Annotated in this window: 98 protein-coding genes and 2 pseudogenes (2 of these 100 cut by a window edge); 50 read left to right on the plus strand and 50 right to left on the minus strand. The window is 47.8% G+C overall.

Translation table 11 applies throughout. From position 1 onward, the window contains the following. The 5 genes in view from SHEWMR4_RS09035 to SHEWMR4_RS20985 are tightly spaced (at most 11 nt apart) and all read left to right on the plus strand, a layout consistent with a single transcriptional unit that may run on beyond the window. Window positions 1-729: the final stretch of an Eco57I restriction-modification methylase domain-containing protein gene (locus tag SHEWMR4_RS09035; RefSeq protein WP_011622484.1), read on the plus strand. The gene continues 2,736 nt to the left of window position 1, outside the view; 729 of the gene's 3,465 nt are visible here — the last part of the coding sequence; its start codon lies off the left edge, out of view; the stop codon is at window positions 727-729. 5 nt (window positions 730-734) lie between these two features. Further along, on the plus strand, window positions 735-2,423 hold the full coding sequence (locus SHEWMR4_RS09040) for a DUF262 domain-containing protein (protein ID WP_011622485.1): 1,689 nt from the start codon (window positions 735-737) through the stop codon (window positions 2,421-2,423). Further along, complete coding sequence (gene pglZ, locus SHEWMR4_RS09045; protein ID WP_011622486.1) at window positions 2,410-4,449, plus strand: BREX-1 system phosphatase PglZ type B; 2,040 nt, start codon at window positions 2,410-2,412, stop codon at window positions 4,447-4,449. Before SHEWMR4_RS09040 ends, pglZ begins: the two co-directional genes overlap by 14 nt. A 9-nt stretch (window positions 4,450-4,458) precedes the next feature. Continuing rightward, window positions 4,459-5,175: a zeta toxin family protein gene (locus SHEWMR4_RS09050; RefSeq protein WP_011622487.1), complete on the plus strand. Its 717-nt coding sequence runs from the start codon at window positions 4,459-4,461 to the stop codon at window positions 5,173-5,175. An 11-nt stretch (window positions 5,176-5,186) separates the two neighbouring features. Continuing rightward, a complete protein-coding gene (locus SHEWMR4_RS20985; RefSeq protein ID WP_011622488.1) occupies window positions 5,187-5,348 on the plus strand; it encodes a hypothetical protein in 162 nt (53 codons plus the stop codon). A gap of 41 nt (window positions 5,349-5,389) precedes the next feature. On the opposite strand, the gene SHEWMR4_RS09055 is transcribed toward SHEWMR4_RS20985, so the two are convergent. Both SHEWMR4_RS09055 and SHEWMR4_RS09060 read right to left on the minus strand, forming a co-directional pair. Continuing rightward, window positions 5,390-7,243, minus strand: coding sequence for a DEAD/DEAH box helicase family protein (locus tag SHEWMR4_RS09055; protein WP_011622489.1), 1,854 nt, complete (start codon window positions 7,241-7,243; stop codon window positions 5,390-5,392). Window positions 7,244-7,257: 14 nt separating this feature from the next. Continuing rightward, entirely contained in the window at window positions 7,258-9,258 is a 2,001-nt protein-coding gene (locus SHEWMR4_RS09060) for a DEAD/DEAH box helicase family protein (RefSeq protein WP_011622490.1), read from the minus strand. Between the two features lie 609 nt (window positions 9,259-9,867). Here SHEWMR4_RS09060 and SHEWMR4_RS09065 point away from each other — a divergent pair. The 11 genes from SHEWMR4_RS09065 (at window position 9,868) to SHEWMR4_RS21085 (ending at window position 24,313) form a co-directional block, all read left to right on the plus strand. Continuing rightward, window positions 9,868-13,065, plus strand: a complete 3,198-nt coding sequence (locus tag SHEWMR4_RS09065; protein WP_011622491.1) for a DUF87 domain-containing protein — start codon at window positions 9,868-9,870, stop codon at window positions 13,063-13,065. Window positions 13,066-13,082: 17 nt separating this feature from the next. Further along, window positions 13,083-13,775, plus strand: coding sequence for a hypothetical protein (locus SHEWMR4_RS09070; protein ID WP_011622492.1), 693 nt, complete (start codon window positions 13,083-13,085; stop codon window positions 13,773-13,775). Window positions 13,776-13,777: 2 nt separating this feature from the next. Further along, entirely contained in the window at window positions 13,778-13,975 is a 198-nt protein-coding gene (locus tag SHEWMR4_RS09075; protein WP_041408758.1) for a hypothetical protein, read from the plus strand. Between the two features lie 4 nt (window positions 13,976-13,979). Then, the gene (locus SHEWMR4_RS09080) at window positions 13,980-14,825 is read left to right on the plus strand and encodes a hypothetical protein (RefSeq protein ID WP_011622493.1); all 846 of its coding nucleotides are present in this window, start codon (window positions 13,980-13,982) and stop codon (window positions 14,823-14,825) included. Beyond that, window positions 14,818-15,771 carry a hypothetical protein gene (locus SHEWMR4_RS09085; RefSeq protein WP_011622494.1) on the plus strand — a complete coding sequence of 318 codons (954 nt, stop codon included), beginning with the start codon at window positions 14,818-14,820 and terminating at the stop codon, window positions 15,769-15,771. Before SHEWMR4_RS09080 ends, SHEWMR4_RS09085 begins: the two co-directional genes overlap by 8 nt. A gap of 123 nt (window positions 15,772-15,894) precedes the next feature. Continuing rightward, a complete protein-coding gene (locus tag SHEWMR4_RS09090) occupies window positions 15,895-18,810 on the plus strand; it encodes a hypothetical protein (RefSeq protein WP_011622495.1) in 2,916 nt (971 codons plus the stop codon). Window positions 18,811-18,920: 110 nt separating this feature from the next. Further along, on the plus strand, window positions 18,921-19,565 hold the full coding sequence (locus SHEWMR4_RS09095; protein ID WP_011622496.1) for a HEPN domain-containing protein: 645 nt from the start codon (window positions 18,921-18,923) through the stop codon (window positions 19,563-19,565). 783 nt (window positions 19,566-20,348) lie between these two features. After that, the gene (locus SHEWMR4_RS09100; RefSeq protein ID WP_157037026.1) at window positions 20,349-22,046 is read left to right on the plus strand and encodes a class I SAM-dependent methyltransferase; all 1,698 of its coding nucleotides are present in this window, start codon (window positions 20,349-20,351) and stop codon (window positions 22,044-22,046) included. Between the two features lie 319 nt (window positions 22,047-22,365). Then, the gene (locus SHEWMR4_RS09105; RefSeq protein WP_011622498.1) at window positions 22,366-23,289 is read left to right on the plus strand and encodes an IS5-like element ISSod12 family transposase; all 924 of its coding nucleotides are present in this window, start codon (window positions 22,366-22,368) and stop codon (window positions 23,287-23,289) included. Window positions 23,290-23,585: 296 nt separating this feature from the next. Then, on the plus strand, window positions 23,586-23,783 hold the full coding sequence (locus SHEWMR4_RS21080) for a hypothetical protein (RefSeq protein WP_227499235.1): 198 nt from the start codon (window positions 23,586-23,588) through the stop codon (window positions 23,781-23,783). Window positions 23,784-24,073: 290 nt separating this feature from the next. Further along, complete coding sequence (locus SHEWMR4_RS21085) at window positions 24,074-24,313, plus strand: hypothetical protein (RefSeq protein WP_227499236.1); 240 nt, start codon at window positions 24,074-24,076, stop codon at window positions 24,311-24,313. Between the two features lie 112 nt (window positions 24,314-24,425). Here the strand turns inward: SHEWMR4_RS21085 and SHEWMR4_RS09115 are convergent, their stop codons facing one another. Continuing rightward, window positions 24,426-25,802: an L-serine ammonia-lyase gene (locus tag SHEWMR4_RS09115; RefSeq protein WP_011622499.1), complete on the minus strand. Its 1,377-nt coding sequence runs from the start codon at window positions 25,800-25,802 to the stop codon at window positions 24,426-24,428. A gap of 384 nt (window positions 25,803-26,186) precedes the next feature. Between SHEWMR4_RS09115 and nagZ the strand changes: the two genes are divergently transcribed. The 3 genes from nagZ (at window position 26,187) to SHEWMR4_RS09130 (ending at window position 28,693) form a co-directional block, all read left to right on the plus strand. Next, the gene (nagZ, locus tag SHEWMR4_RS09120; protein WP_011622500.1) at window positions 26,187-27,215 is read left to right on the plus strand and encodes a beta-N-acetylhexosaminidase; all 1,029 of its coding nucleotides are present in this window, start codon (window positions 26,187-26,189) and stop codon (window positions 27,213-27,215) included. A gap of 81 nt (window positions 27,216-27,296) precedes the next feature. Continuing rightward, entirely contained in the window at window positions 27,297-27,836 is a 540-nt protein-coding gene (gene ycfP / locus SHEWMR4_RS09125; RefSeq protein ID WP_011622501.1) for an alpha/beta hydrolase YcfP, read from the plus strand. A gap of 584 nt (window positions 27,837-28,420) precedes the next feature. Next, window positions 28,421-28,693, plus strand: coding sequence for an acylphosphatase (locus SHEWMR4_RS09130; protein ID WP_011622502.1), 273 nt, complete (start codon window positions 28,421-28,423; stop codon window positions 28,691-28,693). A gap of 127 nt (window positions 28,694-28,820) precedes the next feature. On the opposite strand, the gene SHEWMR4_RS09135 is transcribed toward SHEWMR4_RS09130, so the two are convergent. The 3 genes from SHEWMR4_RS09135 to SHEWMR4_RS09145 form a co-directional block, all read right to left on the minus strand. After that, the gene (locus tag SHEWMR4_RS09135) at window positions 28,821-29,852 is read right to left on the minus strand and encodes a peptidoglycan binding protein CsiV (protein WP_011622503.1); all 1,032 of its coding nucleotides are present in this window, start codon (window positions 29,850-29,852) and stop codon (window positions 28,821-28,823) included. Then, on the minus strand, window positions 29,852-33,334 hold the full coding sequence (gene mfd / locus SHEWMR4_RS09140) for a transcription-repair coupling factor (RefSeq protein ID WP_011622504.1): 3,483 nt from the start codon (window positions 33,332-33,334) through the stop codon (window positions 29,852-29,854). Before mfd ends, SHEWMR4_RS09135 begins: the two co-directional genes overlap by 1 nt. An 86-nt stretch (window positions 33,335-33,420) precedes the next feature. Beyond that, on the minus strand, window positions 33,421-34,038 hold the full coding sequence (locus SHEWMR4_RS09145; RefSeq protein WP_011622505.1) for a hypothetical protein: 618 nt from the start codon (window positions 34,036-34,038) through the stop codon (window positions 33,421-33,423). Between the two features lie 94 nt (window positions 34,039-34,132). On the opposite strand from SHEWMR4_RS09145, the gene SHEWMR4_RS09150 reads away from it, so the two are divergent. From SHEWMR4_RS09150 to lolE, 3 genes are all read left to right on the plus strand, one after another. Continuing rightward, a complete protein-coding gene (locus SHEWMR4_RS09150) occupies window positions 34,133-35,365 on the plus strand; it encodes a lipoprotein-releasing ABC transporter permease subunit (RefSeq protein ID WP_011622506.1) in 1,233 nt (410 codons plus the stop codon). A 97-nt stretch (window positions 35,366-35,462) separates the two neighbouring features. Continuing rightward, window positions 35,463-36,158 carry a lipoprotein-releasing ABC transporter ATP-binding protein LolD gene (gene lolD / locus SHEWMR4_RS09155; RefSeq protein ID WP_041408759.1) on the plus strand — a complete coding sequence of 232 codons (696 nt, stop codon included), beginning with the start codon at window positions 35,463-35,465 and terminating at the stop codon, window positions 36,156-36,158. Continuing rightward, the gene (gene lolE / locus SHEWMR4_RS09160) at window positions 36,155-37,405 is read left to right on the plus strand and encodes a lipoprotein-releasing ABC transporter permease subunit LolE (protein WP_011622508.1); all 1,251 of its coding nucleotides are present in this window, start codon (window positions 36,155-36,157) and stop codon (window positions 37,403-37,405) included. The genes lolD and lolE overlap by 4 nt, the downstream gene beginning before the upstream one ends. A 128-nt stretch (window positions 37,406-37,533) precedes the next feature. On the opposite strand, the gene suhB is transcribed toward lolE, so the two are convergent. After that, window positions 37,534-38,337, minus strand: coding sequence for an inositol-1-monophosphatase (gene suhB, locus SHEWMR4_RS09165; protein WP_011622509.1), 804 nt, complete (start codon window positions 38,335-38,337; stop codon window positions 37,534-37,536). A gap of 154 nt (window positions 38,338-38,491) precedes the next feature. On the opposite strand from suhB, the gene trmJ reads away from it, so the two are divergent. The 14 genes from trmJ to SHEWMR4_RS09235 all read left to right on the plus strand — a co-directional run bounded on the left by trmJ (window position 38,492) and on the right by SHEWMR4_RS09235 (window position 48,856). Beyond that, on the plus strand, window positions 38,492-39,217 hold the full coding sequence (trmJ, locus tag SHEWMR4_RS09170) for a tRNA (cytosine(32)/uridine(32)-2'-O)-methyltransferase TrmJ (RefSeq protein WP_011622510.1): 726 nt from the start codon (window positions 38,492-38,494) through the stop codon (window positions 39,215-39,217). A 45-nt stretch (window positions 39,218-39,262) separates the two neighbouring features. Beyond that, window positions 39,263-40,084, plus strand: coding sequence for a serine O-acetyltransferase (gene cysE, locus SHEWMR4_RS09175; protein ID WP_011622511.1), 822 nt, complete (start codon window positions 39,263-39,265; stop codon window positions 40,082-40,084). A gap of 349 nt (window positions 40,085-40,433) precedes the next feature. After that, entirely contained in the window at window positions 40,434-40,895 is a 462-nt protein-coding gene (iscR, locus tag SHEWMR4_RS09180; protein ID WP_006081858.1) for a Fe-S cluster assembly transcriptional regulator IscR, read from the plus strand. Window positions 40,896-40,973: 78 nt separating this feature from the next. Further along, window positions 40,974-42,188 (plus strand): IscS subfamily cysteine desulfurase, encoded by a 1,215-nt coding sequence (locus SHEWMR4_RS09185; RefSeq protein ID WP_011622512.1) that lies wholly within the window; start codon window positions 40,974-40,976, stop codon window positions 42,186-42,188. 37 nt (window positions 42,189-42,225) lie between these two features. Continuing rightward, complete coding sequence (iscU, locus tag SHEWMR4_RS09190) at window positions 42,226-42,609, plus strand: Fe-S cluster assembly scaffold IscU (protein ID WP_011072277.1); 384 nt, start codon at window positions 42,226-42,228, stop codon at window positions 42,607-42,609. A gap of 14 nt (window positions 42,610-42,623) precedes the next feature. Then, the gene (gene iscA / locus SHEWMR4_RS09195) at window positions 42,624-42,947 is read left to right on the plus strand and encodes an iron-sulfur cluster assembly protein IscA (RefSeq protein ID WP_011072278.1); all 324 of its coding nucleotides are present in this window, start codon (window positions 42,624-42,626) and stop codon (window positions 42,945-42,947) included. 15 nt (window positions 42,948-42,962) lie between these two features. Next, the gene (gene hscB / locus SHEWMR4_RS09200) at window positions 42,963-43,487 is read left to right on the plus strand and encodes a co-chaperone HscB (protein ID WP_011622513.1); all 525 of its coding nucleotides are present in this window, start codon (window positions 42,963-42,965) and stop codon (window positions 43,485-43,487) included. Between the two features lie 67 nt (window positions 43,488-43,554). Continuing rightward, window positions 43,555-45,417 carry a Fe-S protein assembly chaperone HscA gene (gene hscA / locus SHEWMR4_RS09205; RefSeq protein WP_011622514.1) on the plus strand — a complete coding sequence of 621 codons (1,863 nt, stop codon included), beginning with the start codon at window positions 43,555-43,557 and terminating at the stop codon, window positions 45,415-45,417. An 8-nt stretch (window positions 45,418-45,425) separates the two neighbouring features. Next, window positions 45,426-45,761, plus strand: coding sequence for an ISC system 2Fe-2S type ferredoxin (gene fdx, locus SHEWMR4_RS09210; protein WP_011622515.1), 336 nt, complete (start codon window positions 45,426-45,428; stop codon window positions 45,759-45,761). 155 nt (window positions 45,762-45,916) lie between these two features. Continuing rightward, window positions 45,917-46,816, plus strand: a complete 900-nt coding sequence (gene rimK / locus SHEWMR4_RS09215; RefSeq protein WP_011622516.1) for a 30S ribosomal protein S6--L-glutamate ligase — start codon at window positions 45,917-45,919, stop codon at window positions 46,814-46,816. A gap of 68 nt (window positions 46,817-46,884) precedes the next feature. Next, window positions 46,885-47,082, plus strand: a complete 198-nt coding sequence (gene iscX / locus SHEWMR4_RS09220) for a Fe-S cluster assembly protein IscX (protein ID WP_011622517.1) — start codon at window positions 46,885-46,887, stop codon at window positions 47,080-47,082. A 197-nt stretch (window positions 47,083-47,279) separates the two neighbouring features. Further along, a complete protein-coding gene (locus tag SHEWMR4_RS09225) occupies window positions 47,280-47,447 on the plus strand; it encodes a hypothetical protein (RefSeq protein ID WP_041408760.1) in 168 nt (55 codons plus the stop codon). A gap of 220 nt (window positions 47,448-47,667) precedes the next feature. Then, window positions 47,668-48,099 (plus strand): nucleoside-diphosphate kinase, encoded by a 432-nt coding sequence (gene ndk / locus SHEWMR4_RS09230; RefSeq protein WP_011622518.1) that lies wholly within the window; start codon window positions 47,668-47,670, stop codon window positions 48,097-48,099. Window positions 48,100-48,412: 313 nt separating this feature from the next. Continuing rightward, complete coding sequence (locus SHEWMR4_RS09235; protein WP_011622519.1) at window positions 48,413-48,856, plus strand: Hsp20 family protein; 444 nt, start codon at window positions 48,413-48,415, stop codon at window positions 48,854-48,856. A 131-nt stretch (window positions 48,857-48,987) separates the two neighbouring features. Here SHEWMR4_RS09235 and ilvN read toward each other — a convergent pair whose 3' ends face one another. From ilvN to SHEWMR4_RS09250, 3 genes are all read right to left on the minus strand, one after another. Further along, the gene (ilvN, locus tag SHEWMR4_RS09240) at window positions 48,988-49,482 is read right to left on the minus strand and encodes an acetolactate synthase small subunit (RefSeq protein ID WP_011622520.1); all 495 of its coding nucleotides are present in this window, start codon (window positions 49,480-49,482) and stop codon (window positions 48,988-48,990) included. After that, window positions 49,482-51,200, minus strand: coding sequence for an acetolactate synthase 3 large subunit (locus tag SHEWMR4_RS09245; protein ID WP_011622521.1), 1,719 nt, complete (start codon window positions 51,198-51,200; stop codon window positions 49,482-49,484). Before SHEWMR4_RS09245 ends, ilvN begins: the two co-directional genes overlap by 1 nt. Window positions 51,201-51,650: 450 nt before the next feature. After that, window positions 51,651-52,874 carry a multidrug effflux MFS transporter gene (locus tag SHEWMR4_RS09250; RefSeq protein WP_011622522.1) on the minus strand — a complete coding sequence of 408 codons (1,224 nt, stop codon included), beginning with the start codon at window positions 52,872-52,874 and terminating at the stop codon, window positions 51,651-51,653. A gap of 492 nt (window positions 52,875-53,366) precedes the next feature. On the opposite strand from SHEWMR4_RS09250, the gene SHEWMR4_RS09255 reads away from it, so the two are divergent. Next, entirely contained in the window at window positions 53,367-55,241 is a 1,875-nt protein-coding gene (locus SHEWMR4_RS09255; protein WP_011622523.1) for a choice-of-anchor I family protein, read from the plus strand. Window positions 55,242-55,373: 132 nt separating this feature from the next. Here the strand turns inward: SHEWMR4_RS09255 and SHEWMR4_RS09260 are convergent, their stop codons facing one another. Next, entirely contained in the window at window positions 55,374-56,732 is a 1,359-nt protein-coding gene (locus SHEWMR4_RS09260; protein ID WP_011622524.1) for a PLP-dependent aminotransferase family protein, read from the minus strand. A 91-nt stretch (window positions 56,733-56,823) separates the two neighbouring features. Here SHEWMR4_RS09260 and SHEWMR4_RS09265 point away from each other — a divergent pair, with 91 nt between their 5' ends. Beyond that, window positions 56,824-57,450: a LysE family translocator gene (locus SHEWMR4_RS09265; protein ID WP_011622525.1), complete on the plus strand. Its 627-nt coding sequence runs from the start codon at window positions 56,824-56,826 to the stop codon at window positions 57,448-57,450. Window positions 57,451-57,643: 193 nt separating this feature from the next. Next, complete coding sequence (locus tag SHEWMR4_RS09270; protein ID WP_011622526.1) at window positions 57,644-59,401, plus strand: SulP family inorganic anion transporter; 1,758 nt, start codon at window positions 57,644-57,646, stop codon at window positions 59,399-59,401. 49 nt (window positions 59,402-59,450) lie between these two features. Here SHEWMR4_RS09270 and SHEWMR4_RS20750 read toward each other — a convergent pair. The 3 genes from SHEWMR4_RS20750 to SHEWMR4_RS09290 all read right to left on the minus strand — a co-directional run bounded on the left by SHEWMR4_RS20750 (window position 59,451) and on the right by SHEWMR4_RS09290 (window position 61,837). Continuing rightward, a protein-coding gene (locus SHEWMR4_RS20750) for an IS3-like element ISShes2 family transposase (protein WP_086022261.1) occupies window positions 59,451-60,679 on the minus strand; the annotation gives its coding sequence in 2 pieces (ribosomal slippage) (window positions 59,451-60,328 and window positions 60,328-60,679; 1,230 coding nt in all). 140 nt (window positions 60,680-60,819) lie between these two features. Beyond that, window positions 60,820-61,044 carry a hypothetical protein gene (locus SHEWMR4_RS09285; RefSeq protein ID WP_011622529.1) on the minus strand — a complete coding sequence of 75 codons (225 nt, stop codon included), beginning with the start codon at window positions 61,042-61,044 and terminating at the stop codon, window positions 60,820-60,822. A 121-nt stretch (window positions 61,045-61,165) separates the two neighbouring features. After that, window positions 61,166-61,837, minus strand: coding sequence for a glutathione S-transferase (locus SHEWMR4_RS09290; RefSeq protein ID WP_011622530.1), 672 nt, complete (start codon window positions 61,835-61,837; stop codon window positions 61,166-61,168). Window positions 61,838-62,107: 270 nt separating this feature from the next. Here SHEWMR4_RS09290 and SHEWMR4_RS09295 point away from each other — a divergent pair, with 270 nt between their 5' ends. From SHEWMR4_RS09295 to SHEWMR4_RS09305, 3 genes are all read left to right on the plus strand, one after another. Further along, window positions 62,108-63,100: a rhodanese-related sulfurtransferase gene (locus tag SHEWMR4_RS09295; RefSeq protein WP_011622531.1), complete on the plus strand. Its 993-nt coding sequence runs from the start codon at window positions 62,108-62,110 to the stop codon at window positions 63,098-63,100. A gap of 194 nt (window positions 63,101-63,294) precedes the next feature. Then, window positions 63,295-63,759 (plus strand): hypothetical protein, encoded by a 465-nt coding sequence (locus tag SHEWMR4_RS09300; protein WP_011622532.1) that lies wholly within the window; start codon window positions 63,295-63,297, stop codon window positions 63,757-63,759. Between the two features lie 93 nt (window positions 63,760-63,852). Further along, window positions 63,853-64,209, plus strand: coding sequence for a hypothetical protein (locus SHEWMR4_RS09305; RefSeq protein ID WP_227499237.1), 357 nt, complete (start codon window positions 63,853-63,855; stop codon window positions 64,207-64,209). Window positions 64,210-64,357: 148 nt separating this feature from the next. On the opposite strand, the gene crr is transcribed toward SHEWMR4_RS09305, so the two are convergent. The 5 genes from crr to SHEWMR4_RS09330 form a co-directional block, all read right to left on the minus strand. Further along, complete coding sequence (gene crr, locus SHEWMR4_RS09310; protein WP_011622534.1) at window positions 64,358-64,867, minus strand: PTS glucose transporter subunit IIA; 510 nt, start codon at window positions 64,865-64,867, stop codon at window positions 64,358-64,360. Between the two features lie 72 nt (window positions 64,868-64,939). Next, a complete protein-coding gene (ptsP, locus tag SHEWMR4_RS09315; RefSeq protein WP_011622535.1) occupies window positions 64,940-66,643 on the minus strand; it encodes a phosphoenolpyruvate--protein phosphotransferase in 1,704 nt (567 codons plus the stop codon). A gap of 32 nt (window positions 66,644-66,675) precedes the next feature. Then, window positions 66,676-66,933 (minus strand): HPr family phosphocarrier protein, encoded by a 258-nt coding sequence (locus SHEWMR4_RS09320; RefSeq protein WP_011622536.1) that lies wholly within the window; start codon window positions 66,931-66,933, stop codon window positions 66,676-66,678. A gap of 23 nt (window positions 66,934-66,956) precedes the next feature. After that, the gene (locus SHEWMR4_RS09325; protein WP_011622537.1) at window positions 66,957-67,352 is read right to left on the minus strand and encodes an ACT domain-containing protein; all 396 of its coding nucleotides are present in this window, start codon (window positions 67,350-67,352) and stop codon (window positions 66,957-66,959) included. A 171-nt stretch (window positions 67,353-67,523) separates the two neighbouring features. Then, a complete protein-coding gene (locus tag SHEWMR4_RS09330) occupies window positions 67,524-69,161 on the minus strand; it encodes a methyl-accepting chemotaxis protein (RefSeq protein ID WP_011622538.1) in 1,638 nt (545 codons plus the stop codon). 347 nt (window positions 69,162-69,508) lie between these two features. Between SHEWMR4_RS09330 and SHEWMR4_RS09335 the strand changes: the two genes are divergently transcribed. Both SHEWMR4_RS09335 and SHEWMR4_RS09340 read left to right on the plus strand, forming a co-directional pair. After that, window positions 69,509-70,237, plus strand: a complete 729-nt coding sequence (locus tag SHEWMR4_RS09335; RefSeq protein WP_011622539.1) for a DUF3334 family protein — start codon at window positions 69,509-69,511, stop codon at window positions 70,235-70,237. A 221-nt stretch (window positions 70,238-70,458) separates the two neighbouring features. After that, a complete protein-coding gene (locus SHEWMR4_RS09340) occupies window positions 70,459-71,499 on the plus strand; it encodes a LacI family DNA-binding transcriptional regulator (RefSeq protein ID WP_011622540.1) in 1,041 nt (346 codons plus the stop codon). Window positions 71,500-71,611: 112 nt separating this feature from the next. Here the strand turns inward: SHEWMR4_RS09340 and SHEWMR4_RS09345 are convergent, their stop codons facing one another. The 9 genes from SHEWMR4_RS09345 to SHEWMR4_RS09385 all read right to left on the minus strand — a co-directional run bounded on the left by SHEWMR4_RS09345 (window position 71,612) and on the right by SHEWMR4_RS09385 (window position 87,263). Continuing rightward, on the minus strand, window positions 71,612-72,250 hold the full coding sequence (locus tag SHEWMR4_RS09345; protein ID WP_041408762.1) for a PolC-type DNA polymerase III: 639 nt from the start codon (window positions 72,248-72,250) through the stop codon (window positions 71,612-71,614). A 169-nt stretch (window positions 72,251-72,419) separates the two neighbouring features. Next, on the minus strand, window positions 72,420-72,782 hold the full coding sequence (locus SHEWMR4_RS09350) for a class I SAM-dependent methyltransferase (RefSeq protein WP_011622542.1): 363 nt from the start codon (window positions 72,780-72,782) through the stop codon (window positions 72,420-72,422). A gap of 80 nt (window positions 72,783-72,862) precedes the next feature. Beyond that, entirely contained in the window at window positions 72,863-73,243 is a 381-nt protein-coding gene (locus tag SHEWMR4_RS09355) for a hypothetical protein (RefSeq protein WP_011622543.1), read from the minus strand. 67 nt (window positions 73,244-73,310) lie between these two features. After that, window positions 73,311-75,431: an exodeoxyribonuclease V subunit alpha gene (gene recD / locus SHEWMR4_RS09360; RefSeq protein ID WP_011622544.1), complete on the minus strand. Its 2,121-nt coding sequence runs from the start codon at window positions 75,429-75,431 to the stop codon at window positions 73,311-73,313. Continuing rightward, on the minus strand, window positions 75,428-79,252 hold the full coding sequence (recB, locus tag SHEWMR4_RS09365; RefSeq protein ID WP_011622545.1) for an exodeoxyribonuclease V subunit beta: 3,825 nt from the start codon (window positions 79,250-79,252) through the stop codon (window positions 75,428-75,430). The genes recD and recB overlap by 4 nt, the downstream gene beginning before the upstream one ends. Further along, window positions 79,252-82,962, minus strand: coding sequence for an exodeoxyribonuclease V subunit gamma (recC, locus tag SHEWMR4_RS09370; RefSeq protein ID WP_011622546.1), 3,711 nt, complete (start codon window positions 82,960-82,962; stop codon window positions 79,252-79,254). The genes recB and recC overlap by 1 nt, the downstream gene beginning before the upstream one ends. Window positions 82,963-83,071: 109 nt before the next feature. Beyond that, the gene (locus tag SHEWMR4_RS09375) at window positions 83,072-85,219 is read right to left on the minus strand and encodes a DUF3488 and DUF4129 domain-containing transglutaminase family protein (protein WP_011622547.1); all 2,148 of its coding nucleotides are present in this window, start codon (window positions 85,217-85,219) and stop codon (window positions 83,072-83,074) included. Beyond that, window positions 85,216-86,301, minus strand: a complete 1,086-nt coding sequence (locus SHEWMR4_RS09380; protein WP_011622548.1) for a DUF58 domain-containing protein — start codon at window positions 86,299-86,301, stop codon at window positions 85,216-85,218. Before SHEWMR4_RS09380 ends, SHEWMR4_RS09375 begins: the two co-directional genes overlap by 4 nt. Window positions 86,302-86,351: 50 nt before the next feature. Next, entirely contained in the window at window positions 86,352-87,263 is a 912-nt protein-coding gene (locus SHEWMR4_RS09385; protein WP_011622549.1) for an AAA family ATPase, read from the minus strand. Between the two features lie 424 nt (window positions 87,264-87,687). On the opposite strand from SHEWMR4_RS09385, the gene SHEWMR4_RS09390 reads away from it, so the two are divergent. Beyond that, window positions 87,688-88,704 carry an IS110 family transposase gene (locus tag SHEWMR4_RS09390; protein ID WP_011622550.1) on the plus strand — a complete coding sequence of 339 codons (1,017 nt, stop codon included), beginning with the start codon at window positions 87,688-87,690 and terminating at the stop codon, window positions 88,702-88,704. A gap of 222 nt (window positions 88,705-88,926) precedes the next feature. Here the strand turns inward: SHEWMR4_RS09390 and SHEWMR4_RS09395 are convergent, their stop codons facing one another. The 5 genes and pseudogenes from SHEWMR4_RS09395 to SHEWMR4_RS09410 form a co-directional block, all read right to left on the minus strand. Continuing rightward, window positions 88,927-89,850, minus strand: coding sequence for an IS5 family transposase (locus SHEWMR4_RS09395; RefSeq protein ID WP_011622551.1), 924 nt, complete (start codon window positions 89,848-89,850; stop codon window positions 88,927-88,929). A gap of 171 nt (window positions 89,851-90,021) precedes the next feature. Continuing rightward, window positions 90,022-90,249 (minus strand): annotated as a pseudogene (locus SHEWMR4_RS09400) (hypothetical protein); the annotation flags it as partial. After that, window positions 90,237-90,653, minus strand: a complete 417-nt coding sequence (locus tag SHEWMR4_RS21255; RefSeq protein ID WP_227499250.1) for a S24 family peptidase — start codon at window positions 90,651-90,653, stop codon at window positions 90,237-90,239. The pseudogene SHEWMR4_RS09400 and the gene SHEWMR4_RS21255, both read right to left, overlap by 13 nt. Further along, window positions 90,630-91,016: pseudogene (locus SHEWMR4_RS21260) on the minus strand (LexA family protein); the annotation flags it as partial. The pseudogene SHEWMR4_RS21260 and the gene SHEWMR4_RS21255, both read right to left, overlap by 24 nt. A gap of 139 nt (window positions 91,017-91,155) precedes the next feature. Further along, window positions 91,156-91,800 (minus strand): DUF938 domain-containing protein, encoded by a 645-nt coding sequence (locus tag SHEWMR4_RS09410; RefSeq protein ID WP_011622554.1) that lies wholly within the window; start codon window positions 91,798-91,800, stop codon window positions 91,156-91,158. 270 nt (window positions 91,801-92,070) lie between these two features. Here SHEWMR4_RS09410 and SHEWMR4_RS09415 point away from each other — a divergent pair, with 270 nt between their 5' ends. After that, window positions 92,071-93,360, plus strand: coding sequence for an NAD(P)/FAD-dependent oxidoreductase (locus tag SHEWMR4_RS09415; RefSeq protein ID WP_011622555.1), 1,290 nt, complete (start codon window positions 92,071-92,073; stop codon window positions 93,358-93,360). Window positions 93,361-93,444: 84 nt separating this feature from the next. On the opposite strand, the gene SHEWMR4_RS09420 is transcribed toward SHEWMR4_RS09415, so the two are convergent. Continuing rightward, window positions 93,445-94,326, minus strand: coding sequence for a LysR substrate-binding domain-containing protein (locus SHEWMR4_RS09420; RefSeq protein WP_011622556.1), 882 nt, complete (start codon window positions 94,324-94,326; stop codon window positions 93,445-93,447). Between the two features lie 196 nt (window positions 94,327-94,522). On the opposite strand from SHEWMR4_RS09420, the gene SHEWMR4_RS09425 reads away from it, so the two are divergent. The 3 genes from SHEWMR4_RS09425 to SHEWMR4_RS09435 all read left to right on the plus strand — a co-directional run bounded on the left by SHEWMR4_RS09425 (window position 94,523) and on the right by SHEWMR4_RS09435 (window position 97,599). Further along, window positions 94,523-95,662 carry an S-(hydroxymethyl)glutathione dehydrogenase/class III alcohol dehydrogenase gene (locus SHEWMR4_RS09425; RefSeq protein ID WP_011622557.1) on the plus strand — a complete coding sequence of 380 codons (1,140 nt, stop codon included), beginning with the start codon at window positions 94,523-94,525 and terminating at the stop codon, window positions 95,660-95,662. A 127-nt stretch (window positions 95,663-95,789) separates the two neighbouring features. Further along, complete coding sequence (gene fghA, locus SHEWMR4_RS09430) at window positions 95,790-96,629, plus strand: S-formylglutathione hydrolase (RefSeq protein WP_011622558.1); 840 nt, start codon at window positions 95,790-95,792, stop codon at window positions 96,627-96,629. Window positions 96,630-96,918: 289 nt separating this feature from the next. Further along, complete coding sequence (locus SHEWMR4_RS09435; RefSeq protein WP_011622559.1) at window positions 96,919-97,599, plus strand: trypsin-like serine protease; 681 nt, start codon at window positions 96,919-96,921, stop codon at window positions 97,597-97,599. Between the two features lie 160 nt (window positions 97,600-97,759). Here SHEWMR4_RS09435 and SHEWMR4_RS09440 read toward each other — a convergent pair whose 3' ends face one another. From SHEWMR4_RS09440 to SHEWMR4_RS09515, 16 genes are all read right to left on the minus strand, one after another. Next, complete coding sequence (locus SHEWMR4_RS09440) at window positions 97,760-98,110, minus strand: YdbL family protein (RefSeq protein ID WP_011622560.1); 351 nt, start codon at window positions 98,108-98,110, stop codon at window positions 97,760-97,762. A 24-nt stretch (window positions 98,111-98,134) separates the two neighbouring features. After that, a complete protein-coding gene (locus SHEWMR4_RS09445) occupies window positions 98,135-98,335 on the minus strand; it encodes a YnbE family lipoprotein (RefSeq protein ID WP_011622561.1) in 201 nt (66 codons plus the stop codon). 13 nt (window positions 98,336-98,348) lie between these two features. Further along, window positions 98,349-101,561 (minus strand): YdbH domain-containing protein, encoded by a 3,213-nt coding sequence (locus tag SHEWMR4_RS09450; RefSeq protein ID WP_011622562.1) that lies wholly within the window; start codon window positions 101,559-101,561, stop codon window positions 98,349-98,351. Window positions 101,562-101,818: 257 nt separating this feature from the next. Then, the gene (locus SHEWMR4_RS09455; RefSeq protein WP_011622563.1) at window positions 101,819-103,006 is read right to left on the minus strand and encodes an aromatic amino acid transport family protein; all 1,188 of its coding nucleotides are present in this window, start codon (window positions 103,004-103,006) and stop codon (window positions 101,819-101,821) included. A 727-nt stretch (window positions 103,007-103,733) separates the two neighbouring features. Next, window positions 103,734-104,393 (minus strand): bifunctional phosphoribosyl-AMP cyclohydrolase/phosphoribosyl-ATP diphosphatase HisIE, encoded by a 660-nt coding sequence (gene hisIE / locus SHEWMR4_RS09460; RefSeq protein ID WP_011622564.1) that lies wholly within the window; start codon window positions 104,391-104,393, stop codon window positions 103,734-103,736. Window positions 104,394-104,437: 44 nt separating this feature from the next. After that, the gene (gene hisF, locus SHEWMR4_RS09465; protein WP_011622565.1) at window positions 104,438-105,211 is read right to left on the minus strand and encodes an imidazole glycerol phosphate synthase subunit HisF; all 774 of its coding nucleotides are present in this window, start codon (window positions 105,209-105,211) and stop codon (window positions 104,438-104,440) included. Then, a complete protein-coding gene (hisA, locus tag SHEWMR4_RS09470) occupies window positions 105,193-105,930 on the minus strand; it encodes a 1-(5-phosphoribosyl)-5-[(5-phosphoribosylamino)methylideneamino]imidazole-4-carboxamide isomerase (protein ID WP_011622566.1) in 738 nt (245 codons plus the stop codon). The genes hisF and hisA overlap by 19 nt, the downstream gene beginning before the upstream one ends. A 131-nt stretch (window positions 105,931-106,061) precedes the next feature. After that, window positions 106,062-106,712, minus strand: a complete 651-nt coding sequence (gene hisH / locus SHEWMR4_RS09475) for an imidazole glycerol phosphate synthase subunit HisH (protein ID WP_011622567.1) — start codon at window positions 106,710-106,712, stop codon at window positions 106,062-106,064. 146 nt (window positions 106,713-106,858) lie between these two features. Then, a complete protein-coding gene (gene hisB, locus SHEWMR4_RS09480; RefSeq protein ID WP_011622568.1) occupies window positions 106,859-107,950 on the minus strand; it encodes a bifunctional histidinol-phosphatase/imidazoleglycerol-phosphate dehydratase HisB in 1,092 nt (363 codons plus the stop codon). Window positions 107,951-108,032: 82 nt separating this feature from the next. Continuing rightward, complete coding sequence (gene hisC / locus SHEWMR4_RS09485) at window positions 108,033-109,223, minus strand: histidinol-phosphate transaminase (protein WP_011622569.1); 1,191 nt, start codon at window positions 109,221-109,223, stop codon at window positions 108,033-108,035. 66 nt (window positions 109,224-109,289) lie between these two features. Continuing rightward, on the minus strand, window positions 109,290-110,591 hold the full coding sequence (gene hisD / locus SHEWMR4_RS09490; protein WP_011622570.1) for a histidinol dehydrogenase: 1,302 nt from the start codon (window positions 110,589-110,591) through the stop codon (window positions 109,290-109,292). Window positions 110,592-110,594: 3 nt separating this feature from the next. Beyond that, window positions 110,595-111,494 (minus strand): ATP phosphoribosyltransferase, encoded by a 900-nt coding sequence (gene hisG, locus SHEWMR4_RS09495; protein ID WP_041409034.1) that lies wholly within the window; start codon window positions 111,492-111,494, stop codon window positions 110,595-110,597. Between the two features lie 663 nt (window positions 111,495-112,157). Then, window positions 112,158-112,985, minus strand: coding sequence for a hypothetical protein (locus tag SHEWMR4_RS09500; RefSeq protein ID WP_011622572.1), 828 nt, complete (start codon window positions 112,983-112,985; stop codon window positions 112,158-112,160). A 65-nt stretch (window positions 112,986-113,050) separates the two neighbouring features. Further along, a complete protein-coding gene (locus SHEWMR4_RS09505) occupies window positions 113,051-113,377 on the minus strand; it encodes a hypothetical protein (protein WP_011622573.1) in 327 nt (108 codons plus the stop codon). A 54-nt stretch (window positions 113,378-113,431) separates the two neighbouring features. Then, on the minus strand, window positions 113,432-113,884 hold the full coding sequence (locus tag SHEWMR4_RS09510) for an acyltransferase (protein WP_011622574.1): 453 nt from the start codon (window positions 113,882-113,884) through the stop codon (window positions 113,432-113,434). A gap of 87 nt (window positions 113,885-113,971) precedes the next feature. Further along, complete coding sequence (locus SHEWMR4_RS09515) at window positions 113,972-114,313, minus strand: hypothetical protein (RefSeq protein WP_011622575.1); 342 nt, start codon at window positions 114,311-114,313, stop codon at window positions 113,972-113,974. A gap of 302 nt (window positions 114,314-114,615) precedes the next feature. On the opposite strand from SHEWMR4_RS09515, the gene SHEWMR4_RS09520 reads away from it, so the two are divergent. Next, on the plus strand, window positions 114,616-115,343 hold the 5' end (the start) of the coding sequence (locus SHEWMR4_RS09520) for an ATP-dependent DNA helicase (RefSeq protein ID WP_011622576.1). It continues 1,252 nt past the right edge of the window; only the first 728 of its 1,980 coding nucleotides appear in the window; the start codon lies at window positions 114,616-114,618; its stop codon lies beyond the right edge, outside the window.

A 115,343-nucleotide genomic window follows, 5' to 3' on the forward strand; every position in this document is an offset into this window, starting at 1 on the left:
GCTATTCGCGGTGAAAAGGCGGCAGCCAATCGCTTAGAGGCCATGCTGCAGGCAGCCTTCGAGGAGGATTGGTCGGCTTCGGTGCTCACGAATCTCCTTGCCAGTGTCGGCAGCAAGAACCTAGAGACCTGGCTTAGGGATAAGTTTTTTGAGCAGCACTGCAAACTCTTCCAGCATCGCCCGTTTATTTGGCAGATTTGGGATGGCCTTAACGACGGCTTCTCGGTGCTGGTGAACTACCATAAGCTCGACTACAAAGGCCTGGAGCGGCTGATTTACACCTACCTTGGTGAGTGGATCCGCACCCAAGAGCACGGCGTAAAAGAGGGCATTGATGGCGCCGACAGCCGTTTGATGGCCGCCAAAAACTTAAAAGATACCCTCGAAGCCATTCTCGAAGGTGAGGCCATTAGCGGAAAAAGCGGCTTGGATATCTTTGTGCGCTGGAAACCGCTGCACGAACAGCCCATAGGCTGGCACCCTGACTTAAACGACGGTGTGCGCCTGAATATCCGCCCCTTTATGCAAGCGCCAGACATAGGTAAAAAAGGCGCCGGTATTTTGCGCGCCAAGCCCAATATCAACTGGAATAAAGACCGTGGCACCGATGTCGAATCCGCACCTTGGTATCACTTAGGTTTGCAGTATGGTGAGAAAGAAGGTGCGCGTATTAACGACCACCATATCAGCCTGGCAGATAAACAGGCGGCTAGGGACAAGCAGGAGTAACAGGGATGTCGAAAAATATTACTGGGGCGGAATACCCACTGTCGAAGATTTTTAGCTCAGATTTTGACTATGAAATCCCGCCATATCAACGACCTTATGCCTGGACCACCGAACAAGCGGGCGAGTTGTTTGATGATCTGTACGATTTTTACAGTCATGAGGCTGAAGAAAGTTATTTCTTGGGCAGTATTGTGCTCATCAAAGAAGAAAATATTCCTCACGCCAAAGTGATTGATGGTCAGCAACGACTCACCACATTGACGATTTTGATTGCAGCGTTGACGTCACTTATTGACGATAAAGAGGCGCGCGCTGAATGTTTTGCGTACATTCAAGAGCCTGGTAAAAAACTGCAGGGCATACCCGCAAAACCCAGATTAGCGTTACGTCAGCGTGATAGAACATTTTTTGCTGACACAGTGCAAGCTTTGAATTTTACCGCATTGGCGGCACTGGATATTGCAAAGTTGGAAAATGAATCACAAATCAATATTCGTCAAAATGCGTTGTTGCTGAAGGAAAAACTGCAGTCCAAGTTTACTGAGGACGAACTGCTCATTAAGTTTGGTATGTTTTTGATGACGCGTTGTTTCTTGGTGGCGGTGACGTCGCCGAGCCAGCAGTCTGCTTTCCGGGTTTTTTCTGTGCTCAATAATCGTGGTTTGGATTTGCTGCCATCGGATCTTATAAAAGCTGAGGCAATTGGGCAGATCTCAGAAGCTAAGCGCGAATCTTTTAATGATAAATGGGAAGAGATAGAGGTAGAAACCGGGCGTAATGGTTTCAACGATCTTCTAACCTATATCAGGATGATTTACGCCAAAAGTAAGGCAAAACGTGCGCTAATCGATGAATTCCGTGAGCATGTGCTGAGCAAGGTGACCCATCCTGAGGTGTTGATTAATAATGTTATTACTCCTTATGCCGATGCTTATTTAATAGCAAGGGATTGCGCTTACCAAGCGACTCACAATGCTGGCGATATTAATCAGTTGTTTTATTGGTTAAACAGAATTGATAACTCTGACTGGTTACCCGTTGCTATTCACTATCTGGCTAAGTTTGGCACAGACAGTGATGCGGTTTTAGACCTCGTTTCCAGCTTAGAACGTTTAGCTGCCAAGCTACACATCTGTGCCGCTAATATTAATGAACGGATAGAACGTTATGCCCAAATTTTGGCCGAAATAGATGCCGCTGTCTCACCCGGTATTACTTGTATTAATTTAACGCAAAATGAGCAAGACGAGTTTTTAGCTGCAATTGATGGCAATGTTTACTATTTAACTGCGCGTAGACGTAATTACCTGATTTTGAGAACTGATTCATTTCTGACAGATGCTGCCGCCAAATATGACCATTCGATTCTGACCATTGAACATGTATTACCGCAAACGGTTGAAGCCGGCTCTGAATGGGAAGCGAATTGGCCCGATGTTGAGATTCGCGACAGCTGGACTCATCGCTTAGCTAACCTGGTACCACTCACCCAACGTAGAAATTCATCAGCATCAAATTTTGATTTTGAGCGCAAGAAGACTGCCTATTTTGGCGGTAAAAGTGGGGTGTCATCATATGTGTTGACGACGCAGGTGCTAAGTGAGGTTAATTGGACACCGGATGTATTAGCCCGTCGACAAGCTGACTTGGTCACTTTATGCAAGAAAAATTGGGGTTTAGATGTTAGTTATTAACTATTTAATCGAGCAGTTGCGCAATGCTGCTGCCTATAACAAGTCAGTTCAAGTCAAGCCTGCTGCGGTGTTGTGGACCGATGAGCTGTGCCAATGGCAAAGTGCGATGCCATTAATCAAAGAATATTTACCTGAACTGCTAGAGTTGGGCGAGTATCAACCTGAACAGCGTACTGGCCCTGCAATTTGGCTCAAATGTGCCATTGCCGGCGTATTAGACGAAGCACCGTTGGTTGAAGAACGCACGCCCATCATCTATCTCCCTGGTGTGGGGCGTAAGGCTCTGCGTGCCATTGAGGAATGTCCGGATGAGTTAAGACCCTTAGCCGAGCTGCAATACCGTGGCAGCTGGTGGGCCTATAATACTGCTGGACGAGACTGGAGTGTTGGCTCGTTTTTGACGAACCCAAGGGTTGGACTAGAGCTGGATGTGGCTAAAGATAACAGTACTCAAGAGGTCATTCCCAAAGTGCTGCGTGATTTACTTGAAACCCAAGTGGATGCACTGAAAGGTCGTCGTTTAGAGGCGAAAGACTTTCAAGAGTTGGTATTTAACGATCCCATTAAAGATTTGCTGGGGTGGCTTAATCATCCCAGTCAGAAACGTGCCCAGTGGGATGAAAACAAGTGGCAACTATTTTGCCAAACCTGCGAGAGTGAATTCGGTCTGAAACCAGGTGATGATACCCATCAGCAGATGTTGGCAGCCATGCTTAATGCCGAGGGGCCTTGGGCTGAGGTGTGGCAGCGGTTTGAGGATTCGGCCCATAATCTGCATTCTCTCCTCACTGCGATTGCTACGCTTGTGCCAGTCGATTTGGCGGCGGATTTTAGTCATTACCCCATCGAAAACGCCCGCGAAGAGCAGAGATTGATGAATGCCCTAGTGGCGTTGGGGCAGGGCGAACTGAGCTTGGTTAGGAGCAACATTGCGGATTTGTATAAAACCCATCAGGTGCGTGAAAGCTGGCTTTGGTATCGCTTAGGACAATCTAAGTATCTGCAAATTTTGGCCGAGCTTGCCAAAGTGGCGAAGCTGACGGCGCAGCCGTTTACCCATCAATCACCTCAAGAGATGGCAGCCCTTTACTGTGACATTTATTGGCAAGCCGATGCCGCCGCACTTCAGGCGATGGCACTGGCAATAGAGCCTCAGCAGCAAGAGCTGGTAGCAGAAGTACTTGCACTTATCTATTCTCCTTGGCTCTCTGAAGTGACCCATAACTTCCAGGCATTGGTGAGGCGTCAGGGTTACCCAGGAGATGGTGAGATTAACGAGGCTACTGCAGGCTATTTAGCCAAGGGGTTAGTGGTGTTTTTTGTTGATGGTTTGCGTTATGACTGCGCCAAATGGTTGGAACAAAAGCTATTTGCGCGCCAAATACAGGCCAAGCTGACTAGCCAGTGGAGTGCATTGCCGTCATTGACTGACACCGCTAAAGCCGCAGTGACACCGATTGCAGGCTTGTTAACGGGAGCGCAGGATACTCAGGACTTTACGCCGTCTGTTGCGGCGACTTCGAGTGATTTCAGCGCTTATCACCTTAAAAAGCTGCTGGCAGAACACGGGTGGCAGTATTTAGAGGGGCTCGATAGTGGCGAGCCAGAAGGACTTGCCTGGTTACAAACTGGCGACCTGGATAACCTGGGCCACCAGCAGCAGCGCAAATTGCCTTTGGGGATTGATGCTGTGCTCAATGAAGTGGCCGATAGGGTTTGCCATCTGTTGGATGCAGGCTGGCGTGAGGTTCGCATTGTGACAGACCATGGTTGGTTGTGGTTGCCGGACAAACTGCCGAAGGTTGTGCTGGATAAGCCACTGGTGCGTAAGTATTTGTCCCGCTGCGCCATTTTGCATGATAACGCCTCGACCGATCTTCCGCAGATGGGCTGGCATTGGAATAATTCGGTATCGCTTGCCATGGCCCCGGGGGTCGGTGCTTTTACCGCTGGTGACTATTACAACCATGGTGGATTGAGCTTACAGGAGTGCTTAACGCCTGTGCTGAAAATTACCAATAGTTAGGATTTAGCTATGGACGATCAACAGATCACTGAGAAAGCTACCAAAGAAGCCAAGAAAATGAAAAAAGCGGTGGCCAATAGGTTAGTTGATCATTTACCGCAGGAGGAGTCTCCGGTATCTGTTTTTATGGCAGGCTCACCTGGTGCGGGTAAAACTGAAACAGCCCGTGCGATGATCCGCGCATTTGCTAATGAGCATGGTCAAGGCTTGGTGCATATTGAAAACGATGAGCTTAGAAAAGAGTTTGAAGATTATAACGGCTTGAATTCGCCTCTGTTTCAACGTCCCGCTACACTGTTAGTTGAGGCTATTCATGACCGCGCATTAAAGCGCAATGTAAGCTTCATTTTGGACTCAACACTCTCTAGCTTTGACAAGGCAAAAGACAACATTGTACGCTCCATAGGACATGAGCGTTACGTGCTTATTATCTTTGTTTATCAGGAACCTGAACAAGCATGGAAACTGGTGAAAGCGCGGGAGAAAGTTGAAGGCAGGCGAGTACCTGAAGCAGTGTTTGTTGAGCAGTTTCTGGAATCGCAACGCGTGGTAAGTGAACTTAAACGCCATTTTAAAGACAAAATTAATATTACGTTCATCGAAAAAAACATTGACGGTGACAACGATAACCCCCACTTTAATGTGACTGACATTGACGCGTTATTGCGCAAAAAGTACAATCGCCAGTCCTTAGAAGCCATCGTTGGCCTAAATCCAGTTACATAAGGGAGGAAGTGATGCTATCTAAGCGTGAAAGAGTTAAATCAACAGCTTTCTCTGATTTTGTGCGTAATGCATCATCTAGAGAGAAAAAGAAGTTCTTTGACAAGATTGTGAAAGAGACCATTCAAGAACAGAAAGAGATGATCGCTAAGGCAAGCAAAGCTGATTGCTACTAAGCATGTTCTATGACGATAAGCCGCTTTTTATAGCGGCTTTGTTATTTAAAGATACTGTCACTGCGAATTTTTGAAATTTGGATTGGATCTTGCCGTTTTTGGTCGGTGAGTGACTGAGAAAATTCGCCCCGTTGATAAAGTAGAATGAGAGTATTGTCATATTCGCAGCCGAGAACTTGGCAAATTTCTGTCATGTCATCGGCATCCATTGCACGTTTAAAAGCATCTTTTTTGCGTGATAAATTGTAAGTGCTAAAGATAGTTGCCATTACGCGTTTATCTGCCGTTATTTCTCCACCGCCAGGATTTACCACTTGGTTGAATTCCACCTCAATGCCATCGTTCAATTTAGCAGTGAAATCAATTGCTCTTGATTTAGCACAACTTGGCGTGTAGTCGTCATAAGTGACACCATTGACCCATTGCGCTTTAATCCAGTTTTTGTCGTCGCCTTTCATGGCTCGACCACTTTTCGGGTAGGGTGTTCCTTCTGCTAAAAATTCACCGCGGATGAGCTGAATGGCTTCAAGCACCTCAGGATCAGACGTATAGGCACTAAAATCAGCGTCTATACAGCAGAGCTTGGCGGGTACGGCGATATATCCCTTAGTTAGATAGGTCGCGGAATCATCAAGTTTTTTAGTGAGTTGAACTTGTGGTTCCGGTGCGATCATTGTGCCGCGATCGAATCCTCTCACCTGATACTTGTCGCAGATATCTTCAAAGAGTTGGTGTAAACCTTCAAAGTCTTCAGAATCATCTTTGGCTTCAAGATGATCGAGCAGATCTGAATAAGCTCTCACTGCATCTAGGTTGGTAAAGTGTTTGGCTTGGGTATTTTGATGATAACCACATGCTCTGCCGACGTTAGCTTGAACAACGGCTGCAATATTCGCGACTGTGCTATCCCAAGTGTTGATCAAGCTTTCTTTCATATTTTGGCCAAAGTTCACACCAGCGCGAAAGCCCGCCACAGTGATTGCAATCAGTTTGTCGTCGAACATTGCTGCTGTTTCATATTCCGACTTGAAGTCATCAATACTGCAAAGTTCGTGCTCAGCGACTCCGACAAGCTTTTGGCCGATAATGTAGATTTGCTCTTCGGCAATACCATGAGCCATCAGCACTTGTTTGGCAGTCTTAGCTTGACTGGATGGGACTCTGATGAGTGACCAACCTGGCCCTTCGTGTTCCATAAATTGACGAATGAAACGCTTTTGTAATAACGAATCATCACAAAAATCCCGTTGATCTTCACTTAACTTGATAAGTTGGTTGTGTCGATGCATTTCGCGGATTCCATGGTAGTCACTGCCCGTTTTATGGAACACCAGCTTAGTGTGGAAATTATGTCTTAGGATTGAATCGGCGCCAGCAGAATAGAGCGCACTGAATGGTGTTGCTGAGATAAAAACAATACAACATTCCGTGTTTTCTTTTTCGATGTAGTCAAATACCCGACTGTATCTAATAGCCTCAATGTGGCTGCCATAGTGGCATTCATCAATGATAATGAGTTTGGGAGCCTGGTGTTTAAAGTCGGTTACTAAAGCGGATTCGAAATTGGCAAAGTTACTTATAACGATGTTAGGTGTCGGAGCTAAGTCTCTTTTGGCTTGTTCCTGTAATGCCACATCAGCCATGGTAACTAAGTACAAGGTATCCTTTAGACGTTTTCTATCGCAGATGGCTTCATCTGACAGGGCAAGGCGTTGTAATCCAGCAAGTACAAGAGCGATACCTGACTTTCCTGATTGCATTTCTGCGGCAACGACGACAGCTCGAGCGCCTGCCGAAAACTTGTCAAAAGTCTTCTTAGCCGCAATTCGTTGATGCTCATAGGTTGTTTCAATCGCTCGTTGTACGTGCTGCCGATGTTGTTCTGCAATATTCATAGTCAGAGAATCACTCAGTAGACTGCCTGTGTTTTATCAGAAAAGTGGGATTCGTCGCTTAGTTGTCCGGTTTTCTCTGGCAGTTCATTGTGTTGTTTTTTGGCTAATGAGCGGTCAATATCGTATTCACCGCGCTTATAGAGCACCATCATGGTGTCATCTCTTTCGATGCCAAAGTGATCGCACATCTGATAAACATCTTCTTGTGACATGATTTTTTTTGCCACATCACGACGAGAAATGTTGTAAACACTAAATATGGCTGCAGTGATGAGTTTGTTCTCCGATAGTTCGCCGGAACCTGGTGCGACAACCCGGTTAAACTCCAGTTCTTCACCATCATCGAGCATTTGGGTATACATAAATGTTTTTTCTTTCTGTGTACCGTCTGCCCGCGCTTTTTCTGGATTATCAAAACTATCACCGTTCACCCAGTGTGCTTTTATCCAATTTTTTCCTGCGCCACGCATGGCTCTGCTACCTTTTACACAAGGTGCGCCCTTAGCGGTAAATTCTTTGCGAATAATTTCTATCGCTTGCAGAAAATGCTTGTCTTGAGTGTATTGCCTAAAATTTGCATCTTCGTCGAGAAGTTTGGCTGGCACAGCAACATAACTATCAGTTTTGTAAGTCTCTACGTCCCCGATAGGTCGACGGCGTTTGTATTTTATTGTGAGTCCCACATCTAAGCCATTAACTTGATATTCCTGGCAGATGTCATCGAAAAACTCTTTGAGCCCTTCGAAATCTGATGCTGCTTGGTCTGAACAAGTTTGTTCTAGATGATTGAGGATTGCACCGTAAGCTTCAGTGGCATTTAAGTTTGTATAGTGAGTGGACTCGTTATTGCCGTGATAACCGCACGCTCGTCCAATGTTTGCTTGAACAACAGCCGCAACACTCGCAACTGTGCTATCCCATGTTGAGATGAGATTGTTTTTCATCATTGCACCGAAGTTGATGCCCGCGCGTGCACTGGCGACGGTAATTGCAATTAGCTTATCTTCGAACAATAATGCGTCATCAAATTCTTTTTTAAAGCGTTCAATTGAGCAGTGTTCATCTTCAGGCACACCACTCAATGAATTACCAATAATGTAGATTGAGTTTTCATCAATACCTTGGGTTTTAAGAAATTGCTTGGCTTCCATAGCTAAGCCAGCAGGAACCCTAACTAGCGACCAACCCATACCTTCATGCTGTTTAAATTGATTGATAAATGCATCGCGTTCAGCGGACGGGAACAGAAAATTGCGATTATCATCGATGAGTGCTTTTACTTTGTCATTACGTAACATTTCGCGAACGCCGTAGTACTCATCACTTGTTTTATGAAAAACCAGGCGAGTATTAAAGTCGCGTCTTAAAATCGAATCCTTGAGCGCTTTTGCTGCAATATCATTAGCTTCTTCTAAAAGCTCTAGGTCTTGGTTTGATTCTGCTTCTGTTTTGGCTTCGAGTGCTTCTTGATATTCGGTTTCTGCACCATACAGCGCACCAAACGGCGTTGCAGAAATAAATACCACGTTACAGCTGTCATTCTCTAGCTCTAGGTAATCAAAGATTTTGCTATAGCGAACCGCTGCGACATTGGACCCATAGTGGCATTCGTCAATGATAATCAGTTTAGGGGGATTGCCTTTGAACTCACTTTCTAGCGTTTTTTCAAAATTGACGAAGTTACTCACGACGACGTTTTTGGCTAACTTAAGATCTGCTTCAGCTTGCTCTTTTAATGCAGTATCAGGCATCGTGACAAGATAGAGAGTGTCTTTAAGTTGTGTACGGTCACAAATTTGTGCATCAGTTAAGCTCAACCGCTGCAGACAGCATAATGCCAGCGCAATTCCTGATTTACCCGCTTGCATTTCCGCGGCAGTAACAACGGCCCTGACTTGCTCACTTGATAATGCATTAAAAGTTTTCTGTGCAGCATTGATTTGATGAGAGTGCAGTGCGTTACTATCTAAAATTTGCTGCACTTTTTGACGCATGTTTTGAGCTTTTGAGTCCATTCTGGCTACCTTATTTTAAATTTCAAATACTATAACACGTTAATTTTAAGTAATAAATTTTAAACACCGCATGTCTAATTGAAATTGTGAAGTGAGATTTCTAGATAGTCTGGTAAGTGGCGACTACACCTGCATGATGCCACTGATGTTTAAGTTAATGTGTTTGTGTATACCTTAATGTAGTTGCAGATCTGTTGCTGAGTAATGCATATACAGCAAAGATGAAAACACCGTAATTTATAGTGCAAATATTTATTAAAAATATGATCTTAGTGAGTAGAAAAGGTTGAGTCTTATCGTGTAGCATGTGTCACATTCAAGCTTGCGTAAGGATTACCATGCCTGTTCCTCCCCCTTGCACGACATTTATTTGTTCTAATTGCGACTGGCACAAAACAGTAGTGTTCAAAAGTGATGTTATTACGCGTGGCTACAACTGGTTTGATGTATGTCCTAAGTGTGGTGGGGCGCTTGAAAAACGTCCTGCAACGATGATTGAGACTGGTTTATCGAAATTGACCAATATCTTCGTAAGATAATCAGTACTTTTAATTTTTTGTCAGGGATTGACGCAGTCTATATTTCTGGCTTTGTGATAAGGATTGTTGCATGTCTCAAGAAGTCATCACCAAATTTTCCGATTCTGTTGTGGGTCGCAGCAATATTTTGCAGCACATAGCCTGCATGCCCACCCCTCAATTTGCTCAGCTGCCATTATCCTTACCCAATTCATCGTTAAAACTGTTACGTGTAGAAGGAATTAATGATGAAAATCCAAGCGCATATAGGCTGGCGTTGGCTAATGTTTATGCTGCATTAGAGCATGAAGATCAAATTCAGTTTGTTTATTTGCTTGATGTTAGTTTAGAAGGGGTTGCCCTTTATTTTGGGGTTAACCAGTTAACCTCTGCAATTGATGGGCCTGGGCATGAAGCGCTTAAAAATTTACGCGGGGCGCTTGAGGGCCAATTACCAGGGATTAATCTTTCTAAGCTAGAAAACATTGAGCCCTTGATGGCTCGTCTACAAGAAAGTAAGCATAAAGGTGTTGTACTTGGTATTCCAACAGGAAAGAGTCAAGAGCAAGACAGTGACGAAGAAGACTATCAGGGTATTGAAAGACTTGTTAGAACTTTGCTTTCTGGTAGTGGCAGTGATTCAGACAGTATCAATTCTGCTAATTGGCAAATGGTTGTGGTGACGCAACCTTTAACTCGTAAAGATGCAAGAGTTTATCTAGATGGTGCCTATGAACTGGCAAGCGAACTATCCATTCAGGTGAAAACCAGTGTTCAAGCGGGTAGTAATAACAATGAGCAAAAGGGCAATAGTTTCAGCGAGGGGACATCGGATAGTACCAATACTGGGCGCACCGATACTCGCAGCAAAAGTGACGGTGTTTCGCAGAGTAAAAATATTGGAAAGAGCTCCAATGACAATTCATCATCCAATCACTCGTCAGGTACCTCTAGTAGCGAAACTCAAGGCAAAAATTGGGGCACAAGTACCAGTATTGCTGATACTAAAGGCAGTAGCCACTCAACGAGTGTTAATGAGACCTATAATCTAAATCGCTCTGCAGGGAACAATATAGGTTTAACTAAAGAAGTGACCGATAAACGCGCCCAGCATCTGCTCGATCATATTGAAAAATCCCTTATTCCTAGGTTGCAAAAGGGCGTAACTAAAGGCTTATTTGGCACAGCCATTTACCTTGCGGCGGATACGCCATCCAGTTATCGCCGCTTAAAAAATACCATTTGTTCCACCTATCAAGGGGGAGAAATCACTGTTAGCCCACTCGAAGTCGTTGATCTGAATGAAACCTCTGCCGCACAACTATTACAGTTACCAACGTTAAAGCAATCACTTAACTATAGAAACGCTTTGTTTCACAGTATCACTAGCAGTCATGAATCACAGTTTTCGACGTTATTGACAGCTGATGAACTCGCTATGGTTGCAGGATTACCACGGCATGAGTTACCAGGGCTGCGCCGGCGCAAAACAGTAGAATTTATTGTTGATTTACCAAGAGTTAAGGCCGATGATGCACTTAAGTTAGGGGCTGTTATTGATCGAGGTCGTAAGCAACACACTAATTCAATCAACCTCAACAAGGCTGATTTTAATAAACATATCTTTGTGACTGGGGTCACTGGAGCGGGTAAAACCACAACCTGCCTTAATTTATTAATTGAATCGGCATTGCCTTTTTTAGTGATTGAACCCGCCAAAACTGAGTACCGCGCCTTACATCAACATATGCCTAATCAGGTGGCGTATTATCGTCCTAATGGCGATCAACACCGTAGTTTGCGGCTCAATCCATTCGCATTGGTGCACCCGAAGCAACATATTCGAAGTCACGCGTCATTTTTACGCAATGTATTTGCTGCGATTTTCCCGATGGAAGCCTCTATGCCCTTTTTAGTTGAGCAAGCGATTCTGCGTGCCTACGAGGAAAAGGGCTGGGATTTAACGGATAACTCTTGTTTTTGTTGCGATGATCCTTTTGACCCAGCGGCGCAGGTCTGGCCAACTATGGGAGATATGATCCGTCAACTTGACCTGTTGATCCCTGAACAAGGAATGGGTAAAGAGTTTGAAGAAAAATATCGCGGCTCTCTGGTTTCACGTTTGACCAGTCTTACTCATGGCGTACTCGGGGATATTCTCAATGTGCCACAATCGCTGAATGTCGATGCGCTACTTGATAACAAGGTCGTTATTGAATTAGAAGAAATTAAAGATGGCGAAGGTAAGGCGCTAATGATGGCGCTGTTGTTGGGCGCGGTCAGCGAAGCCATCCGCTACAGGCATGGAAAAGACAGCACATTTCGTCACTTAACATTAATAGAAGAAGCTCATCGTTTATTGGCAAAACCAGAGCCTGGCGATAAGGCGCGTGCAATGGCCGTTGACGCCTTTGCTGACTTACTTGCTGAGGTGCGTAAATACGGAGAAGGATTGATTATTGCAGATCAAATTCCAGCTAAGTTAGTGGCGGATGTGATTAAAAATACTCATACCAAAATTGTTCATCGTTTGTTTGCTGAGGACGATAGGCGCGCAATGGGCGAAGCCATGATGATGGATGAGGCACAGCGTGATTATTTACCTAATTTAGCTACAGGTGAGGCGGTTATTTTTTGTGGCGGATGGCATGGACCAGCTCATGGGGCTATCCGCGCAGATCTAGCGCAAACCGATGGAGATCCATTATCCGAGGATGATATTAATCAACTGGCAGTCAATCAGCTCTGGCAAGAGAGAGCCAGATATTATCCTACACTTACTCACCTGGGCTGGCTTACCCAAGAAGAACATAAATTATCTTTTGCTGATTTTGTGCGCGCTGGGCGCAAGGCATTGAATATATTATTAGAATTAACTCCACCTATTTTGCAAAAGTCTAATGTAATCGAGTTAAAGCAGCTGAAACTTTCTGAGGCATTGAAGCTCTGGCTAGAGAAATGGCAGCCAATTGCAGCGCAAAATCCCGTCAATCAAGATGAATGGAGGAGGGGGGCAAATTTACCATTGCCAACTCATCCTTTTACGGTGCTGCTACTCGCATTGATGCAAGATTGTCATCCAACCCTGCGTACAAAATCGAAAACAAATGCGATTTGGCCATTTCCTGCCACCGATTTTGCAATCTGGAGTGAGGGTCTGTCAGCGATGCTTAATACACTAGCAACCAGTTCTGCTACTGATGTTGTTAAAAAGCTCACAGACACAAAATCTAAGTGTGCTGAATTTGGAACGGTTCTTGACCAATTATCTAATTATCAAAAATTTTAATTAATAGGAGCGTCATTATGGGATTTTTAAGCATCATTAGCACTGCCATTAGTTCAGCCTGCAGCACTATTGGCAGTGCCTTGAGTTCGTTTGCTAGTAGTTTAGGTCCAGTACTAAACACTATCGCGACTCATTTACCCAAACTAGGCGAGGCACTAGGACAGTTTGCGAATAACTTTTTACAAGCTGTAGGGATTTTAAAGCCAGACGAAGACGTTAAGCAATTGGGTGAGCGTGCGCTGCAAGCCGCGCAGGATGGGATTACACCTGAAATGTATGATGATTTTGACGATTATGTTCAAGCGCTGCGTAACTTTGAAATTGATCCTGATAAAGCCAAAAATCGCAATGATGTCGAAAGGCTCGTTGTGGGCCTTGGCGTAGGCTCCTTTGGACTAGAGCAAAAGTTTGAGGCAGCGCCTGGCTCATTGTCTGCTATCTGGCTTTTACCTGTGGCAAACCCAGAGTTTTTTACTGTTAATCGAATGGATTCGTTACTTCAGCAAGGTAAGTTAAGCGGTGATATTTTTGGCTATCTTGAACGTAAACTTAGTGCGGGAGATTCTTACCGGATGGCTGACGGCATGGCAGAAACATTGGCCAGCACGAGCGGTATTGATAGCAAACAAGAGCTATTTACAGCCCTCGAACAGGCTAAAGATAACTGGCACAGCATAAATGACAGTGTTGACAATATAGACAAGGAATAAAAATGGGATTTCTTAGCTCAATTTCTGGCCCGTTTTCGCAGATAAATGCAGCAGACAAACCTGAAAGCCAAAAAGACGCACTGTTTGCAGACTTTGAAGAAACTGTCGCTAAGTTTCAGCAATTTGACCTTGAAGCCTTTGAGGACAATAACAATGACAAATCATGCTTGCCAGAATCCCAATCAAGAATGAAAGAATAGGCCAATGACATCTCATCAATTCAGCCAGTTAACATCTGTGATCATCTTTTGGGTACAAGACCACCTTGCCGCTTGGGCGCTAAGCGCTAATCAAGTTCCAGTTGAACTCCCCATCGAGGGGGAAAAGCAATGGTTAGCTTGTACTAAAGGGGAGCGGCTTTCCCAAGCGCTTGCCGATATAGATTCACGTCTTGGGGGACATAATTCGTTACAACTAATTTACGATGCAAAGAGTCAGCCAAACCTAGAGGCTGCGCTACCTAAATTGCTAGTTCAATTGTCTAACCGAGGTTGGCAGGTTCTTTCCTTTGAGCACTTAGCCAAACGTTGTGCTTTGACTGTTAATGCTGAGCTACCCCAAAAAAGCTTGGTCGCTGAGCTGCTCCTGCCCATGTTGCTTGCTGCAGATAACGCTACTGAGCGCCAGAGGTTACAGGAGGTGACTCATCGCGAACATCAAGCACTAACACAGCAATTACAGTGGGATAGAGAACAAATCATGAAGGAGAATGAACGGTTAGTGGCTCAAAATGCCATACTACGTCGTGTAGATACAGAGCAGTTGATGAGTTACCTGCCCGCATTATTTCCTCGGGTATTTACCGTTATCGACGGGAATGAGCTGGCTTTATTAGCCGGACGGATAGAGCCCTTTAAAATAGCAAACCCTTACCCTGAACCGAGTCCAGAAACTCTCTACCAGCTGCAGCGACAATTTAAAAAACTGCCAATAGACAATCAACGCCAAATTGTCGGTTTTGTTTCAGAATTACCGCAGCGGCAGCAATTAACGCCCCGCCCTGAAATACGTAGTCTGATAGAGCAACTAGAGGCGGATAAACATGCCTGATCACCAAGAAGAAAACTCTTTTAAGCATTTAACCCTTGATGAACAAAAACGCTTAGATGAACTCAGTCACAACTGGGCTAAGGAGGATATAAGCTTTTTTTCGGGTAGCCCGAAGTTAAGCGTGTTTGACTTAAAACTGTTGCTCTTGCATTTTGAGCCCTTAAAAAGTTTGATCCAGCAGCTTGCCCACCAGACATATAGCAACACATCCGCTATTAGTGATGCTTGCACCTTTGCTGCTAATCCCTTAACTACCGACACATCCTTAACTGCGGCGCACTGTTTGCCAACAGCCTTGGTTGAGCTACAAGCCCTTGAGCAACAGTTAGCGCAGGCACATGGTGCCAATAGCCAACTCGAGCAGGAGTTGCAACAACTTCAATCGAAGCTTTACGAGCAGCAGAATAAAAATCTCACATTAGAAAATGCGTTAACGTCGGCTACCGCAAAACTAAAGCAGTTAGAAGCTCAATATCAACAAGCCCAACAGGCCTTAACGGCTGCTTCCAAAGCATTAAGCCACCCGGTGCAAAATATCCTCAGGCAAGACTTAAGCTTAAGTACCGATTTGGGACTTAATGCATCCGGGGGCGCAGAGCCTTCAAGTACAGATTTAATTAGCACCGTTGCGGTAATGTCTCAACTCGATAGTGTTAAACGCTTATGGGACTTACTGAAAGATCGCTGCGAACAGCAAAATAGAGCCGCCAGCCAAGCCGAGGCCCAATTGCTTGCGACTGCACTTGGCTGGCATAACCACAACTGGCAGCAAAAGCCCTATCAGCTCTTTGAGCCAACGATGGGACAGAGTTTTGATTTTAACCAACAGCAGCGCGCAGCCTTCAGCCAACCGATTGGAGAAACAGTAAAAGCGGTGGTGCTTCCTGGGATAAGAGATCATGCGGGGCGATTACTTAAAAAAGCCTTAGTTATCACCACACCCTAGCGATTTTGATATAGCAGACAGACGCTCATAATGGCATTTGGCCGAAACATTCGCTTTATTTAATGCAATGCTATGGTCTCTTACGAGTGTTAACTGCAAGATTCCATTACGGATAATAGCAATATGATTCAACACCAACCTCAACAGTATTCACAGCCGCAAGAAACTAACTCGAATCATTCCAGCGGTGTGTGTGGTAAATCGAGCCCTAAAACAGCCAGAAATTTTATTCAACATTTTTACGATGAGCTTGCTGATTTCACTGAATCTTTAGCAACTGAGCGGTTTTGGCATATTTGCCCCCTTGGTAGTAACGAAGCTTGTGGACTATTCGATACCCAAACGGGCCTAAAATATCCGCCAATTGTTGCTTATCAACAGTTTTTTTCCGCGAATGCTTTTGTATTGGTCAAGGACAAACATGGGAATTCTGCAAAATTTCATACTCAGAACAAGCTTTTATGGTCACATGGTGCTGGTTCTAACCTAATAAAGGGGAATCTAGATACGCTTAAAACCGAAGCTGCAAAGTTTCGAATCCTTGGATTAGAAAAATGGTGTGTGCCGAAAACGCCCAATTTCAAACAATTTGCCCTAAGTAAGGCAAATCCAGACGTAAATGCAAAGGGAATATTAAATCAAAACGACTGGATGACCCAAGAGTATCAAGTTGGGCTTGAAAAATGGGATTTGTATCCTACCTTTTATGAAGGATATCTCTATGCTTGCAATTCTTCTTGGCAATCCCTTAGTTTTTCTCAAATAGCTATATTTACCATCGAACATCAATACACATTATCAACCGTCGATAAGCAAGAAAGTACATTTTGTAAAGCGGATAATAGTTGGCAAGAGCTAGACCACGAGCAACTACTTATCACCCTCAATGAACAGGGGGTTTATTTACGCGGCGTTAATCAAGATCAATGTTTAACGAGTCCGATTAGTACACTGAATGGCTTAGATTGGCGACCTTGCCGTTTACCTCAATTAGAAAAGGCAAGGTTAACCGATCTCAATAAAGGTTTATGGGAATTGTGGGACTGTGACCCCGAGACACTGGCTAAGCTTAAGTTGGTAGCTCGTAATCCCAAGCAGGATGTTAAATTGCACAATGTGGCAATCGATTTTGGCACGAGTAGTACTGTAGTAGCCTATTGCGACCAGCATGGTGCGCGGCAGTTACTGCGCATTGGCGTGCGGGATTTTTACCAGCAACCAGAAGCCAACCACTATGAAAACCCCACAGTATTAGAAATATTGGATTTTGAGCGCTTCAGGGCAATCTGGCAGCGCCAAACTTACCGGCCAGAGCTTGATTGGAACTGGTTACATACTTCCCACGAGGCACAGGAAAGCTTTAGAAATAACCCCGGCGATACTGGAGTGCTTGCCAGAATTTTACCGCGTATTAAGCAGTGGGCTATGCGTTCAGATAAGCAACTGCTGCGGTTAACTGACTACCAAGGCCATGAATTGACCCTTGCGGCATTAACAGAACGTAACCCTGTGCGTGGTCAGGCGATGGAGGTGAGCACTGCCGATCCCTTTGATCCGGTCGAGCTATATGCTTGGTATTTAGGGATGACCATCAACTGGCGTGAGCGTGGCTTGTATCTTAAATACCACCTGACGTTCCCAGCAAAATATGAGCGCGCGACTAAAGATAAAATCCTTGCCAGTTTCCGCCGAGGCTTACAGCGTAGCTTGCCAAGCACGTTAGTGTCTCAAAATGAAATTTTTAGGGACTTTGAAGTAAAAGAATTGGCATCAGAGCCGGCAGCTTATGCCGCTGCGGCGTTACATCATTTAGCCTCTCAAGACGCTGCGGATACTAGTACAGTGATAAATGGCAACAGCCGCAGTATCAAGCCTAAGTTAACCGACGATGGCATTGCGTATGCAGTATTTGATTTTGGCGGTGGTACAACTGACTTTGATTTTGGTCTTTGGCGCTGGGCAACGGCTGACGAGGAGGATGAAGGTTATGAGCAAGTATTTGAGTCGCTTCATTCATCTGGGGATAATTTTTTAGGTGGCGAAAATTTACTCGAACACCTTGTTTATGAGACCTTTAAAGACAATTTAGACATTTGCCGTGAATATAAGATCCCCTTCACTCGGCCCCTTGATGGCAAATCCTTTAGCGGCGATGAAGTTTTTGTCCAACAAACTCAAGCGGCGCAAACTAACTCTGTATTACTCGGAACAAAGTTACGCCCATTTATGGAGAATGCTGATAGCCAATTTGAATCTCAAGCTTCCATAGATTTGCTTAATATGGATGGGCAGAAAGTTAAGAGTGAGATTAGTTTTGATGTTCAAAAGCTAGATGCCTTGTTATTTGATCGAATTAAAGAAGGTTTACGTGCCTTTTTAGTAGAATTAGACCATGTGGTTGAACAATTAGGTCCAAGGCCTATACATTTACTATTGGCAGGGAATGGTAGCCGGTCAAGGCATATTACCGCGTTGGTTGAGAATGAAAGTGATGAATGGAACGCATTGCTTGCAGAGGTATTTCAAGGCAGAAGTCCAACATTAGTTATTCATCCTCCTTTGGCGGTAAACCAAGATAATTTGCATGCACCAACGGCTAAAACTGGGGTTGCACTCGGTTTGTTGCGACTTTGCCCTGGTGAAAAAGTAAAACTTATTAATAAGATTAGAACAGAAAGCCATGATGAAGCGCCATTTCGCTATTATTTGGGCGGTATTCGTCGTGGACAATTTACGCCGCAGTTGGCCCCCTCTAGTGATTATCAACAGTGGCAATTGTTGGGTAGTATGCCTCAGCAGGTTTTTAAGCTGTGTTACAGTGTAAGTCCGAAAGCTAAGGTGGGCATGCAAGAAGGGGATCCTGAGTTATTGATCCACAGAGTTGATTTTCCTGCTGCGCCATCTGGAACGAAACTTTTTGTCCGTGCAATTCATCCCTGTATTGTGGAATTAGCAGCGGTAAGCGAAGAGGCTTTGCTTGAATCAGATATTATTAGTCGTATGAAACTGGATCTTGAAACGGGATTGATAACCTCGTAACGGTGTGTTTGATTAAAATCGTTATTTCGACATGTTACGGCTTATTTATGACCAAATTGGATCATATATAAGCCTGTTAATAAGGTAAAGATCGTTAAGGATCAATAGCAATGGATTTTGTACAGCTAAAAAATCAACAAAGGATATTACGTGAACAGTCACCGACCAATCTCAACTTGCGAGTTCATCGAGCGTTAAGCTGGTTGCAACGAGCTGAAATGGCGGATGATGACGATGGTCGTTTTATTTTTCTCTGGATAGCATTTAATGCTGCTTATGCCACTGAGATTGATGAACGATTTAAGTTGTCAGAACAAGAATCTTTTAAAGGTTTTTTAGAGAAGCTGTGCGAGTTAGATAAACAAAAACAGATAGATCAGTTAGTTTGGCGGGAATTTTCAGGCAGTATCCGTATCTTACTTGATACCCCGTTTGTGCTACAAAGTTTTTGGGATTTTCATAGCGGTAAAATAACTGAAGACAAATGGAAAGAGCGGCTTCAACAAGGTAAAAAGATGGCGAGCCACGCCTTGTCGAGTGGTAATACTCCTATTTTGCTTGGTGTTATTTTTAACCGCCTCTATACGATGCGCAACCAATTAATCCATGGCGGTGCAACATGGAATAGCTCTGTTAATCGCAAGCAACTTAAAGATTCTGCTAGTTTACTCAGCAAACTTGTACCATTGATTATAGAAATAATGATGACTCATCCTGAAACACTTTGGGGAGATGCATGCTATCCTGTGGTATAAAAGCTAGGCGCACAGGTAAAGTAGCTTAAGTGAATTAGGTCAAATGAAAGGAGAGGCTATTCATAATTCTGTGTCAGGTTAGTATCACAGTTCGAGAGTGACGAAGCCGTAATTTAGATAAGGTCAGACCCTGGCATTGATCCATCAAAATAAGTCACAGATGTGCGAATATTGGTTAAAAATAACGACTAACGTTATTTGTGCTAAATTTATATTGACTTTTCAGAATTAATATAAAAGCAATTAAATACAATTGCTTACGTTGTTATTTTAACTTAAAATTGAGGAGTCGAATTCTCAGGGTAAGTCATTGGTCTAATTGAAGAAAATGTCAAAAATCAGAAGTAATGCAAAAAGTAATGCAGCCATGTTTATGGTGTATTTTAATTATATTTTTCAAGGCATTACATCATGAAGTAGACTCCCTCTCTCACCGCCACATTTAAGCAAAGGGAATCAGTATCTTACTGGTTCCCTTTGTTGTTTCTGGGCAAAATCTGCGTTTCCCTGTCCGTTTATGCCCGCATTAAACCCCATCATTTCAGGTATGCGACTTGCTATGCGTTGCGAGTCTTTCGGTATCCACTTGCCATAGCGCTTCTTGAGCATCGTGATGTTTCACACTCAAGTTGGCATGCTAGCCATATGTGGTTCGTTTTAACAAAACAGCCAACACTGTGACGCTGAACGAATTCAAGAATATTGTTTACTGTTAACTAATTGATTCATTGATTTAAATTGAGTTAGCATAGGGTGTATTCGCTCAGTGGATTTTCAAATGCTGTGAACAATAAGACAATAGAGTTTTACTCAAAAAGTGCTGAACAGTTTGCATCTCAATACGACAGCTTGTCTTTCGAAGCTGTTCATAATGAATGGCTCGAATATCTTCCTAAAGAGGGAATGATACTCGATGTTGGAGCTGGTTCTGGACGTGATGCTCGTTATCTCGCGCAACGTGGTTACAGTGTTGTAGCCGTTGAACCTGCCAAAGCACTATTAGAAATAGCAAAACAGCGCTCTATGGATTTAGACGTTTTTTGGCTCAATGACTCTTTGCCTGAGCTTTCCTCTGTCTTTGCATTACAAACCAAATTCGATCTTATTTTATTAAGTGCGGTTTGGATGCATATCCCGCCATCTCACCGCCAACGTGCTTTCCGTAAATTGAGTTCATTGCTCAAACCTAATGGGAAGATGGTGATTTCGTTACGACATGGCGCTAGTCCTGATGATAGGCCGATGTTTGATGTGAGTTCGTCAGAAGTGGCTGAATTAGCAAGCCAATTCGGCTTACAGTTTGAGATAGTTAGAGCATCTCAAGCTGATCAGCTTGGAAGATCCGCAGTTGTTTGGGAAACAGTTATATGTACCTTACCTGATGACGGCACTGGGGCATTTCCACTGATCAGAAATATCGTGGTAAATGATAGTAAGTCATCCACCTATAAGTTGGCTTTACTGAGGGCATTATTACGAATTGCTGAAGGACATGCTGGAGCTGTCATCGAACAACATGAAGACTCTGTTTTACTACCATTAGGACTCGTGGCGTTGTACTGGCTTAAGCTATATAAGCCGCTTGTGGATGGTCCTAAACCGATGCAGCAAAGCAGCAATGTCAATAAAGGGCTCGGATTTATAAAACCAAATGGCTGGGGGAGTTTGGCTAGCTTTGCTAACAACGATTTTTATTTAGGTGCTGCGTTTGTCGAGACTTCATTAATCGATGCGGTGCATCACACACTAAAAGATATTAGCTCCACTATCAAAAATATGCCGGCAAAATATATTACCTTGCCAGGTACTGATAAGGCTGTATTTGAAGTTGAAATACTGCCGAATAGCTCCCCGAAAAGCTATCTATCAATAGATTTCAATTATCTGAAGTCATTTGGTATTTTTAAAGTACCCAAACGAATTTGGGATTCGTTAACCCAGTACAGTATTTGGATTGAACCAGCACTGATCAACGAGTGGTGTTCAGTTATGGCTGGGTATGAACTTAATAAACAGCATGCTTATAGTCAGGTCGATTTTTATGCTGCGCTGAAGTGGGAAGATGCTCAGCGTAATACGCAGCAGATCAGAGACAGAGTACAAGAACTGCAACAAGTTGCGGATCTGAACTGTTGTTGGAGTGGGGCTCTGTTGGATCATAGTGAATTTGCGATTGACCATGCTTTTCCATTTGCGCGATGGCCTAATAACGATCTTTGGAATCTACTTCCGACTAAGCACTCCATTAATGCTAATAAAAGTGATCGTCTTCCGACAAAATTGAGAATGCAGCAATCTAAGGATTGGATCCTTGATTGGTGGGAGATTGCTTGGAGCGAGAACAAAAATGTATTTTTTACGCAGGCAAGTTTTGCATTGCCAGGGTTAGGTGTTAATACAAACCAATTCGGTGATGTATTTGAAGCGATGCTTTTTCAGCGAGATCGAATAAAGTCACTTCAACAATTAAAGGAATGGTAATTGGATATGGATAGCTTTATTGAATAGTTTAGTCATTCTCCAATATTTTAATATTCACGCAATACGAGTGTTTTCTGCAACCTAAAAAATACCAATGGATGGTGTAAATAGTTGGTTTACTGATTCAAAATATGTCTCGATGCAACTTTTTTCTATTTATGGCGTTGCTAACGCAATACTATTTCGCATTTATCGTTTATTTATCTTCAGCTTATTTAGACACATTTCTAAGCTTGCTAGACTTTGTTTCCTAAATAGGTTGAACTAAAACCGTAGCCGCAGATCTGATCGGCATCGCTTATCAACTTACCCATCAACCGTGTCAAAGCCTCGTTATAAAACAACCAACTGGAAGCAATACAACCAAGCCTTAATCAACCGCGGTTCACTTACCTTCTGGATTGATGAGGATGCAATTGCTAAGTGGAAAGCCAAGGTCGAGCCGCCCAAGAAAGGTCGCCCTCAATTATTTAGCGACTTAGCCATTACCACTGCGTTGATGGTTAAGCGTATTTTCTCTATGCCACTGAGAGCCTTACAGGGCTTTATCAATTCGGTGTTTAAACTGGGTGACATCCCATTATCTTGCCCGCATTACACCTGTATCAGTAAACGCGCGAAAACGGTCAATATTGCTTTTAAAACCAAGACTCGCGGCGCCATTGAGCACTTAGCTATCGACTCGACAGGCTTGAAGGTCTATGGCGAAGGTGAGTGGAAAGTGAAGAAACACGGCACAGATGGAAAGCGCAGAGTGTGGCGTAAACTGCATATTGCCGTAGATACACATAGCTATGAAATTATTGCCGCAGAAATCAGTTTATCAGGTGTAACAGACGCTGAAGTGATGCCCAATTTACTTAAGCAAACCCATCGAAAAATCCGTAATATCTCGGGTGATGGTGCTTACGACACGAAAGCTTGTCACGAAGCCGTTCGTCGAAAACGCGCTTTAGTGCTTATTCCTCCTAGGGAAGGTGCTGCGCTATGGGAACAAGGGCATCCACGAAACTTAGCCGTCAGTTGGCAACAGCTTCATGGCTCAAATAAGCAATGGAAAAAACGGTATGGTTATCATCGCCGCTCAATCTCAGAAACCGCAATGTACAGGATAAAACAACTGCTAGGAGGCACGTTGAGCATGCGGAATTATAACGCTCAGGTGGGAGAAGCTTACGCGATGATTAGGGCTTTGAACAAACTCACTGGGCTAGGTATGCCTGAAACCCACTATATAGCTTGATATTTGAACAATGATGAGAGTTTCGTTCGCTGACTCGATTTAGGAAACAAAGCCTGGTGAATGTGCCATCTGTATTTAATCTTTCCGAATCATCGTTGCAATCTCCATACTCGACAAATTAAATAAGTTAATTACTTAACTCGTTATATCTCCCTTAAAGCTTACACCACCGACTAGATTATTAATGCAAGAAAATATTGTAAAAAACATTTATCATCAGCAGGTTAGTTGCACTTGTTCTAGATATTTTGGTTGTGCTTGGATTACGAAAGAATGTTATAGATAAAGGAGTTATGATGAGAAAGATAATACGAGCGAAGTCTACTCTTGCAGGTGGCTGCGCCTCCTACACTTCGCCCGGTGACTGTGTGGCTATTGGTAGTTTGGCGGAATCGGATATTAATGCGCTGATGTCAGTACAAGCGGCTGCAACATTTCCAGCGCATATTGCTGTCGCACGTATTTTGGCGCCGGGTTATGTATCCTATCATTGAAGCAGTTTTGGTACTGGGCGTTACAGTGTGGTGACTACCCGTGAAGTCGAAACCGAAGCCGATTTTACTCAGCTAGCCAAAATGCCGCAGGTGGCAGTGATTGCACCGTTAAACCGTATTTTATTGCCGGAGCAGTTAGATTCCACAAATCACTGTGGGAGGCCGCGTCAAGGCTCAAGTCGGATATCTTACTGATTTATACCTTCGATACCTCTTTCCATGCGGGTGAGCAGCAATTTGCGCCGTTAAATGTGATTTCCCTTGGGCTGTTAAAGAATAAAGAAGTGAGTGTGACGACAACCGTATCGGCGGCTCTGTTTGATGTGCGCACCGAATATTTGTATGGATTAGCGGAGTCGACGGCTAAGGAAAGTCGAAACGCGTCGGAATGGAGCACCTCTGATGCGGTCGATGATTTGCGAAGGGTGCCCGAAAAACAGGTGTTTTCGCAGCTTATTCCTGAAATTGAAAAAACATGGGCGGGAGTGATTTCCCAATATGTGAATTCGTCAATGAAGGTGACGAATTAAACTTTGACGCGTTTTAAGATAAACAAATGCCGCGCTTAATCGTTTAGGTTTGAACGTTAAGCGCGGCAATTTACTTAGGACAAACCGCTTAAGGATTAACAGCTTAAGTGGATTAACACTCTACAATGTTCACAGCGAGGCCGCCTTTGGCGGTTTCTTTGTATTTACTGCGCATATCTTTACCTGTATCCATCATGGTTTTTATCACTTTATCCAGTGATACCTTGTGGTTGCCGTCGCCGCGCAGCGCCATGCGTGATGCGTTAATCGCTTTGATTGCACCCATCGCATTACGTTCAATACAAGGAACTTGTACTAGGCCGCCTACGGGGTCGCAGGTCAGGCCTAGGTTATGCTCCATGCCAATTTCAGCCGCGTTTTCAACATGTTCGACTGTGCCGCCCATGATCTCGGTCAATGCGCCAGCGGCCATTGAACAGGCTACACCAACTTCGCCCTGACAGCCGACTTCAGCGCCCGAAATCGAGGCATTTTTCTTGTATAAAATACCAATCGCAGCAGCGGTTAACAGGTAACGGGCGCAAACATCGATATCGACTTCTTGCACGAAGGTATCGTAGTAGCACAGCACGGCAGGGATAATGCCCGCGGCGCCGTTTGTTGGTGCGGTGACAACGCGATCGCCAGCAGCGTTTTGCTCGTTTACCGAGAGGGCGAATAAATCGACCCAATCCATTGCGGTTAACGGATCGACGTTGTTACGGCCTTCGGCTTTGAGACGACGATAGAGTGCTGGTGCGCGGCGACGCAGTTTTAAGCCGCCAGGCAGAATACCTTCCTTCTGATAACCCCGTTCGATACAGGTTTTCATGGTTTGCCAGATATTCCACAGTTTAGCTTTGACTTCTTCTTCGCTGGCGAGGCTAAGCTCGTTGGCCATCATTAGGGAAGAAATGCTCAGGCCATGTTCAGTACATAAATCCAGTAATTGGGCACTGCTATTAAAATCGTAAGGTGCTGATTCAATTTGTGATGCTGGTGAGGCATTGCGCTGATGGATTTCATCTTCGTCTAAGATAAATCCGCCGCCTACAGAGTAGTAAGTGCGCTCAAAAATACATTCGCCGTTGCTGTAGGCATACAGTGTCATGGCGTTGGCATGGGCGGGTAGCGTTTTGCGTCTGTGGTAGGTAATGCCGTCTTCACGGGTAAACTTGACTACTTTGCCGCAGCTGAGGGTGAGGGTCTCATTTTTAGACACTTGTTCTAGAATGCCATCGATGCTGTCGGTGTCGACGGTTTCTGGATCTTCACCCATTAAGCCTAAAATTACCGCTTTACCCGTGCCGTGACCTTTACCCGTTTGGCCGAGGGAACCAAACAATTCGGCTCGTAATTCATCTACTTGGGCAATTTTGCCCGAGTCAGCAAGGTGCTGCATAAAAATTTTGCCCGCTTTCATGGGGCCAACAGTGTGTGAACTCGAAGGGCCAATGCCGATCTTGAACATATCGAATACGCTAATCATGATTGAAGTCCTGTTGTGTCTCGATTTTTATTTTAGTATCTGTGTGGATGATCTTTACAGTTATGGCACCAATACGCTGGTTTTTATGTCGTAAACTCTGGCAAACTGCTGTCATCAACCACGCAAAATTTGCTTGTGTGATACGCTTAAGACCAGTATCCCACAGATTAGTATCAAGATTCACATTAGTTTTTTTGATTAGAAGGACTTCGGATAAGCTGAGCTTAATTAGCTTGTGGTGAATGTCGAATTAATCGGCTAGATAATCGCTTTGTGGCAAAGTCTGACGGCGAATGGCTCGCTTTACGGGGATTTTTGTGAACCCAGTGGCCAGTATCGCTATGGTTATTTTTTGAGTATGAATAAGAATTTTTAGGGAGAAATATGAGTTATCTAATGTTGGATCTGCTGTCTTTAGATGTTAGCGAAGCTGAAGCCGAGATGCTGCGCCATCCGCAGGTGGGTGGTTTGATCCTGTTTTCCCGCAATTTTTCCAGCCGTGAGCAGTTAATTGCCTTAGTGCAACAGATCCGCCAAATTCGTCCCGAGATTTTGATTGCCGTTGACCATGAGGGCGGGCGAGTACAGCGTTTCCGTGAAGGATTTACCCTGATCCCGGCCATGGGGGATATTTTGCCCGCGGCTAAGGGCGATATGGTTCTTGCTAAACGTTGGGCCTGTGAATTAGGCTTTTTAATGGCTATCGAATTACTCGCCTGTGACATCGACTTAAGTTTTGCGCCTGTGCTCGATCTTAACGGCATCAGCCAAGTCATTGGTAAACGTAGTTTTAGCGCAAAGCCCGATGAAGTGATTGCGTTAGCGCAGAGTTTTATTGAGGGTATGGCCGAGGCAGGCATGGGCGCTGTGGGTAAGCATTTCCCCGGTCATGGTAGCGTGGCGGCGGACTCCCATATCGCGCAACCTATCGATGAGCGTGAAGCTGAGGCGATTTTTAATCAAGATATTTTGCCATTTAAAGAACTGATTGCTAAGGGTAAATTATCGGGCATTATGCCAGCCCATGTCATTTACCCTAAAGTTGACCCTAATCCTGCGGGCTTTTCAAGCTACTGGTTAAAGCAGATCCTACGCAAAGAGCTGGGCTTTAACGGGGTGATTTTCTCCGACGATCTGGGGATGAAGGGCGCTGCCTTTGCAGGAGATTATTTAGGCCGTGCCCAAGCTGCGTTGGATGCGGGCTGCGATATGATTTTGGTCTGTAACGATAATCCGGGCGTTATGTCACTGTTAAATGGCTTTGTGTGGCCCGCCGCGGCGCCACAACATCCTGCGAGTTTACTCAAACCCAATGCAGCGCAGACAGCTATCGCATTAGAAAATGCTAGCCGTTGGGAAAATGCCAAGCAGCTGGCTGAGCAAATCCAACTCGCACAACAGGCAAAAGTTTGATGTAGCGCAAGGTTCTGCAATGAATATTTGCTAGGGTTAGTAGCATGCGCCGTGTTTGGCAGATTGTTAAAAGGTCTCAATATGATTTTTTATCTTCATGGATTCGATGCAACTAGCCCTGGTAATCACGAAAAAATGCGTCAGTTGCAGTTTATTGACCCTGATGTGCGGCTTATCAGCTACAGCACTTTGCATCCCAAGCATGATATGCAGCATTTATTGAAAGAAGTCGCCAAGCAAATGCAGTATTGCGACGATCCCGCACCGTTAATGGTCGGGGTCGGCCTAGGGGCGTATTGGGCTGAGCGAATTGGTTTTTTAAACGGATTAAAGTCAGTGTTAATCAATCCCAATCTTCATCCCGAAGAGACGATGCAAGGGAAAATTGACCGCCCGGAAGAGTATGCCGATATCGCCAATAAGTGTGTCTCTGAATTCAGGTTGAAGAATACCCACAAAGCCATGTGTATTTTGTCTCGTGTGGATGAAGTGCTCGACAGTGAGGCTACGGCCGAGGCGCTTAAGCCTTATTACACCATCGAATGGGATGAGACGCAGACCCACAAGTTCCCGCAGTTAGCCGCCCATTTACCTAAGATAAAAGCCTTTAAGTTGGGTTAAATCGTTATTCGCTTATCTTTTCGTTAAAGAGGCTTATCGCGGAATATTCTGGCGATAAGCGCTTTTGCATCTGTTAATGTTTTCCCCTTCAAGAAGCATGCTATTTTCAAGCTGTTGGTGTTTGGTTACCTCGTATGAGTGAAGCCAGACCTGCGATGAAGTTATGCTGTTATTTGGAACGTTAGACGGTATATGTGGTTGGTTTAGCTGGTTATTTCAGCAAGAAGCATTAAATACACTCTATTTGTATGGCTTTATCTATCATTTTGTTGAAATTAATCATGAATTGTGTAAAGTAGCCCCTCTTAATAGTTTGTTACAAAATGCTACAAACTTTTATGCCAATTTGTCCATTCATGGATAACCTTTTGCGTATGTCGCCCGACACAGCTAACAGCGGTCTCGTTAGCTGTTTTTTTATGCTTGCTTTTTTACTCTTAAATCCATTACTTAGCAAAACTCTCCCTTATCACAGCTGAAAACTCGGCTATGCTTAGGCTGGAATCGTTTTTACGTGAGCGACGCAAAGACGCATGATAATAACCGCATGCTAATAACAAGGCTCACCTTACAGGGGAGGCGCAATGAAACGGGTGCTTATTCAATTAACGGGAAAAGTGCAGGGTGTGGGCTGCAGACATGCGACCCTAACAAAGGCTCGCACGCTTGGTGTCACAGGTTATGTGACTAACTGCGCCGATGGCAGTGTTGAAATTCTTGCCCAGGGCAGTGATCCTGCGGTGGATAGTCTTATCGCCTGGTGTGAGGTCGGAGTACCTTGTACCGATGGATTGAGGGTGACGGTGAATGAAGACCAAGGTGATGATATTTATTTGGATTTCTCGATAGTGCGCTAATTTTATTTTTATACTTTCGGCGTCACCAGTATGGCTGTTCACCCCTTAGGCAATAAAAAACCTTAGGCAATAAAAAAGCGGTAGGAATTGCATGACCGCTTTTTTATTCGAGCAGGGCTAATGGGTTTTAAGCGTTAGGTTGCGCCATCTTACGGATTTGGATCACCATGCCCATTTCAGGATGATCGAGATAATGGATCTCATCACTTTTCACTCGACGATTTTGCTCCAGAGGAATAGACATTAAATAAGGCGTCATCACTTTAGCTGGGGCAGCGACAGTACTTGTTGCTGCTGTGTTTATGCTCGCTTCATCGGCTGCCGCAGGCATCAATTTGCGGCCTTCTTTACGCAAATTGAGCGCGGTTTCGATATACAGATAATGGCTAAGATAAATATTGAGCGTGCCATCGAGTTGCCACACGGGAGAGGGCAGTAGTGGCGCAGATGTTTCTGTCATCATGCCAGTCGTGCCGTTAGCACCTTGCATAGCGCTGGCCATGGCTTGCTGCACAATTTGACGACCATCGAAGTGATAACTGGCGGAATAATCTTTACCCGCAAACAGGCGAATGGGCACTGAGCCACTCTTGCCCATCATAGGTTGTTGCCATGTCATATGCAGTAAGCTGCGGTTACCACGTTCTCTCGATAGGCTATTGATGATGCTTGCAAATTGGCCTTGGCTGCTGGCGAGTAACACAGGGCCGCTACCTTGAGACGCGTAGGCTTGGCTACCACTGCCGATTTCGGATGGGATCACACTCGGATAGCGATAGCTGGTCACCGCATTTGAGCTTGCAGTGCTTGGGCCTGAAATGGCCAAGGCGCCGCCGTTACTCATGTCGGGAGTGGCGTCCGTATTCGCACCAGTGTTGGTGTTTTCAGCGCAATGGCTATTGGCATCGGCGTCATACACTAAGGTGCAGGGCGCGGATTCATTGCCCATGGAGACCACAGCTTGACCCACAACCGGTGAAATCAGATCGATAGCGCGGTTGGTTTTGGTCTCAATTGGCGCCATCGGCCATTGTTCGGTCGACTGGCTTTGGCGTTCAAAAATATAGACTTCAACCTCGAACCAAGCTTCAGCACGGGCAAGTGAACTGTGTGAAAGTGCAATAAGTGTAGCGATAGAGACCGCGAGTTGACGTAACACTATTTATCTCCAAGACGATGTTGCGATAGTTGTTCGAGCAAGAGTTTGACCAAAGCGAGCCTATCTTTTGCCGTTTCGGCATTGAGGATGAACTTTAACTTATTCGGCCCATCCATTCGATAGATTTGTGGCTGACTTTGCAGTAATCCGATGATAAAGCCGGGATCAATCACATGATCATCACTAAATTCGATGCTGCCGCCCTTGGCATGTACCTCAATTTTAGTCGCGCCCAGCCGAGTTGCCTGATGTTTATATAAAGTCATTTCCATCAGGTTTTTGGTGGCCTCGGGCAGCAGACCGAAGCGGTCGATAAGCTCAACCTTGAGTTCATCTAAGGCTTCTTCACTGTCACAACTGGCGATGCGCTTATAGAGTGACAGGCGAATATTCACATCACCGACATAGTCTTCCGGCAATAGCGCAGGGATCCTTAGCTCCATCTCACATTGCTGATTGAGCATTTGCGCCAGCGATGGCTCTTTCCCCAGTTTGAGTGCCTTGACCGCCGATTCCAACATTTCCATATAGAGACTAAAGCCGATTTTAGAAATATGGCCGCTTTGCTCATCGCCCAATAGCTCACCCGCGCCGCGGATCTCTAAGTCTTGGGTAGCGAGCATAAAGCCTGCGCCTAAATCCTCGAGGGCATCGATGGCTTCGAGGCGTTTGCGGGCATCGCTGGTCATGCGTTTAGGATGCGGTGTCATCAAATACGCATAGGCTTGATGGTGAGAGCGACCGACGCGGCCACGCAGCTGATGCAACTGGGCTAAGCCGAAGGTGTCGGCGCGTTCGATAATAATCGTATTCGCACTGGGGACGTCGATACCGGTTTCGATAATAGTGGTACAGACTAACACGTTGAATCTTTGATGATAAAAGTCCGACATCACCCGCTCAAGATCCCGTTCACGCATTTGACCATGGGCCACCACCACCCGCGCTTCGGGTAGCAGGGTACTAATATCTTGGGCGCATTTCTCAATGGTTTCGACATTGTTGTGCAAATAATACACTTGGCCACCACGGAGAATTTCACGCAGTATGGCCTCACGCACGGTGGCGGGATCGGATTCGCGCACAAAGGTCTTCACCGCCAAGCGTTTAGCGGGAGGAGTCGCAATAATCGATAAGTCGCGCATCCCCGACATCGCCATGTTTAAGGTGCGGGGGATCGGAGTGGCGGTGAGGGTCAAAATATCCACGTTGGCGCGCAGCGCCTTGATTTTCTCTTTTTGTCTTACGCCGAATCTGTGTTCTTCATCGATGATAAGCAGGCCTAAGTTTTCAAACTTTGCCTCGGATTGCAGCAGCTTATGGGTGCCAATGACGATATCGACTTTGCCTTCTTCGAGCTGCTTCAGCACTTGAGTTTGCTCTTTGGCGGTTCTAAAGCGTGACATCACCTCAATTACGACGGGCCAGTCGGCAAATCTGTCTTTAAAGTTTTCGTAGTGCTGCTGGGCGAGTAGCGTGGTGGGCACTAGCACCACCACCTGTTTACCCGCATTCACCGCCACAAAGGCGGCGCGCATCGCGACTTCAGTCTTACCAAAGCCCACGTCACCGCAGACGAGGCGGTCCATGGCGACGGGGGATTGCATATCGGCAAGTACGGCATGAATCGCGCTTTCCTGATCGACGGTTTCTTCAAAGGGGAAACCCTGGGCGAATTGCGCATACTCTTCATCGTTGATGTCGCAGCTCTCACCGGGGCGTGCTTGACGGCGAGCGTAGACATCGAGCAGCTCGGCAGCCACATCGCGGATTTTCTCAATCGCTTTGTTTTTTGCCTTGGCCCAAGTGTCGTTACCGAGTTTATTGAGGTGCGCATCGCCATCGGCGCCGACGCTGTAGCGGCTGATCATGTGCAGGTTGGACACGGGCACATAGAGTTTATCGCCGCCCGAGTATTCCAGCTGTAGGTATTCGGCCACTAATCCGCCGGTATCTAAGGTGACTAAGCCTTGATACAGCGCCACACCGTGCTCTAAGTGCACAATCGGCTGGCCGACTTTGAGCTCGGCTAAGTTTTTGATCAGAGTATCGTTGCTGATCTGGCGTTGTTTTTCACGGCGGCGCTGCTGGGAGATGCGATGACCAAAGAGTTCGGTTTCGCAGATGATGCTGACGGCGGTTTGCTTTCCTAGCCCGAGTAAACAACCACGGGAGAGGGGAGATACAATTAGGCCAAGTTTGGCATCACTTTGAATAAATTCATCAAAATGGCCGAATAACGCCGGTTTTAACTGGATTTTACCTAAGAGTTCGAGCAAGGCTTCGCGGCGGCCTTCCGATTCGGCACTAAACAACATCCGCGGCGCATGTTCGGCGTAATCTTGCAGCGCAATCAGTGGCTGCTTTAACTTGTGATTAGCGCTTACCTCGGGCAACACACTTGCATCAATCTGTACTGCGCCAGCGACGACATCGGGTTGCGGCGCAATAAACTGATAGCGAGGCAGCGGCTTAAAGGCGGCAAATAATTCTTCTATCAGTAAATACAGCTCTTTTGGTGCCAACAGCGGCCGCAATGGGTCGACCCGTCTGTCTTCATAGCGGGTTTCTACCTCTTGCAAATGAGCGCGGGCGGACTTTTCGATATCGCCTAGGGTGACTAACTGAGTGTCCTTCGGCAGATAATCGAACAGTGTCGCGACTTCATCGAAAAACAGTGGCAGATAGTTCTCAATGCCCGCGGGCATCAAATTGCGGCTCACCAGTTGATAAACTGATTCAGGCTCCTTGACTATGACCTCAAAACGGCGGCGATAACGCTGCCTAAAACCTTCGATGGCGCTGCTGTCGGTAGGGAATTCCTTGGCAGGTAATAGGCGCACCGCATCGACTGGAGTGGATGAGCGCTGGGTTTCAGGATCGAAATGACGAATGGTCTCGACTTCATCATCGAACAGTTCGATACGCAGCGGCATATTCACGCCAGTAGGGAAGATATCGAGAATCGAGCCACGAATAGCAAACTCGCCATGTTCGTAAACCTGTTCGACCAAGTGATAACCCGTGTCGGTTAACTGTTGGCGCACATCATGGAGCTGATATTTATCGCCTTTTTTAAGCACAAACACATTGGAGCTTAAATAGGATTTCGGTGGCAGGCGCATCATCAGCGTCGTCACTGGCACTATCACTACGCTGTGCTCGGCTTGGGTGATTTGCGACAGGGTTTCTAAACGCTGGGAAATCAAATCCTGATGGGGCGAAAAACTGTCGTAGGGCAGGGTTTCACGGTCAGGGAACAGTCGCACCTTAATCGCACTTTTAGCCAACAAATAGTTGAGCTCTAACTCGATACTCAATGCCGTCGGCGTATCACTGGTCACAATCAGTGTCGTGCCCTTGTGTTGGCGAACTAGGCTGGCGAGGGTAACGGCTTGACCAACCCCAGCGAGACACGACAGGGTTTGCATTTGAGTTCCATTTTTGACAACGGGCGGTGTTAGGGCTGAAATTTGTGTCATTGGTGTGGGATAAACTGATTCATTCACAATAAGTTGCGTTCATTGTAGTGACTTGGGCGCTAGGGTGCCAGCAAAAACGCTAGCCTTTATTGGCGCTCGTCACGGGCCTGTTTACGCAGTTTAAGTTGTTTTTGTTGCACATTGAGGCTCGCTTTGACCAGTTGCTCGACATCCGCATCCAGTATTTGACTAAACTCGAGGTCAACGAGATAGGGCAATGCGGCGTTGGGGCTCTGTACTTGCCCATCGGATTGGCCTTCCTGTGAAACTAAGCAGGCCGTGACCTTAGCAAAGCATAAAATGGCGACCAATTCTTCGTGGATAAATAAGGTCACTTTATATTGGCGACCAAGGGGGAGGGCCTCACTGCTCATCAGGCGAATACCACTGCCACCAAACTGACAACCGCTAAACTTTTCGCCTTCTTGCACTTCTTTTTCGAGCACATGCTGCAGGACTAAATCGACCTTGCGGGATTGGAGTTTGAGAAAGTCCACTACTACCTTGGCTTCGTTGTCTAAATGCCGCAGTTGCAACAGGCAACTGGCCTCGAGGGCTTTGACTTCGCTCAGTAGCTGGATCCCCAAGGATTGCATTGATCTTAAAGCCATTTCACTGGGTAGAGGCTGGTTTTCGTCCCAGAGGCTTAAGTAAGCGGTGAAGGGGTGAGGCACACTAAAATACGGATTGGTGTCAGTGAACAAGGCTTGCCTCTTTATTTATAGGACCTAAACCCCTATTATCGTGCCCATCTTTATGATTTAGCAAGTTCAGCACACAGGACGCAGCCCTCTTTCAATGGATCTTCGATTTCCTCTCTACGTTGGTTACCGTTATTGGCGGGCCAGAAAAGCAAACGCCTTTGCTTCTTTTATTACTTTATTTGCCGTTTCGGGCATTTTTTTAGGGGTGGCGGCCTTAATCGTGGTCAGCTCGGTGATGAATGGCCTCGAAGGACAATTAAAACAGCGCATTCTGGGGGCTGTACCCCAATTGACCGTGGTGACTGAGGCGCCCTTAAGCGATTGGACCATCCCTGCGGACAAACTCAAAGCATTGCCGGGCGTGCAGGGCGTGACACCGAGTGTGTCGACTCAAGCCATGGTGCAGTCGGCGGCGAATATCCGCGCCGTGCAAGTGTTTGGGGTGTTTCCAGAGCTTGCCGAAAAACTGTCTATGGTGGCGCAGCATACCTATTCTGGCGCGTTTAACGAGCTAACCAGTGGCCAATATAAGGTCATCTTAGGCAGCGAGCTTGCGCGCCAATTAAAGGTGAGCCCCGGTGATACCGTGCGCCTGTTAAGTGGCGATGGCGTAGTGTATTCGCCGCTCGGCCCAGTCCCGAGCCAACGTAAGTTTTTAGTGTCCGCCGTGTTTGAGATGGGCTCACAGGTGGATGCGGGCGTTGCCTATATTCATTATCAAGATGCCAAACGTTTAATGCGTCAACCGAGCGATGAAATCAATCAATTAAGACTGTATTTGAGCGATCCTTTTATGGCGCCAGCACTGGCTAAGGATGTAAAGCAGGTTCTTACACAGCAGGGCATTGAGGCGACGACCAGTGATTGGCGCGACACCTATGGTCATCTGTTTAGTGCCGTGAAGATGGAAAAAAACATGATGTCGCTTATGTTGAGCCTGATTGTGGCCGTAGCGGCGTTTAATATAGTGTCAGCACTGGTGATGATGGTGGTGGATAAAACCACCGACGTGGCGGTACTCAAAACCCAAGGCTTACGTACCTCGGCGGTGATGGGCATTTTTGTGGTGCAAGGTTTATTGAATGCGGTATTAGGTTTAGTACTGGGGCTGGTGGTCGGTATTCTGCTCACCCTTAATTTGAATGGCATTATGGCGACCCTCGGGATTTCCATTTTAGGCACTGGACAAGTGCTGCCAGTTAAATTGGAGCTGGGCCAATTGTCGATGATTATTGTTGGCACCTTAGTCGTGACCTTAGTGGCGACCCTTTACCCCGCATTGCGAGCGGCGCGGGTACAACCTGCCACGGCGCTGCGTTACGAATAGCTGCGATGTAACAAATTACAACGTCGCTCCCATGATGAGAGACGTGTCTGGACATGGAGTTTATCCATGTCATTTAGAATCAATAGCGAGAATCTCAATGCAAGACGTGTTACTGCAAGTGCAGGCGGTGAGTAAGAGTTATCACGATGGCGATGTGACCACTCAGGTGTTGACTGAGGTGGATTTACAGGTATTTAAGGGGGAGCAACTGGCGATTGTCGGTACCTCTGGCTCGGGCAAGAGTACGCTGCTGCATATTATGGGCACCTTAGATAAACCTTCTGCCGGCAAAGTATTGTTAGCGGGTGAGGATTTATATCAGGTGAGCAGTGCCCGTCAGGCGCAGATCCGCAACCAAGATTTAGGTTTTATCTATCAGTTCCATCACCTTTTGCCTGAATTTAGTGCGCTGGAAAACGTGGCTATGCCAGCGTTTATTCAAGGCACAGATCGCGCTCAGGCTCAGGCCGATGCCAAAATGTTGCTCGAAAGAGTAGGGCTTGGGCACAGAATGAGCCATATTCCCGCCGAGCTTTCGGGCGGTGAGCGTCAACGGGTGGCAATTGCCCGGGCGCTGATCAACAAACCCAAACTCGTACTGGCCGATGAACCGACGGGAAACCTCGATGCCAAGAGCGGCGAGGCGGTCTATGAGCTGATCCGCGAATTAGCCAATCAACTCGGAACGGCGTTTGTGGTGGTGACTCACGATCCTAAATTAGCGGCGCGGATGGACAGACAACTCACCATGAAGAATGGTTATCTGCAAGCTGTTGCGGAACACGCCCAATGAAAGGACCATTAGCCCTCTCCATTGGTTGGCGTTTTTATCGTGCGCGCCAATCCAATAGTTTTATTAGTTTTATCTCCTTTGCATCAACCGCGGGCATTGCGCTAGGGGTTGCAGTACTGATTGTGGTGCTCTCAGCAATGAATGGCTTTGAGCGTGAGTTAGAGCAGCGCTTGTTAGGTGTGATCTCCCAAGCCGATGTGGTTGGCGTGAATGAGCCGATTGCCGACTGGCGCGCAGTTGAGCAAACCGCCATGCAGATTGAAGGCATTACGGCGGCGGCACCTTTTATTCGGATGCAAGGATTAGTACAAAAGCCCGGTGGTTTTCAGGGGCTTGCTGTTGTGGGAATCGACCCTGAGCAAGAGGCAAAAGTCTCGACTCTCTCGCAATTTATGTCGAAAGAGACTTGGCAAGGCTTAGGCGAGGATGACAATCACATCGTCCTCGGTGAGAGCTTGCTGAAAAAGTTAGGCCTCGAAGTTGGCGATACCCTCGCTCTGTATGTGCAAGATCTTGATCCTGAACATGCCGGCAGTTTACGGGCGGCCAAGAGCCATCGCTTTGTGGTGTCGGGTGTGTACCGTTTAGGTGGCGAGCTTGAGTTAACCACGGCGTATATTCCGATGCGCTATGCGGCGAATATCCTGAATTTACATCAAGGTGTCACTGGGGTGCGGATCAGTGTGGCGCAGGTGTTTGATGCGCCAGCGAAAATTCGTGAGTTGGGTTATGCCTTAAACCAGTCCGTTTATATCAGTGATTGGACGCGTACCCAAGGGCATTTATATCAAGATATTCAATTGGTTCGCACCATTATGTATCTCGTTTTGGTGTTAGTGATTGGCGTGGCCTGTTTCAATATTGTCTCAACGCTAGTCATGGCGGTGCGGGATAAAGCCAGTGAAATCGCCATTCTGATGACCATGGGGTTAAGCCGTCTCTCAGTGATGGGGATTTTTATGGTGCAAGGCGCGTTAAATGGCCTTGTAGGTTGTGCCCTCGGCGGTGTGATAGGTATTGCGACCGCGGTGAATCTCAGTGGTATTGCCCGTGGTATTGAGCAGCTGCTCGGAATTCAACTCCTGTCGGCCGATGTGTATTTTGTGGATTTTCTGCCGTCAGAGCTACATATGACAGATGCTGGTTTAGTGATTGCCACGGCGTTTGTGATGAGTCTTATCGCAACCCTGTATCCCGCGTGGAAGGCGAGCCAGATTGGCCCTGCGCAGGCGTTGGCGGGTAGGTAGAAAGCCTTTAAGCCGACAAGCCCGTTAGGCAAAGCGGAATAACTAAAACAGAATAACGAAAGCAGCAAACAAAAAGGCCAGTGAATTCACTGGCCTTTTTAATATGCGTTACGCTTGGAAGGGCGTGATTAACGCTTTAAACCTTCGTTCAGCAAAGGACGCATGGTTTTCACTAACTCTGTGGTCACTTTCGGTGAACCTGCAACGATGTTGCCAGAGATCAGGTAGTTATGACCGCCAGTGAAGTCGGTGACTGTGCCACCCGCTTCGCGGCAGATTAAGTCGCCAGCGGCGATATCCCATGGCTTTAAACCGATTTCGAAGAAACCGTCTAAACGGCCAGCCGCCACATAGGCTAAATCTAATGCAGCAGAACCTGCGCGGCGTAAGTCAGAACACTGACCGAACACTTCGCCAAAGATTGCCATGTAGCTTTCGGTGTGTTGACGGGCTTTGAATGGGAAACCTGTACCGATAATGGTTGGAGCCAGTTCAGTCACGTTGGTTACACGGATACGGAAATCGTTTAATTTGGCGCCTTTACCACGGATAGCGGTAAATAATTCTTCACGAACAGGATCGTACACAACGGCAACTTCAGTTTTGCCTTTGTGTTGCAGTGCGATAGAAACCGCGAAGTGGGGAATGCCTCTAACGAAGTTGTTAGTGCCATCCAGAGGATCGACTATCCATACGTAGTCTTTATTTTCGCCACGGTTTTCGCCTTTTTCTTCACCCACGATAGTGTGATCAGGGTAAGATTTGCGAATTTGATAGGTAATGGCGGCTTCTGCTTCCTTATCTACACTGGTAACAAAATCGTTTACACCTTTAGCACTGACTTCAACTCGGTCAAGTTCAGTGTAGGCGCGCATAATAGTTTGGCCGGCCGCGCGGGCAGCGCGAACAGCAATCGTCAGCATCGGATGCATTGCAATCCCCTGGATGTTAAAGAACGTTAAAAATAGCGGGCGGCATTATACTCGATTTGAATGTTATATCAAATACCGATTTTCATATAAGCATTCACGCACGCCTGTGATAGTATTCGCTCCCTGTGTTTTGTGAATTAAATTAAGTCGTTTCATGCTAAGTAATATTCGTGTGATTTTAGTGGGGACATCGCACCCCGGCAATATTGGCTCGACCGCCAGAGCGATGAAGACCATGGGGTTATCGACCCTGTATCTTGCCGAACCAAGATGTGAAGTAGATGGTCAATCCATCGCCTTGGCTGCCGGTGCATCGGACATTTTAAAGCATTTGGTGAAAGTGGATTCCTTAGAAGAAGCCATCGCCGATTGCAGTTTAGTGATTGCCACCAGTGCTCGCAGTCGTACCTTAGATTGGCCAATGCTCGATCCGCGTGAAGCGGGGCAAAAGCTGGTCACTGAGGGATTATCAGGACCTGTCGCCATTGTCTTTGGCCGTGAAAACCATGGTTTGACCAATGAAGAATTGCAGCAATGTACATATCATGTGGCTATTCCTGCTAACCCTGAATACAGCTCATTGAATTTAGCGCAAGCAGTGCAGATTATTTGTTATGAGACGCGTGTAGCACACTTAGCGCAAACAGCGGCGCCGCAAGTGGAGGAAGAATATCCGCTTTCTGCCGATCTCGAGCGTTTCTTTGTGCACTTAGAAAGCACCTTATCATCGACAGGTTTTATTATTAAAAACCACCCCGGCCAAGTGATGACTAAGCTACGTCGTCTGTTTAGCCGTGCACGTATCGAAAGCCAAGAGATGAACATTCTTCGAGGCATTCTAACCTCGATAGATAAAGTGGTGGGTAACAAACAAAAATAGCCAAAGCACATTTGGCAAATAACGCTAATCGCGAAGGATTGAAGCATGGGTGTGATAGCTAGGCTAAAAGAAGACATTGAATCTATATATCACCGTGATCCCGCGGCGCGCGGCGCCTTTGAGATCTTGGTCAACTATCCTGGCATGCACGCCATTTGGCTGCACCGGATAAGCCATAAGTTATGGAAGCGTGATTGGCGCTTAATGGCCCGTTGTTTATCGACTTTTTCGCGCTGGCTGACGGGAGTGGAGATCCATCCGGGTGCCACCATTGGCGATCGTTTCTTTATCGACCATGGTATGGGCGTGGTGATCGGTGAAACCGCCGAGATTGGCGATGATTGTACTTTGTATCACGGCGTAACGCTCGGCGGCACCACTTGGCAGGCAGGTAAACGCCATCCAACACTGGGCAATAACGTGGTTGTGGGCGCAGGTGCTAAGATTTTAGGTCCTATCACTATGCATGATGGGGCGCGTGTCGGCTCTAACTCTGTGGTGGTGAAAGATGTGCCTAAGGATACGACTGTGGTCGGGATCCCTGGGCGCGTAGTGGCCACACCTTCGCCACAATCGAAAGAGAAGTCTGAGCGTCGCAGTGCCATGGCCAAGAAATATGGTTTCGATGCGTATGCTGTGTCTCCCGATAATCCGGATCCCGTCGCGAACGCTATCGGTCAAATGCTGGACCATATGCATTTAATGGATTCAAAAGTGCAGGAATTGTGTCAAGCCATTCAGCGTTTAGGTGGCGATGTATGTACCGAAAGATTGCCAGAGCTGAATGTGGGTGAGTTTAACGACGCGGAAAAAGCCGCCGCCGATAAACGCCAGAGTGCGCTCGACGAGTTTGACCCCAGCATTTAAGTGAGGCGTGTGGCGTAGTGGCGTGTAGATATAATCCACACGCTTTGCCACCGATGATTGCAGTTCAATTTCCACTGTGGTTGCACGGTTTTTAAGCAGAGTGGACCTAGGTGGCTAGCTTTCGTTCCAAGAGAGTGCGTTAGATCCCGATATGGGGCCGATTAGGACGATTAATTGCCCCTTTAGCATTGAATCTTAGGGCAGAAAAAGGTTAAATACCCCACCAAGATGAAAGGGTATTGGTTCACTGCACGCTTTTATACTTGAGTATTTTACTAGGGTTTATACTTGACTGAATTACTCGGGTATGTTGAAATAACCCCATACCTGTTTGGGAGCTATGGTAGTTATGAAACTTACATCTAAAGGCCGTTATGCAGTAACCGCAATGCTCGATGTGGCCATCCACTCGGCTTCGGGACCGGTTCCCTTAGCGGATATCTCTGAAAGACAGGGGATTTCGCTTTCCTATCTGGAACAACTCTTCGCAAAGTTACGTAAACATGGCCTAGTGGCCAGTGTCCGTGGTCCAGGTGGTGGTTATCGCTTAGGCCTCGAAGCTAACGATATTTCGGTTGGCATGGTTGTCCATGCCGTGGACGAGTCTGTCGATGCGACTCGTTGTCAAGGATTAGGCAATTGCCAGAGTGGAACTCGCTGCTTAACGCACTCGCTCTGGGGCGATTTAAGCAAACAAATTTCAGATTTTCTAGATGGTATCAGTCTTGCTGGCTTAATGCAGAAACGAGATGTGCAGTTTATCTCGCTTAAGCAAGACACTATGCAAAAGGAGCAAAGAGTCAGCTTATAGGCTTTTTGTTATACGATAAAAATTATTTTTGTACGTTGTATGTAGCCTCGGCAGAGACTGCTAAGTACGGAGTGTGTTATGAAGCTTCCTATCTATTTAGATTATGCCGCCACCACGCCAGTTGATCCGCGAGTCGCGGAAAAAATGTTCCAATACATGACGATGGATGGCATCTTCGGTAACCCAGCATCACGTTCACACCGTTATGGCTGGCAAGCGGAAGAAGCGGTCGATGTGGCTCGCAACCAAGTGGCAGAGCTTATCAATGCCGATCACCGTGAAATCGTGTTTACCTCAGGTGCAACCGAATCAAACAACCTGGCAATTAAAGGTGTAGCGCATTTCTATAATAAGAAAGGCAAGCACATCATCACCAGCAAGACTGAACACAAAGCAGTACTGGATACCTGCCGTCAGCTTGAGCGCGAAGGCTTTGAAGTGACCTATTTAGAGCCTGAAGCCAACGGTATCATTCCGATGGAACGTTTAGAAGCCGCGATGCGTGACGACACTATTCTTGTCAGCATCATGCACGTCAACAACGAAATAGGTGTGATCCACGATGTGGATGCCATCGGCGAGTTATGCCGCTCAAAAGGCATTATTTTCCATATGGATGCGGCACAAAGCGCGGGCAAATTACCTATTGATGTACAAACCACTAAGGTTGACCTGATCTCTATTTCTGGCCACAAAATGTATGGTCCAAAAGGGATTGGTGCTCTGTACGTTCGTCGTAAGCCACGTATTCGCTTAGAAGCGCAAATGCACGGCGGTGGTCATGAGCGTGGTATGCGCAGTGGTACTCTGGCGACTCATCAAATTGTTGGTTTAGGTGAAGCGGCGGCGATTGCAAAAGCTGAAATGGCTACGGACAACGCCCGTATCGCTAAGCTGCGTGACAAGTTATGGAATGGCATCAAACATATCGAAGAGACGTATGTAAACGGCGATATGACTCACCGTGTGAGTGGCAGCCTGAACGTCAGCTTCAACTATGTTGAAGGTGAGTCGCTGATGATGGCATTAAAAGATTTAGCGGTTTCATCGGGTTCTGCCTGTACGTCAGCCAGTCTCGAGCCAAGCTACGTGTTACGTGCGCTCGGTTTAAATGATGAAATGGCGCATAGCTCAATTCGTTTCTCAATCGGTCGTTTTACCACCGAAGAAGAAATCGACCACGCTATCGAAACTATTACACAATCTATTGATAAATTAAGAGAAATGTCTCCATTGTGGGAGATGTTCAAAGATGGCATCGACCTGAATCAGGTGCAGTGGGCACATCATTAATTCGACCATTTACAATAGATAATTTTGGAGCAGTACCATGGCTTACAGTGAAAAAGTGATAGATCATTATGAGAACCCACGTAACGTTGGTTCTTTCGACAAGAACGATCCTTCGGTCGTGACCGGTATGGTGGGAGCACCTGCCTGTGGTGACGTGATGAAGTTACAGCTGAAAATCGGCGCAGACGGCATCATCGAAGACGCAAAGTTCAAAACCTACGGTTGTGGCAGCGCGATTGCGTCTAGCTCACTGGTAACCGAGTGGGTGAAAGGCAAGACTATCGAGCAAGCGGCGGCCATCAAAAACACCGATATCGCGGAAGAATTAGCCTTGCCACCGGTGAAAATCCACTGTTCTATTTTGGCAGAAGATGCCATTAAAGCGGCGATCGACGAGTACAAATCGAAACAAGCTAAGTAACATCTGGAGTTAAGATGGCGATTACAATGACCCCAGCGGCAACTGAGCGCGTCAGATCTTTCTTAGCGAATCGAGGCAAGGGCATCGGCCTGCGCCTCGGCTTAAAGACTTCTGGCTGTTCCGGTATGGCTTATGTGCTTGAGTTTGTTGATGCGCTGAATGATGACGATGAAGTGTATGATATTGATGGTGTTAAAATCATTATCGATGCGAAAAGCTTTATCTATCTACAGGGCATTGAGTTGGATTTTGTTAAAGAAGGCCTGAACGAAGGTTTCCAATTTAACAATCCTAACGCAAAAGGTGAGTGCGGTTGCGGTGAGAGTTTCACTGTTTAATTGCCGAATTGACGCATGAATTATTTCGAGCTGTTTAAGTTTTCCCCTGCCTTCGATATTGACACCGCTGTGCTTGCAGAACGCTACCGCGAACTGCAACGGGCGGTGCATCCCGATAAGTTTGCCAACGATACCGAGCAACAACGCTTATTGTCGGTGCAACGCACTGCGCAAGTGAATGACGGTTATCAAACCCTAAAAGATCCTATCCGCCGTGCCGAGCATATGCTGTCGCTACGTGGTATCGATTTAAGCCACGAAACCACCACAGTGAAAGATACTGCATTTTTAATGCAGCAGATGGAATGGCGTGAGGCGTTAGAAGACATTCGCGATAGCGCCGATCCTCAAGAATGCATTGATGAGTTATACGACTCTTTCGCGGCCTATCGGACAAAGTTGACGAAATTGCTCACCGCACAGCTAAGCAGTGACAGCGAAGAAGACGCCTTGTTAGCGGCGGATCAAGTACGCAAGCTTAAATTTATGGCAAAATTACACGATGAGCTGACGCGTATCGAAGACGCGTTGCTCGATTAATTTTCCCTATTGCAGTTATTTAGCCGATTCAGACGGGTCTGAGTCGGCGCTACTAAGTTGGATACATATGGCCCTTTTGCAGATTGCAGAGCCCGGACAAAGTGCCGCGCCGCACCAACATAGACTTGCCGTTGGCATCGATTTAGGTACCACTAATTCCCTCGTGGCCGCCGTTCGCAGCGGCGTAACGGCGACCTTACCCGATGAAAATGGGCAGCATTCTTTACCTTCTATCGTCCGTTACACTCAAGATGGCATTGAAGTAGGTCAGGTGGCGGCGTTAAGTTCTGCGCAGGATCCTAAAAATACTATCGTATCGGTCAAACGCTTTATGGGCCGCAGCCTCACGGATATTCAATCTGGTGAGCAAGCGTTCCCATACCAGTTTGAAGCCAGTGAAAACGGTTTACCGCTGTTTGTTACGCCTCAAGGGCAAGTGAATCCGGTGCAAGTGTCGGCGGAGATTTTACGTCCTCTGGTTGAACGCGCCGAGAAAACCCTCGGTGGCGAGCTGCAGGGTGTTGTGATCACTGTGCCGGCGTATTTCGATGATGCGCAGCGTCAAGGGACTAAAGATGCCGCGTCTTTGCTCGGTGTTAAAGTATTGCGCCTGCTAAACGAGCCTACTGCGGCGGCAATCGCCTACGGGTTAGATTCGAAGCAAGAAGGTGTAATCGCGATTTACGATCTCGGCGGCGGTACCTTCGATATCTCTATTCTGCGTTTAAATCGCGGCGTCTTTGAAGTGCTGGCCACGGGCGGCGATTCGGCGCTGGGCGGCGATGACTTTGACCATCTGTTGCAGGCGCATATGCAGCAAGTGTGGCAATTGACGAACCTTGATCCGCAGCTAAGCCGTCAGTTATTGATTGAAGCGCGCCGCGTGAAAGAAGCCTTAACCGATGCGAGTGACGTCGAAGCGAGCCTGACACTTGCCGATGGCACTGTGCTCAAGCAAGTGGTGACCAAAGCTGAATTTGATAACTTAATCAGCGCATTAGTGAAGAAAACTATCGCCAGCTGTCGTCGCACCCTACGTGATGCGGGCGTAACGGCTGATGAAGTGTTAGAAACCGTGATGGTGGGTGGTTCAACCCGCGTGCCATTAGTGCGTGAACAAGTTGAAGCCTTTTTCGGTAAGGCGCCATTAACCTCTATCGACCCAGATCGCGTCGTTGCGATTGGCGCGGCGATTCAGGCCGATATTCTGGTCGGTAACAAACCCGAGTCTGAATTATTACTGCTCGATGTGATCCCCTTGTCATTAGGGATTGAAACCATGGGCGGTTTAGTGGAAAAAGTGGTTTCTCGTAACACCACAATTCCAGTCGCTCGCGCCCAAGAGTTTACCACCTTTAAGGATGGTCAAACGGCGATGGCCTTCCATGTGGTGCAGGGCGAGCGTGAGTTAGTCGATGATTGTCGCTCACTCGCACGCTTTACCCTTAAAGGTATTCCCCCGTTAGCGGCTGGCGCAGCCCATATTCGTGTGACCTTCCAAGTCGATGCCGATGGGTTGCTTAGCGTTACCGCGATGGAGAAATCCACTGGCGTGCAATCGAGCATTCAGGTCAAGCCTTCGTTTGGTTTATCGGATACCGAAATCGCGACTATGCTCAAGGACTCGATGAAGCATGCGAAGGAAGACATTAGTCGTCGTATGCTGGCCGAGCAGCAAGTGGAGGCGGCAAGGGTACTTGAGTCGTTAAATGCGGCGCTTGCAAAAGATGGTGACCTGCTGACAAGCGATGAGCGTCAGCAGATTGATGCGGTCATGGCGCAGCTTGCCGAAATTGCCCGTGGTGATGATGCCGATGCGATTAAGCAAGCGATTGAAGTCCTCGATGAACATACTCAGGATTTCGCCGCGAAGCGTATGGACAATTCTATTCGAGTGGCCTTTAAGGGTCAGTCAATTGACAACATATAGGTGATGTGATGCCCCAGTTAGTCTTTCTTCCCCATGCTGAGTTATGTCCCGATGGCGCAGTGTTGGAAGCCAAAGTAGGTGAAACGATTCTCGATGTGGCGCTGCGTAACGGCATCAATATTGAGCATGCCTGTGAAAAATCCTGTGCCTGCACCACATGCCATTGCATCGTGCGTGAAGGTTTTGATGAGTTAGAGCCAAGCGATGAGCTTGAAGATGATATGCTCGATAAGGCATGGGGACTTGAGCCTGAGAGCCGCTTGTCTTGCCAAGCCAAAGTTGTCGATAGCGATCTGGTGATTGAAATTCCGAAGTACACTGTGAATATGGTGAGCGAAGGTTAATCAAGCCGATGCGATGATATCGTCAAAAACCAGTCCATGTGACTGGTTTTTGGCTTCTGGCGCCCAGCATTTGCGCAAGCAATAATTGCCATGATTGATTTATCCCTAAGCAAGCGTATTATGCGCTCAAAATGAAATGGTTGTCGGAGACCAGAATGAGAATCGCGATCCTATCGCAAGGGCCAGAGCTATATTCCACAAAGCGACTCGTTGAGGCTGCGACATTACGTGGTCACGAAGTCAAAGTGATCAATCCGCTCGAATGCTATATGAACATCAATATGCGCCAGTCGAGCATACATATTGGTGGGGAAGAATTGCCGCCTTTTGATGCGGTGATCCCGCGTATTGGTGCTTCTATTACTTTTTATGGCTCAGCTGTGCTGCGCCAGTTTGAGATGATGGGCGTGTATGCGCTCAATGATTCCGTCGGCATTTCGCGCTCCCGCGATAAGTTACGTTCGATGCAGTTGATGTCACGCCGTGGTATCGGCTTGCCGATCACCGGCTTTGCCAATAAGCCGAGCGATATTCCAGATCTTATCGATATGGTGGGCGGCGCGCCATTAGTGATCAAGTTGCTTGAGGGCACGCAGGGCATTGGGGTGGTGTTAGCCGAAACCCGTAAAGCGGCTGAGAGTGTGATTGAAGCTTTTATGGGATTAAAAGCCAACATCATGGTGCAGGAATACATTAAAGAAGCCAATGGCGCCGACATTCGCTGCTTTGTGTTAGGCGATAAAGTGATTGCAGCGATGAAACGCCAAGCCATGCCTGGGGAGTTTCGCTCAAACTTACATCGTGGCGGCACCGCAAGTTTAGTTAAACTGACACCCGAAGAGCGTTCAGTAGCAATTCGTGCGGCCAAGACAATGGGCCTCAATGTGGCGGGTGTCGATTTACTGCGTTCAAATCATGGCCCTGTGGTGATGGAAGTAAACTCCTCGCCAGGCCTTGAAGGGATTGAAGGCGCCACCGCAAAAGATGTTGCCGGTGCCATTATTGAGTTTGTTGAAAAGAACGCCCTCAAGGCAAAAAAGCCCACTCAAGCGTAGAGTTAACGCGTTCTTAAGCTACACTCAGGAGAGCAAGGTTTAGCTGCAGATGGCACAAGGGGGAGCGGATGTCGTTAAAGTGGATTGACTCATTAGATATCGCCTTAGAATTGCTGGAGAAGCATTCTGAGGTTGACCCCCACAAGCTGCATTTTACTCAGTTATATGAGTGGGTATTAGCCCTCGATGATTTTGATGACGATCCTAAGCATTGTAATGAGCGGATATTAGAAGCCATTCAGCAATGCTGGATTGAAGAGAAATAACCATCGCCCCGATGGGGCATCTTGTCCCGCAAAAACCGTACTAACGTGACAATTGTCACGTTTAGTGATCCCTAAAAGGGGATTTTTGTAGGAGTTTGATCGGCATCAAATTCATTTTAAGTGAATGACGTACCTTGTTATGTATCAGTTAAGTGATTAAGCGCTTAATGTTATTCTGGCTACGCAAGGATGTTCACATGAAACTTTTGTTTGCTTTGTTATTCACACTGTTACCCGCCTTGGCATGGGCTCATCCTGGTCATGGCGGTGTCGGTATATTCCATCATTTACTCGATTTGGCTCCCGCGATTATTCTGGTTGCGCTGATTGCGTGGGCCAGTATTTGGGCCAAAAATAAAAAATAACCCCTGAGTCTTTGGCAAATATGCCAATTTAGTTGTGTTGTTATCCTTTCGCCAGTCCAGTCGAATGACAGGTCTGGCGTTTTTGTGTGATCAATCTGGTTACAAATCCAGCCAATGTGCGCAATATCTCAGACTTATTTGCTTTAAAGATAGGATTTGTTTTTTAAATTTCGTATAATCCGCGCGAATTTTTCAAACTTGCTGACAAAGGAAGCTTGTTATGGCGATCGAACGCACATTTTCTATCATTAAGCCTGATGCTGTTGCTAAAAACCACATCGGTGCAATCTACAACCGTTTTGAAACTGCTGGTCTGAAGATCGTTGCAGCTAAAATGTTACACCTGACTAAAGAACAAGCTGAAGGTTTCTATGCTGAGCATAGCGAGCGCGGCTTCTTCGGTGCTCTGGTTGCTTTCATGACTTCTGGCCCTATCATGGTTCAAGTATTAGAAGGCGAAAACGCTGTTTTAGCTCACCGCGAAATTTTAGGTGCAACTAACCCAGCTCAAGCGGCTCCAGGTACTATCCGTGCTGATTTCGCTCAAAGCATCGACGAAAACGCAGCTCACGGTTCTGATTCTTTAGAATCAGCAGCACGTGAAATTGCTTACTTCTTCAGTGCTGAAGAACTGTGTCCACGTACTCGTTAATCTGAGTGTGAGACCGAAGAAGGGAGCCTAAGGGCTCCTTTTTTATTGGCGGCATTTTGCTAACTACGGCAAAGACAAAGAGTTTAATGCTAGTAGCCCTAGTAACAGGTTATTTTTATTCAGTTTTTAAAAAATTTTAAAAACCTTACTTGAAATCCGCTTTCCTATCCTTATATCTATTGCAGGATCGCTCGATGAGGATCCCAATCGATTCTGTGCCGCTAGGACAGAAGTTAATTTAGGCGAGATAAATGCGTTTTCAATTGGAAAACGTTCGCCACTTTCCCATATTGCTTAAGACAAGGATATGAATATGCGTACTTATGATTTAACTCCTCTTTACCGTAGTGCTATTGGTTTTGATCGTTTAGCCCAGATGGCAGAACATGCTGCCGCGAATAATGGCAACTCAGGTTATCCTCCATATAACATTGAACTCCTTGGCGAAAATCGTTATCGCATTACGATGGCCGTGGCCGGGTTCTCGATGGAAGAGCTTGAGATCAGTAGTGAAGGTGAGAAATTACTGGTTAAAGGCAATAAAGCCGAAAGCCAAACCGAGCGTAAATACCTATACCAAGGTATTGCCGAGCGCGGGTTTGAACGTACCTTCCAACTGGCGGATTATGTGACCGTATTGGGTGCCAGTTTAGAGAATGGTTTATTGAACATTGATTTAGTGCGTGAAATCCCAGAAGCGTTAAAACCACGCAAGATTGAAATCACCACCTCGCGCCTATTAGATGGTCAATCCTAATCCTGAATCGCACGGATAAAGAAGGGGAGCTTAATGCTCCCCTTATTGTTATCCCACCAATAAAATCCCATGTGGTCTATGTCAAAGTATTACGATGGCAAGCTCACATAGGGTTAATGGGGATATCAGCGCTAGGCTCTCATCGCTTTCTCGCCTCGGGCCAGACCCACAACGCCCGAGCGTGACACTTCAACTACCTTGGTCACTTCACCCATGGAGTGAATAAAGGCGTCGAGCTTTTCGGTCGTGCCCACCAATTGAATGGTGTAGAGATTGGCGGTGACATCGACAATTTGCCCACGGAAGATATCGGCGGTACGCTTAATTTCTTCCCGTAATTCCCCTTGGGCGCGGACTTTAACCAGTGCCAACTCCCGCTCGATATAAGCCGATTCGGTGACATTTGACACCTTAAGCACATCGACTAACTTGTGCAGCTGTTTCTCGATTTGCTCTAGCACTTTTTCGTCGGCCACCACGGTAATGTTTAGGCGCGATAAGGTGTTATCATCGGTTGGTGCCACAGTTAAACTTTCAATGTTGTAACCGCGCTGGGAAAACAGCCCGACAACACGAGATAAAGCGCCGGATTGGTTTTCGAGTAATACAGATATAATTCGACGCATTAGCATTTCTCCGTTTTGCTTAACCACATTTCATTCATCGCGCCGCCGCGGATAAGCATGGGATACACGTGCTCAGTCTCATCCACCATAATGTCGATAAATACCAGTCTGTCTTTCATGGCAAGGGCTTCGGCCATCTTAGACTCAAGCTCAGCAGGATCGCTAATCGTCATACCAACATGGCCATAGGCTTCGGCAATTTTGGCAAAGTTGGGGACCGAATCCATATAGGAATGGGAATGGCGACCCGAGTAGATCATATCCTGCCATTGTTTCACCATGCCAAGGAAACGGTTGTTTAAGTTGATAATTTTAACCGGCGTATCGTATTGCAGAGCGGTTGAAAGCTCTTGAATATTCATCTGAATCGAACCATCGCCCGTGACGCACACAACGGTTTCGTCCGGCATTGCCATTTTGACTCCCATGGCAGCGGGTAGACCAAAGCCCATGGTGCCAAGGCCGCCGGAGTTAATCCAATGACGAGGTTTATCAAAGGGATAATACAGCGCGGCAAACATTTGATGCTGGCCTACATCCGAGGCGACATAGGCCTCACCATTAGTGAGTTTGTAAAGGGTTTCAATCACTTGCTGTGGTTTGATCCGATGGCTTTCCTTATCGTATGCCAAGCAGTTGCGGTTACGCCAAACCGTGATTTCTTGCCACCATTGATTAATTGCCTCGCTATCGTTGCTCTCCTTTGATTCCTCCAGCAAAGCTAGCATGCTGTCTAGTACGATATCGGCGGAGCCAACGATGGGGATATCCACTCGCACGGTTTTTGAAATCGATGAAGGGTCGATATCAATATGTAAAATGGTGGCATTAGGGCAGTATTTTTCGATGTTGTTGGTGGTTCTGTCATCAAAACGCACGCCAATCCCGAAGATAAGATCGCAGTTATGCATGGTCATGTTGGCTTCATAACGACCGTGCATCCCCAGCATTCCTAAGCTGTTTTTATGGGTGCCAGGGAAGGCGCCAAGGCCCATCAAGGTGCTGACAACGGGGATATTTAATTTTTCCGCTAGGGCTAAGATCTGCTTTTCACTGCTTGAGATAATGGCGCCTCCACCCACATAAAGCACAGGTTTTTTCGCGGCGAGTAATGCCTGTAATCCACGGCGAATTTGACCCTTATGGCCCGATGTCGTTGGATTATAGGAGCGCATTTTAATGCTCTCGGGGTAAATATAGTCGTGCAGTAATGCTGGATTGAGGCAATCCTTTGGCAAGTCGACAACCACGGGGCCGGGGCGACCTGTGGAAGCAATATAAAAGGCTTTTTTAATGATCTCAGGAATTTGAGTGGGATCTTGTACTAAAAAGCTGTGTTTGACGACTGGGCGTGAAATCCCAATCATGTCGCATTCTTGGAACGCATCGTTACCGATTAAATTGCTCGGCACTTGGCCTGATAACACCACTAATGGAATTGAATCCATATAGGCGGTGGCGATGCCGGTAATAGCATTGGTGGCACCTGGGCCTGAGGTCACGAGTACCACGCCCACTTTACCCGTGGCGCGGGCATAACCATCGGCCATATGCACGGCAGCTTGTTCGTGACGAACCAGAATATGTTCAATACCGGGGATAAGGTGCAGGGCGTCGTAGATATCTAACACTGAGCCGCCAGGATAACCAAATATGTGCTTTACACCTTCATCGATAAGGGATCGCACAATCATGCTGGCGCCGGATAACTTCTCCATGTGAAACTCCTATTGCATAGTACCGTTACGGTAAACAGTATCTTGTTACAGCGACGGTAATCGCTCTAAAAATAAGCCTGAAAGGGTAATTCAGACTCCGATTGCTGAGCTTGAAATCATCGACTTCAAGCGCTCATCCCTTTGGATGCAGCAGCTGTTGCAATGAACAGAATTTCATCATATTCAAAAAAGAATACATTTCAAGGCTTTTATGTAAAAAATAACCAACTTGAAACAATTTCATGTTTAGGCGCGATAAACTTGCATTAAACAAGCATAATGTTTTGTGGCAATTTTATTTTATCTCTTTGGTTATAATGAGTTAAATATATTTCATATGAAAACGGCACCTAAGTGCCGTTTATTTAGAAAGTGCTTAATTGTTACAAATCAACTACAAGACGCTATAGGCATAGTGATTGGTTAGTGTCGCTGGTGTAAAGAAGTGAATTATTCCTTCGGCTTGGCTTGATGAGTCGGTCGGTTAAATTGACAGAATCCTACCAATAACACTGCCGTTAACATTAATGCCGAGAAAGGCACTGCGGTGCCATTATAAAACAGCGCGAGTAATGGCCCTGCTAAGGCGCCGCAGCCAAATCTTAAGGTGCCAATCACCGCCGTGGCCGTGCCCGTTTCCTGCTTAAACTTCATGAGCACAATGGCATCGGCGTTGACCGACATGATACCAAGGCTCCCCATCAGCGGGATCAGCATCAACACGGTGAAGTGATAACTGAGCCCCAGTAAATTCACCCCCAGTAAACCGACCGCCGCCAGCGCACCGAAGAAAGTCGATACGTGCAGCATCCTTAACGAGCCATAGCGGCCCACAATTCGGGTATTGATAATATTTGCTAGCATCAGCGCACCCACATTGGTACTAAAGAGTAGGGCAAATAAGGATTTATCTAAGGAAAAAACCTCCATATAGACAAAGGGCGATGCGGTTAAATAACAGAAAAACGCAAAGGAGGTGAGTACACCGCTGGCAATATTCATTTTGACGCCAGGACGTGAAAACACAGTCGCATAAGCCCCTAAAAAGGATTTTTGACTCCGGCTACTCTGATCTTTATCGCTGGGCATTCTCAGCAGCGTAATGACCAACAACAGCAACAACATGGCATAAGCCGATTGGATAAAGAAGATCAAATGCCATTCACCAAGCTCGAGGATAAGGCTACCGATGCTTGGGGCTAATAATGGCGCTAACATCATGATTAAACTGACATAAGACATGCCCTTAGCCGTGTTTTCACCATAGACTTCTTTGATATACCCAGGGACAACCACAGTGGCCGCTGCGCCGATAAAGGCTTGTAAAAAGCGCAGGCCCAAAAACACTTCAATCTGCTCGGCTAAGCCGAGCAATAGGCTGACTAACATAAAGCCTGAGAGGCCCATTATTACCAAAGGGCGACGGCCAATACGGTCGGCAAGGGGGCCAAAACACAACATACCGAGGGCATAGCCTCCTAAGTAAACACTCAAGGATTGTTGGACTAGAGTGATATCGGTATGAAAACTCTGGGCAAGTGTTGCCATAGCGGGCAAATACATGTCGATCGCGAGCGGCGTGATCGCGACAATGGCGGCGAGCATAGGGATCAGCAGTGCCAAGTGGGGAATGTTGCTCGGTTTAGTCGGATAGCTTGACGGTTGTGGGTCCACAGTTACCTCGGGTGGCGAAAGAAGGCGATATTAAGTGTTATGTCACTCGAAAACCGAAATTGTAGGGTAACAATTTTGCCTAATGGCGACTCATTTTGCCTCAATTACCATAGCGTAATTTCGCCATGAGTATTGGAGGAGTATAGGGAAGAAATGAGTGGCCGGCGAAGAGTCTCTCAACCGTCATAGGCACAGTTGATTTAAGTCCTCGGCTTGTATCGAGTCTAAGGATATTAAGCCATAACATAGTAAAACGCTCAGGCAAATAAGCCAATCTCGATGACGATATCTTTACACTTAAATTGTAACCAAAATGGAATTTATGTCCTTGTATTGCATTGATGTACTCATACACGCCTTAGCGTCATTCATTCGACTGAGATTGTCACTCCAGTGTCATCTGTATGTCATCTAACCGTCTTGAATGCGGATTAGTTTAATGGGCTTTAGCTTAACCCTACGACTAATAACAACACATTCAGGAATGATGCAATGAACACAAAACGACTGCCGCTGGCCGGTGCGATACTGGCAAGTTTACTCCTTGGTGCCTGTAATGGTGATGACGGTACCAATGGTGAGCAGGGGGAGAACGGCTTAAATTCATTAGTGAACGTGACTGCACTCGCTATAGGTGATGCAAACTGTCCCGCTGGTGGTCAACGCATCGATACAGGGCTTGATACAAATCGTAATGGCCAGTTGGAAGAGACTGAAATCGATGCGGCGCAAACCCAATTTATTTGCCAACCCCAATCTGCGGGAGTGTCGGCGGAGCTGATCGGCCGTCATCAAACAGGCACTTATGGCCTGAGCGCTGCTGAAATTGTTGAATACCACAGTGCTTCTCAGCGTATTTTTGTGGTTAATGCGAAAAGCGGTAAGGTCGACATTATCGACGCTAACTTGCTCAGCAACGCGGCTAAGGCAACTGCGCCATTAGCCTTGAATAATCTTGATAAGCTAGCAGAGCTGGATGTCGCCAAAGATGTAGGCTTAAGTTTTATGGGCAGCGTTAACAGTATCAGTATTTCTGGTAACTTGTTAGCGGCGGCCATTGAGCGCGGCGATGCTGCAGGCAATAAGACTCAAGCCAATGGCTATGTGGCTTTCTACCAACTCAATGGCAATGAGACGCCGCAGTATCTCAGCGCGGTTGAAGTTGGTGCATTACCGGATAACGTCGTCTTTAGTCATGATGGCAAAACGGTACTCGTTGCGAACGAAGGCGAACCAAATCAAGACTATAGTATCGACCCAGAGGGCAGTGTGGCGATTATCGCCATTGCGGATGGTAAACCCTCAGCGACGGCGACGCTAGTGACATTCACCGAGTTTAATCAGGGCAATGCTCGCTATAATGAAATCACCAAGGACATTAAAATCAATGGCCCTATGGCCACTGTCGCGCAGGACTTAGAGCCTGAGTATATCAGTGTCAGCCCCGATAACAGCCGTGCTTTTGTGAGTCTGCAGGAGAACAATGCCATCGCGGTGATTGATATCGCCAATGCCAAAGTAGCGAAGATTTTACCCTTAGGACTGAAGGATTACGGTCTTGATGTGAATAAAATTGATGCAAGTGACAAGGACGATATGGTCAACCTTCAGGCCTATGCGGGTGTGTATGGCATGTATCAACCCGATACCGTAGCGAGTTACCGTTGGAATAATACTGACTTTATTGTCACCGCTAACGAAGGGGATTCTCGCGATTATGCTGGGTTTTCGGAGGAAGCCCGCGCCGGTGACTTAACCTTAGATCCTAATCATCCACAATTTGCCGCCGCAAAAGATAAGACCCAATTAGCCCGTTTGAAAGTGACTAAGAGTATGGGTGATGACGATAACGACGGCGATTACGACAAAATCGTGAGCTTCGGCGCGCGCTCCTTCTCAATCTGGACGGCCGATGGTCAACAGGTGTTTGACAGTGGTAGCGATTTTGAGCGGATCACCGCAGCCTTGTTAGGCAATAACTTCAACAATAACAATGAAGAAAACAAAGGCGATAGTCGCAGTGACGATAAAGGCCCTGAGCCAGAAGCCTTAGCTTTAGGCAAAATTGGTCAAAAACTCTATGCCTTTATCGGGCTTGAACGTACCTCTGGCTTTATGATTTACGACGTGACGAATCCCTTCGACGTGCATTTTGTGGATTATGTGGTAAACCGTGATTTTGAGGCAGATTTCAGCATAGATACGGACACAGGCGAAGTGAAAGGCGATGCCAGTTTAGCGGGAGATTTAGGGCCAGAAGGCATGAAGTTTGTGAGTGCCGAGAAGAGTCCTAATGGTCAGCCTCTGTTGATCATTGGTAATGAAGTCAGTGGCACAACCAGCGTGTACCAAATCAAGGTGCAATAGCCATAGCTTGTGTTCAAGGCGCCATAACGTTAAATTTCAACACCAGAAATGCTTGTGATTAAGCAAGCTTAAAACGCCAGAGCATCACTCTGGCGTTTCTTTTTGGCCGCTTTCTAACGCGAAAATGAACTGCTATACGACCGAATAGGCGTGTTGCTTGAGGGCGTTAAAGGTGGATTCGATGCAGTCGAGCGCAAGCTGGAATTGGGTATCGTTTTCGGCGCCACCTAAACTTAATCGGATAAAGTTGTCATGGCAGTTAAAGTCATCCCCATTACGGATCAGCACGCCTTTTGCCGCTAAGGCGGTCACCAGATGATGGGCTTTAATGTCTTCGGGTAACTGGATCCAGCCATTTAAACCCCGCCAGCGTTGAGTTAACCCCAGCTTGTCACCCAATGCCATGCATTGCTGCTGACGCTCGCGAATAATCGCATCGCGATTGGCCGTGATGTGCCCGCGCTTGATAAGCTGACAGGCGAGCTCCACATTGAGCGGCGAAACCATCCAACATTGGCTATGAATGGCGAGGCGCAATGGCGCGATAAGCGGCTCGGGCACTAAAATAAAACCTTGCCTTAAGCCCCCTGAAAACAGCTTAGACAGGCTTGAAATGTAAATGACCCTCGGCACATTCAGCGTCTGCGCTAACTGCCACAGCGGAGGGTGCCACTCTTCAGGGAGACAATAATTCACATCATCTTCAATGATATAAAACTGGTACTGCTCCGCGAGTGCCAACAGTTTTTCTCTCTGTTGCTCACTGTATTGAATGCAGGTGGGGTTTTGATTGTTGAGGGTTAAATACACCAGTTTAGGTTGATGGATTTGAACTAAAGCCTCGAATCTTGCTAGATCGACCCCGTCAGAGGTTAACGGTACGCCAATACTATTGATACCCAATTGTTTAGCGCAAATACGCACTCCGGGATAGCTGTACTGCTCGTGCAGGAGTACCTCGCCCTTGGCCAGGAAAGCATTAAGGCAGGCAAAAATCGCCTGTTGTCCACCATGGGTAAAGATCAATTGCTCTGGGTGTTGCTCAATGCCGCGTTGCGCAAGCCAGTGGTGAAATATCTGTTGATGTTGATCTAAGGGGCTGGCGCGATAGCCAAGGAGTTGACTCAGTTTCGCCGGATCCTTAGCCAGTTGGCTTAGGCAATCACTCAGCGTACTGATTTGATCCGTCAGCGGCTGCTGACAAGTCGCCATATTGAGCTGCAAATGATTAAGCTCTGGCACGGGAGAGGCGTTGACATAAGTACCATCACCGATACGCGCTTCCACATAACCGCGTTGCTCCGCTAGAGCATAGGCCCGAGTGACAGTACCTATGGTCACCCCAAGTGCATCGGCTAAACGCCGCTGTGGCGGGAGTTTCGTGCCATGGGGAAGGGCTTTTAGCAAAATGCCTTGCTCGATCGCACTGACCAGACGTTGATATTTAGGACCTGTAAATGCCTCTAGATCTGGCGTCCAAATTGTACCCATGACAATAAATCCATTGATCTCCATTAAGCTATCTATATTATTTATTGTCTCGTTTATTGTCAATATTGTATGCGTACAATTTAAGGTGTTTATGGATATTCAACTTGTCAATGATCCACAACTTTGGACATTAATGGCCTCAGCGGCTCTCTTTTGTGCAACCATGACCATGACTCCCGGCCCGAATAATGTTTTACTCGCCAGCTCAGGTGCCCATTTCGGGGTGATGCGCACCATTCCACATATCGCGGGGATCCGCTTAGGCTCGACTTCTTTGCATCTGTCGGTATTACTCGGTCTTGGTGCTTTGTTTGAGACGTTTCCGATGTTGCACCAAGCGTTGAAATACGCGGCATTGCTGTATTTACTGCATCTTGCCTATCGATTAGTGACCTCTCCCGTAAAGGCTGCGCATTTGGATGAAGGGCGTCAACCGATGAGCTTGATGGAGGCGGCGCTGTTTCAGTGGATTAATCCCAAATCCTGGATGTCGACCATTACCCTTTGCAGCGCGTTTACCTTAGGCGGCGATGGCTTTTGGCTCAGTGCGGTATTGGGCGTGCTGGTGTTTAATCTGGTGGGGTTTCCGGCGTCTTTTACATGGGTGTTTGTGGGCGCAGCTATCAGTAAAAAGCTCAATACGGATAAACGTCGACGCCATTTTAACTGGTTTATGGGCAGTTTATTGTTGGTGTCCTTACCTATGATCCTGCGATAAAGTGACCTAATTGCGCTAAAACCTTAAATATTCTGGGATACTGACTCGCGTAAGGATTGGCTTTATGCCATAACCAACATAATATTGGTGGCTTTTTTAGGTAACGGCCTTTTGGGGATCCCATTGAGGCTAGTTATACTTAGCCACCGCAAGTTAGTTCTTAACTTGGGAGTGAGTATATGGAGGTTACTGCGTGAAGTTTCCCAGTTTAGTATCGTTAATGCCCGGCTTGGCGCAGATGCTGCAGTATGAGAAGCAATGGATCAGGGATGATGTGAGGGCGGGATTATCCGTGGCGGCGGTCGCTTTACCCGTTGCCATTGCCTACGCCCAATTGACCGGGGTCAATGCCGCTGTCGGTTTATACTCCTGTGTGCTGCCCATGTTGGTGTATGCACTGTTTGGCACTTCTAGACAATTAATTGTTGGACCCGATGCCGCCACCTGCGCAGTGATTGCCGCCGTGGTGACGCCGCTTGCCGCGGGTGACAGCATGAAGCACTGGCAACTGGTAATGACCATGACGGCGATGACCGGTTTTTGGTGTTTAATCGCCAGTCGTTTCCGCCTTGGGGTATTAGCAGACTTTTTATCAAAACCTATCCTGATGGGGCTGCTCAATGGTGTGGCTATCACCATTATTGTCGGTCAATTCTCGAAAATTTTTGGTTTCACCTTCGATGAGCGTTATTTAATTGAGCGATTAACTGGTGCGCCATCCTATTTGACCAAGACTCACTGGCCCACGTTATTGATGGGGGTTGTGACCTTAGCGACCTATGCGTTGGTAAAACGTTATCGCCCTCTGTGGCCCGCCTCTATGTGTGCGATGGCGATGGCAGCATTTTTAGTGTGGGCCTTTAACTTAACCAGTTTTGATATCAATGTGGTGGGTGAGGTGAGCGCTGGTTTACCCTCGTTCCAAGCGCCAGCATTCGATCTCGGTATTGCCCGTGAATTGGTGGTGCCTGCACTCAACTTAGCCATGGTGAGCTTTGTCAGTATGATGCTGACAGCGCGCAGTTTTGCAGCAAAAAACGGTTACGATATCGATGCAGATAAAGAGTTTCGCGCCTTAGGGATCGCGAACATCGCTTCTGCCTTATCCCAAGGTTTTGCGGTCAGCGGCGCCGATTCGCGCACTGCGGTTAACGATGCTAACGGCGGTAAGAGCCAGTTGGTGTCCATCATCGCGGCGGTTTTGATTGCATTAGTCGCACTGTTTTTTACCGCACCGCTCAAATATATCCCCAGTTCTGCGCTCGGCGTTGTATTGGTGATCGCTTCGATTTCATTGATTGATCTAAAGGCGCTGTGGAACCTGCGCGTAAGAGACCGCTCCGCCTTTTTACTCGCCTGTACGACTTTGTTTTCTGTGCTGTTTATCGGGGTGATCCCTGGTATCACCTTGGCGGTATTGCTGGGCCTATTCCAGTTTTTAGCCACAGTGATGCGCCCAACCGACCAAGTGCTTGGGCTTGACCAAAAAGGGGTTATTCGCAGTGTGGATGATTCGGGTAAGGCCAAATCTGTGCCCGGCGTGTTTATTTATCGTTTCAACTCGCCGTTAACCTACTTCAACGCCACTTACTTTAAGCGCCGCTTACTGGAGAAGTTTATCCGTGAGCCTGAGCCCGTGGATTGCATTATCATCGATGCCGTCCCGTGTTTTACTCACTTAGATTTGAGTGTGATGGCCATGCTTGCGGATTTGCATCAATTATTGAAGAAGCGCGGCATACGTTTAGTGTTAGCAGGGCGTAAGCGGCAGATGCTCGGCTGGTTTGAACAGGCGGGAATGCAGTCTGGTGAGGGCGGTATTTTGATCCGACCCGATTTATATCTGGCGCTAAAAATGAACCAAAGCTACAAGCAAGCGTTAGCCGAAGGCCAGGCGCCGGTGATCAAAAAAGCGCCCGAGGATGATGTGCTACTACACAGTCATTTGTAATTACGTATTTTGGCTTCGAGTGTCCCGTCCTAAGATAGGTTGACAGTTTTTAGGCCAGCTCCAGTAGCTGGCCTTTTCTATTGTGCACCTGATTAGGGGTTGCCATATTCAAACTCAGATGCGGTCTCATATCGTTGTATATTGCTATCGATTCTCTAACAAGTATCTTCAGCTCCGCAAATGTCCTACATCGGTGCAGTAAAAACTCCTGCTTCAGTATGCCATTCACTCTTTCTGCTAATGCATTTTGGTAGCAATCATAACCATCCGTCATTGATGGCTGGATTTGGCTCGCCTGAAGCGCATTCTGATAAACTGCTGAGCAGTATTGTAAGCCTCTGTCTGAGTGATGCACTGCGTTGCCGATATAGCGTTTATCTTTTATGGCCATTTTTAACGCTTTCACCACACTCTCGGCTTTCATGTCTTTACTCACGTGATGACCGACTATCTTACGAGAACTGGCATCGGTGACCAGTGACAGGTAGTGCACACCTTGGTCTGACTCAAGATAGGTGATATCACTGACCAGTACATGCCCTGCATCATGCAGTCCTTCCTCTTTCAGCAGATTAGGATGCTTCTTCATCCAGTGTTTGCTGAACGTGGTTTTTGTGTAGCTTTTCTTCGATTTAACCAGTAAACCTTCACTTCTCAAATAGGTAAAGAACCCATCTCGCCCGAGTTTAATATCGTGCTCAACCAGCCTGGATTTTATCAACGTGTAGAGCTTACGGGCCCCTAACCTTGGCATATATTTACGCCAGTACTGGACCCAGTCTTGGATGACCGATAGCTCAGCTCTACGACTTTCCATTCGAGCAACTGCCTGATAAATACCTTGCCTCGACATACCCGCAGCACGACATGCGGCAGCGAGGTTTATTTCGCCGTTGCTTTTTGCTTGCCAGACGTACCGGATAAGTACTTTTTTCTGAGGCCTGCTCCATATTCATTGTCCATGATATCAACCATACCATTGAGGATTTTGTTACGCAGTTTCTCTTCTGCTAACTCACGTTCAAGGCGCTTGATAGTTTCGGCAGGGGTTTCTTTTGACTTAGGCATAAGGGGATGCTGAAAAGGTTTCGACCAATCGAGTCTACCATGTTTTCTAAGCCAAACGAGTACCGTTGAACGGCCTTGAATACCAAAACGGGCTTGGGCTTGTTTGTACGTCATTTCGCCTTTTTCAACACGCTCTACAACGCCTAATTTAAAGGCTAAGGTGTAATCTCGTTGTGTGCGCTTACGGCTTGAGTTAATTGATGTTGTCATAAAGAAGTCCTCTTTATGTCAACGTATTTCAGGACTAGACAGAGAGTAACGACAAAGCGCGGCATGGCCCGCGCTTTTTTATCTCTGTCATACGAGTCGAAATGGTGATTTTAGAGCCAGCAGTTATTTAAAATAACTGCTTAGTCTTTCTGTAATTTATCGAGGGGAATAAAACCGTGGTAGGCGTAGTAACCGACGGGGCCTAACAATAAACTGAGTAAACACCAAAACCATTTTTCATTGGTGCTGAGCTTGGCTTGGCTCTTAAATACTCTACGAGCGAAGAGGCAATGTAGTAGGCTTAATCCTATTAACATCGCAATGATTTTAATGTCCGTATTGTCCAAGTCCTTGGTCCTTGTCATTCATCATGATGATTTAGCACAAAATGTTAAAAATGCTTAATTTACTTTGCCTAAGTGCTACGTACTTTACGCGATTTTTTTACGGATTGCTATTGGGTATATCAAGAATAAACGTTAATTCTTATTTACTTATAGACGTTCCTAACAAGTAAATTGGCGAGTTCCCAGCTTGCCAGATCACATGTTTTTCCATTGCTTGCAAAAATATTTCGCTGCTTGTCAGCGTCGTTAACCAGTTCATCAAGCGTGGAAACGCCACACTCAGATCCCGTTTGGCATCCACCGCCGTAAATTGGCGAATAAAAGGCATAATGGCAAAATCCGCAAGGCTTAACGCTTGGCCGATAAGATAGGGATGCTGGCTAAGGTTCGTTTCGAGCCTCTCTAAAAATGCGCTGGCCTTGGTGAAATAATCCGCTTGCGAATACTCAGGGTGGCGGTCGGCATATTTGTACTTATCCAGCCAAGGTTTGAATTCAAGATCATTCTGCGCAATCAGTTCTGCGATCAGCGCTTGCTCTGAGGCTGTCTCCCCGAGTAACTGCCGCGCCGCTGGCGAATTTGTCTTGGTCAGTGCCCAGCGCATAATATCCAAGCTCTCGGCAATCACAACTCCATTAGGGAGCTGCAATACAGGTACAGTACCTTTAGGAGAAATCGCTAACATCCCAATGGGTTTGGCTTTAAGGGTAATTTCCCGCACTTCCACTTGGCATTGGCCGAGTAACAGGCCAAGGCGAGCGCGCATGGCATAGGGACAACGGCGAAAACTGTAGAGTATGGGGAAGGGCATGGTGCTTGTTCCTTAAGGCAATAAAAGTCATTTCGCCACAACATGGGGAAAAGTCGGCAATAGTAGTGACTTTAAAACAGAAATACTGCGTTTATTACTGATTTTTCCACTGTTTGAGCTGTAAATAAACAATGACCTTGGTTTTTGTCTGTGTTTATCTGACTGTGACTCAGGTAGAATTTCGGCCTATTTTTGCGACCCGGCTTAGGCTTAGGGTTATTATTGGTTAATGCACTGGAAATTAAGTTCCAGCCAGCAGTTGAGGGTGTTATGTCTAACGTTGTTGTTTGTGCTTTATATAAGTTTGTTTCATTACCGCATTTTGAGTCGCTGCGTGAGCCACTCCTGTCCATGATGGAACAGGCCGAGATTAAAGGCACATTGTTGCTGGCAAGTGAGGGGATTAACGGCACTGTGGCCGGCACTCAAGCGGCTATCGACGCACTGCTGGCTTGGCTGAATAACCAAAATGGCCTTGAAAACATCGTTTACAAGTTATCTTTTGACGACGAAATGCCTTTCTACCGCACTAAGGTGAAGCTGAAAAAAGAAATCGTCACCATGGGCGTCGAGGGTATCGATCCGCTTAAAGTGGTCGGCACCTATGTAAAACCACAGGACTGGAACGCGCTGATTTCCGATCCTGAAGTCATCCTAGTGGATACCCGCAACGACTATGAAGTGCAAATCGGCACCTTTAAAAATGCCATTAACCCAGTGACCGAAACCTTCAGAGAATTCCCTGATTATGTGAAGCAGAATCTCGATCCTGCCAAGCATAAAAAAGTCGCGATGTTCTGTACTGGCGGTATTCGCTGCGAAAAATCGACCGCTTATTTAAAAGAGCAAGGCTTTGAAGAAGTTTATCACCTCGAAGGTGGCATCCTTAAATACCTCGAAGAGGTAAAACAGGAAGAAAGCCTGTGGGAAGGCGAATGTTTCGTCTTCGATAACCGCGTCGCCGTTGACCATGATTTGAAGAAAGGCCAATACGATCAATGTAATGCTTGTCGTATGCCGATCACTGAAGCCGAAAAATTAAGTCCAGCCTATGTGCAAGGTGTTAGCTGCCCACATTGTATCGATAAGATTTCAGACGAGCAGCGTAAGCGTTTCGTTGAACGTGAGCGCCAAGTAAACTTAGCGAAATCACGTAACGAAGCACACATTGGTAGTGATGTGAATCAAGTGATTGAAGCTCGTCGTCAAAAGAAAGAAGCACTGCGCCAGCAATCGGCTGAAAAGAACAAGGCTAAGCAATAAAGTGTTAGCTGAGCTCTTGAGCGCGTGCGTGCGTGCTCAACGAATGACCATTATGGCCCGACATGTTCGGGCCATTTTTTTACTAAATGTCTCAGTAACAGTGTTAGCCTGTTTAACCCTATGATAAATTTGCCTAAATAGAATCGAATTTAGGCAAAGACTGGCTGAGCCAGACCTTGCAGCAGGGACAGGGCATGAGTATTTGGAAAGAGTTATACGACATTTTTGATAAGGAGCGCAGCCGCTGGCAACAATCGTCGGCGGGCAAGCAGGCCATCAGCTTCGAGTTAAAGGCTAATTTAGGTTTTCTCGCCGATGCCTTGAGCAGTGATTTACCACAACAGGCGATAATTCAAGGGCTTGAGTGCACACTTTTTGAGGCCAAACTAAAAGAAGGTTTGTCACTGGCCAGCCTGAATCACCGTAAAGTGACACTGAAATTTATCGGTGAATTTGCCGAGTTTGCTAAGTATGTGGGCAAAGAGAATGCCGAGCTGGTGGAAAATGCCTACTCAAAAATCAAATCCTTACAGAAACTCGCGTCGGCAAAACCCGATAACAATTACGATCTTAAGATTAAATCACTGTTTCGGTTTCTGGTGTTTATTGTGGCTCACCTTGAGGAGCGGCCGCTCACTCGTCAATCCGCTAAAGGCTAATACTGTTCACACAGGATTGAGCAGAGTGTCGAGCACAACAAAAAACGATTGCCAATCCAAAGAGCTGCAAGCAGGAGCGTTTCAAGGATGAATATGAATAATACGAAGTGGCGAGAATGTTTGAGTATCTTGGCCGCGCTTCGGGTTTATCTGCAACTACACCTCGTGGGAGACGCTGATTTCCCAATGGATTATGAAGCCGCTCATCAAGTGATTAGCCAAATTGATACTCGGGATTTTGTGTTTGTCCGTAAGACCATCTCCTATAAAGATATTGCGGCGCTGCGTATTGTGAAGGATACATTTCCCGCCGCCGAGACGCAAAGTTCAAACCAAGCAAGTGTGCTTCTATTTGCTGCCGAACTTGCAGAACTAAGACGTAAGCTGATGCAACTGGGGCAATTGCCGCTGACAGAGGATGACGAGTCTATCCTTATCACGGCTTACTAATACCGCTTGCCGAGCTTGTAAAAGCTGCAAAGCAAAGTCAGTTTCAATCAAGAATACGGGATGCTGGTGTTACCAGGAGAGCTAACTGGCAGCAGGGGCGCTGCCAGTGCATGGGGCGTAAGCGGGCCAATATAATGGGGTAAAACGGTTAAAGCTGGACGGTAAAAATCGCGTCTTTACCTGCGGTGACGCTACCTTGAGCCTTATCTAAGTATTTCACATCTTCCATATTGGCCAGCACAACGGGAGTGAGTAGGCTATCGACTTGATCTTTTAAGTAATCAATATCGAAAGACAGAATAGGATCGCCCACTTTGACCTCTTGGCCTTCCTCCGCCAAACGGCTAAAACCTCGGCCCCTTAGCTCAACGGTTCCTACGCCAAAGTGCACGAAAAGCTCTAATCCCTGTGGCGATTCGATACTAAAAGCATGATTCGTCTCAAAAATCTTACCTATGGTGCCGTCGATTGGGGCGACAATCGTGTCTCCCTTTGGTGCAATGGCGATACCATCACCGACAATTTTCTCTGCAAACACCACATCGGGGACCTTTTCAATGGCCACAATTTCCCCGTTCACTGGGGCGTAAACCATAATGCCGCCAGCCAGTTGTGGTTGTCCCGATACCAATCGCCTTATTCGGCTTAAAAATCCCATTATCCTGTGCCCCTTCGCTTGTTTTTGTTGTTATCTTTTTCGTCTGTAAAGCAGCATAACCAATAAAATGTATTATTTATAGTTTGTTATACACTGCTGTAGTTCTGAAATTCTATTCTGTTGCATGGCGGTGTGCGCTAACGCAGAAAATTTCGCCAATTGCCCTTGGCAAACGGCGGCTTTCACCTCCAATAACGCACTTAAGTTCACGCTGAGTTCATCGAGCCCCATGCCGATAAGGAGGGGGACCATCTGTGGCGAGCTGGCAAGTTCGCCACACAGTGACACTTTGACCCCGGCGGCTTTGGCTTGCTCGACGGTCATCTTGATGAGCCCTAAAATTGCTGGTGACAGGGAAGGATAATCCCGTGTCAATTGCGGATTGGTGCGATCCGCCGCCATGGCATATTGGGTTAAGTCATTGGTGCCTATGCTCACAAAATCTAACCTTGGCAGCATGGAGGCAAGATTCATCACTGCGGCGGGGGTTTCGACCACTATGCCGTAACTGAGCTCTCCAAAACCTTTTTCTTCCTCTTCGAGGGCATCTTGGCACTCGGCGATGAGGGCAAAAATCTGATCGAGCTCCTCGACCTGATTCACCATAGGAAACATAAGTCGAATGGGACCATGGTTGGCCGCCCGTAAAATCGCCCTAAGCTGGGTCTTAAACAGCTCTGGATGCGCGAGGGTGTATCTAACTCCGCGTAGGCCCAGGGCGGGATTATCCTCGACCTCCTGACAGAGGCAGGGTAGCTCTTTGTCGGCACCAATATCTAAGGTTCTGATCGTAAAAGTTTTACCGCCTAATGCATGCAAGGCTTCACAGTAGAGATTGTATTGGGCTTTCTCATCCGGCAATGTGCTGGTGTGCATCAACATAAACTCGGTACGAAATAGACCAATACCATCGGCACCGACATCGCTAACATGGGTGATATCGTTTAAGTTGCCCACGTTAGCCATAAGGCCTACGAGGTGTCCATCCTGAGTCTTGGCTGGCACATCACGGTAAGTCTGTAGGGCGGCACGTCTAGCTTGTTCATGGTGCAATGTAACGGTTAAGCGAGCCTGCTGCTCGGGGGCAGGATTAACAAAAAGCTCACCGCTTAAGGCATCGAGTACCAAGGGGGTGCCATTGGGAATAAACTCGGCATCGAACTGACAGTTGAGAATGGCGGGGATCCCCGCCGCACGGGCTAAAATTGCCGTATGACTGGTTAACCCACCAGTTTTGAGCACTATGCCGCTGATCTGCTCCTTGGGGAGTAGGGCAAATTCGGCGGGAGTCAGATCTTGAGCTAAAAGAATCGTCGGCTCTGTCAGCTGCGCTAAACCTTGATCTAATCGTCCGTTGATGGCCGAGACTAAGCGCTGCCCAAGACAACGCACATCTTGGGCTCGATTGGCAAGATAAGGATCGTCTAAGGATTCAAGCTCGTTGGCTTGGTGGGCGAAGACCCGCTCAACTGCCACGCTTGCTGACAGTTGTAAGGTGCGGATCGCTTCCTTTACTTGAGCGATAAGCTCCTCGTCCTCAAGCAATAATAAATCGGCTTCAATTAATTGATAGTTTTCACTTTGTGGATCGAGCTTTGTTTGGCTGTGGTTGAGTTGTTGCTGCAGCGCCTGCAGGGCTTTTACAAATTTAGTCTGTTGCTGCGGGAGCCGTGAAAGGGGAATAGGGCGATAATCGAGGTGATGTTCGGCGTGGGTAAGGTGGAGTGCCTGTCCGAAGGCAATCCCCGATGACACTATGATCCCCGTAATCGACATATTCGTTCCTATCAAGCTGACTAAGATGCAGTTTAACTTAAGGTAATGAGCAGTTCCGAGACTTTCTCAACCGCTTCCTGCGCCTGCTCACCCTCGGCAAACACCCTCACGGTCACGCCATGATACAGACCTAATGTTTGCAATTTAAATAAGCTTTTGGCGCTGGCCTGCTTGCCATTGCATTCAACTAATACATCGCAGTTGAAAGTTTTCGCTTCTTTCACTAACAGGGCGGCAGGGCGGGTATGAATACCATGTTTTGCGGTGATAGTGACAGATTTTTCGTACATAGTGGCTTAACTCTTTATCAATATTATGGCGCTTCGTTCGACTCAATAATCTTGTAACCCGCCTTTTTTAAGGCGGCAATGGCGCTTTGGAGACAATTTTTCTTTACCAAAATATAGTCGGTATCGAAGGTGGAAAGGGCAAAAATACTGATCTGCACATCTGCTAAGGTACCGGAAATTTTCGATAAAATGCCTGTCATCGAAAATCCCAGCGGGCCTAAGACTTCAAAACAGCACCAATGGGCTTCTTGCTCTAAACTGTCGAGCTCAAGTTCGCTAGACACCACCACAGTCAGTCCTTCCTCCGTTTTGCCTATAAAGTAGAGTTCCTCGGCAAAGACCTCGCTCGGTAGTTGGGCATTAGGGCTGAAACTGTGGATTGTATACTGCCGTGTATGAACGGCTAAGGTCATGCGCATGGGCGTTCCTCAATCGGCAACAAGGGCTTAGGGCAAAGCCACATCCTAGCTTATAGTATGAATATCCACCTAGATAGCAGGCATTCGCCCCTTGAGTGACAGTATTTTAAACTAAAAGAGGACGTACTAATACGTCCTCTTTAAATGTGAGGGTGGCTTTATCTCGATGGATTAAATTTTGAATTGGCCTAAGGTGCACGACATATCCTGACTGATATCCTGTAAGGACTGTGCAGCACGGCTATTACTCTCATTGGCTTTGACTGACACTTCCGTTAATTCTGAAATATTACAAATATTACGGTTGATCTCCTCTGTAACCAGAGACTGCTCTTCGGTCGCACTGGCTAACTGAGTGTTCATATCGCTGATATGGGCGATAAGCTGCAAAATTGCCGCCATAGCGTTACCTGCTTCACGGGCTTTAGCTTGTAATTCATCGGATTGAGTCTGTGTTTGACTATTACTCTTCATCACAGAGTTTACGCCCATTTGAATATCCGAGATGATTTTTTGGATTTCGTTGGTTGAATCTTGGGTGCGATTCGCCAGTGCGCGCACTTCATCGGCGACTACGGCAAAACCGCGGCCATGACTGCCGGCGCGGGCGGCCTCAATGGCGGCATTGAGCGCTAACAGATTTGTTTGTTCGGCAATGGAGCGGATCACATCGAGGATGCTGCCAATTTGCGCCGAGGATTGTCCGAGTTTTTGGGTAATGACTTCTGATGCCTTGAGCTCTTGCACCAATTTTTCAGTATCACGCACAGTATCATCAATCACAGCTTGGCTTTGCTGAGCCTGATTTTTCACGCTGTTAGCGGCATCGGCAGCCTGCTGGGTGTTGCTTGCCATCTCATGGGTGGTCGAAAGCATTTGATTTACTGCGGTCGCCACGCTACCGGTTTCACGGTGGATGTGCTCGGCGCTTTGGTTAGATTCTTCGACGGCCAGCATTAACTGTTTAGCATCATTATCGAGAGAATGGCCAAGAGGCTGTAAATGTCCCACCATGTCGCCAATTTTCTGGGCAAACAAGTTAAAGGCGTGGGCAAGGTGTGCTACTTCGTCTTTGCCCTGCGTGGTTAAGCGCTGGCTTAAGTCGCCTTCACCTTGTGAAATATCCTCAAGGGCATTAATGGCATCGTTCAAGGGAGAGGTGATCGAGTGATTTAAAACCAGGAAGAAGGCAAAAATAGGCACAGATATTAAAAACATGATAATCAAATAATCGATAATCACGCTATCTAGGCTCTCTCTTACATCACTCAGGTAAGCGCCGGTGAATACAGTCCAGCCCCATTCTGGGTAATAGCGGGCTTCGGCGAGTTTATCTTCAACGACTTTAGAAATTGGATTGGCAATGGGATATTCCAAGGTGGCCTTACCCTGTTGCCGTGCTTGAGACAGCATGGTCATAAGCGGATTGGTGCCATTGGGCAGCTTAAAATTTTGCGCCGAGGTACCAATCATGTTTGGGTTTTCGCCATGGGCCAAGATTTGGTTGTTATCATCGATCACAATAAAGTAGCCAACACCAGCATAGCGGGTCTGATCAATCAGTTTTGCCGCCGCTTGTTGCGCTTCTTGCTCTGTTAGTTTGCCGTTTACGGCATCCTGTCGATACACATCAATTACGCTCAGTATGCTGCCGAGCTGGCCATCGATTTGTAACCACTTTTGCTCAATAAGATTGCTGTATTGCTCCTTTATGGAGAAACTCGCAAAACAAACTGTACCAATGGCTGCCATCACTAACATCAGCATGAGTCGTTGCAGGATGGTGAATCGGCGCAAGAATGTGATCATTTGTGTTCCTTAAGGCGCAAAAAGAATGATGTCCAATATACCTGCGAATCCGTATCAAATGAATCGTGTGAGGTTAAATTTCGCGTAAACTCGTTAAGAATGTTGGATTTCTTTGATCTTCAGCAGAATATTGTTGAGCCTTGTGTCCAATCGATGATTTTATCGCTAATCTGTGATTTTTGAAGCGCCATAATGGCGAGAATTGTGCGAAGTCATTATGAAATTCAACAGGTTAAGCATATTGAATTGAGTTTTTTGAACGGTGCGTTTCTAATTCGTTGTTTTAGTTTTGATTTTTTACTCTTTTACGCGCAAGATTAATCAACTGTTAAGTTTGAGAATCGATTATGACTACAAATACTATTGTGACTTCTGATGACATTCTATTGAAGTTATGTCACTCAGTTGCCCACGTGTTATCCAGCACCAGTGCCAGCCATGTGAGCCACGCGGGCATGGTGCAGAGCATTGCCCGTACCCGCTTAAAGCCTGATTTAGGCTGTTTTTCGATTTTTGATGGTGGCTTTTCGGGGTTGGTCGTGATCAACTTTTCTGCCCCAGCGGCCATCGAAATTTACCGCCGTTATATGCTCAATATGGGGATGCCGGAGGAAGAGCTTGCCTTCTCCCACACTTCCGATGAAGTGGGTAACGTGATGGGTGAGTTGATGAACCAAATCTTGGGTGACTTTATCAATAAGATTTCTAAGGAACTGCAAACCTCCATTAGTCAAAGTCAGCCAAAAATGTTAACGATAAACAAAGAGTTGACGATTTCAATCGATGCAAACTTAGACGATGCCGTCGCCAGACGCGTGTCCTTTAAAACTGAAAATAATCATATTTTCTACCTCGAATTTGCCATGGATAAGACTGAGTTTATCAAGCTGGATGAGTTTGAATTCGACGAAGAGTTCGATCCCGACAGCTTACTCGAGCAGCATGGTGTTGGTGCCAATGGCAATCAAGGTTCTGATACACCATCACCTTGGAGCCGTATGGCTGATAAACCTGCGATCAGTCAACAGCATGCCAGTATGGATGCCGATGATTTGCTCGATGAGTTAGGCATTTAACCTTTTATTTTCATCTGTAGCGTATCGGTACAACCTGTGTTTGTATCGATACCACATTGTTAGTGTTGGGAAATAGACCGTTTGTTGTACAGCCGTTGGAGAGTTCTCCAGCAAAGTTTTTATCTCTGCTAACTTGTTAGTCAGTTGTAAACCCTTCGGCTATACAAGTCATTCGAACTGTTTTAGTATCGCCACAAAATAATAATTATGGTGACCTTGCTATGGCATCGAAAGCGACCTCAATCGATATTGCTTATCGTGCTGGTGTATCCCAGTCTACGGTTTCCCGAGCCTTGAGAAATAGTCCGTTAGTCAATTTAGAAACCCGTCAGCGGATCCAAGCGATTGCCAAGGAACTCAATTACAAAGTCGATAAAAACGCCAGTAACCTGCGCACCCAAAACAGCCATACCTTAGCCCTGTTGTTGTGTGAAGACCCCACCAATGATGACTCACTGATCAACCCGTTTTTTCTGTCGATGCTAGGCTCGATTACACGGGCGACGGCGCAACAAGGTTATGATTTACTGGTGTCATTTCAACAGCTTTCCAGCGATTGGCATGCCGATTACGAAGACAGCAATAAAGCCGATGGCATTATCTTACTGGGTTACGGCGACTATATGGATTACGAGCAAAAGCTCGAAAAATTGCTGGCACAGAACACCCACTTTGTGATTTGGGGCGCGGAGCATAACAATAAATCCGTGCTATCCATCGGCTGCGATAATCATCAAGGTGGTTTGATTGCCACTGAACATCTTATTTCCCTTGGTCGTAAAGCCTTTGCCTTTTTAGGGGATGCGTCGAGCCATAGTCCCGAGTTTAGGGACAGATATCTAGGCCATGTCAAAGCGCTGGAAACCGCAGGATTACCCGTGGTGGCCGCAAGACAAATCTCGGCCATTAGCACCGAAAGTGCCGGTTATGATGCGGCGATGGCGCTGCTTGAGAGCGGACTGAGTGTTGATGCGATTTTTGCCGCCAGTGATTTAATCGCCATCGGTGCGATTCGCGCCTTAAAAGAGAAGGGGATCTTGGTACCCGAGCAAGTCGCTGTGGTGGGATACGATGATATTCCGGTGGCGAGTTTTGCCAATCCACCGCTGACCACGATTAAGCAAAATACCCAATTAGCGGGGGAAATCTTAGTGGAAAGCCTACTAAAGCTTATTCGTGGTCAAGCGGTGACCCCGCAATTAATCCCAACGACCTTAGTGGTACGCAGCTCCTGCGGGATTGATCATACGCCGCTCGCTTGAGTCGCATCCAGTTTGATTTAATCACTAAGCCGAGTGTTAACAAACACTCGGCTTTTTCTTGGACACTTTTCTAAGCGTGTCAGATAGGAGCCTAAACTGAATCGGTGAGGGACTAGCCCCTGGCGTACTGGCGCAAAAACTTAGGCACCTCGGCCTTAGTCTTGGTCATGATTTTCTGCATCAGGCTAAAGGGCGGCTCAGTAATCGCATACCCTTGTTTAAGATCGGCCAGCATGCGCAGCCATAAATGCCCCGTCATTTCCGCGTCCGCCAAGGCACGGTGAAAGGTGCCATCGCTTGGTAGCTGCTTATGGCGCACTAGGGTTGCCAATTGATGATTGATAGCCTCAGGGTATAGCCGTCTTGCCAGCAGGAGTGAGCAGCCAAATTGACCGGGGTAGTGGTGGCCTATCTGGGCAAATTCGGCATCCAGAAAACGTTGATCGAAAGCCGCATTATGGGCCACCAGATGATGTTTACCGATAAACGCGGCAAAACGTGCCATCACCTCGGCGCAGGGCGCAGCATGGGCGAGCATTTGATTGCTGATCCCGGTGTAATCTTCGATAAAACTGTTTATCCGAAAACCAGGATTCATTAATTCTGAAAAGCGCGCGGTAATTTGCCCTTGTTCAATCAACACTGCACCAATCTCAATGGCGCGCGCCCCTTGATTGGGTGAGAGCCCCGAAGTTTCAAAATCGAGTACCACAAGGGTATTCGCGGGCGAATAGGTTGGCGTTCTAGACATAGGCTCCATACTGTTCAATGTTAGTGTCTGAGAACATTCAGACGACGGCATTGTAACAAAGGCATAGTGCGATTTCGCATAGTTTTACCCATTAATCGCAAATGTTCGCCCATTTAGGAGCTGCTAACCAATTGTAAATTAAATGTACTCGACAATTCATTACCCTATATTAGGGTCTAAGCTGCTCAACCATGGCCACAAACTGGCTGACACCATTTCCGACATCGGCAAGGCCAGCTGCGACTTCAAAATGGCCCGAGGGGATATTTTGTTTCGCGAGTGCAATCATTTGCGGAGCGAGGTCGATACCAAAGACCGTTAATCTAGGTTCCTTCGCGACTAAATAGCGACTGATATTGCCTGGTCCACAACTGATATCCAGTAGGCGGCTATGTTCGGTGAGATAGCCGAGGAGGCTTTCATAGGTTTGAGTGTATGGGGCAAATTCCAAGTATTTGTCCTGATACTGTTTGGCATATTTATCAAAGGTCGCCACTGTGACTTGATTGTGATCCTGTGCTTGTGCCTTCAAACCTTGCTTCCTTTATCAGCGGCCAAAGACTTTGGTGATAATCAGTCTAGTACAATTCATTTCAGGCGAACACAGTGAGACTAGACTGGGTAATCCAAATCGAGGTTGATATTGAGTCCTAATTGATAGGCGTGGTCTTGCATCAGCTTGGTCATTAACGCGGTATCCGTCAGTTGCGATAAGGTGATGGGGCGAGCCTCCCATCGCGGTGCGTGACCAGCATAATTGCAATGAGCAAGGTATAAGCGGTGTTGACTCTGATGCAGGGTAAAAAAACGCATATCACAGGTGGCGGCAATAGTTAAATATGGTTCAAAATCAAGTTCATATACTTGCATTGCATCAAATTCAGACCAAGAAATATAACGTGAGCATTCGTAGTATTGTGCGGGTAATTGCGCCTCAGCTTTAATGCCATCAAATAAATTGATGACATCTTGCATTTGGTGCAGTTTAATCATGGCTTGTTCCGTCAATCTAAATCTCCTTTATCTTTAATTTTATTAGCTTTAATCAATGAGTTAACCATTAATCAGTCATCGCGTTACCGCGCCAGAGCCTATCGGCTAAACCTGAGGCTCGCTGGGTAGCTTGCTGGCTTGCGCGCTCAAAGACTTGTTGTGTGCCTAAACAGCTAAAGTGTTGTTTTGCACGGGTAATAGCGGTGTAGACCAGCTCCTTGGTGAGCAATTGCCATTGTACTAGGCTCGGATTGGGCGGAAGTACAAGGGCGACTCGATTAAATTCACTGCCCTGACTTTTATGTACCGTCATGGCGTAGCAGGTTTCATGGCTAGGCAGCCTTGCGGGGAGCACTTTAAGCAGTTTGCCATCGGCTTTGATAAAGTGGGCCATCAGGCGCTCTGGCCTGTCTTCATCCTGTAAAATCAAACCAATATCACCGTTAAACAGGCCTAAGTTATAGTCGTTGCTTTGGATAATAATTGGCCGGCCAAGGTAAAACTCTTGCTGAGGATGGATAAGCTTGGCCTGAGACAGCGCTTTAGTCACGGCTTGATTGATACCTTCGACACCATAATCGCCACTGCGCATGGCGCATAGGATGCGATACTGGTTAAAGTGGGCAATGGCTTCGATGGTGCTTGGTACAGGGCTTGGATCTGAAACTTGTAGCGGACGTAAATACTCGGCGTATTGCTCACAGGCCTGTGTTAGCAGGGCGTGAAGGCCAGTGTTGTTTGCAGGCTCGCTGATTTTGGCTTGGGTCTGGTTCTGATCCATACCGTGTTCTAGCCAAGTAAGCTCGGCTAGTCCCCGTTGCCATACGGCCAAAATCCCCGCGAGATCGGAGCGGTTCACCGCGCTGGCTAATAGGCCAATGCCGGCATCGCCTTTAAATCTGTGGCTGTGGGTCAACATACACAAACTGTCACCAATTTTTGGCTCGCGATGAATATAGGGAAGCAGATCAAAGCCGGTGAGCTTGCTCAATTGCTCGGCCTGAACTTGGCTATAACGCATTCTCCATTCAGAGTGTTGTTCCGACTCGTATTTTAGCCCTGCGCAAATATCGGCGAGCACGGCGCCTGCTTCTACCGAGGCGAGTTGGTCCTGATCCCCAAGCAGTATCAAACCCGCCTGTGCGGGAAGGGCCGTGAGCAGCTTATACATCATAGGCAAATCGACCATCGACGCTTCATCGACAATCAATAGATCTAGCCGCAGGGGATTGCCTTGATGGTGACGAAACTGCGCCGAATTGGGGATAACCCCCAGCAGACGATGTAAGGTTGATGCCTCTTCCGGCACTTGCTTGAGCGCGGCTAACAGTGCTTGGGTTGCGTGACTGTGTACTTGTTCGTTTGTCGCTTGAGCCTGTTTGAGCTCCTGCTCGAGTCTTGCTTTCGAGGCCTTTATCGATTCACTTAATCGGGCGGCGGCCTTGCCTGTCGGGGCGACGAGTCTTATCTGTTTTGGTGAGTCTAATTGCTGTAACAACAGTAATTTAGTTACTGTGGTGGTTTTGCCCGTACCCGGGCCGCCGGTGATCACCGCCAGCTTTTTGCCGAGCGCCGTTGCCGTCGCGACCTTTTGCCAGTCGATATGAGGCTCAAGGGCTGAGGTTGCATGGGAAGATGCGGCGTTTGGAAATAAGTAATCGAGCTGCCTGCGTAGCGGCGCGTCTGAATCTTTATCCGTGTTGTTGACGGGTTGACTCGAAGAGAGCCTCGTCAGGGCACTGGCAACCTCGGTTTCGAAATGATGATAACGCTCAAGATAGAGTCGGCCGCCATCAAGAATCAGTGGCTTATTGCTGTGAGGTTCACCAACCGCTTCAAAATTTTCTAGCCTTGCAATCAGTTCTGGCAGGCTCAAACGGATCTGGCAGTGATTAACCGGCTCCGCCAGCGGATTGGCTGGCACTATATGTTCGAGCACTAGGCAAGTATGTTGGGCCGAGAGCTGTTGGCTTAACAAGGCGCAAAGCAGCATAAACAGCGGCTCTTGAGCATCATTAGGGTGAAGCCTTGCCATCTCGAGGGCAAAATGGCGATCCAGCGGGGTGATCAGCCGCTCCTTTTCCCAGTATTTGAGTAGCTCTGTGAGCGGCGCCTTGAGTCTGAGTGCGCCAGCGTCAACCCATAGGGTTGATACTTTTGGGGGAGTCAGTTCGGTGCTGTGGTTCATGCCATTGCTCCCGTATCCAGTTGAGCATCGGACTTTTTATTTGAGTCAGTTGTTGCCTCTAGGCTGCGCTGAAACAGCCCATCTAAGGCCAAAATCAGCGCCTTGGGCGGTTTATCGTAATAAATACCAAAGCCTGGATATTGCACCGACATTCCCCGTAAAAACAAATAATAACAACCGCCAATATGGGTATCGTAATCATAATTGGGCAAGCGCATCGCTAAATAGCGGTGCAGGGAGAGGGAGTAGAGAATATATTGCAAATCATACCTATGGTCGCTAATTGCCTGTTTTAGCGCACTATGATGATAGGCCTGAATATTATCCCCCAGATGGTTCGACTTATAGTCTGCTATATAAAACTTTCCTTGATATTCAAAGGTTAAGTCGATAAACCCCTTAAGCATGCCCTGTAATTCCTCAAACTGCAGCTCGGTATCGTAGCCAAATTGCCCAAGGAGTTGGTTAAGCTCTGTATCCTTTAAGCGATTCAGTGGCAGGTAAAACTCCATCTCGACTAAGGTGTGTTGCGGCGCGAGTGCGGCTAAACACAGCTCGGGATTAATAAGCTGATTATCCTGCGCCATTAACGCCAGCGGAGCTTGCAATACCTCAAGGTACCAATCCTCTAATATGGGTTGCCACACGGGGGCAATGCCGTATTGCAACATGGCCTTGGGTAGCTCTCGGGGGAGGTCGATTGGAGCTTGAGTAAAATCAATTAACTCAAGCACTAAGTGCATAAAGCTACCCGCGTTGGCGCCGCGCTCAAAACTAAAGCGATTGAGCAGAGGTTGCGCTTGCGGTTCTACTTCTTGCAACAAAGCCTCTTGCCACAAGGGAGCTGCCCATAAGGGATCAGCTGCGCTGTTTGTTGTATCTGTACCCAATACGGCGTTGACTTCATCATCGGCGCCGGGTGTGGCTTTAGCGTGGGGCGCATTTTTAACTAAACCGGAATAACTGCCGACGCGCCATGGAGTGCGATACTGACGGCTGACCTTACGGGCACTCAAAGTTTGAGAATCGCTTCCCCCCGTATGCAGCTTGTTAGCATCTATGTTGTCGGCCACCACCTCAATGCTGATCGCAGGCGGACTCGACTCAAGACCTGCGACCAGCGCCTTGGCGGCATTTTGCAAACGCGAAAAATCACAATCAGTGTCAGTGATCCCAAGCAGATAACCGATGGCGGTTTCATGCAGCTGGCTTTTAAGCCCCGCCTTTAACATGCGGCTATGGTTGGCGATGTACAAATAACACAGGTACACGGGGCGGGTGAGCGCCACATAGAGCAGACGCAGATCTTCGGCTAAGGTTTCCTGCTTTGCCTGTTCCCAACCTTCATCCGTGCCCTCTAAATCCCACACCAGTTCCTGCGCGCCATCGGCATTGGTTCTGTGGTAGAGCATAGGCGTCGGGCGGCGGCGATTATCCCGCGCGAGGCTGACAAAGGGCACAAAGCACACTGGGTATTCCAGCCCCTTACTCTTATGGATGGTGACGATTTGCACTAAGTTTTGCTCGCTTTCAAGGCGTAGCTGCTGCTCATCTGTCCCAGTGTTATCAATCAGTTGTTGCTCATACCAGTTGAGCAGGGCACTGATCCCATCAATTTCGGTCGCCTTTTGCTGCAACAGCTCGGCTAAGTGGCGAAAATCCGTGAGTCGACGTTCGCCATTGCTTGCCTCAAGCTGAGCGGCCGCATCTTGCTCCGCTTGGTCAGTGCTTGGCAGAATAGGTGAATGCAGCAGCCGCGCAACCATCTGGGTGGCATTGGCTAGGCTAAGCAGCGCCGGCATAATGCCGCGTTTTTGCCAGATCTGGTGCAACTCAAAAAAATGCTCTAGCAGTCTTTGGCGCTGCTCTTCATCTTGGTTAAAGGCATGGATTTGCTCGGCGCGATAACCAAGCAGGGCGGTAGCAAGGGCGCTACGCAGGGCGCGCTCGTCCTTGGGGCTGGCCAAGGCACGCAGAATGAGCGCCATTTCCCGCGCTTCGACGGTTTCAAATACGCTGTCGCGACTTAAAAAGACGGCACCAATCTGGCGCTTGCTCAGCGCGGTTTTCATCACGGCCGCTTCGTTTCTATCGCGTACTAAGATCGCGATATCTTTGGCAATTAATGGCCCTTTGGGCGTGCTGCATTGACCATTGGCGGCCTGCGTCAGTAAACGGGTGATTTCGGCGGCGGTGTCTTCGGCCAAGGTTTGCCGCGCACTGGCCTTATTAAGTCCCGTATCGCCTTCACTCAAGAGTTTTAACCGCAGCGCGGCGCTATTGGGCGCATGCTCAACGAGTTGTTTGGCCGCCGCACTGGCAGGCGTTTTAACCGGATCGAAGGGAATCGATTGGCTGATAAAAGGATCCGAATGCTGGGCGAATAAATGATTCACGCCGACCACCAGATTGCGGCTCGAGCGATAGTTAGTGTCGAGGAAATAGTGCGCCTCGGTTTGTCTGCGCGCCTCGATATACGTGTAAATATCGGCGCCGCGGAAAGCATAAATCGCCTGTTTAGGGTCGCCAATCATCAGCAGGCTTAATTTGCTATCCGTGCGAGGCTTAGGTTCAGCTGCCGCCGGATCTTGAGTATCAACCCCCAAACGGGTTTGATAAATCCCTGAGAAAATAGCAAATTGCAGTGGATCCGTATCTTGGAATTCATCGATAAGCGCCACGGGGAAGCGGCTCGCCACTGCCTTAGGTAAAGTGTCGGGATTGGCCTGCATTGCTGCGGCCAAAGTGGTGAGCAGATCATCGGGTGTCAGTACATTTTTCTGCTGCTTTTGCTTGGCAAAACGCTCGCTGATCCCTTGTTTGGCGCTATAGAGAAATGCGGGTTTAATCGCGTTAATCAGCGCGGCTAACTGCTCCATATGATCAAGCAGCGGCGCCTCGCTCGCACTTGGGATCACGCCGCCTTTATTCAGCTTAAGCTCGGATAACGACAGTGCTTCGAGCACTTTAAGCGGCGGTAAGCCGTGACCAAAGGCTAAGAAGTTGTCCAGTTGGTCGAACATTTCCGCGAGTTTAGGGTAATTGTCGCTCGCCTTACCAAAACGTTGACCGTTAAGCGGCAGGCTATGAAGTAACTCTAACAGTGCGTCGCGGCCACGCGGCCAGGCGAGCTTAAAGCGCTGCACACTCTGGCTTAAGGACTCAGCCAAACGAGCAAAGGGTTGCACGGGTTTAAGCGGTTTGGCCTCACTGGCACCGAGCAAGGCTCTCAGCTGCTTGACTAATCCGTCGGGATCGCCAAATTCGCTGGCAATAATTTGGGCTAAATACTCCGGCAGCGGATAGCAGGCTTCACGCCAAAAATCCCGTACCGCATGGTGTAAAAATTCGCTGTCGTCCAAGGTGAAATCCGACTCGAACAACAATGATGATTCGAAGGCGAGATCGGCCAAGATCCGTTGGCAAAATCCGTGAATGGTAAAAATCGCCGCTTCGTCGAGGGATTTGAGCGCTAAATCGAAGCGTCTTAGGGCGATAGCGCGCTCGGCTTCAGGGGTCTTATCGTACAGCGCCTGCACAAAAGGATCGTTAATCTCAAGCCCTAAGAAACACTTAAAGGCCACCTGAATGCGGCGGCGAATCCTGTCCCGCAGCTCCTCGGTGGCGGCATTGGTAAAGGTCACGACCAGAATTTGTTCGCAATTAAGCGATTCGCTTAAGCCATCCCCAAGCAGTAATCTGAGATACAGGCCTGAAATGGTATAGGTTTTACCCGTGCCAGCACTGGCCTCGATTAAGCGACTGCCGCCAAATGGCAGGGTGAGCGGATCTAACGGTAAAGCGGGTGATACCTTAGTCATCAGTCTGCTCCCCCTGTCGTGGCGGTTGGGGCTTCATTCAGGGCAAATTCCTCGAGTTGGGCGAGGGTATCCTTGTGGTACAGGCTAAGCATTGGCCGATAGATGTCATCGGCGAGCTTGCCAAAATGTGCCTCGGTAAAGTCGTCGGGAAAATGAAACAGCCGCTGGTAATGGGGATCTGTGCCTTCGCCAAGTTCACCTTGCTCGTCCAGCCATTCGCTTTGCGCCGCTTCGAGCCGGGCTTTGTGCGGGTCTTTGCTTGGGTGCGGGTCTTCCTCTTCGTCCGCCCCAGCGCTGGCATAGGCGAGTGAGGTTCTTGGCATAAAACACAGGGGATGAATTTGGCCCTGATAAAAAAGCTGTAATAAGTTGGCGAGCTGTGCATGGGCAAGCGCTGGCGTAATGGGCGCGAGGGCATGAAAATGCCCCATATCCAGCAGATAGCTTGATTGCAGGTAGCTAGGTTGAGCCACTCCTGCGGCCATCAAACATAAATGACGCAAATACAAGGCTAAAATGTCCCGCCCATGGGCACTGCCGGGTCGGCAAGTGACCAATCCTTTAGGGCTGATATCATCGATTCGACCTTCGAGGATCACCCGCTTGGCTTTTAACTGTGTCCCTGCATTCTGATGGGGTAACTCAAAGCTGAGCCGAATATCGGCATGCCGAGGAGCGACATCGCCGCGCATAAACAGGGTTCTGCCAATCAGCGGCGCGATATCATGGCTGTATTGGCGCAGCAGCAGATCATCAAAGGGCTGCATTGGCAAATTGCCACTGGCCTTAAGGCGTTGTAACAGTTCAGTACTAGGCTCGTTTTGCCCTTGCTCAAGCGCATCGCCAAGGAGCTGAGCCTGTAATAAATAACGCTCTAACGCATTAAGACTAAAGGGCTCATCGTTATCATCCGCTTGAATATTCAGGTTTAAATCTACTTTTAGGGTACGATTAAAGAAATACTGCGCGGGATTGCGAAAGAAGCGAATAAAGGCCGAGATATCCACATGCTCTGCTTCGCCAAGGGGCTCAATATCCTGTTGTGCATCACTGCCACTTAGAGTGTCATCTTCGAGCACTATCTGGGTATGGGCTTCGATAAATCGGCCATGCTGCAACTGGCTATTGCTATCGGGCGGACACCACTGCTGGCTATAACTCTGTTTTATCCCATGGGAGGCGGGGGCTTGCGGCAGTGCTGCTTGATACAGTTTAGGATCAAAAGGTTGCAGCGGCTGATGGCTCACAATAGCCTCAAGCAATGCCTGTTGGGCATCTTCGTTATTGACAGTAGAAGCTTCTGCCGCAAGGGATTCAGGTAAATAGCATAGCTGGCAATATTCTATTAGCTCGGAGACCAGCATAGATGGAATACGCTCCGAGTTATCCCGTTCGCTACGGCCAATATAACTGATGTAAAGCTGCTCCCGCGCCGAGAGTAACGCCTCTAAAAACAGGTATCTATCATCTAATCTACGGGAACGATCGCCTTTGCGCGCACCAAAATGGGCCATCAGATCAAAGCCCACAGGATGTTGCACCCTAGGATAGACACCATCATTCATCCCCAGCAGACAAACCACCTTGAAGGGAATCGAGCGCATCGGCATTAAGGTACAAAAATTCACGCTGCCCGCGAGGTATCGTTGGCCGACACGTGACTCGGTTAAGCGTTGATTAAACCAGAGCGCCAACACTTCGATGCTTAAATCTAAGTCGTTGGCTTGCGGGCCAATATCGGCTGGGCTGGCGGCAAGCAGCTCTTGCTCTAAGGCGGCAATCGCATCGCGAATTTCCTGCAGCTGCTCACGCTCGTCCTCATCGGGGGCGTAAAAGGCATTTAACAGCTCGGTGAGTTCGAGTAACCGCAGTGAGGGCGCTTGCGCCTTGGCTAATACTTGGGTGGTCTCATCGAGGACTTCAATAAAATTCAACAGTTTGCCAAGGGCCTGTGCCGATTGGCCCTCCACCCCAGCAACCGTTAAATAGTGCATTCCCGGCGGGGATGACTGATATAGCGGCGCATCGTCCCTTAAGGCGTAACCTAAGATTAAGCGTTTTATACCAAAGGCCCAGGAGTTTTGCTCGAAAGCAGGCACGCCCTGTTTAAGGCGGCTCTGTTCATCCCGGCCCCAACGCACACCTGCTTCATCTAACCAGCGGCGAATGAGTGGCAGCTCGTCTTCTTCGAGCTGAAAACGTCGCAAAATGGCTGGGACTTCGAGAATGCTTAAAATATCCGTCAGTCCGAAACGGCTCTGATTAATATTGAGTAAATTCAAAAAGCTATTAATGAGTGGCGATTCCTGCGCCGCGCCGCGGTCGGCAATGGCATAGGGGATATATTCCAGTCCCTGTTTGGCTGCAAACACCGCATCGATATAGGGGGCGTAGGCGGCGACATCGGGCATCATTACCACTATGTCTTTGGGCGTGAGTTGGTTGTCGCTATCCAGCAGGTCGAGTAAATGATCGTGCAGGGTTTCGACTTCCCTAAGTGGGCTGTGGCAACTCTTGATTTGAATTGAATCATCGTCGGCTGTTAATACCCGGCGATTCGCGACTTCTTGATATAGCTCAGCATCTGGCCCGAGTACGCGATCGAGTGTCTGCATTTCTAAAATATCGTATTGCACCCCGGCTAGCATGCTGGCGCGAGCGTGGGGATCGTTAGGATCGCCGCAGGGCTCGCAGTACACATCGTCGCCAAAGTCACAGTGCTCTGGGGGCAGTTCGAGCAGCATATCGAGTAATTCGCGGCCCATCTTGCCATTGTTGGCGAGTAGGGGATTGCCGACTTCGAGTTTATCTTCCCATTGCTCGGCTAATTGGCGTTTTCCGGCATATTGCAATGCCATACGCGCCCGATGGCGTGGGTCGATAATGTCGCCCCAGTAATGCTGACAGGGGCTAAGGCTTAAGATAATCACATCGATACGGCTCGCGAGCTGGTGGAGCACATCGATGGTTTGGGGCGCCATAGAGGAGATCCCAAACACAAATAAACGCTGCGGCAATTTTGCGAGGGAATTGGTGCTATCCCCCAATGCAGCAATCAAATCCTGATGTAGATTGGCCCTGTGGTAGTGGCTTTGACGCAGCTCATCGCGATTGTAGGCAATCAGCGCGCGCCAGAGGATGGGTTGCCAGCTTTGCTCCTCATTCAATTTGAGTGACTCAAGCGGTTCATTGGCTTCCCACGCGGCAATCCAGTCGGGGCGGTAAACCAAATATTGGTCGAAGATATCGGCGATGCGGCCGCAAAGTTGGTAAAGCTTAATATCATCGGCGCTTACGGCACCATGTTGATGGTTGCTATGGGTGTCAGCCGCGCTCGATTCCAGATTATCTAAGGTATGACCCAAATAATGGCGCAGTGGCCCAAAGGAAGGTTCATCCAGTAGCCGCGGCAGTAGTTGCATCAGCTTCCAGGTCATTGCCGCCTTAGTGAAGGCGTTTTCCTTGGGGACATTGGGGAGTAAATCGTGGCACAGTTGCCAAATAAAGCTGGAAGGTAGCGGGAACTCCAGCGCGGCGGCAATACCATTTTGTTTTGCAATTTCAAGGCGTAACCAAGTCGACATCCCGGGGCTTTGCACCAAAATATGCTCATTTTGCAATAACCCCGCGCCGGGTAGCGGCTGGCGTAAATACGCGGCAAGATGGGCACAGAGCACTTCCATTTGATTGGATTGGATTAACTTCAGCATATTCGACTCACGATTTGGGATTGCTGTTACGCATAGCAAAGTGGCTTGGCAATTCTATGTGACTGATTTATAAGATTCAACAATCTTATCCCCCTGCGGTTTATCCCGCCTATTTTAACTGTTTACTCGGGCCAAATAGTCGCCAGTTAAGGGCTTTAGCGGCGGCATTAAAGCGCTTGAACGCCACTTGATAGTCATTGTCCGCAAGCTGTTGGTATTTCAGCGCGACATAGCTTTGGGTCAGGGTGTCAAACTCACGGCAAAACTCTGGGGATTGTTGCTGGTGCGTGTCAATAAGCTGTGCTGCAAAGGCGTTCGGGCCAAGGTGAGCGGGGCGGACGATGCCAAATTTACTGAGGCGCTGGCAAATGCGTTGGTACTTGGCGCTGATGGGATCCTGCTCCCGTTTAAAGCGAAACAGCCCCACGCTATAGGCGATATAGAGGCCGATAAGGCTAATACACACACTCATAAACACCGCCACCTTGGTTTTAGTGACATCCCCTAAAATGCCACTTAGCACTTTGTTTTGCCGTTCCTGATTAAAACCGAGCACCCAGAGACTCCAGTAATAATCAAGGCTGGCAAAGCGCTGTCTCAACTCGTTGAGCCAAGGCATTGATTTAAAGCGCAAGCTGCTAAAGGGGCTTTCTTGCAGGTAGCTTTGCTCGGGGGAGAACTCGGCATCGAAGCCTTGCTCAATACGATTGGGCGCGACCATGGCCGTTGGATCGAATCGTACCCAACCTTCATTTTCGAGCCAGACTTCGGCCCAAGCGTGGGCCATGTATTGATACACGCTCAGGTAATCGGCCTGCGGGTTGTATTCGCCCCCTTGATAGCCAGTGACCATACGTGCGGGTAAGCCAGTGGCGCGCGCCATAAAGATAAAGGCGGAGGCGTAATGGGCGCAAAATCCAGCTTTATTTTCAAACAGAAAATCATCGACTTGCTGCGGGCCAATGGGCGGCGGGGTGAGGGTGTAGAAAAACGGTTCGCGATTAAAATAACCCATCATGGCGAGCAGACGCTGCTTGGGCTCGGGATAGTTGGCCTTAAACTCGCCGGCGAGCGCCAGAGTTTTGGGGTTAGTGTCCTCGGGCAGTTTCAGGTTTATTTGCCGCTGTTTGGCAGTTAACTTGAGATCCATTTGGGCCTTGGGCCAAGAACGGGCACTGTAGCCCAAGCGCTGATCGACATTACGTAGGGAATAGAGTCGATAATCGGGTAGGTTAATGACCTTTTCATCTTGGCTATAGGCCACATCGAGCCCAAATAACCAAGGCTGGTGGCTAGGTTCCACAATCACTTGATAGTCGTATCGCTGCGGCGCATGACTGCCTGCATCATCCGTCTTCGCTGTGGGGAGCTGCCGCGCGGGATCGGGTCTTGAGGGCGGAAAAAACAGCGCATCCTTTTGAATTTGTTTGATGCCGACATCTTGGCGCCAGGTTTGGCCGTCGTAATCTTCTAGCACTAGCGCGCGCCAATAGAGTTCGGCTTGGATGGGCCTCGCCTCGGTAAAGCTCACCCTAAAGGCCAGTGCGGAGGAGCGGGTGAGTTTGCTGATATCGCTCACGGAAAGGGTATCCGAGAGTCCAGTTTGGGCTTCCTTCATATTCGGGACCAGCCAGAGCGGGGCAAAGCGCGGCAAGACTAAAAATAGCAGTAACGCCAGTGGCACACTCTGCAGTAATAATTTAGCGCCAATCCAAGCTGTGTGTTGCCAGTTGTGTTTGCTTTGATACAAGGTCACCAGTACGCAGGTATTGATGATAGTGACCCCAATTAAATGCACGGTATTGAGCATGGATTGGTGATCGATAAAGGTCAGCGCAATTAAAAAGTAGCCCACAATCACGACGGCCCGCACATCTCGGACACTGCGCATCTCAATGTATTTTAAGGCATAACCTAAAATCAGCAGGTTGACTAAGGCGTTTAATAGCCCAATCTCACCCGATACCAACGCAAGGGTTATCGCGGCGCCAATGGCAAGGCTAGTGACTAAGTAGCGCGGTGGCTTTGCCACTTTACCGACATAGATGCCGACTCGCCACACGAGGCAGATGGCGCAGATCCCAAGGGTCCAAGGCGTCGTTTTATCGAATAGGGGGCTGAGTACCGCAATATTGGTGAGCAGCAGCCAAAACAGCGTTTGGCGGCTGATATTGTCACCCGTCTGCGGCCCATTGGCATGATAGCTCGTCAGTTTGGGAGGATTAGCCTTGTGATGTGTCGAGGTTTGCGTTGTCATCGCCGCGGCTCCATTGTTGCAGAACGCACGCCTTGCCCATGGGGAGGAAGCGGATGCTGATGCTTAACACCTTGGTTATTCATCAATTTATCGGTTTTATCCAGCGTGCTGATATCTTGCCCGTAAATTGCGAGCGCCCTTTGGCAGGCGATACGATGGGCATTGCCCATATCGGGTGTGAGGATCAGATCTTCCGCCCCAACACGCTGCAGCCACAGACCAAAATATTGCTCCTGCTGACTCAAATGGTTGACTTGCCAGCTGAGCTGACCTAATTGCTGTTCAAGCTGCGCGGGATCGGGGACTAAGGTTAACCATACGGGATCGCCCTGAGGCTGCTCGAACTCCTTGGTTAGCATGCCACGCCCTTGAGCCCATTGTTTCCATGCCACTTGTTTAAGAGATTCACCGAGCACATGGGGCTTAAGCCCTTTGTATTCATCGATGCCGGCGATGTACTTTCCTGCTCGTTCTAACCGTTCGTCTTCACCGGATTCGGTCGCCGCCTTTAGCTGCAAAGGGCTTTCAATCGGGTGGGCGTAGACGATGTGCGCATTATCGAGATCAATATGGGACCAAGCGCGGCAAAGCCCTAAGGGATAAAAGGATTCAATCTTAAGTCGGCCAGGCGATACCAGACCACGGCTGTCATGGGCAAACGAGACCAGAGCTTGCACCTCATCGGCGCCAACCTGTTTGAGTAAGTACGCTAAATTATTGGGGTAATTTAAGCTGATATTGTGGCTGCTGTGATTTGAGGTGAGCAGGACTGGAAAGGTGATGGTTTCGCCCGCATACACCTCTGGCGCCGTGAGCGCGCGAAGGCGCAAACCCGCGAGATTTTTATAACTGTAAAGGATGCAGGTATTAAATAGACTGAGGAGCAAAATGCTCAGGCCAATTACAAGATTGTTTTGATAGTTAGTGCCAAACAGATACAGCAGCAGTACCAGCCCAAGCCAGACTAAACCAAAGCCACTGGGCAGAATAAAGATGCTGCGATGGCTGAGGACAAACTCAGAACTGGGCGGCATGCGCCTTGCCAACCAGCGTTGCCAGAAAGCCGTTAATACTCGTTTCATCCTGTCCTCATCATAGTGTGAGCATCCTTATCGATATGATTAGCAAGGCATTACATGATGGGATTGACGCTGGCGAGGATCCGCTCCGATAGCGCTTCCCCCTGCAATTGGCTGCTGGTACGCAGTCGATGTTCGGCCACGCTACAAAACACCGCTTGCACATCCTCGGGGACTAAATAGTGTCTGCCCTCTAAAAATGCCCATGCTTTAGCGGCTTGCAATAGGGCTTTGGTTGCGCGGGGCGATAGGCCGACGGCATCGGTTTGATTGCGCGAGTCATGCACTAAGGCCAAGACATAATTGAGCAGTGCATCGGACGCCGCGACTTTGTCGCATTGCTCCTGCAACTGGGTTAACGCCAGCGGGGTTAAACATTGGGGTAAATTATCGAGGGTTTGCGGCGTTTGATCGCTTTTCAGCATTGCTAGCTCCGCATCATGGCTGGGATAACCGATAGAAATCCGCATCATAAAGCGGTCGAGTTGGGATTCGGGCAGCGGAAAGGTGCCCGATTGTTCCGTGGGGTTTTGTGTGGCAATCACAAAAAACGGATTGGGTAATCTGTGGGTGACGCCATCGACAGAAATTTGCTGCTCGGCCATTGCCTCGAGCAGAGCGCTCTGAGTCTTAGGGCTGGCGCGGTTAATCTCATCGGCCAGCACCATCTGTTTAAAAATAGGGCCGGGATGAAACACAAATTGCGCTTGGTGTTTATCAAAAATCGATACCCCGAGAATATCGGCGGGCAGCATATCACTGGTAAATTGAACACGTTGATAGCTAAGGCCGAGGCTTTGGGCGAGGGCATGGGACAGGCTGGTTTTGCCCATGCCGGGCAAATCTTCAATTAATAGGTGCCCACGGGCGAGAATACAGGCGAGGGCTAAGCGAATTTGCCGTGGCTTGCCTAATAATACTTGTTCAAGTTGTTGTAATAGTTGGCTTAAACCAGAATGTGCCACGGGAGACTCCTTGTGCATGGATGAGGTCATTCGCTCTACCACTATGGCGGAATATGACGCGCTTAGCCAGTCGCTTTTACTGTGAAATCAATCGGCTTAGTGAGATTCTTACCGTCCACAGAGAGGTGAGCCAAGGCATTCCATTATCTGCACACTGTATGATTTGAGCCTTTAGAGCGTTAATAGAGTAGATAAAACTGCAAACGGGTAAGCTCTTGGTTTATTAGTTTTTTGGGTTCTTTTGGCTGCAGTTTATCGGTGAGCCATGGCATTTGCTCAACGACGCGGTGAATAGAAACCTTAGGTTTCTAAGCTTATGAACGAGAGCCATGGATAATGGAATGGACCCATCCACTTTAAATCGGCCTCGCAATGGGCCACGATGTAGTCGCTAAAACTCATCAGAAAGAGGACGGGTCCACCTATGAAGATTACTACAATCGGTTTAGATATCGCAAAGTCTGTTTTTCATGCTGTTGGTGTCGATAAAGCAGGCAAGGTACTCAAAAAGAAAATGCTTAGACGCAAAGACTTGCTTCCCTTTCTCGCTCAAATTGAGCCTTGTCTAATTGTGATGGAAGCCTGCAGTGGAGCAAATTACTGGGCCAGAGAATTTGAGCTGTTGGGCCATAACGTCAAGCTAATCGCACCTCAATTTGTGGTGCCTTTTCGGCAAGGTAACAAAAATGACTACAACGATGCCTTAGCCATCGCTGAAGCTGCGCAGCGACCCAACATGCGGTTTGTAAAACCCAAAAGCGTCGAGCAACAAGATGTACAACTGCTTCACCGTATGCGTGAGCGTTTAAACAAACAATCAACCGCCTTAATCAATCAAGTCAGAGGGATGTTAGCGGAATACGGCATTGTAATAACCAAAAGTAAATCTGCTTTTAAAGTACAGTTCCCTGAGATTTTGGCTAACGAAACTAATGCGCTGACTACCAAAGGTCGGGCCATTTTTTATCAGTTATATGAAGAGTTTAGTGATATAGAAAAACGGCTTAAGAGTTGTGATGCCCAAGTGCTCACTGAAATTAAGAACAATGTGATTTGCCAGCGTTTAGAAACTATCCCAGGTATTGGTCCAGTCACCGCTACGGCCTTTTATGCGGCCGCCGGTGATGGTAAAGATTTCACTAATGGCAGGCACTTTTCTGCTTGGTGTGGCTTGGTTCCCAAGCAACACAGCAGCGGAGGTAAAGATAACCTCCTTGGGATAAGCAAGCGGGGGAATGCGTATTTACGCACTTTGTTCATCCACGGCGCCAGAGCGGTGTTGCAACACAGCCAGAATAAGCAAGATAAGTTTAGTTGCTGGGCCATCCAGTTAGCAGAACGGCGAGGTTTTAACCGAGCCTGTGTGGCCGTCGCCAATAAACTCGCCAGAATGGCATGGGTTATCGCGGCACGTGAAGAAGAATATCGACTTCCAGTATAGTACTGAATAGATTCAATAAACGTTAATAATTAACCAACCAGCAAGTTGCTAAGACACTTGATTTGATGATGAGACAGTCAGACTGATCTACTGAAAACCTTAGCTGGCCATAGGCTCATTACGAAGCCGCAGGGATGATAAGGACAGTAGAAGCAGATATCCATCAGGGGCTTTGTTTCCTAAATCGAGTCAGCGAACGAAACTCTCATCATTGTTCAAATATCAAGCTATATAGTGGGTTTCAGGCATACCTAGCCCAGTGAGTTTGTTCAAAGCCCTAATCATCGCGTAAGCTTCTCCCACCTGAGCGTTATAATTCCGCATGCTCAACGTGCCTCCTAGCAGTTGTTTTATCCTGTACATTGCGGTTTCTGAGATTGAGCGGCGATGATAACCATACCGTTTTTTCCATTGCTTATTTGAGCCATGAAGCTGTTGCCAACTGACGGCTAAGTTTCGTGGATGCCCTTGTTCCCATAGCGCAGCACCTTCCCTAGGAGGAATAAGCACTAAAGCGTGTTTTCGACGAACGGCTTCGTGACAAGCTTTCGTGTCGTAAGCACCATCACCCGAGATATTACGGATTTTTCGATGGGTTTGCTTAAGTAAATTGGGCATCACTTCAGCGTCTGTTACACCTGATAAACTGAGTTCTGCGGCAATAATTTCATGGCTATGTGTATCTACGGCAATATGCAGTTTACGCCACACTCTGCGCTTTCCATCTGTGCCGTGTTTCTTCACTTTCCACTCAGCTTCGCCATAGACCTTCAAGCCTGTCGAGTCGATAGCTAAGTGCTCAATGGCGCCGCGAGTCTTGGTTTTAAAAGCAATATTGACCGTTTTCGCGCGTTTACTGATACAGGTGTAATGCGGGCAAGATAATGGGATGTCACCCAGTTTAAACACCGAATTGATAAAGCCCTGTAAGGCTCTCAGTGGCATAGAGAAAATACGCTTAACCATCAACGCAGTGGTAATGGCTAAGTCGCTAAATAATTGAGGGCGACCTTTCTTGGGCGGCTCGACCTTGGCTTTCCACTTAGCAATTGCATCCTCATCAATCCAGAAGGTAAGTGAACCGCGGTTGATTAAGGCTTGGTTGTATTGCTTCCAGTTGGTTGTGTTATAACGAGGCTTTGACACGGTTGATGGGTAAGTTGATAGTCGATGCCGATCAGATCTGCGGCTACGGTTTTAGTTCAACCTATTTAGGAAACAAAGTCCAGTAAAACTGTAACTACCTCTCTTCTCTTCGTCTAATTTATTTATCATGAAAAATTCCAACATGTGGCATCTAAAAAAATTCCCAACTGTAAGTTCATAGTTACTCGAGCATACTATCACTCCCAATTTGGCACACTGTTCTTTGACATGAAAGTAGGGCGCAAATTTGGGGATCCCAAGTTCTCTAGCCTGACGGTTGGCTGCCACAATACAGCCATCGTTATTGCTTAGGACGATAATCGGTTTACCGCGCCAATCGGGTCGGAACACTTGCTCAGCCGAGCAGTAAAACGAGTTGGCATCGACTAAGGCGTACATGACCACAGGCCCAGTAACGAGGATTGAAAATGCATTCTAATCGAACGAATAACAACACCTTCTACACTAAAAGAGTCGCAATCTCGTATCGGCACGGCATGGTATTGCGGATTGGCAGACAGCAATATTCTGCGTTTTTTATCAAAAATTTTGCAGATAAACTCGCCATTCAGCTGTGCAACGATAACGGCTCCCTGGGATGCGTTAACTTGTCGGTCAATAATTAATACATCCCCATCATATATCCCTTCATCTCGCATCGAGTCCCCTTGGGCGACACCAAACCAGGTTGCGCAAGGGTGTAATACCAGTAGGTCATCGAGGCTTGTTCTAAGCTCAGAGTAGTCTGCGGTAAGATGAATAAAATCATTGAGGTAGAGATGTTGCCTCAGTGTTCGAATCACGACCCCTTCAACGCAAAAATCATCGTAATCGTGTATCGTTATGGCTTGGCATTTTTCATCGGAAGTGAGCAGCATTCTCCGTTTTTCATCATAGATTTTGCAGATGAACTCACCATTGAGTTGGCCATAAATTACACTCCCAGTTTGAGGCTTAATATGGCGGTCGATGATCAGCAGATCACCATCGAATATGCCGACACCTTTCATAGCGTCGCCTTGAGCGATACAAAGCCGTGTTGCACTGGGGTGCAATACGAGTAATTCATCGAGGCGCAATCCAAGCTGAGTATATTCTGCTGCAGGGCTTTCAAAGCCGCTAATCCCCGCGTGAGCGGGCCAAGGAATGATAGGATAAACACGCATAGCAATATAATTACTGTATATAAGTACAGTAATTATAGCGAGCATTGTTCTATTCGCAAATGGGGCTGAGGATTAAATTGGCTTGTTAGTCAGCCTATCTTGATTAACCCCATGGCCTGGTTAGAGTTTTTGTTTAGTATCAGTCTGTGGCACGTTTTGAAAAATGCAGTAGCCGATTATTGGCGGGCATTGCGGTATCAGCAACCAATGTGAAGGCTTGCGCTTGGGCGAGCTGAATAATCCATTCTATGTCCCGAATACCACTCTCACTGTCTCTTTGTTTTAAATACTGATCGAATTGACGATTGCTGTCGCTGGTAAACTTGCCTTGGTAGTTAAAAGGGCCGTAAATGCAGAGGGTATTGAGTTGTGGTAGGTATTGACCCAAGCCAGCAAAAAAGGCTTCAACCATGGTTTGACTCATAATATGCAAGGTATTGGCGCTAAACACGGCGTCGATGCGGGTGTTATTGATGGGCCAAGGTTGGGTGACATCGAGTGCGAAGGGCAAGCCGAGGTTGTTGATGCCTTTTTGATGCCCTTGTTGGTGGCATCTTGCGCTAATGCCCTCAAGGTAATCGGCTTGATCGCTGGTTTGCCAGAAAAGCTGAGGCAGATTTTCAGCAAAATAAACGGCATGTTGTCCCGTGCCGCTGCCAATTTCCAGCACCTGTTTGGCGCTGGCAAAGGCGGTTTGTAGCACGGCGAGTATTGGCCCTTTGTTATTTTCACAGGCTTGAGAAAAAAGCAGCAAGCTAGGCGGCGTTTGAGGATCCTGAAACATGGTATGTCCTAAATTTGTCCTTGCGGAGGCAGGCAAAGTGTTTGTCTTACAAAAACTTTGCCTGCCATCGCGGTCGTAATGGCCTGTAGCTTAAGCCAATGCGGCGGTAAATTCTATTGATAAGCACGATTTGGGATGGTCGCACGGGTTGAGTTTCATTCGGTTCTACAATCTTCTGTTGACCACGATATTAGCTTAGATATACTCAAAAATTCTGAACAAATGTAAAAAATATAAAACAAAAAACTCAAGTCTGTTCAAAGGATCCCTATGTCTGCTAAACGCTGCGCGTCTTATTACAATGCCACCATCAAACAAGAGTCTGATTATCCAGAACTTGAAGGCGATATTCGGGTCGATGTGGCCATTATCGGCGGCGGGTTTACCGGTGTGGCAACGGCGGTGGAATTGTCTGAAAAGGGTTACCAAGTGGCGCTACTTGAGGCCAATAAGATTGCCTGGGGCGCCACAGGGCGAAATGGCGGCCAAGTGACGGGGAGTTTGTCCGGCGATGCCGCCATGACCAAGCAATTACGGCGTCAGCTTGGTCAGGAGGCCGAAGATTATGTGTGGAACCTTCGCTGGCGCGGCCACGATATCATCAAAAGCAGAGTGGCGAAGTATGGCATTGATTGTGATTTAAAATTTGGCCATATCCAAACGGCGTATCGCCCCGCACATATGGTCGAGTTACAGCAAATGTTCGATGAAGCCAATCGCCGTGGCATGGGGGAATTGATGACCTTAGTGCCAGCGCAGGAGATGCCCGCCTACTTAGCTTCGCCCTTGTACCACGGTGGGCTGGTCAATCGACGCAATATGCATCTGCATTCGGTGAATTTATGTCTTGGTGAGGCGCGAGCCGCGGCTTCATTGGGCGCGCAGATTTTTGAACATTCACAGGTGCTGGATATTCAGCAAGGAGAGCTTGCAACTGTGCTCACGCCAAAGGGCAGGGTGAAGGCAAGCAGTGTGCTTATCGCCGGTAATGCCTATCACAAATTGGGCCGACCTCAGCTGCGGGGCATGATATTTCCCGCTTCCCTTGGCAATTGCGCGACAGCTCAATTACCGCCAGAGCTGGCTAAGCAACTCAATCCGCAGGATTTAGCCGTGTATGATTGCCGCTTTGTGCTGGATTATTACCGCTTAACGGCCGATAACCGTTTGATGTTTGGGGGCGGTACCAATTACAGCGGTCGCGATCCTAAAAATGTTGCCGCCGAGCTGCGTCCGGCGATTGAACGCACTTTCCCCCAGTTAAAAGGCGTTGACATTGAATTTGCCTGGGCTGGCATGGCGGGGATAGTGATTAACCGTATTCCCCAGCTGGGCAAGATAGCGCCGAATATCTTCTATTGTCAGGGATATTCCGGCCATGGCGTGGCGACTTCCCATATTATGGCCGAGATCATGGGGCAGGCGATCGATGGTCAAATGCGAGAGTTCGATCTCTTTGCCGCCATGCGTCATATTCGGATCCCATTGAATGAATGGTTTGGTAATCAGGCCCTTGCGCTAGGGATGTTGTATTACACCCTGAGGGAAAACTGGCGCTAAATAGCGAGTAATCCGTCAAGCTCAAGCGGCATTATTAGTAGCATGGGTGATTTGTTACTCTGGTTCGCTGCAATGGACTCGTTACTACGTATTCTCCATCGCCAGTTTTTCCGCGAGATAATCCACTAATACCCTTACTTTGGCGCTCAGGTGACGATTCTGCGGATAGAGCGCCCAAATGCCTTCTTTGGCTTCACGGTGCGCGTCGAGAAAGGAGATGAGTCGGCCTGCATGAATATCTTCCTCAATATAATAATCAGGGAGTTGCACTATTCCTATGCCCTTTAATGCCGCATCCCGCAGGGCGTAACCGCTGTTGCAGATAAGGTTGCCACGTACCTTAATATTGCGCTCACGGCCATTTTCAATAAAGCGCCAGTAATTGTGATTCCCGATCAGGCAATTATGTTGATTTAACTCCGAAAGCGTGTGGGGCTCACCGTATTTTTCAACGTAACTGGGCGAGGCGGCCACATAATGGGTGCGGCTACTCAAGGGTTTGGCCATCAGGCTGGAGTCGGCGAGTTTGCCAAGGCGAATGGCTAAATCGTAACCGCCTTCAATCAAATCTAAGGTTCTGTTGGTCAAGTCGACATTAAATTCGACGCTGGGATATTGCACCATAAAATCATTGAGTAACGGCATGATAAATTTTTCGCCATAGGCCACGGGCGCGGTGAGTTTTACCAATCCTTGGGGCGAACCTTTTAGATCGGTAATTGCCCGCTCGGCCTCCTCGAGGCCTGTTTGCAATTGGCGGCAATGACGATAATAAATCGTGCCTTCTTCGGTAAGCGATACCTTGCGAGTCGTACGGTAAAACAGCTTAGTGCCGAGGCGATTTTCCAGCGCACCGATTTGCCGACTCACGTGGGCGGTGGACACATTGAGGCGCTGTGCGGCCAAGGTAAAGTTCTCGGCCTCGGCCACTGCTACAAATTCTGATATGCCATCCCAAAGGTACATTGTTGCTTCTCAGTAAAAATGAATTGCCAAAATGCTAGATTATCAATCCTCAGGAAATAAATACAATCTAGTGACTGCATTACCGCACACTATTTTTAAGCTTATCCGTCCGCCTCAATCTATGCTTACAAGCGAGTAGGGCATGAGGTAAGCCGTAAATCGATAAGCCCATTGATTAAAAGAAGGAAAGACAAGCATGTCGAACGAAAAACCACAGTTTATCAAGTCAAAGGCCGCCGTGGCCTGGGGGCCGGGACAGCCGCTCAAGATTGAAGAAGTCGATGTGATGTTACCTAAAGCCGGCGAAGTATTAGTTCGCATCGTGGCGACTGGGGTGTGCCATACCGATGCGTTTACCTTAAGTGGTGACGATCCAGAAGGCGTATTCCCAGCGATCCTCGGTCATGAGGGCGGTGGTATTGTTGAGCAAGTGGGCGAAGGCGTGACCAGCGTGCAGGTGGGCGATCATGTGATCCCTCTTTACACGCCAGAATGCGGCGAATGTAAATTCTGTTTATCGGGTAAAACAAACCTGTGCCAGAAGATCCGTGCGACCCAAGGCAAAGGTTTAATGCCAGATGGCACCACGCGTTTCTATAAAGATGGCCAGCCCATTTTCCATTACATGGGCTGTTCTACCTTCTCTGAATACACTGTATTGCCTGAAATTTCATTGGCTAAGGTTAATAAAACTGCGCCATTAGAAGAGATCTGTCTGCTAGGTTGTGGTGTGACGACAGGTATGGGCGCCGTAATGAACACCGCTAAGGTGGAAGAAGGCGCGACCGTGGCGATTTTCGGCCTAGGTGGTATCGGTCTTTCGGCCATTATTGGTGCGACCATGGCTAAAGCCAGCCGGATTATTGCCATCGATATTAACGAATCTAAATTCGAACTTGCCCGTAAGTTAGGTGCAACCGATTGTATTAATCCGAAACATTTCGACAAACCCATTCAAGAGGTGATTGTCGAGATGACCGATGGGGGCGTGGATTACTCCTTCGAATGTATCGGTAATGTCAATGTGATGCGCAGCGCGCTTGAGTGTTGCCACAAGGGCTGGGGCGAATCAGTGATCATTGGTGTTGCGGGCGCAGGGCAGGAGATCTCCACCCGTCCATTCCAACTGGTGACGGGCCGTGTATGGCGCGGTTCTGCCTTCGGTGGCGTGAAAGGACGCTCGCAATTACCTAAAATCGTTGAACAATACCTTGCAGGTGAGTTTAAGCTCGATGACTTTATCACCCACACTATGGGACTTGAGCAAGTCAACGAAGCCTTCGACTTGATGCATGAAGGCAAGAGCATTCGCAGCGTGATCCATTTCGATAAATAAGCGCTCAGTTTGCCATCACAGCAGCAGATAACCGCTAACGGCTTATCTGCTGCTTATGTGTTTTAAGCTTGTGATAGGGTTTTGAACGGCAAGCTAAACGCTGAAAGTGAACAGGAAAGGGATTGAAATGACCATAGAAAATATCAGCTGTAACAAGAGTTTTGGTGGTTGGCACAAACAGTATCGCCATCAATCTCAGGCGCTGAATTGCGAGATGCGCTTTGCGATTTACCTGCCACCCGAGGCGGCCAACAAACCTGTGCCTGTGTTGTATTGGCTATCGGGTCTCACCTGTACCGACGAAAACTTTATGCAGAAGGCGGGCGCGCAGCGTATTGCAGCTCAGTTGGGAATGGCTATCGTCGCCCCCGATACGAGTCCTCGTGGCGATGATGTTGCCGATGCACCGGATAAAGCCTATGACTTAGGTCTTGGCGCGGGGTTTTATTTAAACGCGACCAGAGCGCCTTGGAATCGCCACTATAAAATGTACGACTATATAGTGCATGAGCTGCCAGCGCTGATTGAAGCGAATTTCCCCGTAACCGGGCAGCGCGCCATCTCTGGCCACTCCATGGGCGGGCACGGCGCGTTAGTGATAGGGTTAACCAATCCCCACAGATACAGTTCAATCTCGGCCTTTAGTCCTATCAGCAATCCAAGCAATGCGCCTTGGGGGATTAAAGCCTTTACCGAGTATTTAGGGGAAAATCGTGAGCACTGGCGCCAATATGACGCCTGTGAGTTGCTAAAACTGGCGATTAACGAAGTGCCTGTGTTAGTCGACCAAGGTGATGCCGACAGCTTTTTAGAGGCGCAGCTGATGCCACAGACGCTTAGTGATATCGCCAAAGCAAAAGGCTATCCCTTAGATTTACGTATGCAGGCGGGGTACGACCATAGCTATTACTTTATTGCGAGCTTTATTGAAGAGCACCTTAAATTCCATAGCTTGTATTTTAAATAAGGCTGCAAATCGTTAACCCCTTTCAGCATTAAACCTTAGAGTTAAAGCCTAGGGGTAAATATTAAAAAGCGCGGTGAACACAAGTTCGCTGCGCTTTTGTTTTCTACGGATAAATCGCGATGTCATTCAACATGTCATATTGATCAATCACGCCTGAATAATCTGGATGCCGCGGCTATATCTCAAATGAGAAAAAGCTGTTAAGTTCTCGACATTAATGATGATTCATTCTCGATATTCTCATCACGCAATATTGGCGAATAAATATACGCAAGGATAGGAGTTCAATATGAAATGGATGTTCGTACTGTTACTGGCGATAACCAGTACCGCCAATGCCATGATTATCAGGCATGATGTGGATGACGCGAAATATCAAGCGGCGGCGCACGTGGCTAATGAGCTAACGGTCGGCAATAAGGTGCAATTTAAAACGCATTTTTACCCGATTAAAGACGTGATAAAACATCCACTTTGGAAAGAAAGGCACTTTCCCTACGATATTGCCTTGGTTCAATTGGCTTCTCCCATTGAGGATGCAACACTCGCTAGATTGAATCATGCCACAACCGAAACGGGCAAAATCGCCACCTTCGTCGGACGTGGCGATTATGGTAATGGACTGGTGGGCGTTGCGGGGGCCGACAAACAATTACGCGCGGCACACAATGCCGTGGTCGGGGTGCAGGAGCAATGGTTGCAATTTATCTTTGACCGTGACGCGAATGCCTTACCATTGGAGGGGATAAGTGGCCCAGGAGATTCTGGTGGCCCCGCGTATCTCATCTCGGCCGATTCAGTTTGTCTTATCGGTGTCAGTTCATGGCAAAATGCCGAGTCAACCAATTGGGAAGAGGGCAAGTATGGCGTGATTGAACATTACTCACGTATTTCCTACTTTCGGGATTGGATTGAGCAAACCTTATTTCAGGCATCAAAGATTGTGCTCGCTGGCTGCTCTGATAGCTAAAAATGCTTATGCCTTAAAGTGCTGTAATCGATGCGATATGGGCGTACAACCTCAGCATAAAACAGGTGCGTTTTTCATTCCGTGATCAATGATAGAGACAAAAACGCCTGCGATTGCAGGCGTTTTTGTCACTGCTTAGTCGCTAAGCAGTGTTAACTCTCTACTTTTTAACCCATTTTCCTTGGGCGTTTTGCACATAGTTGCCTTTATCTGTGGCGGCGATGGCTTTTTCACCGGCAAGTTTGGCCACATCGGCGGCGGAGATATTGTTCTTTTTCGCGATGGTCTCGTAATGGGCGCGGCGTTTGTTGTTCACATCGTCCATCACGGCTTTGGCCTCGCTATTATTTTGCACTAGGCCCAGATAGCCATTGAGCTGCTCACCTAAGTAACCTTGGGATTTGGCTTCCTGTAGTGACATGGCAAAGGCATTTAAGCTGAATAAACTCAGGCCGAGCAACAGCAGTAATGTTGGCTTTCGTAGCAGGGTTTTGAGTGGCATTGATTTCATCGTATATTCCTCAATTCTTAGTGATTAGAACAACTTATCATCTGATAGAAGCTGATCTAGCTCCTTATCCACTTTGATTTTTATCTCGTGTTCAATTTTCACATTGAGATTAATCACAATCGGTTTGTCAGGCGGCTCAATCTTTACCGTTGGCGCACAGCCTTGCAATGCCGCCAGTAGCAGCAATGCACCTAAACTCACTTGCTGTAATTGAATGATCTTCACTGAGGTTTCCTTGTTACTTCACGGATTTTTCGATTCTGTCCTGCAGATCGTTACCAATCTGAAGACTCCTGAATAATTGCAGCATGTTCTCTTCATGAGAGTAATTCAAGTGGATGGGGCGTTCAATCCCTCGGCTGCGGCCTTTGACTTCCACTAAGAGGTTGGCATCGCCGGTTTGATCCATATCGAAACTACTGGATAACTGGCTGTATTCTAAATGTTCTAGTGCCGAAAATACAAAGTCGAGATAAGGCTGCGATTGACGCATTTGATCGACCGCCGGATTGCCTGAAATCGCAATAAGGCCACCGGGCGCACGGGCCGCCAACTGGCCACCGCTGATCGAGACTTTGCCATCGACCAAATCCACGGGTAATACACCATCGAAAATTCCATCGGCATAGATACCAATTTGCGGCTGAATGCGCAGTACTTCCTCAAGGCTCATGCCCTGCAATAATAGATAGGCGTGGGATTTGTCCTGCAATTTTAAATTAAAATCAGGCAGTAAAAACTGGCCGCTCAATACTTTGCCCTTGGCGGTCATCGACACGTCGGTATCACTCAAGCCCGTGAGTTGTTGCAGCCAATTGTCGGGAAGCTTTTCGGCATCCTTGGCGAGGACAATATCGGCCTCCACTTCGATATCGGTCAAGGGAAAGCCGGGATCGAACAAGTTAAAGGTCATCATGGTCTGCGGGCAGTTCAGTCGGCTTAAACTGCTGAAATAGCCTGGCGCTTGCGGCGCCTTATAGGATTGCCCCCAAGTGAACTCGCATTGGGCCTGTAATTTCCCGCCTTCAAAGGTCGTGTCTTGATAAAAACCTTCCAGCTCTGTCATCGACTGGGTAATTTGCATGGCAAATTGAGTCTGTTCTGGCTCATGTGTCAGCTTAAATTGTGCCTGTAATTGGTTATGGCCTGTCACATTTAACTCAGCGGGCAAGGGCTGGGTTTGATTCAGCAAAGATAGCGCTTCTGTCATGCTGGTATCGACAACCCATTGGCCCGTTAATAGCAGTGGTTTATGAGGCGCGGCTAACTGTAATTGATGGTCGCTTTGCAGCTCAACCGTGCCGACTTGCCACTGTTCATGGCCGTGAAGACGTTGGTTTTGCCAGTTTAACGTCTGCGCGAGTGCCAAATTATCCAGTTTAAGCACAGTCTGTTTACGTGTGCGGCCTTTGGCGCTGAGCTGCTTTTCAATCAAGAGTTGCTGCGCTTGCCAGTTCACTTGATTACTCAACTGACTCGATTGGATAGCATTTTCAATGGATTGCAACGAGGAGTAATCGAGGGTCATCGCCTTTGATGTCTCAAGGGAGAACGCCTTGAGGCTAATATCGTTGCGACTGCTCTGCACTGCGGCGGCGCTGTTGCTGTTGTTGTTGCCAGTAAGATTCTCTACCGCTTGGCTCACGCGCAAGTGCGACAGGGCGAGTGATAATGGCGGCAGATTCAAGGCAAACTCGGTCGATTGCGCGCCAGTCGTATCCTTAGTCGCTAACGGGGTTGCACTCGCGGCCATGGGGGCCTTAGCGTTGAGCTGAATACTGCCAAGGCTTAACTGCGTTTGTTTAGTTTGATGCTCGGCGGCTTGCGCAGTTTGCTGTAGCTGCAGATCTTCAAGTGCAAATTGTAAGGTATCGCTTGAGACATTCGAGTCACTCGTCACTGGCGCTGTGCTGATTTGCCAATTCAGTCCTTGAGCTGACTGAGCAACACTGATATGACCTGCTGTTTGCAGCATTCCCGCTCCCCAACTGAGATCCTGCGGGGCTGCATGCCAAAGCTCCCGCAGTGTCAGCGGGGTCGTTTGCGTAAGCGCCAGTTGCCAGCGGCTCGCGACCTTCCAAGCATCTGGCGTGGGCGTTAACTGGATATCTTGTAAGCTAATACGCGTCTCAAGCTTACTGCCTAGGGTGGTTAACTCGAATGCGGGCAGCGCTATGGGTTCATGGGTGTTCGCCTGAGATGCCAGTGCATAGTGCAGTGGCGCTGTCATCGAAAAGGCAAGGCCCACGGGCGCCTCGGTGCTTTTGAGCCCCGACAGCAGGGTAAGGAGCGCTTGAGAGTTTTCATCGCTCAATTGCAGAGACTGATTAAGCACCGCTAATAGCTGCGTGTGCTGTGCGGCATTGGGTGTGAGCGCAAGACGAAATGGCTCGAGGGTGAGATTAAGTGAAGCAAGTGATCCACTAAGCTCAAACCCCAAAGCAGGCTGCGGCGCGAGCGTTAAGTCGGCAAAATGGCTTAAGCTGATGCTGGGCTGCTGAATGCGGTGGTGGCTTGTTATTTCGCCACTGGCGAGTGTCATCGTGCTCTCAGAACTGAGTTGCCCACTTAATCCTATCCCAAGTTGTTGCCACTGTTGATCCCACAGGGTTAATTGGCTGAGGATGCTCCCTTGGGTTTGGCGCAGGCCAATTTGATGCAGGTTTTCCAGTAGCGGCGCGATATTCAGTTCGCTCTTCAAGCGCCATTGTTCGTTGCCAAGCGTCGCGGCAAGCTGGGCTAACGGTTCACCCTCAGGGCTGCTAAAGGCTGTGGTTAATTCAGCTTGATGATTCAGGCTGAGTTTATCCATCACCAGTTGATAGGCAGGAAACTCTGCCTGCGGCGCTAATCTGAGCGTGGTTTTACCTATATCAATTAAAGGTAAGGATTTGATATTTAACGCCAACGCTGGCGTTTGTTCATCGGCGATGGTGGGGCTTCGCTCCAGCAGCGATGCGCCGAGTTCAACGTCTATCTCGCCCGTGCTAATGCGCTTGATTTTTTGAGTCAAGCTCTCAACTTGGACAAGTTGCTTAAGTTCTTCAAGGCTTTTGGGCCAGTTGAGTTCAAGCTGAATATCCAGATTATTGATCACTAAATGCGAGTCATGTACACGCAGGCTCGCAGAGCGAATGTGCCAATGTTCTAAGCCCATGGGGCCTAAACGAATATCGCTAAGCTCACCGTCCATGCCGCTTAAGGCATAATTCGCGACGCGAAGGATCAGGGCTTCGGTTTGACTGTTTATTATCCAAATGGTTAGCGCCGCGCCAGCTAACAGGCCGGCCACAGTGGTGGCAATCAGGCTTTGTTTTAAGCGCTTTTTGAGTGTAGAGCTGCGGCGGTACGCCGCCGAATCTGGCGCTGCGGCCGCAGTCGCTTCTTGAGGCATCGCCTGATGCGCGTGCTCGGCAGTCTCCTGATCTGGCGATGTCGGCGTGTTAACCATGGGGTTCGAATGTCATCCTTATCATCAGCGCCTTGCAATTGTTCCCCGTGGGAGCGTGAGGCGATTTGGGGCTGCCGATGCTGAGCGGCAACCGGGATTAGCGGCAGTTTAACACTCAAGCCGCTGGCTGACTAATAAAGAACTTGGCAATCTTGCGCGAAGCAAGACTGAGTGCCTGTGATTATTCATCTTGATTTTACAGGCACTTATACGGCTTAAGCTTAAATAGCTTTATCGCGATTGTTTATCTGTACAGCTTATCCCAAGAGCTGAGCGCCAATCACGGCCACTCCGCAGAGCATTGCCAACAGTAAACCGAGCTTCCCCCCTGCGACGCGGTAACCCTGTGGCAGATTCGCCTTATCGCGCGTTTGTCTTTGAACCCACACCATGGTCACGGGTAAAAAAATCGCGAGGATCACGAGGGCGATTGCCGCATAACCGAGGGCGGTAATAAATCCCTGCGGGTAAAAGAGGGCAAACCCCAGAGGAGGTACGAAGGTAATGGCGGCGGTAACACTGCGACCCACGGCATTATCCTGCTGCCTTAAGTTAGCCGCCATAAAGTCAAACAGACCGAGGCTCACCCCTAAAAAGGAGGTGGCCAGCGCCAGATCGGCAAATACACTGATGGCAGAACTTAAGTATTGGCTGTGCAATACACTGGCTAACTGATTGATAAAGCCCGAAAGACTCTGATTCGTCATCAGTTGGCTTTGACTGAGTACGCCTTGACTGCCCAGTTGCCACAGCAGGTAAATGAGCAGTGGTAACGCCGAGCCGAGCAGCATGATTTTACGCAGGCTTTTTACCTCAACGCCTAAGTAGCGCACCACGGATGGAATCGAACCATGAAAACCAAAGGAGGTAAAAATCACAGGTATGGCTGACACGATAAGCCCTTGCTCTAGCGGCAGTTCGAGTAAATGTGTGCCTTCAACCTGTGGCAGTAATAAAGCCAGCATTAGGATTAACGCAATGATTTTCAAACTAAAGAGCACGCGATTAATCAAATCGACACAATGGGTGCCTAAGCCGACAATGGTGCTGACTAACAGGGTAAAGAAGATGGCGCCCGCCTGTGGCGGAAGATTTAATCCTAACCAAGCATTGAGCTTTTGATTGACTTGCTCGCCGCCACCCGCGATATAGGCGGCGCACAGGGCGTAGAGTAAAAACATCAGGGCAACACTGGCAATCACTTGGCCCTTAGCGCCCAAAAGCGTGCGCGCTAATTGGTTCAGGCTCGCATCACTCGGGGCAAATTGATGGATTTCAACCATCAGCAGGGCGGTGTAGGCCATCAGCGCCCAGAGGAGCAACATAATGATGCTCGATACACCAAAACCGAGTCCTGCCGAGGCGATAGGGAGTGCGAGCATACCCGCGCCAATGGTGGTGCCTGCAATCAGTAGCAAACTACCGAAAAATTTATTTTGTGTCATAACTTTACGCTCAAACGTCTTTATTAATGGCTCAACTGTCTCAGTTGAGTGCTTTATTGAGGAGCAGTGCAGAGTGGCGCGTGATACTGGGAACTAAAGGGTACGTGATGTACCTGTATTGTGATCGTGGCGCAATCTGCGGATCGTTGGGGATATGGCCACAATGGAAGGTCAGGCGAGTGTGCCTATCTATGCCATTGCGGCTACAGATAGGGATAATAAGCTGTGGTAATACGCATAAAACTCGCCTTTGCTTGGGGTTAATTCGGCATTTAATAACATCGAGTGACTTGAGCACATCTAATGGCTTGCTCACATCACATAACGAAGGCAATTCGCCCTGTTTTTAAATTTGTCTTAAATGTTAATAAGTTGCGTCAATGCCTCGTGCGGGTTAGAGGACGCAGGCTACGATAGGCAGTTAAGGTGTACTTGTCAACCATTACAGCAGTATTTCGCTGATTTTTTGTCAGGGGCTAAGTGTACAATTTGTGTGACGTTGTGCCGTTTTTAGCTGAAGCTAAGGGGGACAAGACGGACTGTGGAGGCGAGGCTTTGGTTAGCACTATAAGGGGTTGGCAACAGCCGGAGTTAGAACAGCAGTGATTAGGTACAGCGGGGGTTACTACAGCAGGTGAATAGGCCGTAACTGAATGCAAAATCAAGAATACTCTGCCGTAGACCAAAAGGAATGCGGCAGAGTGGTACTTAGAGGTTTGAAAGCGAGCTATTTTTGCTGCGCTTTTTGATGGCGAGCGAGCAAGTTGGCGTTAATATCACTTAAGCTTAGTGATTGATCTTCAAGCAAGACTAACAAGTGATACATCAGATCCGATGCCTCGTTAATCAGCTCCTCTTTATCGTGAGTCGCTGCGGCCAAGGCGGTTTCTAATCCTTCTTCACCGACTTTTTGGGCGATACGTTTAGTGCCTCGGGCAAAAAGGGAAGCGGTGTAGCTCGACTCAGGGTTTTGCCCCTTACGTGAGGCGATAAGCTCGGCTAGATTGTTTAAAAACGGGTGAGCATTACCATCGAGCCAGCAGCTTTCGGTGCCTTTATGGCAGGTTGGGCCATTGGGCAACACCTGCACCAACAGGCTGTCGTTATCGCAGTCTTTATCGATGGCGACCAATTTTAGGGTATGGCCCGAGGTTTCCCCCTTGGTCCATAAACGTTGCTTAGAGCGGCTAAAAAATGTCACATCACCAGTCACCAGCGTGTGCTGCAGCGCGGCTTTATCCATAAATCCGAGCATTAACACCTTGCCCGATAGGTGATTTTGGATAACCGCAGGGATAAGCCCCTGTTGTTTTTCCCAGTCGAGGCTATTGACCAGTTCTGCGCTTGCTGGGCCTTGGCAACAGCTTGAAGTGGTTCCAGTTGTCATATCTGCATACCTTATTATTTCTATCAATCGCTACTGATGTTGAGTTACTGGCGAATGGCGATGCCTTCGGCCGCTAAATACTGTTTTAACTCGCCGATATTGATAATGGCTTTATGGAACACGCTGGCCGCCAGCGCTGCATCCACCTTCGCCTCGATAAACACATCGCGAAAATGTGCCATAGTGCCAGCGCCGCCCGAGGCGATTAAGGGCACATCGCACAGCTGGCGTACTAGGCTTAACTGTTTGATATCATAGCCACCGCGCACGCCATCTTGGTTCATCACGTTGAGCACGATTTCGCCGCAGCCGCGTTTTTGTACTTCTTCGACCCAATCCTGAGTGTACCAAGCGGTTTCTTTGGTGGCGGCTTCATCGCCGGTAAATTGCTTTACTTTATAACTGTCGCTTGCCGCATCATAAAAAGAGTCTATGCCGATCACTATGCATTGACGGCCAAATTCATCCTGCAGGCGTGAAATTAAACTCGGATCGCTAAGAGCGGGTGAGTTGACAGAAATCTTATCCGCGCCAAAGGCCAATAACTCACGGGCCTGGCCGATGGTTTTAATGCCGCCGGCGACGCAGAAGGGGATATCGATTTGCTCTGCCACTCGGCTCACCCAAGACTTATCGACCACTCGGTCGTGGGCACTGGCGGTGATATCGTAAAACACCAGTTCGTCGGCGCCCTCTGCGGCGTAACGCGCCGCGAGTGGTACTATGTCGCCAACAATTTCATGGTTGCGAAACTGTACGCCTTTGACCACGCAGCCATCTTTCACATCTAAACAGGGGACTATTCGTTTGGCCAGCATTGGATTGCCTCCGCCACATTAAACTGATTGATAAGTAAAGCTTTACCGATAATGATGCCCGCGGCGCCACTGTCTCTGACGGCGGCAACATCCTCAAGGGTGGCAATACCGCCCGAGGCTTGCCAAGCAATATCGGGATAGCGGCTGGATAGCTCACGATAGAGTTCGGTATTGGCGCCTGTGAGGGTGCCATCACGGCTGATGTCAGTCACCAGCGCATGTTTAAGCCCAACTTGGCTAAAGTCTTCGACGATAGATTCTAGACTCTTACCGCCACCGCTTTGCCAGCCAGAAACCGCAACGATTTTCTCGCCGCTCTGATTGATATTGACATCCAGTGCGAGGCAAATAGCCTCGCTGCCAAACTTGTTAAACCAGCCTTTGACTAACTCGGGCTCTTTGACGGCGAGCGAGCCTATCACCACGCGTTTAACCCCAAGGGATAATAACTCGGCAACTTGTTCTTCAGTGCGGATCCCGCCGCCCACTTGAATATTGGCGCTTAGCCCCGCAGTCAGCTTGGCAATCAAAGTCGTTTGGCGTTTAGCGGGTTCTTTGGCGCCAGTTAAATCCACGATATGCAGCCAGTTTGCCCCTTGGTCTTGGTAGGATTGCAACTGGGCCAGGGGGCTTAAATCGAAGGTGGTCTGCTGCCCATAATCCCCTTGGTAGAGCCTAACTACCTTGCCATCAATTAAATCAATTGCTGGAATGATCATCTGTTGTCCTTAATTCTTTGGCGCATTTGCTGCCACGCTTTATTGCTGAATGTAGTGGCTGAAACAAGCTGGTTTAGTCAAACTTAGTTTCACCATACTTAGCTCAGTCGAAAGCTAATAGGCGATTGCATTTACTGCATTTTTAAAAAGTTACCTAGGATTTGTGCGCCCACGGCGGCGCTCTTCTCGGGGTGAAATTGCACGCCCATAAAGTTGTCTTTACCGATGGCGGCGCTAAAGTCCTCACCATAACGGCATTGTGCCAAGGTGTAGTCGCTTAATGGCGCGCGGTAGCTGTGCACAAAATACACATAACTGCCGGCTGGAACACCGGCAAACAGCGGGTGAACCTGAGACGGATTGCTAAAGGTCAGTTGGTTCCAGCCCATGTGCGGCAGAGGTAAACCTTCGGCCTTAAGTGTTTGACGGTCTAGCTCGTCAATCTCGGTTGGAATAATGCCTAAGCATTGGCAATCCAGCGCTTGGCCGCCGCGTTCTTTAGAGAGCTGGGTGAGCATTTGCATCCCTAAGCAGACACCCAGCACGGGTTGAGTTAACCCTTGAATTAATTCGACTAAGGCTTTTTCTGATAATGAAGCCATCGCGGCGCCAGCGCTGCCGACACCTGGCAGAACAACACGTTTAGCGGCTTTAATGCTGGCCTTGTCATCGGTGACTAACACCTTAGCGCCGAGGCGCTCAAAGGCAAAACGGACCGAGCTTAAGTTGGCGCAACCTGTGTCTATGATGACAACATCAAATTCATCTATGTTTGCTGACATTGGGTTTTCCTATTGATGGGTCAGTGGGGAAGTGGTTTGTCGCCACATTCCCGAAACTGCCCCTCGTTAAAATCATCAGGCTTTGTATTATTCGCTCATCAATCTGCATCAGGTCATTACACACCTAACTCAGGTTGAGTGCGCTGTTAGAGCACGCCTTTACTCGATGGTAAGACATCACCTTCAACTTTGATTGCATGACGCAGCGCGCGGCCCAGTACTTTAAATAGCGCTTCGACCTTGTGGTGATCGTTATCTCCTTCGGCTGCGACGTGCAGGGTGCAGCGTAGGCCATCGGCAAAAGATCGGAAAAAGTGCGGCACCATTTCAGTGGCCATTTCACCGACTTTTTCCCGTTCAAATTGGGCGGCGAATTTAATAAAAGGTCTGCCAGAGAGATCCAGTAAGCATTCGCCCTTGGCCTCATCCATCGGCAAACTAAAACCAAAACGAGCAATACCGCGTTTATCGCCAAGGGCTTGGCGTAGTGCATCCCCAATCGCCAATGCCGTGTCTTCAACGCTGTGGTGATCGTCTATCTCGAGATCGCCATCGACATTCACCTCCATTTTGAAGTTTCCGTGGGTGGCGATTTGATCCAGCATATGGTCGAAGAAACCAATGCCAGTGTTAATGGTGCCTTTGCTGGCATTGTCGAGATCGACAGTCACGCGAATATCGGTTTCCTTAGTGGTGCGTACCACAGTCGCGGTGCGGCCCTTGTTGAGTAAGGCATCGGCAATCGCGTCCCAGCCTAGGCTGCCACGCTGATATTGAAAGCTTTTAATCCCCATGGCATTGCCCAGTTCCACATCTGTGTGTCTGTCACCAATCACGGCGGACTGAGTGAAATCGATGGTGCCTTGGGTCAAAAAGTCTTTCACCAGCCCTAGTTTTGGTTTGCGGCAGCTGCAATTTTCATCGTTAAAGTGCGGGCAGATGAGTACATCTTCAAACTTAACCCCTTGGCTGGAGAGAATTTGCATCATCATATTGTGCGGCGCATCGAAATCTTCCTGCGGAAAGGAAGGGGTACCGAGTCCATCCTGATTGCTGACCATCACCAACCTAAAGCCAGCTTTTTGCAGGCGCAGTAAGGCGGGGATCACTTGGGGCTCGAATACCAGTTTGGCGAGGCTATCGACCTGTTTATCGGTGATGGGCTCTTCAATCAAGGTGCCATCGCGGTCGATAAAAAGTATTTTCTGGGCGACATTTGGGGTAAATACTGGGTTCATGCTGCTACCTTTCAATTCAGTTTGTTATCTTTATAAAATCAGTCTATTAGGCCAATGCTGCGTTTATACTTGCGCTAAATGCTCACAGCTTTTGCGATTCAAATAGCGACACTAAGCGGTCGGTGTCAGCCTCAGAGCTAAAGCTAAAACGAATGGCTTTAGCCAATCTAGGGTCCTTATAGGCCCGCGCGACAATGCCATTGTCGATAAGCAGCTGTGCCACTTTTGCCACATCGTCGAATTCGGCGAGTACATAGTTGCCATTGGGTGTTAGCACGGCGCCGCCCCATTGTTCGCAGTACAAATTCAGCGCCGCCGCGAGTCGCTCGCCCTGAGCATTGAGCGCTTTGACTTGGGTTTTCATCCGCGCAATCCCAGCAGCTGATAGTGCTTGCACGGCCACTTCACTCACGGGCAATGGCACAGGATAGGGCGCAATCACCCGCATGATGATTTCGATAATCTCTTCATTGGCGAGCAAAAAGCCGCAGCGCGCGCCCGCTAAGGCAAAGGCCTTTGAAAGAGTGCGTAGCACCACAAGGTTTGGGTAAGACTCGAGTAAATCGGCGACGCTATATTCGGGGCAAAACTCGATATAAGCCTCATCGACAACAACAATGGCGTCGGGCAGGGCTTGGATGGCTTGCTCTATGCGCGCCTTCTCAATCACAGTGCCAGTTGGGTTATTGGGATTACAGATAAACACTAACTTAGCGCCGCGCGCGGCCGTCGCAAAGTCACTTGGGAGACAGTACTCCGCCGTTAAGCTTAATGCCTTAACGCCCACATTAAAGGTTTGCGCGCTAATGGCGTACATGCCGTAAGTGGGCCCAAAGGTGGCAATTGAGTCGATACCTGGGATACAAAAAGCACGAATAAGTAGCTCGATGGCCTCATCGGCGCCGCGGCTGGCGACAATTTTGCTCTCCGCAACACCGCTATATTGGCTATAGGCATTGATTAACGCGGGCGGTTGGCACTCGGGGTAACGATTTAACTTAGATAAATCGAGTTCGGCAACGGCCACATTATTGAAGGGCGATTCGTTAGCGTTGATCCAAATATCCCCACGACCACCCAGCCTGCGAGCACTTTGGTAAGGCGTTAACTCGAGCAGCTCGGGCCGCGCAAGACGGGCGGCAAGGGTTGTTGGCTCGATGCTTGTGTTATCGAGAGTATTGTTGTCGAGAGTATTGCTGGCGCAATTGGCGCTCGGAATATTTGTCACAGGCACATTGCTCGTTGGTGCTTGGCTAGTTGGCACTTGGCTCATCCTATTCATCCTAAGTCTGGCTACGACTTTAATTAAGCGTACTGTTGATTGCGTTACTTATTTACATCAGTCCTTAAGACTGGCTAAGCGTATCGCGACCGCATTTTTATGGGCATCGAGTAACTCATTGCTGGCAAGGGTCATCACCGCTTGTCCGAGTCCGAGTAGGCCCTTGGCACTGAGTTCTTGCACCGTAAAGCGGCGGCTAAAGTCTGCCAAGGAGAGGCTAGATACCGCGCGGCTATAACCGTAAGTCGGCAATACATGGTTAGTCCCACTGGCATAATCCCCAACCGATTCTGGTGTATAGGCCCCTAAAAACACTGAGCCTGCGGCGCGAATATGATTTAGTACGTCCCGTGGGAAACGGGTTTGAATAATTAAGTGCTCTGGCCCATAGCGATTCGACACGAGCGCCGCTTCTTGCATATCTTTTACCAAAATGGTGCGGCTGCCTTTTAGGGCGGTTGCGGCAATCTCTTGGCGCGGCAGGGCGGCCAGTTGTGACTCGAGCGCTTGATTGACAGCTTGTGCTAATGGCTCAGAATCCGTGACTAAAATGACCTGCGAATCAGGGCCATGCTCCGCTTGCGAGAGTAAATCAGCGGCAATAAACTGCGCATTAGCATCGCTATCGGCAATCACCAACACCTCGGAGGGTCCCGCTGGCATATCGATAGACACTGTGCAGCGACCATCTTGAGAGACCAAACGTTTGGCCTCGGTGACATAACGATTACCCGGGCCAAAAATCTTATCGACGCTAGGAATCGTTTCAGTACCAAAAGCGAGTGCGGCAATGGCTTGCGCGCCGCCAACTTGATAAATTTCACTGATCCCACAGGCGTTTGCCGCATACACAATCGCATCGTTAATCGGCGGCGGACTCACCAATACGCGTTTTTCGCAGCCGGCAATTTTTGCTGGCAGGGCCAACATCATCACGGTCGAAATGAGGGGCGCGCTGCCGCCGGGAATATATAAACCCACTTTTTCAATCGGTTCGCTACGAAGCTCGCAGCGAACACCCGCTTGGGTTTCAATCTCTATGGGGCGAAATTGCTGCGCGCTGTGGAACACATCAATATTGGCCATCGCTTGGGCAATGGCGGCTTTAAGTTCTGCCGAGACTCGTGCGCTGGCGGCGCTAATCTCGCTTTCACTTAAACGCAGGCTGTCGATATTGGCACAATTAAAGCCATCAAACTTTTGATTAAACTCTTTCAGCGCCGCATCGCCACGGCTAGCCACGGCATCAACAATCGCCCGAACACTTTGTTCTAAGCCGCTGTCACCAATTAAAGGTGAGCGTTGGAGCGCGGCTTTTTGTTTATCGACGGATAACGCTGCCCAAGTCAAAATATCCATAGATCACCCCATCATTTTTTCAATTGGCATTACGAGGATAGAGCTGGCACCGAGCGCGGTGAGCTGCTCCATGGTGTCCCAGAATAAATCTTCGGTACTGACGGCGTGGATGGCCACTCGATTAGTATCGTCGTTTAATGGCAGCACAGTCGGGTTTTCGGCGCCGGGCAGCAGGGCGACAATTTGATCTAAGGTTTCAGTGGGGGCGTGCAGCAAAATATATTTACTTTCACGGGCGCGGATCACGCCGTTTACGCGGGATAAAATTCTGTCGATTAGCGCTTGTTTGCTCGGCGTTTGGGTTTGGGTCGATTGAATAATACAGGCCATGGAGCGGTAGATGACTTCGGTCTCGTATAAACCGTTGGCCTCAAGGGTGGCGCCGGTGGAGACTAAGTCACAAATGCCATCGGCAAGCCCGGCACGCGGCGCGACTTCAACCGAGCCTTTTAACATACAGTCGCGATAACTTATGCCTTTTTGTTGCATAAAACGGCGCAGCAGGTTGGGGTAGGAGGTGGCAATTCGCAAGCCTTCCAAGGATGAGGCATCGGCATAGCTAAATTCGGTTGGCACAGCTAACGACAGGCGACAAGCACCGAAATCCAGTTGGCGTAATTTCACAAACTCGGCGGGTTTATTTAAGGTTTGACGCTCAATCTGCTCTTCTTCGAGCACGTTCTCACCAATAATGCCTAAATCGACCACGCCATCCATCACCAGCCCTGGAATATCATCGTCACGCACTCTGAGTAAATCGATAGGCATGTTGTCTGCGTGCGCGATAAGACGTTGTTCGTTAATGGAAAACTTAACACCGCAGCTCTTGAGTAATTGCTGTGAGTCGGTGGATAAACGGCCAGATTTTTGGATGGCGATGCGTAAACGGTTTGATTCAGTCATAGTCTTGTCTCGCTCAAAGTTAACAAATTCAAAATGATATTCTTTTGTCGCATGGTTTAACTGGTTTCTATGTTTGGCCGGCATTTGTCTAGCTAACATATTGAAATTACATACTAAACACGGGTTAAGTTGTAAGTTAAAAAGCCTAAAAGCAAAAACCCCCGGAATTCCTTCCAGGGGTTAGTGATCATCTTTGAATCAGTCCGCCAGAAGGATACAGTCCTCCGGCAGTGAGCGTCCGAAGGCTACCGCATATGGTGGTGATGATGGTGGATAGCGTTCAGTAATGGGCTCATATGACTCTCTATACTCTGTATTCTGTTGAATTCGGTGCTGATGGATACTTATCCATCGAACGTTTTTTTAAGCTAACCGCTTTCTGTGTCGTTTGCAACAGCTAATTTTAACTAAATAAGAATATTTATGCGCTTTATGAAAATGTTTCATCTTGGTGGTCGATGAAGGTAAATCAACCGATTGCAAGAGGGGACTACTTGAGGTTTGCTAGGGATGGGCAGAAAGCTGACTCTACGTTTAGAACCGTTCGGCAGCTAGGATAGCGGCAAGGATGGCAGATTTTATCTAGCAGCATCCTATAGACTGGCGATTGAGTATGAGTGTCAGTCACAGCGCTAATGCCGAATTAGTGCTGTGACATCCCTTTTACCGTGTTAAATATTCTCCAAACAGGCGATCAACTGTTTGTTGGCAATATTTGTCTTCACCACGCCAATATTCGGCAAATACCCAGTCATTTTTGCCTTGGCGTTGTCTATCGAAACAACGGGGTTTTAATATTCCCAGACTGGCTAATATTTCGATTAATATTTGTCGTTCAGCTTTGCTCGATTTTATTACACTCGCTAATCTTTTCTCCAATGCGCTGGGATAATCGTTCGGCTCAGATGTTTCGATAATCGTTAATATTTCCCTAAAACAGACAATATCTTCTGACGTCGGCTCTGGAATATCGGCCTTGATAAATTGGTTTAAATCAAAATAGGTATACAAAATATCGCCATGGCGCACGCCGCCCCATTTAATGCGCTCGAAATTGAATACGTTAATATCCATCTCGTTATAGGATTCACTTCCTCGGATGCCATATTGACTGTCTCGGCAAATGCCACAGGTATAGGAGTGTGCCGTTGGTTTGCCATCCGTATAAGAAGTGCCTGAAATGACGGGCGCATATTGGTGTGATGGGATTTTTTGGGCGATCGCATAGGATGCAAGGGATGAGCGCCAATCCAATCGCCTAGAGGTTAGACTGCTTAAAAATCCTTTTGTTACTTGTGTTTGCGATATGTCTTTCACTAGCGCCGTGATGGCAAGGATGCATTCATCGTGGGAGATAGTTAAAGGATCAAACATTAATCCTTTCGATTTGGCGTAGTTAAAGTCGGACTCGGGGAGACTTCTATTTTTGGCGTCAATCCAACCATTCTTCCAATAGGTGGAGAATAAAATCCTTTTTGCTTTTTTATCCATATCTGATTCTTTTTTATCTTAAATAACTGGGTTTAATTTATCTTATAAAATCTCAATTAAAGCGGTTAACACTCTACATTTATATAAGCATCGTTTTGATAGTAATAACTGACGGCATGAATTAAGTCATGCAAGGTAGCATTTGGCAGCTGTTGCACTAAATTAGCCTTGATACTTTGTAAGTCCGCAATGCTCAAAACGTATTGATAGCTTTGGGTTTGTGGGTAGAGAGGTTCATCCTGTTGGTCGCGCTCTTCTTCAAGTTCATCGTCAATGATTAACACCGACATTGTGGGACTTAATGGTTGATCTAGGGCTTTATACACATCCAAGTGCCACGAAAAAGAACTGAGTTGGGATAATAGGGTTTCCAAGGTTAATGTTAATCGCATGAAATATCCTTTTGAGCGAGCATCATTTACATCATTAGGACGAGTTAATTAGGGTTAAGGATTCAATAGACCCAGCATGAATCCGGTTAACGCAAATGATGAGAAAATAAACAGAAAATTAATCAAGGCCCGCATAATCCAAGGTAATGCGCTGTAGGAAAGGCCATATTTATTTGAGGCAATCACGATAATCCCCATGATGCCAAACCAAGGGGTAAAAAAGAACATGGTTTGCCATTTAACTAGAGCGACGGCGAGATCATGTAGCGCACCGCTGACCAAAAAGGTGACGAGTACGGCGAGCCACATGGGCAGAAACTGACTGGTTGGACGCATGACATTACGTGATAAATAATAACCCCAAATCGGATTCCAATAATGCCAAAAAATGGGGAATGACTTAGCGCCAAGGGCGCGGGATAGCATATTCCTCATCGAGTGATTAGCACCCAGTGGCACACCATTTCGCTTTTTCACATATTGTGACAAAGATAATGTCGTTTGCATGGTTAACCCCTATGCTCCACGCTTACCTTGATAGTTAGCTATCTGCAGTCTGTTTTGCTGTCTAAAATATACGGTTATCAATATTGATTACAGCACTGCATCAGGCAAGCAGTAAGTTATGCTTTTATCTGCCATAGCATAACAGGTTTGGTCACTCTTTTCGGGGGACGGCCTAATGAAGATACCTGGGTTGCCATTAACACGAATAAGCTGCGATTGATTATCCTGTTTCATAAAAATGGTACCTCCATTTTCGAGCAAGACATCAACTAGGTATTCGCTCATATTGGCGCAAATTGCGATTTCACAAGATTCAGAGCGTTCTTCCTGCCCATTAATAACGAGGCATTGTGAAGTCACCTCATCACAACCCGCCCATGAGGCGGGGTTAAAAGCCAACAATAGTAAAAAACCAGAAAGGTATTTCATTGAATCATCCTGTCGCGTTATAAACGTTCATCCGTGGCAAGGAGCACCAATCTTTTAAGCGTATTTTCGACTGGCCACCAAACTTCGTAATATTCTCGCATAGAACTATGTTCATGTTGAATTCGGCGCAGGACTGAAACTATTGGTATTATTAGACGGGCTTAATTACACTGCGGCTTTACGGAGTCAGGCTCCTTAATAATTGTTTACGACTTAAGCCACAGTCCGCCATCTTAGAACCGTATTATGTTAACCCTATTAAAGGACCTCGCACGCCCTTGAATCACTCCCGACGCCCAGCGATGCGGCAAGCCAAACTTCAGCAATCCAATCAGCAGTCGAGCGACGCTCAACGTCCAATGAGCCGATTGGCGAGTGAAGTGCTGCGCGCTTTTGCCAGCGATGGGGTGCTTGCCAAGCATATTCAAGGGTTTAGTGCGCGTCAGAGTCAGGTTGAAATGGCGCAAGTCATCAGTGAAGCGATTGCGAGTAAGGGCAATGCACTGATTGAAGCGGGAACTGGGGTCGGTAAAACCTTCGCGTATCTAATTCCGGCGATCTTAAGTGGCAAGCAAGTAATCGTGAGCACGGGCAGTAAAAACTTGCAGGAGCAATTGTTTCTAAAGGATTTACCCGCATTGACATCTATGCTTGGGATTGCGCCCAAGCTTGCCTTATTAAAAGGCCGCAATAACTATTTATGCCAGCATCGACTCGATAGGCAGATGCAGGAGGCCAGCCATATTGAGGCGCGCTTATTGGATGATTTACTCAAAATCAATCAATGGGCGGGTATGAGTAAAGATGGCGATATCGGTGGCTTAACCTCTGTTGCCGAAAACTCTCCCGCGCTTCCCTTAGTGGTCAGTACCAAAGAGACCTGTCTTGGGCAGCGCTGCGAATTTTATGATGCCTGTTTTACCCGTAAGGCCCGCAGCCGCGCCATGGACGCAAAAATCATCGTGGTGAATCATCACTTATTCTTTGCCGATAGCGTGTTAAAGGATACGGGCTTTGCCGAGCTGTTGCC

The organism is Shewanella sp. MR-4, assembly GCF_000014685.1.
Classification (GTDB): Bacteria; Pseudomonadota; Gammaproteobacteria; order Enterobacterales; family Shewanellaceae; genus Shewanella.

Excerpts from the sequence above, each read along its gene's own strand:
- hisD (WP_011622570.1), bottom strand. The coding sequence starts at position 110,591 with ATGGATATTTTGACTTGGGCAGCGTTATCCGTCGATAAACAAAAAGCC.
- iscA (WP_011072278.1), top strand. The coding sequence starts at position 42,624 with ATGGCGATTACAATGACCCCAGCGGCAACTGAGCGCGTCAGATCTTTC.
- SHEWMR4_RS09410 (WP_011622554.1), bottom strand. The coding sequence starts at position 91,800 with ATGTTTCAGGATCCTCAAACGCCGCCTAGCTTGCTGCTTTTTTCTCAA.
- SHEWMR4_RS21080 (WP_227499235.1), top strand. The coding sequence starts at position 23,586 with ATGAGAAAGATAATACGAGCGAAGTCTACTCTTGCAGGTGGCTGCGCC.
- trmJ (WP_011622510.1), top strand. The coding sequence starts at position 38,492 with ATGCTAAGTAATATTCGTGTGATTTTAGTGGGGACATCGCACCCCGGC.
- SHEWMR4_RS09060 (WP_011622490.1), bottom strand. The coding sequence starts at position 9,258 with ATGGACTCAAAAGCTCAAAACATGCGTCAAAAAGTGCAGCAAATTTTA.
- SHEWMR4_RS09380 (WP_011622548.1), bottom strand. The coding sequence starts at position 86,301 with ATGAAACGAGTATTAACGGCTTTCTGGCAACGCTGGTTGGCAAGGCGC.
- hisF (WP_011622565.1), bottom strand. The coding sequence starts at position 105,211 with ATGCTGGCCAAACGAATAGTCCCCTGTTTAGATGTGAAAGATGGCTGC.
- SHEWMR4_RS09420 (WP_011622556.1), bottom strand. The coding sequence starts at position 94,326 with ATGTACCTTTGGGATGGCATATCAGAATTTGTAGCAGTGGCCGAGGCC.
- SHEWMR4_RS09260 (WP_011622524.1), bottom strand. The coding sequence starts at position 56,732 with ATGGGTACAATTTGGACGCCAGATCTAGAGGCATTTACAGGTCCTAAA.
- SHEWMR4_RS09040 (WP_011622485.1), top strand. The coding sequence starts at position 735 with ATGTCGAAAAATATTACTGGGGCGGAATACCCACTGTCGAAGATTTTT.
- hisB (WP_011622568.1), bottom strand. The coding sequence starts at position 107,950 with ATGAACCCAGTATTTACCCCAAATGTCGCCCAGAAAATACTTTTTATC.
- SHEWMR4_RS09095 (WP_011622496.1), top strand. The coding sequence starts at position 18,921 with ATGGATTTTGTACAGCTAAAAAATCAACAAAGGATATTACGTGAACAG.
- SHEWMR4_RS09355 (WP_011622543.1), bottom strand. The coding sequence starts at position 73,243 with ATGATTAAACTGCACCAAATGCAAGATGTCATCAATTTATTTGATGGC.
- SHEWMR4_RS09515 (WP_011622575.1), bottom strand. The coding sequence starts at position 114,313 with ATGAAATACCTTTCTGGTTTTTTACTATTGTTGGCTTTTAACCCCGCC.
- SHEWMR4_RS09265 (WP_011622525.1), top strand. The coding sequence starts at position 56,824 with ATGGATATTCAACTTGTCAATGATCCACAACTTTGGACATTAATGGCC.
- SHEWMR4_RS09320 (WP_011622536.1), bottom strand. The coding sequence starts at position 66,933 with ATGTACGAAAAATCTGTCACTATCACCGCAAAACATGGTATTCATACC.
- SHEWMR4_RS09510 (WP_011622574.1), bottom strand. The coding sequence starts at position 113,884 with ATGCAAACGACATTATCTTTGTCACAATATGTGAAAAAGCGAAATGGT.
- SHEWMR4_RS09285 (WP_011622529.1), bottom strand. The coding sequence starts at position 61,044 with ATGACAAGGACCAAGGACTTGGACAATACGGACATTAAAATCATTGCG.
- SHEWMR4_RS09185 (WP_011622512.1), top strand. The coding sequence starts at position 40,974 with ATGAAGCTTCCTATCTATTTAGATTATGCCGCCACCACGCCAGTTGAT.
- recD (WP_011622544.1), bottom strand. The coding sequence starts at position 75,431 with ATGAACCACAGCACCGAACTGACTCCCCCAAAAGTATCAACCCTATGG.
- SHEWMR4_RS09390 (WP_011622550.1), top strand. The coding sequence starts at position 87,688 with ATGAAGATTACTACAATCGGTTTAGATATCGCAAAGTCTGTTTTTCAT.
- SHEWMR4_RS09225 (WP_041408760.1), top strand. The coding sequence starts at position 47,280 with ATGAAACTTTTGTTTGCTTTGTTATTCACACTGTTACCCGCCTTGGCA.
- SHEWMR4_RS09305 (WP_227499237.1), top strand. The coding sequence starts at position 63,853 with ATGAATAATACGAAGTGGCGAGAATGTTTGAGTATCTTGGCCGCGCTT.
- SHEWMR4_RS09435 (WP_011622559.1), top strand. The coding sequence starts at position 96,919 with ATGAAATGGATGTTCGTACTGTTACTGGCGATAACCAGTACCGCCAAT.
- SHEWMR4_RS09245 (WP_011622521.1), bottom strand. The coding sequence starts at position 51,200 with ATGGAGAAGTTATCCGGCGCCAGCATGATTGTGCGATCCCTTATCGAT.
- SHEWMR4_RS09090 (WP_011622495.1), top strand. The coding sequence starts at position 15,895 with ATGATTCAACACCAACCTCAACAGTATTCACAGCCGCAAGAAACTAAC.
- suhB (WP_011622509.1), bottom strand. The coding sequence starts at position 38,337 with ATGCATCCGATGCTGACGATTGCTGTTCGCGCTGCCCGCGCGGCCGGC.
- cysE (WP_011622511.1), top strand. The coding sequence starts at position 39,263 with ATGGGTGTGATAGCTAGGCTAAAAGAAGACATTGAATCTATATATCAC.
- SHEWMR4_RS09075 (WP_041408758.1), top strand. The coding sequence starts at position 13,778 with ATGGGATTTCTTAGCTCAATTTCTGGCCCGTTTTCGCAGATAAATGCA.
- SHEWMR4_RS09080 (WP_011622493.1), top strand. The coding sequence starts at position 13,980 with ATGACATCTCATCAATTCAGCCAGTTAACATCTGTGATCATCTTTTGG.
- SHEWMR4_RS09300 (WP_011622532.1), top strand. The coding sequence starts at position 63,295 with ATGAGTATTTGGAAAGAGTTATACGACATTTTTGATAAGGAGCGCAGC.
- SHEWMR4_RS09335 (WP_011622539.1), top strand. The coding sequence starts at position 69,509 with ATGACTACAAATACTATTGTGACTTCTGATGACATTCTATTGAAGTTA.
- SHEWMR4_RS09325 (WP_011622537.1), bottom strand. The coding sequence starts at position 67,352 with ATGCGCATGACCTTAGCCGTTCATACACGGCAGTATACAATCCACAGT.
- hscA (WP_011622514.1), top strand. The coding sequence starts at position 43,555 with ATGGCCCTTTTGCAGATTGCAGAGCCCGGACAAAGTGCCGCGCCGCAC.
- hisIE (WP_011622564.1), bottom strand. The coding sequence starts at position 104,393 with ATGACAACTGGAACCACTTCAAGCTGTTGCCAAGGCCCAGCAAGCGCA.
- ilvN (WP_011622520.1), bottom strand. The coding sequence starts at position 49,482 with ATGCGTCGAATTATATCTGTATTACTCGAAAACCAATCCGGCGCTTTA.
- SHEWMR4_RS09505 (WP_011622573.1), bottom strand. The coding sequence starts at position 113,377 with ATGCGATTAACATTAACCTTGGAAACCCTATTATCCCAACTCAGTTCT.
- crr (WP_011622534.1), bottom strand. The coding sequence starts at position 64,867 with ATGGGATTTTTAAGCCGAATAAGGCGATTGGTATCGGGACAACCACAA.
- SHEWMR4_RS09085 (WP_011622494.1), top strand. The coding sequence starts at position 14,818 with ATGCCTGATCACCAAGAAGAAAACTCTTTTAAGCATTTAACCCTTGAT.
- SHEWMR4_RS09255 (WP_011622523.1), top strand. The coding sequence starts at position 53,367 with ATGAACACAAAACGACTGCCGCTGGCCGGTGCGATACTGGCAAGTTTA.
- SHEWMR4_RS09235 (WP_011622519.1), top strand. The coding sequence starts at position 48,413 with ATGCGTACTTATGATTTAACTCCTCTTTACCGTAGTGCTATTGGTTTT.
- hisH (WP_011622567.1), bottom strand. The coding sequence starts at position 106,712 with ATGTCAGCAAACATAGATGAATTTGATGTTGTCATCATAGACACAGGT.
- iscX (WP_011622517.1), top strand. The coding sequence starts at position 46,885 with ATGTCGTTAAAGTGGATTGACTCATTAGATATCGCCTTAGAATTGCTG.
- hisG (WP_041409034.1), bottom strand. The coding sequence starts at position 111,494 with ATGACTGAATCAAACCGTTTACGCATCGCCATCCAAAAATCTGGCCGT.
- hscB (WP_011622513.1), top strand. The coding sequence starts at position 42,963 with ATGAATTATTTCGAGCTGTTTAAGTTTTCCCCTGCCTTCGATATTGAC.
- iscU (WP_011072277.1), top strand. The coding sequence starts at position 42,226 with ATGGCTTACAGTGAAAAAGTGATAGATCATTATGAGAACCCACGTAAC.
- SHEWMR4_RS09150 (WP_011622506.1), top strand. The coding sequence starts at position 34,133 with ATGGATCTTCGATTTCCTCTCTACGTTGGTTACCGTTATTGGCGGGCC.
- SHEWMR4_RS09375 (WP_011622547.1), bottom strand. The coding sequence starts at position 85,219 with ATGACAACGCAAACCTCGACACATCACAAGGCTAATCCTCCCAAACTG.
- fghA (WP_011622558.1), top strand. The coding sequence starts at position 95,790 with ATGACCATAGAAAATATCAGCTGTAACAAGAGTTTTGGTGGTTGGCAC.
- recC (WP_011622546.1), bottom strand. The coding sequence starts at position 82,962 with ATGCTGAAGTTAATCCAATCCAATCAAATGGAAGTGCTCTGTGCCCAT.
- SHEWMR4_RS09440 (WP_011622560.1), bottom strand. The coding sequence starts at position 98,110 with ATGAAATCAATGCCACTCAAAACCCTGCTACGAAAGCCAACATTACTG.
- SHEWMR4_RS09345 (WP_041408762.1), bottom strand. The coding sequence starts at position 72,250 with ATGTCTAGAACGCCAACCTATTCGCCCGCGAATACCCTTGTGGTACTC.
- SHEWMR4_RS09130 (WP_011622502.1), top strand. The coding sequence starts at position 28,421 with ATGAAACGGGTGCTTATTCAATTAACGGGAAAAGTGCAGGGTGTGGGC.
- pglZ (WP_011622486.1), top strand. The coding sequence starts at position 2,410 with ATGTTAGTTATTAACTATTTAATCGAGCAGTTGCGCAATGCTGCTGCC.
- SHEWMR4_RS09070 (WP_011622492.1), top strand. The coding sequence starts at position 13,083 with ATGGGATTTTTAAGCATCATTAGCACTGCCATTAGTTCAGCCTGCAGC.
- SHEWMR4_RS09415 (WP_011622555.1), top strand. The coding sequence starts at position 92,071 with ATGTCTGCTAAACGCTGCGCGTCTTATTACAATGCCACCATCAAACAA.
- hisC (WP_011622569.1), bottom strand. The coding sequence starts at position 109,223 with ATGAGCCAAGTGCCAACTAGCCAAGCACCAACGAGCAATGTGCCTGTG.
- lolD (WP_041408759.1), top strand. The coding sequence starts at position 35,463 with ATGCAAGACGTGTTACTGCAAGTGCAGGCGGTGAGTAAGAGTTATCAC.
- mfd (WP_011622504.1), bottom strand. The coding sequence starts at position 33,334 with ATGACACAAATTTCAGCCCTAACACCGCCCGTTGTCAAAAATGGAACT.
- ptsP (WP_011622535.1), bottom strand. The coding sequence starts at position 66,643 with ATGTCGATTACGGGGATCATAGTGTCATCGGGGATTGCCTTCGGACAG.
- hisA (WP_011622566.1), bottom strand. The coding sequence starts at position 105,930 with ATGATCATTCCAGCAATTGATTTAATTGATGGCAAGGTAGTTAGGCTC.
- SHEWMR4_RS09455 (WP_011622563.1), bottom strand. The coding sequence starts at position 103,006 with ATGACACAAAATAAATTTTTCGGTAGTTTGCTACTGATTGCAGGCACC.
- SHEWMR4_RS09450 (WP_011622562.1), bottom strand. The coding sequence starts at position 101,561 with ATGGTTAACACGCCGACATCGCCAGATCAGGAGACTGCCGAGCACGCG.
- SHEWMR4_RS09500 (WP_011622572.1), bottom strand. The coding sequence starts at position 112,985 with ATGGATAAAAAAGCAAAAAGGATTTTATTCTCCACCTATTGGAAGAAT.
- SHEWMR4_RS09330 (WP_011622538.1), bottom strand. The coding sequence starts at position 69,161 with ATGATCACATTCTTGCGCCGATTCACCATCCTGCAACGACTCATGCTG.
- SHEWMR4_RS09340 (WP_011622540.1), top strand. The coding sequence starts at position 70,459 with ATGGCATCGAAAGCGACCTCAATCGATATTGCTTATCGTGCTGGTGTA.
- SHEWMR4_RS09055 (WP_011622489.1), bottom strand. The coding sequence starts at position 7,243 with ATGAATATTGCAGAACAACATCGGCAGCACGTACAACGAGCGATTGAA.
- recB (WP_011622545.1), bottom strand. The coding sequence starts at position 79,252 with ATGACTAAGGTATCACCCGCTTTACCGTTAGATCCGCTCACCCTGCCA.
- SHEWMR4_RS20985 (WP_011622488.1), top strand. The coding sequence starts at position 5,187 with ATGCTATCTAAGCGTGAAAGAGTTAAATCAACAGCTTTCTCTGATTTT.
- ndk (WP_011622518.1), top strand. The coding sequence starts at position 47,668 with ATGGCGATCGAACGCACATTTTCTATCATTAAGCCTGATGCTGTTGCT.
- SHEWMR4_RS09425 (WP_011622557.1), top strand. The coding sequence starts at position 94,523 with ATGTCGAACGAAAAACCACAGTTTATCAAGTCAAAGGCCGCCGTGGCC.
- SHEWMR4_RS09065 (WP_011622491.1), top strand. The coding sequence starts at position 9,868 with ATGTCTCAAGAAGTCATCACCAAATTTTCCGATTCTGTTGTGGGTCGC.
- SHEWMR4_RS09295 (WP_011622531.1), top strand. The coding sequence starts at position 62,108 with ATGTCTAACGTTGTTGTTTGTGCTTTATATAAGTTTGTTTCATTACCG.
- ycfP (WP_011622501.1), top strand. The coding sequence starts at position 27,297 with ATGATTTTTTATCTTCATGGATTCGATGCAACTAGCCCTGGTAATCAC.
- SHEWMR4_RS09050 (WP_011622487.1), top strand. The coding sequence starts at position 4,459 with ATGGACGATCAACAGATCACTGAGAAAGCTACCAAAGAAGCCAAGAAA.
- fdx (WP_011622515.1), top strand. The coding sequence starts at position 45,426 with ATGCCCCAGTTAGTCTTTCTTCCCCATGCTGAGTTATGTCCCGATGGC.
- lolE (WP_011622508.1), top strand. The coding sequence starts at position 36,155 with ATGAAAGGACCATTAGCCCTCTCCATTGGTTGGCGTTTTTATCGTGCG.
- nagZ (WP_011622500.1), top strand. The coding sequence starts at position 26,187 with ATGAGTTATCTAATGTTGGATCTGCTGTCTTTAGATGTTAGCGAAGCT.
- SHEWMR4_RS09290 (WP_011622530.1), bottom strand. The coding sequence starts at position 61,837 with ATGCCCTTCCCCATACTCTACAGTTTTCGCCGTTGTCCCTATGCCATG.
- SHEWMR4_RS09115 (WP_011622499.1), bottom strand. The coding sequence starts at position 25,802 with ATGATTAGCGTATTCGATATGTTCAAGATCGGCATTGGCCCTTCGAGT.
- iscR (WP_006081858.1), top strand. The coding sequence starts at position 40,434 with ATGAAACTTACATCTAAAGGCCGTTATGCAGTAACCGCAATGCTCGAT.
- rimK (WP_011622516.1), top strand. The coding sequence starts at position 45,917 with ATGAGAATCGCGATCCTATCGCAAGGGCCAGAGCTATATTCCACAAAG.